General features: G+C 38.4%; 105 protein-coding genes, 1 rRNA gene, 4 pseudogenes and 1 riboswitch (1 of these 111 running past the window's edge). Of the genes and pseudogenes, 30 read left to right on the plus strand and 80 right to left on the minus strand.

Annotation, left to right across the window (positions count from 1 at the left end):
• The first annotated feature begins 361 nt into the window (after positions 1-361).
• Positions 362-529: a hypothetical protein gene (locus ACI3K6_RS18605; RefSeq protein ID WP_435555990.1), complete on the plus strand. Its 168-nt coding sequence runs from the start codon at positions 362-364 to the stop codon at positions 527-529.
• Between the two features lie 358 nt (positions 530-887).
• Here the strand turns inward: ACI3K6_RS18605 and ACI3K6_RS18610 are convergent, their stop codons facing one another.
• From ACI3K6_RS18610 to ACI3K6_RS18635, 6 genes are all read right to left on the minus strand, one after another.
• The gene (locus ACI3K6_RS18610) at positions 888-1,022 is read right to left on the minus strand and encodes a hypothetical protein (protein WP_435555991.1); all 135 of its coding nucleotides are present in this window, start codon (positions 1,020-1,022) and stop codon (positions 888-890) included.
• Positions 1,023-1,230: 208 nt separating this feature from the next.
• Entirely contained in the window at positions 1,231-1,887 is a 657-nt protein-coding gene (locus tag ACI3K6_RS18615; protein ID WP_435555992.1) for a hypothetical protein, read from the minus strand.
• A complete protein-coding gene (locus ACI3K6_RS18620) occupies positions 1,856-2,323 on the minus strand; it encodes a DUF2691 family protein (RefSeq protein ID WP_435555993.1) in 468 nt (155 codons plus the stop codon). The genes ACI3K6_RS18615 and ACI3K6_RS18620 overlap by 32 nt, the downstream gene beginning before the upstream one ends.
• Positions 2,324-2,839: 516 nt before the next feature.
• On the minus strand, positions 2,840-3,385 hold the full coding sequence (locus tag ACI3K6_RS18625) for a carbon monoxide dehydrogenase (protein ID WP_435555994.1): 546 nt from the start codon (positions 3,383-3,385) through the stop codon (positions 2,840-2,842).
• Positions 3,386-4,219: 834 nt separating this feature from the next.
• Positions 4,220-4,366: a hypothetical protein gene (locus ACI3K6_RS18630; protein ID WP_435555995.1), complete on the minus strand. Its 147-nt coding sequence runs from the start codon at positions 4,364-4,366 to the stop codon at positions 4,220-4,222.
• 432 nt (positions 4,367-4,798) lie between these two features.
• Positions 4,799-5,344: a TetR/AcrR family transcriptional regulator gene (locus ACI3K6_RS18635; RefSeq protein ID WP_435555996.1), complete on the minus strand. Its 546-nt coding sequence runs from the start codon at positions 5,342-5,344 to the stop codon at positions 4,799-4,801.
• 234 nt (positions 5,345-5,578) lie between these two features.
• Here ACI3K6_RS18635 and ACI3K6_RS18640 point away from each other — a divergent pair, with 234 nt between their 5' ends.
• Positions 5,579-6,496 (plus strand): alpha/beta hydrolase, encoded by a 918-nt coding sequence (locus tag ACI3K6_RS18640; RefSeq protein ID WP_435555997.1) that lies wholly within the window; start codon positions 5,579-5,581, stop codon positions 6,494-6,496.
• Between the two features lie 180 nt (positions 6,497-6,676).
• Here ACI3K6_RS18640 and ACI3K6_RS18645 read toward each other — a convergent pair whose 3' ends face one another.
• A complete protein-coding gene (locus ACI3K6_RS18645) occupies positions 6,677-6,889 on the minus strand; it encodes a hypothetical protein (protein ID WP_435555998.1) in 213 nt (70 codons plus the stop codon).
• A 283-nt stretch (positions 6,890-7,172) separates the two neighbouring features.
• Positions 7,173-7,511: a hypothetical protein gene (locus ACI3K6_RS18650; RefSeq protein ID WP_435555999.1), complete on the minus strand. Its 339-nt coding sequence runs from the start codon at positions 7,509-7,511 to the stop codon at positions 7,173-7,175.
• Between the two features lie 1,690 nt (positions 7,512-9,201).
• Between ACI3K6_RS18650 and ACI3K6_RS18655 the strand changes: the two genes are divergently transcribed.
• The 5 genes and pseudogenes from ACI3K6_RS18655 to ACI3K6_RS18675 all read left to right on the plus strand — a co-directional run.
• Entirely contained in the window at positions 9,202-9,597 is a 396-nt protein-coding gene (locus ACI3K6_RS18655; protein ID WP_435556000.1) for a MarR family winged helix-turn-helix transcriptional regulator, read from the plus strand.
• Between the two features lie 69 nt (positions 9,598-9,666).
• A pseudogene (locus ACI3K6_RS18660) lies at positions 9,667-10,119 on the plus strand (TIGR02453 family protein).
• A gap of 344 nt (positions 10,120-10,463) precedes the next feature.
• Positions 10,464-10,808, plus strand: a complete 345-nt coding sequence (locus ACI3K6_RS18665) for a pyridoxamine 5'-phosphate oxidase family protein (RefSeq protein ID WP_435556001.1) — start codon at positions 10,464-10,466, stop codon at positions 10,806-10,808.
• A 31-nt stretch (positions 10,809-10,839) separates the two neighbouring features.
• Positions 10,840-11,865, plus strand: coding sequence for a hypothetical protein (locus ACI3K6_RS18670; RefSeq protein WP_435556002.1), 1,026 nt, complete (start codon positions 10,840-10,842; stop codon positions 11,863-11,865).
• Positions 11,866-11,992: 127 nt separating this feature from the next.
• Positions 11,993-12,184 (plus strand): annotated as a pseudogene (locus tag ACI3K6_RS18675) (IS3 family transposase); the annotation flags it as partial.
• A gap of 781 nt (positions 12,185-12,965) precedes the next feature.
• Here the strand turns inward: ACI3K6_RS18675 and ACI3K6_RS18680 are convergent.
• Both ACI3K6_RS18680 and ACI3K6_RS18685 read right to left on the minus strand, forming a co-directional pair.
• Positions 12,966-14,924: a YhgE/Pip family protein gene (locus ACI3K6_RS18680; RefSeq protein ID WP_435556003.1), complete on the minus strand. Its 1,959-nt coding sequence runs from the start codon at positions 14,922-14,924 to the stop codon at positions 12,966-12,968.
• A 136-nt stretch (positions 14,925-15,060) separates the two neighbouring features.
• Positions 15,061-15,303, minus strand: a complete 243-nt coding sequence (locus ACI3K6_RS18685; protein WP_335479155.1) for a hypothetical protein — start codon at positions 15,301-15,303, stop codon at positions 15,061-15,063.
• Positions 15,304-15,551: 248 nt separating this feature from the next.
• On the opposite strand from ACI3K6_RS18685, the gene ACI3K6_RS18690 reads away from it, so the two are divergent.
• Positions 15,552-16,178 (plus strand): hypothetical protein, encoded by a 627-nt coding sequence (locus tag ACI3K6_RS18690; protein WP_435556004.1) that lies wholly within the window; start codon positions 15,552-15,554, stop codon positions 16,176-16,178.
• A 247-nt stretch (positions 16,179-16,425) separates the two neighbouring features.
• Entirely contained in the window at positions 16,426-17,292 is an 867-nt protein-coding gene (locus ACI3K6_RS18695) for an SPFH domain-containing protein (protein WP_435556005.1), read from the plus strand.
• Between the two features lie 206 nt (positions 17,293-17,498).
• Here the strand turns inward: ACI3K6_RS18695 and ACI3K6_RS18700 are convergent, their stop codons facing one another.
• The 3 genes from ACI3K6_RS18700 to ACI3K6_RS18710 all read right to left on the minus strand — a co-directional run bounded on the left by ACI3K6_RS18700 (position 17,499) and on the right by ACI3K6_RS18710 (position 20,798).
• On the minus strand, positions 17,499-18,941 hold the full coding sequence (locus tag ACI3K6_RS18700) for an MDR family MFS transporter (protein WP_435556006.1): 1,443 nt from the start codon (positions 18,939-18,941) through the stop codon (positions 17,499-17,501).
• 190 nt (positions 18,942-19,131) lie between these two features.
• Complete coding sequence (locus tag ACI3K6_RS18705; RefSeq protein WP_435556007.1) at positions 19,132-20,433, minus strand: ammonium transporter; 1,302 nt, start codon at positions 20,431-20,433, stop codon at positions 19,132-19,134.
• A 14-nt stretch (positions 20,434-20,447) separates the two neighbouring features.
• Complete coding sequence (locus tag ACI3K6_RS18710) at positions 20,448-20,798, minus strand: P-II family nitrogen regulator (RefSeq protein WP_335479167.1); 351 nt, start codon at positions 20,796-20,798, stop codon at positions 20,448-20,450.
• A 254-nt stretch (positions 20,799-21,052) separates the two neighbouring features.
• Here ACI3K6_RS18710 and ACI3K6_RS18715 point away from each other — a divergent pair, with 254 nt between their 5' ends.
• Complete coding sequence (locus ACI3K6_RS18715; protein WP_435556008.1) at positions 21,053-22,789, plus strand: DUF4153 domain-containing protein; 1,737 nt, start codon at positions 21,053-21,055, stop codon at positions 22,787-22,789.
• A 180-nt stretch (positions 22,790-22,969) separates the two neighbouring features.
• Here the strand turns inward: ACI3K6_RS18715 and ACI3K6_RS18720 are convergent, their stop codons facing one another.
• Positions 22,970-23,287: a peptidase M20 gene (locus ACI3K6_RS18720; protein WP_435556009.1), complete on the minus strand. Its 318-nt coding sequence runs from the start codon at positions 23,285-23,287 to the stop codon at positions 22,970-22,972.
• A gap of 5 nt (positions 23,288-23,292) precedes the next feature.
• Positions 23,293-23,544, minus strand: coding sequence for a hypothetical protein (locus ACI3K6_RS18725; protein WP_435556010.1), 252 nt, complete (start codon positions 23,542-23,544; stop codon positions 23,293-23,295).
• A gap of 717 nt (positions 23,545-24,261) precedes the next feature.
• Here ACI3K6_RS18725 and ACI3K6_RS18730 point away from each other — a divergent pair.
• The gene (locus ACI3K6_RS18730) at positions 24,262-26,001 is read left to right on the plus strand and encodes a multicopper oxidase family protein (protein ID WP_435556011.1); all 1,740 of its coding nucleotides are present in this window, start codon (positions 24,262-24,264) and stop codon (positions 25,999-26,001) included.
• A 168-nt stretch (positions 26,002-26,169) separates the two neighbouring features.
• The gene (gene trmL / locus ACI3K6_RS18735) at positions 26,170-26,640 is read left to right on the plus strand and encodes a tRNA (uridine(34)/cytosine(34)/5-carboxymethylaminomethyluridine(34)-2'-O)-methyltransferase TrmL (protein ID WP_435556012.1); all 471 of its coding nucleotides are present in this window, start codon (positions 26,170-26,172) and stop codon (positions 26,638-26,640) included.
• 49 nt (positions 26,641-26,689) lie between these two features.
• On the opposite strand, the pseudogene modA reads toward trmL, so the two are convergent.
• Positions 26,690-27,475: pseudogene (modA, locus tag ACI3K6_RS18740) on the minus strand (molybdate ABC transporter substrate-binding protein).
• Between the two features lie 182 nt (positions 27,476-27,657).
• Between modA and ACI3K6_RS18745 the strand changes: the two are divergent.
• A complete protein-coding gene (locus ACI3K6_RS18745; protein WP_435556013.1) occupies positions 27,658-27,876 on the plus strand; it encodes a hypothetical protein in 219 nt (72 codons plus the stop codon).
• 163 nt (positions 27,877-28,039) lie between these two features.
• Positions 28,040-28,822 carry a Cof-type HAD-IIB family hydrolase gene (locus tag ACI3K6_RS18750; protein WP_435556014.1) on the plus strand — a complete coding sequence of 261 codons (783 nt, stop codon included), beginning with the start codon at positions 28,040-28,042 and terminating at the stop codon, positions 28,820-28,822.
• Positions 28,823-29,380: 558 nt separating this feature from the next.
• Here ACI3K6_RS18750 and ACI3K6_RS18755 read toward each other — a convergent pair.
• Complete coding sequence (locus ACI3K6_RS18755; protein ID WP_435556015.1) at positions 29,381-30,433, minus strand: LLM class flavin-dependent oxidoreductase; 1,053 nt, start codon at positions 30,431-30,433, stop codon at positions 29,381-29,383.
• A 187-nt stretch (positions 30,434-30,620) separates the two neighbouring features.
• A riboswitch (Lysine riboswitch) is annotated at positions 30,621-30,801 on the plus strand.
• A gap of 125 nt (positions 30,802-30,926) precedes the next feature.
• Here ACI3K6_RS18755 and dapA point away from each other — a divergent pair.
• A complete protein-coding gene (dapA, locus tag ACI3K6_RS18760; RefSeq protein ID WP_435556016.1) occupies positions 30,927-31,814 on the plus strand; it encodes a 4-hydroxy-tetrahydrodipicolinate synthase in 888 nt (295 codons plus the stop codon).
• A gap of 38 nt (positions 31,815-31,852) precedes the next feature.
• Here dapA and ACI3K6_RS18765 read toward each other — a convergent pair whose 3' ends face one another.
• From ACI3K6_RS18765 to rrf, 10 genes are all read right to left on the minus strand, one after another.
• The gene (locus tag ACI3K6_RS18765; protein WP_335479181.1) at positions 31,853-32,026 is read right to left on the minus strand and encodes a hypothetical protein; all 174 of its coding nucleotides are present in this window, start codon (positions 32,024-32,026) and stop codon (positions 31,853-31,855) included.
• 154 nt (positions 32,027-32,180) lie between these two features.
• Positions 32,181-33,398: an MFS transporter gene (locus ACI3K6_RS18770; RefSeq protein ID WP_435556017.1), complete on the minus strand. Its 1,218-nt coding sequence runs from the start codon at positions 33,396-33,398 to the stop codon at positions 32,181-32,183.
• Between the two features lie 67 nt (positions 33,399-33,465).
• The gene (locus tag ACI3K6_RS18775; protein ID WP_435556018.1) at positions 33,466-34,044 is read right to left on the minus strand and encodes a DUF2087 domain-containing protein; all 579 of its coding nucleotides are present in this window, start codon (positions 34,042-34,044) and stop codon (positions 33,466-33,468) included.
• A 115-nt stretch (positions 34,045-34,159) separates the two neighbouring features.
• On the minus strand, positions 34,160-34,459 hold the full coding sequence (locus tag ACI3K6_RS18780) for an EscU/YscU/HrcU family type III secretion system export apparatus switch protein (protein ID WP_335479571.1): 300 nt from the start codon (positions 34,457-34,459) through the stop codon (positions 34,160-34,162).
• A complete protein-coding gene (locus tag ACI3K6_RS18785; protein ID WP_435556019.1) occupies positions 34,456-35,724 on the minus strand; it encodes a hypothetical protein in 1,269 nt (422 codons plus the stop codon). Before ACI3K6_RS18785 ends, ACI3K6_RS18780 begins: the two co-directional genes overlap by 4 nt.
• Before the next feature lie 16 nt (positions 35,725-35,740).
• Positions 35,741-36,307: an MOSC domain-containing protein gene (locus tag ACI3K6_RS18790; protein ID WP_435556020.1), complete on the minus strand. Its 567-nt coding sequence runs from the start codon at positions 36,305-36,307 to the stop codon at positions 35,741-35,743.
• A 59-nt stretch (positions 36,308-36,366) separates the two neighbouring features.
• On the minus strand, positions 36,367-36,960 hold the full coding sequence (locus ACI3K6_RS18795; RefSeq protein WP_435556021.1) for a class I SAM-dependent methyltransferase: 594 nt from the start codon (positions 36,958-36,960) through the stop codon (positions 36,367-36,369).
• 27 nt (positions 36,961-36,987) lie between these two features.
• Positions 36,988-37,989, minus strand: coding sequence for an LLM class flavin-dependent oxidoreductase (locus ACI3K6_RS18800; protein WP_435556022.1), 1,002 nt, complete (start codon positions 37,987-37,989; stop codon positions 36,988-36,990).
• A 123-nt stretch (positions 37,990-38,112) separates the two neighbouring features.
• On the minus strand, positions 38,113-39,249 hold the full coding sequence (gene ftsZ / locus ACI3K6_RS18805; RefSeq protein WP_435556023.1) for a cell division protein FtsZ: 1,137 nt from the start codon (positions 39,247-39,249) through the stop codon (positions 38,113-38,115).
• A gap of 577 nt (positions 39,250-39,826) precedes the next feature.
• A 5S ribosomal RNA gene (gene rrf / locus ACI3K6_RS18810) occupies positions 39,827-39,942 on the minus strand.
• A 221-nt stretch (positions 39,943-40,163) separates the two neighbouring features.
• Here rrf and ACI3K6_RS18815 point away from each other — a divergent pair.
• Positions 40,164-40,931, plus strand: a complete 768-nt coding sequence (locus ACI3K6_RS18815) for a sulfite exporter TauE/SafE family protein (protein WP_435556024.1) — start codon at positions 40,164-40,166, stop codon at positions 40,929-40,931.
• Between the two features lie 124 nt (positions 40,932-41,055).
• On the plus strand, positions 41,056-42,729 hold the full coding sequence (locus ACI3K6_RS18820) for a ribonuclease J (RefSeq protein ID WP_435556025.1): 1,674 nt from the start codon (positions 41,056-41,058) through the stop codon (positions 42,727-42,729).
• 70 nt (positions 42,730-42,799) lie between these two features.
• Here the strand turns inward: ACI3K6_RS18820 and proC are convergent, their stop codons facing one another.
• Positions 42,800-43,591: a pyrroline-5-carboxylate reductase gene (gene proC, locus ACI3K6_RS18825; protein ID WP_435556026.1), complete on the minus strand. Its 792-nt coding sequence runs from the start codon at positions 43,589-43,591 to the stop codon at positions 42,800-42,802.
• A gap of 331 nt (positions 43,592-43,922) precedes the next feature.
• Here proC and ACI3K6_RS18830 point away from each other — a divergent pair, with 331 nt between their 5' ends.
• Positions 43,923-45,197, plus strand: a complete 1,275-nt coding sequence (locus tag ACI3K6_RS18830) for an APC family permease (protein ID WP_435556116.1) — start codon at positions 43,923-43,925, stop codon at positions 45,195-45,197.
• Positions 45,198-45,229: 32 nt separating this feature from the next.
• Here ACI3K6_RS18830 and ACI3K6_RS18835 read toward each other — a convergent pair whose 3' ends face one another.
• The 8 genes from ACI3K6_RS18835 to map form a co-directional block, all read right to left on the minus strand.
• Positions 45,230-45,919 (minus strand): GGDEF domain-containing protein, encoded by a 690-nt coding sequence (locus ACI3K6_RS18835; RefSeq protein WP_435556027.1) that lies wholly within the window; start codon positions 45,917-45,919, stop codon positions 45,230-45,232.
• A 154-nt stretch (positions 45,920-46,073) separates the two neighbouring features.
• Complete coding sequence (locus ACI3K6_RS18840) at positions 46,074-47,306, minus strand: DUF438 domain-containing protein (protein ID WP_435556028.1); 1,233 nt, start codon at positions 47,304-47,306, stop codon at positions 46,074-46,076.
• A 138-nt stretch (positions 47,307-47,444) separates the two neighbouring features.
• Positions 47,445-48,140, minus strand: coding sequence for an LrgB family protein (locus tag ACI3K6_RS18845; protein WP_335479550.1), 696 nt, complete (start codon positions 48,138-48,140; stop codon positions 47,445-47,447).
• Entirely contained in the window at positions 48,137-48,505 is a 369-nt protein-coding gene (locus tag ACI3K6_RS18850) for a CidA/LrgA family protein (RefSeq protein WP_335479548.1), read from the minus strand. The genes ACI3K6_RS18845 and ACI3K6_RS18850 overlap by 4 nt, the downstream gene beginning before the upstream one ends.
• A gap of 100 nt (positions 48,506-48,605) precedes the next feature.
• Positions 48,606-49,487: a LysR family transcriptional regulator gene (locus ACI3K6_RS18855; protein ID WP_435556029.1), complete on the minus strand. Its 882-nt coding sequence runs from the start codon at positions 49,485-49,487 to the stop codon at positions 48,606-48,608.
• 120 nt (positions 49,488-49,607) lie between these two features.
• A complete protein-coding gene (locus ACI3K6_RS18860; protein WP_435556030.1) occupies positions 49,608-50,411 on the minus strand; it encodes an HAD family hydrolase in 804 nt (267 codons plus the stop codon).
• A 103-nt stretch (positions 50,412-50,514) separates the two neighbouring features.
• Complete coding sequence (locus ACI3K6_RS18865) at positions 50,515-51,225, minus strand: DUF421 domain-containing protein (protein WP_435556031.1); 711 nt, start codon at positions 51,223-51,225, stop codon at positions 50,515-50,517.
• Positions 51,226-51,334: 109 nt separating this feature from the next.
• The gene (map, locus tag ACI3K6_RS18870) at positions 51,335-52,075 is read right to left on the minus strand and encodes a type I methionyl aminopeptidase (protein ID WP_435556032.1); all 741 of its coding nucleotides are present in this window, start codon (positions 52,073-52,075) and stop codon (positions 51,335-51,337) included.
• A gap of 223 nt (positions 52,076-52,298) precedes the next feature.
• On the opposite strand from map, the gene ACI3K6_RS18875 reads away from it, so the two are divergent.
• Both ACI3K6_RS18875 and ACI3K6_RS18880 read left to right on the plus strand, forming a co-directional pair.
• A complete protein-coding gene (locus ACI3K6_RS18875; RefSeq protein ID WP_435556033.1) occupies positions 52,299-53,243 on the plus strand; it encodes an endonuclease I family protein in 945 nt (314 codons plus the stop codon).
• A gap of 54 nt (positions 53,244-53,297) precedes the next feature.
• Complete coding sequence (locus ACI3K6_RS18880; RefSeq protein ID WP_335479536.1) at positions 53,298-53,606, plus strand: DUF3870 domain-containing protein; 309 nt, start codon at positions 53,298-53,300, stop codon at positions 53,604-53,606.
• Positions 53,607-53,634: 28 nt separating this feature from the next.
• Here ACI3K6_RS18880 and ACI3K6_RS18885 read toward each other — a convergent pair whose 3' ends face one another.
• The 6 genes and pseudogenes from ACI3K6_RS18885 to ACI3K6_RS18910 form a co-directional block, all read right to left on the minus strand.
• Positions 53,635-54,084: a GNAT family N-acetyltransferase gene (locus ACI3K6_RS18885; protein WP_435556034.1), complete on the minus strand. Its 450-nt coding sequence runs from the start codon at positions 54,082-54,084 to the stop codon at positions 53,635-53,637.
• 21 nt (positions 54,085-54,105) lie between these two features.
• Positions 54,106-54,528, minus strand: a complete 423-nt coding sequence (fosM, locus tag ACI3K6_RS18890; protein ID WP_335479532.1) for a FosM family fosfomycin resistance protein — start codon at positions 54,526-54,528, stop codon at positions 54,106-54,108.
• 27 nt (positions 54,529-54,555) lie between these two features.
• On the minus strand, positions 54,556-54,957 hold the full coding sequence (locus ACI3K6_RS18895) for a GNAT family N-acetyltransferase (protein WP_435556035.1): 402 nt from the start codon (positions 54,955-54,957) through the stop codon (positions 54,556-54,558).
• Between the two features lie 26 nt (positions 54,958-54,983).
• Positions 54,984-55,768, minus strand: a pseudogene (locus ACI3K6_RS18900) (nucleotidyltransferase domain-containing protein).
• Positions 55,765-56,424, minus strand: coding sequence for an oxidoreductase (locus ACI3K6_RS18905; protein WP_435556036.1), 660 nt, complete (start codon positions 56,422-56,424; stop codon positions 55,765-55,767). The pseudogene ACI3K6_RS18900 and the gene ACI3K6_RS18905 overlap by 4 nt, the downstream one beginning before the upstream one ends.
• Positions 56,425-57,911: 1,487 nt before the next feature.
• Entirely contained in the window at positions 57,912-59,369 is a 1,458-nt protein-coding gene (locus ACI3K6_RS18910; protein ID WP_435556037.1) for a glycoside hydrolase family 1 protein, read from the minus strand.
• 210 nt (positions 59,370-59,579) lie between these two features.
• On the opposite strand from ACI3K6_RS18910, the gene ACI3K6_RS18915 reads away from it, so the two are divergent.
• Entirely contained in the window at positions 59,580-60,317 is a 738-nt protein-coding gene (locus tag ACI3K6_RS18915) for a MurR/RpiR family transcriptional regulator (RefSeq protein WP_335480589.1), read from the plus strand.
• 27 nt (positions 60,318-60,344) lie between these two features.
• Here the strand turns inward: ACI3K6_RS18915 and ACI3K6_RS18920 are convergent, their stop codons facing one another.
• The 5 genes from ACI3K6_RS18920 to ACI3K6_RS18940 all read right to left on the minus strand — a co-directional run bounded on the left by ACI3K6_RS18920 (position 60,345) and on the right by ACI3K6_RS18940 (position 66,915).
• A complete protein-coding gene (locus ACI3K6_RS18920; protein ID WP_435556038.1) occupies positions 60,345-61,553 on the minus strand; it encodes an acyl-CoA dehydrogenase family protein in 1,209 nt (402 codons plus the stop codon).
• Between the two features lie 15 nt (positions 61,554-61,568).
• On the minus strand, positions 61,569-62,759 hold the full coding sequence (locus ACI3K6_RS18925; RefSeq protein WP_435556039.1) for a CaiB/BaiF CoA transferase family protein: 1,191 nt from the start codon (positions 62,757-62,759) through the stop codon (positions 61,569-61,571).
• A 230-nt stretch (positions 62,760-62,989) separates the two neighbouring features.
• Positions 62,990-63,613: a nucleotidyltransferase family protein gene (locus ACI3K6_RS18930; protein ID WP_435556040.1), complete on the minus strand. Its 624-nt coding sequence runs from the start codon at positions 63,611-63,613 to the stop codon at positions 62,990-62,992.
• Positions 63,610-64,821, minus strand: coding sequence for an XdhC family protein (locus ACI3K6_RS18935; RefSeq protein WP_435556041.1), 1,212 nt, complete (start codon positions 64,819-64,821; stop codon positions 63,610-63,612). The genes ACI3K6_RS18930 and ACI3K6_RS18935 overlap by 4 nt, the downstream gene beginning before the upstream one ends.
• Before the next feature lie 51 nt (positions 64,822-64,872).
• The gene (locus ACI3K6_RS18940; RefSeq protein WP_435556042.1) at positions 64,873-66,915 is read right to left on the minus strand and encodes a sensor domain-containing protein; all 2,043 of its coding nucleotides are present in this window, start codon (positions 66,913-66,915) and stop codon (positions 64,873-64,875) included.
• An 802-nt stretch (positions 66,916-67,717) separates the two neighbouring features.
• Here ACI3K6_RS18940 and sda point away from each other — a divergent pair.
• Positions 67,718-67,867 carry a sporulation histidine kinase inhibitor Sda gene (gene sda, locus ACI3K6_RS18945; protein ID WP_335480575.1) on the plus strand — a complete coding sequence of 50 codons (150 nt, stop codon included), beginning with the start codon at positions 67,718-67,720 and terminating at the stop codon, positions 67,865-67,867.
• Positions 67,868-67,883: 16 nt separating this feature from the next.
• On the opposite strand, the gene ACI3K6_RS18950 is transcribed toward sda, so the two are convergent.
• Positions 67,884-68,969 carry a CotH kinase family protein gene (locus tag ACI3K6_RS18950; RefSeq protein WP_435556043.1) on the minus strand — a complete coding sequence of 362 codons (1,086 nt, stop codon included), beginning with the start codon at positions 68,967-68,969 and terminating at the stop codon, positions 67,884-67,886.
• A gap of 197 nt (positions 68,970-69,166) precedes the next feature.
• Here ACI3K6_RS18950 and ACI3K6_RS18955 point away from each other — a divergent pair, with 197 nt between their 5' ends.
• Positions 69,167-69,529, plus strand: coding sequence for a CotG/ExsB N-terminal domain-containing protein (locus tag ACI3K6_RS18955; RefSeq protein ID WP_435556044.1), 363 nt, complete (start codon positions 69,167-69,169; stop codon positions 69,527-69,529).
• Between the two features lie 48 nt (positions 69,530-69,577).
• On the opposite strand, the gene ACI3K6_RS18960 is transcribed toward ACI3K6_RS18955, so the two are convergent.
• From ACI3K6_RS18960 to eutL, 16 genes are all read right to left on the minus strand, one after another.
• Entirely contained in the window at positions 69,578-70,300 is a 723-nt protein-coding gene (locus ACI3K6_RS18960; RefSeq protein ID WP_435556045.1) for a DsbA family oxidoreductase, read from the minus strand.
• Between the two features lie 176 nt (positions 70,301-70,476).
• On the minus strand, positions 70,477-72,012 hold the full coding sequence (locus ACI3K6_RS18965; protein ID WP_435556046.1) for an amino acid permease: 1,536 nt from the start codon (positions 72,010-72,012) through the stop codon (positions 70,477-70,479).
• A gap of 20 nt (positions 72,013-72,032) precedes the next feature.
• Positions 72,033-72,170 (minus strand): hypothetical protein, encoded by a 138-nt coding sequence (locus ACI3K6_RS18970; protein ID WP_435556047.1) that lies wholly within the window; start codon positions 72,168-72,170, stop codon positions 72,033-72,035.
• Between the two features lie 24 nt (positions 72,171-72,194).
• Complete coding sequence (gene eutC, locus ACI3K6_RS18975; protein ID WP_435556048.1) at positions 72,195-73,058, minus strand: ethanolamine ammonia-lyase subunit EutC; 864 nt, start codon at positions 73,056-73,058, stop codon at positions 72,195-72,197.
• Between the two features lie 17 nt (positions 73,059-73,075).
• A complete protein-coding gene (locus ACI3K6_RS18980) occupies positions 73,076-74,437 on the minus strand; it encodes an ethanolamine ammonia-lyase subunit EutB (RefSeq protein WP_435556049.1) in 1,362 nt (453 codons plus the stop codon).
• A 24-nt stretch (positions 74,438-74,461) separates the two neighbouring features.
• Positions 74,462-75,895 carry an ethanolamine ammonia-lyase reactivating factor EutA gene (locus ACI3K6_RS18985; RefSeq protein ID WP_435556050.1) on the minus strand — a complete coding sequence of 478 codons (1,434 nt, stop codon included), beginning with the start codon at positions 75,893-75,895 and terminating at the stop codon, positions 74,462-74,464.
• 42 nt (positions 75,896-75,937) lie between these two features.
• Positions 75,938-76,528, minus strand: coding sequence for an ANTAR domain-containing response regulator (locus ACI3K6_RS18990; protein WP_435556051.1), 591 nt, complete (start codon positions 76,526-76,528; stop codon positions 75,938-75,940).
• Positions 76,518-77,948 carry a sensor histidine kinase gene (locus ACI3K6_RS18995; protein ID WP_435556052.1) on the minus strand — a complete coding sequence of 477 codons (1,431 nt, stop codon included), beginning with the start codon at positions 77,946-77,948 and terminating at the stop codon, positions 76,518-76,520. The genes ACI3K6_RS18990 and ACI3K6_RS18995 overlap by 11 nt, the downstream gene beginning before the upstream one ends.
• Before the next feature lie 100 nt (positions 77,949-78,048).
• Positions 78,049-78,471: a EutP/PduV family microcompartment system protein gene (locus tag ACI3K6_RS19000; protein ID WP_435556053.1), complete on the minus strand. Its 423-nt coding sequence runs from the start codon at positions 78,469-78,471 to the stop codon at positions 78,049-78,051.
• 11 nt (positions 78,472-78,482) lie between these two features.
• Positions 78,483-78,824: an ethanolamine utilization microcompartment protein EutS gene (gene eutS, locus ACI3K6_RS19005; RefSeq protein ID WP_435556054.1), complete on the minus strand. Its 342-nt coding sequence runs from the start codon at positions 78,822-78,824 to the stop codon at positions 78,483-78,485.
• Between the two features lie 21 nt (positions 78,825-78,845).
• Positions 78,846-79,121 (minus strand): EutN/CcmL family microcompartment protein, encoded by a 276-nt coding sequence (locus ACI3K6_RS19010; protein ID WP_435556055.1) that lies wholly within the window; start codon positions 79,119-79,121, stop codon positions 78,846-78,848.
• Positions 79,118-79,894: a hypothetical protein gene (locus ACI3K6_RS19015; RefSeq protein WP_435556056.1), complete on the minus strand. Its 777-nt coding sequence runs from the start codon at positions 79,892-79,894 to the stop codon at positions 79,118-79,120. The genes ACI3K6_RS19010 and ACI3K6_RS19015 overlap by 4 nt, the downstream gene beginning before the upstream one ends.
• Positions 79,887-80,672 carry a phosphate propanoyltransferase gene (gene pduL / locus ACI3K6_RS19020; protein WP_435556057.1) on the minus strand — a complete coding sequence of 262 codons (786 nt, stop codon included), beginning with the start codon at positions 80,670-80,672 and terminating at the stop codon, positions 79,887-79,889. The genes ACI3K6_RS19015 and pduL overlap by 8 nt, the downstream gene beginning before the upstream one ends.
• Entirely contained in the window at positions 80,673-80,966 is a 294-nt protein-coding gene (eutM, locus tag ACI3K6_RS19025) for an ethanolamine utilization microcompartment protein EutM (protein WP_435556058.1), read from the minus strand. It abuts the gene before it with no gap.
• Positions 80,967-80,983: 17 nt separating this feature from the next.
• A complete protein-coding gene (locus ACI3K6_RS19030) occupies positions 80,984-82,429 on the minus strand; it encodes an acetaldehyde dehydrogenase (acetylating) (RefSeq protein ID WP_435556059.1) in 1,446 nt (481 codons plus the stop codon).
• A gap of 25 nt (positions 82,430-82,454) precedes the next feature.
• Positions 82,455-83,105 carry an ethanolamine utilization microcompartment protein EutL gene (gene eutL, locus ACI3K6_RS19035; RefSeq protein WP_435556117.1) on the minus strand — a complete coding sequence of 217 codons (651 nt, stop codon included), beginning with the start codon at positions 83,103-83,105 and terminating at the stop codon, positions 82,455-82,457.
• 213 nt (positions 83,106-83,318) lie between these two features.
• Here eutL and ACI3K6_RS19040 point away from each other — a divergent pair, with 213 nt between their 5' ends.
• Positions 83,319-84,113, plus strand: a complete 795-nt coding sequence (locus ACI3K6_RS19040) for a GNAT family N-acetyltransferase (RefSeq protein ID WP_435556060.1) — start codon at positions 83,319-83,321, stop codon at positions 84,111-84,113.
• 326 nt (positions 84,114-84,439) lie between these two features.
• Complete coding sequence (locus ACI3K6_RS19045; RefSeq protein WP_435556061.1) at positions 84,440-84,859, plus strand: acyl-CoA thioesterase; 420 nt, start codon at positions 84,440-84,442, stop codon at positions 84,857-84,859.
• Positions 84,860-84,927: 68 nt separating this feature from the next.
• On the opposite strand, the gene ACI3K6_RS19050 is transcribed toward ACI3K6_RS19045, so the two are convergent.
• The 11 genes from ACI3K6_RS19050 to mutM form a co-directional block, all read right to left on the minus strand.
• On the minus strand, positions 84,928-88,134 hold the full coding sequence (locus tag ACI3K6_RS19050) for a UvrD-helicase domain-containing protein (RefSeq protein ID WP_435556062.1): 3,207 nt from the start codon (positions 88,132-88,134) through the stop codon (positions 84,928-84,930).
• Positions 88,127-91,063 carry a PD-(D/E)XK nuclease family protein gene (locus ACI3K6_RS19055; protein WP_435556063.1) on the minus strand — a complete coding sequence of 979 codons (2,937 nt, stop codon included), beginning with the start codon at positions 91,061-91,063 and terminating at the stop codon, positions 88,127-88,129. Before ACI3K6_RS19055 ends, ACI3K6_RS19050 begins: the two co-directional genes overlap by 8 nt.
• Before the next feature lie 103 nt (positions 91,064-91,166).
• Entirely contained in the window at positions 91,167-91,895 is a 729-nt protein-coding gene (locus ACI3K6_RS19060) for a CBS domain-containing protein (protein WP_435556064.1), read from the minus strand.
• 416 nt (positions 91,896-92,311) lie between these two features.
• A complete protein-coding gene (gene dacB / locus ACI3K6_RS19065) occupies positions 92,312-93,757 on the minus strand; it encodes a D-alanyl-D-alanine carboxypeptidase/D-alanyl-D-alanine endopeptidase (protein ID WP_435556065.1) in 1,446 nt (481 codons plus the stop codon).
• Positions 93,758-93,852: 95 nt separating this feature from the next.
• Positions 93,853-94,410: a GNAT family N-acetyltransferase gene (locus ACI3K6_RS19070; protein ID WP_435556066.1), complete on the minus strand. Its 558-nt coding sequence runs from the start codon at positions 94,408-94,410 to the stop codon at positions 93,853-93,855.
• A gap of 32 nt (positions 94,411-94,442) precedes the next feature.
• A complete protein-coding gene (locus tag ACI3K6_RS19075) occupies positions 94,443-97,025 on the minus strand; it encodes a DEAD/DEAH box helicase (protein WP_435556067.1) in 2,583 nt (860 codons plus the stop codon).
• 384 nt (positions 97,026-97,409) lie between these two features.
• Positions 97,410-97,601, minus strand: coding sequence for a YbxH family protein (locus tag ACI3K6_RS19080; RefSeq protein WP_335478086.1), 192 nt, complete (start codon positions 97,599-97,601; stop codon positions 97,410-97,412).
• Positions 97,602-97,950: 349 nt separating this feature from the next.
• Complete coding sequence (gene ppdK / locus ACI3K6_RS19085) at positions 97,951-100,620, minus strand: pyruvate, phosphate dikinase (RefSeq protein ID WP_435556068.1); 2,670 nt, start codon at positions 100,618-100,620, stop codon at positions 97,951-97,953.
• 1 nt (position 100,621) lies between these two features.
• Positions 100,622-101,437 (minus strand): pyruvate, water dikinase regulatory protein, encoded by an 816-nt coding sequence (locus ACI3K6_RS19090; RefSeq protein WP_335478090.1) that lies wholly within the window; start codon positions 101,435-101,437, stop codon positions 100,622-100,624.
• A gap of 16 nt (positions 101,438-101,453) precedes the next feature.
• Positions 101,454-102,092 (minus strand): helix-turn-helix transcriptional regulator, encoded by a 639-nt coding sequence (locus ACI3K6_RS19095; RefSeq protein WP_335478092.1) that lies wholly within the window; start codon positions 102,090-102,092, stop codon positions 101,454-101,456.
• 302 nt (positions 102,093-102,394) lie between these two features.
• Positions 102,395-103,204 (minus strand): DNA-formamidopyrimidine glycosylase, encoded by an 810-nt coding sequence (gene mutM, locus ACI3K6_RS19100; protein ID WP_435556069.1) that lies wholly within the window; start codon positions 103,202-103,204, stop codon positions 102,395-102,397.
• A gap of 175 nt (positions 103,205-103,379) precedes the next feature.
• Between mutM and ACI3K6_RS19105 the strand changes: the two genes are divergently transcribed.
• The 3 genes from ACI3K6_RS19105 to ACI3K6_RS19115 are packed head-to-tail and all read left to right on the plus strand — an operon-like array spanning position 103,380 to position 107,648.
• Positions 103,380-104,525 (plus strand): iron-containing alcohol dehydrogenase, encoded by a 1,146-nt coding sequence (locus tag ACI3K6_RS19105; protein WP_435556070.1) that lies wholly within the window; start codon positions 103,380-103,382, stop codon positions 104,523-104,525.
• A 10-nt stretch (positions 104,526-104,535) separates the two neighbouring features.
• Positions 104,536-106,185 (plus strand): sensor histidine kinase, encoded by a 1,650-nt coding sequence (locus ACI3K6_RS19110; protein ID WP_435556071.1) that lies wholly within the window; start codon positions 104,536-104,538, stop codon positions 106,183-106,185.
• Between the two features lie 17 nt (positions 106,186-106,202).
• Positions 106,203-107,648 carry a sigma-54-dependent transcriptional regulator gene (locus tag ACI3K6_RS19115; RefSeq protein WP_435556072.1) on the plus strand — a complete coding sequence of 482 codons (1,446 nt, stop codon included), beginning with the start codon at positions 106,203-106,205 and terminating at the stop codon, positions 107,646-107,648.
• Positions 107,649-107,717: 69 nt separating this feature from the next.
• Here the strand turns inward: ACI3K6_RS19115 and adhP are convergent, their stop codons facing one another.
• From adhP to ACI3K6_RS19140, 5 genes are all read right to left on the minus strand, one after another.
• On the minus strand, positions 107,718-108,731 hold the full coding sequence (gene adhP / locus ACI3K6_RS19120) for an alcohol dehydrogenase AdhP (protein ID WP_435556073.1): 1,014 nt from the start codon (positions 108,729-108,731) through the stop codon (positions 107,718-107,720).
• A 185-nt stretch (positions 108,732-108,916) separates the two neighbouring features.
• Positions 108,917-109,675, minus strand: coding sequence for an NUDIX hydrolase (locus ACI3K6_RS19125; protein WP_435556074.1), 759 nt, complete (start codon positions 109,673-109,675; stop codon positions 108,917-108,919).
• A gap of 864 nt (positions 109,676-110,539) precedes the next feature.
• On the minus strand, positions 110,540-111,229 hold the full coding sequence (locus ACI3K6_RS19130) for a polysaccharide deacetylase family protein (protein WP_435556075.1): 690 nt from the start codon (positions 111,227-111,229) through the stop codon (positions 110,540-110,542).
• A 2-nt stretch (positions 111,230-111,231) separates the two neighbouring features.
• Entirely contained in the window at positions 111,232-111,903 is a 672-nt protein-coding gene (locus ACI3K6_RS19135; protein ID WP_435556076.1) for a TVP38/TMEM64 family protein, read from the minus strand.
• A 187-nt stretch (positions 111,904-112,090) separates the two neighbouring features.
• Positions 112,091-113,269 (minus strand): MGDG synthase family glycosyltransferase, encoded by a 1,179-nt coding sequence (locus tag ACI3K6_RS19140; protein ID WP_435556077.1) that lies wholly within the window; start codon positions 113,267-113,269, stop codon positions 112,091-112,093.
• Between the two features lie 244 nt (positions 113,270-113,513).
• Here ACI3K6_RS19140 and ACI3K6_RS19145 point away from each other — a divergent pair, with 244 nt between their 5' ends.
• Entirely contained in the window at positions 113,514-114,230 is a 717-nt protein-coding gene (locus ACI3K6_RS19145; protein ID WP_335478112.1) for a response regulator transcription factor, read from the plus strand.
• Positions 114,220-115,343 carry the 5' portion of a sensor histidine kinase gene (locus ACI3K6_RS19150; RefSeq protein ID WP_435556078.1) on the plus strand. It continues 445 nt past the right edge of the window, so 1,124 of the gene's 1,569 nt are visible here — the first part of the coding sequence; its start codon is at positions 114,220-114,222; its stop codon lies off the right edge, out of view. Before ACI3K6_RS19145 ends, ACI3K6_RS19150 begins: the two co-directional genes overlap by 11 nt.

The following is a 115,343-nucleotide window of genomic DNA, read 5'->3' on the forward strand; positions in this document are numbered from 1 at the left end:
TCCAAGATATAGCTTAGAAACTATATCTAACTAAATAACACAAAACCTTCCAAAATTAGTCTAACGGAAGGTTATTTGGCATGCATATTTTTAATATAGCATGAGATATTTTAAATTTTTATTGAAAAATATTGACAAACTATTAGCTGGTTTAGTCGAACAAGAAGTACACAATATCCTCGTATTACGACATTGTTGTTCTTCATCTTACAGGTTCAATTTCGAATATCGTACTCCCATTCTCATTGCATAATTTTCTCCATCTGTTTAACATCTTTATGTCATTTTTTGTGACAAAATTTACTTTGTAATTTTCAACCTGAGCTATATAATTAAGGTACTAAATGAGAGGAGAATAAAAATGAAACAAGTTGCTCTCCATCAATGGCATAAAGAACATAATAAACGAAAAGCAGAATATCATAAGAACCACGAAATGAAAATAAAACGTGGTGAAAATGGAAAGGGTTTATTAGCAAAATGGGAAAGATTTTTTTATAACAATGTCATTTCTCCTCTTAAAAAATAAAATACTTATTAATTGAACTGTCTTCATAGTACAGTTCATTTATTTTCGCAATTTGAGTCCAAAATACGCATTAAACGTTTTTTTTCTCCAACTAAACTGCTCCGTTAGCCATCCATGAAGCGCAAAATCAGCGCTTCACCACAGAGAATGAAAATGGTAAGGAAGTGTCAATACTGATACTGATTTTGATCCAGTCAACCATTTCATAGACTTATTAATTAACGCTCTCCTCTTTTTTTTTAAACGATTGAGCAGGGTCTTCTTAAGTATTGTCATTTTACTAATCTTGAGGAAACTTATTTTCATGGTAGTTGAAGAAGAAAATAATATCTTTATTTTATAAATAAAAAAGAGAGCCTTAGCTCTCCAACAATCGGTTAACTTTCTGAATCTCCCCTTCAAATAACCTCATGTCCAACTCGTAATCATCATGACCATAAAATGAATCCAACATATCTTTTTCTTGATGTAATGTTATCAAATACTGCTCCAATGAAAAATCCACCACTTTGGATTGTATTCTCAAACACAACTTTAAATCTGCTCATTTATTTCACCTCGACAGATAGTATTTCCAAAACAATAAATGAAATTCGTATTTTATTACCAAATATAAAAGGACCATTTAGGTCCTTTTGGCTTCTTCAAGTAAAGCCCCCATTACTTTAAGTATATTTTTTCACATTCTTAAGATAATGGAATTACAATTTCCGAGCTGTATAACACACAAGGACTACAGGTTCTTCTGTTGTTCCAGGTTTAAAATAAGACTCTCCCCACGAAACTTCGCCTATAATTAAATCCTTATTTTTAGGTAATATGCGAGGGAAACTAAGATTAGGGAATCTTGAAGTATCCAATTTAAACTCCATAAATAAATTCATTAAATTATTTGAGTCTAAATCTTTTTTTGAAATGATTAGAAATGAATAAAAAAATATCTCTGCATCCTCAAGGTTTTTAAAATGTTTATAATAAATATGGTTGTAATTTGGAAGATTCACCCATTTACTTTTCTGTTGATCTCTTTCAAATAGTATCTTTTGAATATTAGATAAACTAGCTACATAATTCCTGCAATCTTTTATACAATATATTTTGTCATTATTCTCTAAAAGCCAATGTATAAATTTTGGAACTACAATCTCATTTTTTCGTGAAACTTCAATAATATATCTATTTACTTTTGCTACTTCTATTTTTATTTGTGGTTGCTCAGAATCAACAAAATTACCTATTTCATCAAACCAAGTAAACTCCTCAACTGCTGCTGATTCGTGCTTTTCTAAAAACATCAATTTGGGCCCCCTTTCAAAAATATTCTCTTCATCTAACATACTGACAACCTTTTCTTCCATCGTTTTCCTCAGTGGTATATTCAACTTCTTCAAACACACATATTTTTGCGTGTTGAGTCATCCGTTCCAAATTATTCTTGTCCTTACAATAAATTTCACAATAATCGCAATCGGAGAGTAAAAGCACAAGTTGGCAGTCACTAATTATGAACTCCTCATACGTATTTATATCTGTTACTATCTTCCCTTTTGGGAAGGCTTTTAAATCAGCAAAAATTACTAAATATCCTTCTTTGCTAATTAACTCTTTAAGTGTTGTACCATCTATTTCTTTTACATCTGTTGGAAAAGGTTTTTTCCCTAACTCAGACTCATTCATAACATAAGATTCACCGTAACCAATACGCCAATTATACTCAGTAATATCAATGGGCTTTAGAATTTCCTCTAATACTCTTTCAGAACTATTTGGAACTTTGAAACTGAAACCCCTCATTTTAATTCTCCTTAATTTAATTATACGTTCAACCAAAGTTACTTCTTTCACTAACACACTGTTTTTTGCACAATAAAGATTTCAACAAAAAAGGTGGTTAATCCTTCTGGATTAACACACCTGTAAGTTACACAATTAATTATACTTGAAACTAGCTTTCTTATTAATTTAAGGAGTTATATTACCAATCTTTTAAACATCATAACAAAATGCTTTTAGTTGAGATTCGATTATATCTAATACATCCTAATAGGCAAAATTCAGCCCTATTTTAAATTCCTTATTACCATTATATTTCTGCTATAGAAATATTACTTAATCACTTATAAATTCTTTAAGTTAAGTTCAGCACTCATTAATGCACCCCATTTGTATTTCTTGTTTTACTATCCTGCCCGTTTGTTTAAGTGGAATTCTTCACAAACTCACAAATCGTTAGGTTAATAAGAAAATGGCATTACCTCATTGCTGAAGTAATGCCGCAGTCAACCGAATGGTCTTTACTTGAATTCGTTATTAAATTGAGTTAGCAATATCAACTAATATTTCAGGTGTAACTTTGTTTGATACCTTTTTGTCAATTCCGAGCATATATTGCCAATTATCCTTTTCAAAAACAAGGAAATTCATAAGTGGAGCATCAGCCATATAAATGGCTTTTTGACCATTTTCAAGTGTATATACTTTTTGATTGCCTTTATCCTTAAAAGTTATTTTATTTTTTAAGGGTCGAATATCAACTTTATAATTATTTTCTCGTGACTTTTCATTCACAAAATGGATTGATAGAAAATCATTTGTGTCATAGTCCTTATCTTCATAAAATCTACCGAATTGATGGGTGAAAGGAATAGAAGGCTTGATTTTTGGCAATTTTACATCTTGTTCAAAGTGATTTTCAAATTCCTTAACGGCTTCTTCAGCAGATTTATATCCAACTTGAGTGAACATTTCCTCAATGGAAGGAGGAGTATCATTTGGACTTGCAAAGGCTATCTCATTAGTTGGTACAAAATAAGCAATACAGAATATTAAACAAATAAATTTAATTCTTTTATTCAATGTTCCACGCACCCTCTTTATCCTTTTAATAAGTATTCTTCTCCATTTATGAAAGATTATTTATCGTGACTTATGTAACTAACCTGCCTCTTTAGCACCATAAGAAAGAGCATTACCGTTGTTCCAGTAATGCCCCCGTTACTTTTAGTGTGAAGCAAACCCCTTCTTATTGAAGAGTCACACCACCTTTCAGTTCAAATAATTCTGTATTGTATTTAGCCCCACCACATCGCACAAACAAACACCGACCATCCTGATACACAAAAACCTATTAGTCCAAAACCAAATATGTATATAAGAGCAAATTTTTTTACCCTTATCTTCAAATAAGCAAATAAAGGGATGACTATGTATATTAGCACACTAATAATTGTAAATATGGTTAAGTAGTGTAATGCTCGATTTGTATTAGCTAATTCATCCATAATATGCTAAAGACTGTCCGTATACGCCTAATACAGTTGCAATTATCATTAACACCCATATAAAAAAATGCACCATTTCAATACAACTCCCCCAGATCTAACACATATACATTTAGTGTAATTTTACACCAATTATAACAAATACCCCTGTCATTGGAAATGTTTTTTATTAAACTAACCTGCACCGTTTGTTTAATAAGGAAAAAGCATCCCTCGTTCAAGGAATGCTACCCGTTAATGGAACAAGCCCTTTTTTATAAAACAATAATTATTCCAAGAACTATAAAGGCAACACCAGTTAATAGCACGAAAATTTTATATACACTTGGTGGAAATTTACTTAATAATTTAAATAATAAATCCCATTCTATAAATCCACTTATACCAATGTCTTTGTAATCCTTACTTTTCATTCTAAATAAAGAAGAAAAGAGTATAAATCCCCCCCTACAATAAGCATTGCCCCAATGAATAATGCCATTATATACCACCTAACTTTTTCGCATTTATATTTATCTCTATTTCTGTTTTGAATAGAAAATTCTTCTTGTTCCACAATCCTGCCCCGTTAGTTTAAGTCCTTCACAACTTAGGATTTAACTCTTCTAACAAACATCCTTTCAACAAGTATACTGACTACAACAGCTACAATATAGGGCAATAATGAACCTGTTGAATAGTCTTTATACCTATGATGAAACACTAATATAGGTATGTTAAATTTCATTCCAATCAAATATAAAAAGCTTATTGTAATAATAAATGATACGAAAACTAAGGAAAATTTGTTAATTCTGTTTATCAAGATTATAGCCCCCACAAAATGGATGATTTTATTCCACTGGTTAATATTCTAGGGTTGATAGAGGTAATCCTTCTTAAATTAACCTGCCATGTTAGTGCAACAAGAAAAAGGGATCGCCGCAGCCATCCCATTCTTTAACTCTTGCACCCTGTTAGCTTAAGTACATCTATTCACATACTTCGCTTACAAATTTCTTTCTAATAAAATCCCAATTTGCTTAGGTAGTGATTCACGATTTTCTTTTATAGCGTTTAAAATATATGCTTCCACTACGCCGACAATGGCAACTCCGAAAAACTGTAGCAATAGTTCTTTATTTAATCCTTTATTCTTCCCCTCATATACATGAACTTCATCATGTAATTCATCAATGACATATTGCAAGAAACGACTTCTAAATGTTGGCGCTCCCTTACTCGCCAACATAGTGGAAAAAAACAACTCATGCTTATCAAAATATTCAAACCAGATAATGGTTCCATCTATAAAGCTTTCCTCTGCTTTTTCATCACAAATACGCTCAAGCTCCTCTAAATGTTCATCGATTAACTTCTCAAGTAAATCAAATTTATCTAAGTAATGTGCATAGACTGTTCTTCTTCCGACGTTAGCTCGATCTGCAATTTCTTGAATAGTGATTTGGTCAAAATTCCTTTCAGCCATCAACTCAATAAACGCTGTTTTGATTGCCTCCTGTGATTTCAATACTCTTCTATCAACTGTTTCCATCTATATCATCCTACCTTTACTAAACTTTTTTTCATTTTTTAAATGTCGTCTATTTCGATTTAATCACATGTAGAAATATAGCCCATAAAGATATTGCACAATTTTCAGCAGTTTGTTCATTATCACTCAAATGATGCATAATTGGTCATTGAATGTAAATTGCCCCCGCGTATAATAAGGTACGTAAGGTAAATATAGCACACTTGTGCGAAATAATTAATAGGAGGATTCAAAATGCAAGTAACCAAAACAGATGTACAGTTTAATGGCAAAGGTCTTCAGTTAGCAGGACATCTTTATTTACCAGAGGGATTTATAGGAAATAAAAAGTATCCTGCAATAGTTTGTGTTCATCCGGGTAGTAGCTGTAAAGATCAAACCGCGGGAATCTATGCCAGAAAACTTGCTGAACAAGGATATATAACCATTGCATTTGATGCGTCATATCAAGGTGAAAGTGAAGGTGAACCTCGATATATTGAAGATCCGTCTGCAAGGGTTGAAGATATTCGTTGTGCGGTGGATTACCTGAGTTCACTGGATTATGTAGATGAAAATCGTATCGGTGTATTAGGCGTTTGTGCTGGAGGGGGTTATGCAGTAAATGCCGCAATGACAGAACGTCGAATCAAGGCAGTAGGTACAGTCGTTGGCGCTAATATCGGTCGTTTATATCGTGAAGGTGATGCAATCAAGGCACTAGAGGGAATTGGTAAACAACGTACTGCTGAAGCTCGTGGGGCTGAACCAATGATTACGAATTGGATTCCTAATAGCCAAGAGGAAAGAGAAAAAGCTGGTATTACTGATATAGATATTACGGAAGCTGTTGATTATTATACTACTCCAAGAGGTCAAAGTCTTAATTCTCCAAATAAGTTAAAATTCACTAGTATAGGATCAGTAATGGCTTTTGATGCTTTCCATTTAGTAGAAGAACTTCTTACTCAACCTTTACAAATAATTATTGGTAACGTACAAGGTGGATTCGGTTCATATAATGATGGACAAGAACTTTATTCTAGAGCAGCTTCCGTTAAAAAGAATTTGTTTGTTGTTGATGGTGCAAGTCACTATGATTTATATGACAAACCGGAACCTGTTAATAAGGCTGTTGAAAAACTGGTAGGATTCTATAAAGAAAACCTTTAGGTGGAAAGGTGAGATGGCAGCAACAGCTGCCATCTTTTTTTGTCGTAGAGAAAAATGATTACATATAAGATTTTTATCATAGAACCTTCTTCCACTAAACTGCTCTTTACTTCAATAATTTCAACAAAAAGAAGCGTTAATCCTTCACGGATCAACGCTCCCTTTAGTTTAGTAAGGCACCTATAATAATAGAAATCCCACTATAATAAAAATGAAACCAAAAAAAATACGAAGCCCTTCGCTTGTAATCGGTTCAGATAGGACATCTAATATTACTACTAATATCCCCTTTGTTATTTCTCCTCTTGAATTTGCTTCTTTTTTAAAGGATTTAAAAACGGAAAAAATCAATAGAATTCCAACAATGGAACAAAGAATTGAAATCAAGTTCAAATTCACACCACCTTATATCTGTCTGTTAAATTACGTATTTAAAGTAAATTATCTCTATTTCATACTATACTTTTTTCAACTAAACTGCCTGTTCAACAAGAAATGACCGCCGCAGCGATCAAATTATCCTGAACAAAAGCTACCCGTTAATTGAAGAAAAAATTGTCTTTTAGTTGCTTTTTAGCTTCTTCTACAATTTGAGGTATTAATACTTTCTTGGTTATATTATGAATGTTATCACCATAACGAAAGTCATCTATCTTCTCGCTAATTTCATATCATATTAATAATTCTTCGTTAATGAAATGCTCTCTAACAACTTCATATATCCTATAAGCATTATCAATACCGTTTTTTCATCAGCTACAATTTTCAATAATAAATCTCTAATATAATATTTTGCACACTCCTCTTGTGAAGGTTCCATTAATTTCAGTTCATTCATAGCCCTTTTAAAATAATCTTCAACTTCAAAAATATTAAGGGATTCCCTTAGTGAAGAAAGGGTATATAAAGACTGAGTGGAAAAGCCATTTATCAACATTTGATTAGCCCAATTAACATAGTCAATTGGTTTTACATCACCTTCAAATATTTTGTAATATAAAATTTTAGTATCCACCGTTGCTCCTCCCGTACCTAATCTATTTTTAATTCGATGGGTATATTGGAGAATCCTTCCTGCACTAAACTGCCCCGTTAGCCATCCATGAAGCGCAAAATCAGCGCTTCACCACAGAGAATGAAAATGGTAAGGAAGTGTCAATACTGATACTGATTTTGATCCAGTCAACCATTTCATAGACTTATTAATTAACGCTCTCCTCTTTTTTTTTTAAACGATTGAGCAGGGTCTTCTTAAGTATTGTCATTTTACTAATCTTGAGGAAACTTATTTTCATGGTAGTTGAAGTGAAAAATCTCACACTCTCAATAAAATATTAATATGAATCTCCAATTACATTGAAACTTTCCACTATAATCAAGTCTTAATAAAATGCTAATAGTGGTATCAATTCAAATGCCAAGCGCTATAAGTAATGTCCCGTGATATAGCTCCAATAACATCTTACAAAACCAAATTGAACTGGTTCCAACCAATTCCCTCTATTGTTATGTATAACATAACAAGTGGTCCATATTAACATATTAAAGGTATGAAATCTCAATGAATCCCATTCTTTAAATAAACTACAAACAAAGATGGTCACAAAATTGGATACCAACCCCAGCATATACCATCGCTCGAATTAAATTTGAGGGAAATAACTTTGGTGGTGACCCTTCCTTAAAATGAATATATTTTGTATTTGGAAATATTTCTGCACAAGTTTCCTCACCCTTTAATTTCTGCTATAAATTCACTCAGAAGTTCGCAAAATAAGCGTTAATTCCTGAAATAAGCGTTAATCCTTCTTGGATCAACGCCCTAGTAGTCTAAGTGAAATTTTCACAATATCACTGTAACTAATTAATGTTGTTAAATCACAAACAATAAAACTGTCATCATTTACTTCAACACATACAATAGGATTTTTACAAGGTATTAAGGATTTTTGTGTCATTATTTTTGACACAAGAGTCCTTAATTTTTCGCTAAAAATGTTATAATTTAGGTATTTTCGATTTAGTCCTTTTGTGTCACTCGACAGTCTTTTAGTAATTACTACGCAATATTTCAATTTCTTTGTTTATCCATTTTGTGTTGGTTTGGAATAAAGTTTGATTAAAAAAAGCTCGTAAGCCCTCATTTATTAGTAACAAAAAAGAAAATCATTTTGAAAAAAGATTGATCAAAATGGTTTCTTTTCGTATTGTAGATATATTATTTTTTATAAAAAAAGTTTGATCATTTTGTTCATCGTTCTTATAAAAATACTCCATTTGTTGGAGAGTAAGATAATGATTGTGATTAGAGACTTTAGTATTGAAAGTTATATCAACTTGACTGGATTTTTGAAACAGAATTACCTGCCTACAAAGCTAGATATTATATCTCTTCCATGTTAATAAATGGTATCCACTTTTCATAAAAATCCCCCTAATTTTTCGATTTACCTTAGCGGACATGATACTCTAATCTTAAATCAATTATTAGCGGACATTTTGAATCCAACAAAAATTAGAACTTATCATAAACGGCTTTCATCGGAAGCAACTGCAGTTATCAATAGCTTGACAATTAGTACTATATTCAACTATTGTGAATGTAATATTTTTACTTTTCAATATATTTTCGTCTCAATGGTATAAGAAAGGAGTCTCTTATAATGCTACGCTAAGGAGGTTTTTTAATTTCAAAAATACATCAATTGTCAGGACGTATTTTTTCTAGGAAGCTCAAGGAGGATAACATTTATGAAATCAACCCTGCTCAAGGAAGAATCCTCTTCTCCCTTTGGCAAAAGGACAACATATCTATTCAGGAACTGGCTAAAAACACCGCCTTGGGCAAATCGACTCTTACCCGAATGCTAGATAAGCTCGAAGAAACGGGTTTTCTTCTCCGTGTATCTCCAAACGATGACAGACGTAAAATACTCATTCAACTCACTGAGGAAAACAAGAAAATGAAGGCTGCTTATGAACAAGTATATATTAATATGGCTAAACTATTTTACAAAGGATTTCATGAAATCGAAATTGACGAGTTCGAGGGGTATCTCGAACGAATTTTAAATAATCTCAAAAAACATGAAATCCAGTAAAGGAGCTTTATACATGCCAATCAGCAGCTTTAATAGCTTTTCACAAAAAACTATTGAATTTTGTCCGATTTGAAATCGAATAACACCAAAGATTGGTTTGAAAATAACAAGCACACTTACACAGAATACCTACTAAAACCGGCACAATCTCTCGTTTCAGAATTGAGCGACTTCATGCTCTCTATTGATCCATGCTTTGAAACTTCACCTGCGATTGGTAAAACCATTTCACGAATATACCGCGATACTAGATTTTCAAAGGACAAGTCTCCATTCCGCACCAATATATAGATTTCATTCAAAAGGCCCAAAAAAGATTGGGCAGATGCTCCCTCCTTTTTCTTTGAGCTAACGCCTTTTTCTTACCGATATGGGATGGGTTTTTACTCCGCTACGAAGGATACTATAGATAAATTTAGAGAAATGATCGACAGTAACCCAAATGAATTTAAAAATGCTGTTTCGTTTTATCCTAAACAACGGAAATTTATCATTGAAGGGGATCTATACAAAATCGATTAGATCCAAATAAATCAAACGAAATTTTAGACTGGTATCAACGGAAAAATTTATATCTCGTCTGTAATTGCCACATAGATAACCGACTCTTTAATAATGAACTTGTCAGGGATTTAACCGAAGGGTTTGGCCCGCTAAAAGATTTTTATCATTATCTTTATTAGATAGAAATCATATAAAAATTCCTTTAGGAGGCCTGACTATGAATACCGGAAGTGTTATTGAGGCAGGGATAGAATCTGCAAAACAATTGTTGAAGAACGGTATCAATCCCATAGAAAAAAAGGAAAGTACAAAGGAGTCCTTATAATTATTGCAATGTTCAGAAATCGCTATGGTAGGTTCTAATGACGAGTGGATATCCCAATATAAAAGCAATGTTCAAGATTGAATCGAACGGATTAAAGACCATTTGGTTCAGCACAAATACATCTTCCAAAAGAGTGTCTCAATTTACTAAAAATCCGAAAGCATCTGTTTATTTTTATGATGCAAAGCATTTTGCAGGCCTTTTGCTTGTCGGTGAAATTGAGATTCTGCTGGACTTGAAGTACAAAAAACGATTTTGGAGAGAGGAACGGGAAGTATATTATCCTCTTGGAATTACTGATCCTGATTATTGCATTCTAAGGTTTACAACCAACTGGGGAAATTATTATCGGGGTCTTCAAAACATCACCTTTGAAATCTAATTTTATGAAAGTTCAATATAGGAGTGAAAGAATGACGAAATTATTGTTTAACCTGTGGAATGATTTGGATAAATTTGATTTGGGAGATTCTAACGTTCGTCAAGGGGTATATCTTGGGCAAAAGGCAGCATATCTTGAAAAGACCGGATCTGCTATCTTTCTTCGTGACAAAATAACTTTTAATTGCTTTCGTCTTCAAGCGGAAGTAGCCATTCCCGAACAAGTGGGTTTTATAGGGCTTGTTTTCGGGGCCAAGGATTCACATAATTATGAACTGGTTTATTTGGCGCCAGAAGAAATTCAATACGATCCGATTATGAATGATTCTATGACGTGGCAAATTTATAATGGCCCTTTATATCAAAAGTCTTTGCCGAATACTACTGGTAAATGGGTGAAATTTTCCATAGAAGTTCAACAGAATGGCGTAGCCGTCTATATGGGCGAAAAAACTTCTCCTCAACTTGTAATTCCTAACCTTCAACATGGAGGATTTGTTGGTAAAGTAGGGTTTTGGGGATATTTGCCCAGCTACATTCGCAATCTCTCTGTGGAGGAAATACAACCGACACCAATCATTAAAAGAGAAAAGAATTTGAAGCAACTGATAACCGAAACTTTTGTAACAGAATGGATGGTCTCAACACCTTATTTAAAAGATGAACAGCCTGTCGCCGAAAATAATTGGACGAAAACATTTGTTGAAGAAAATGGAACACTTAACATAAACAGAATCCATGCGGTTGAACAAGGTATTTCTGTCCAAACCAAAAGCACTTTTATTATTCCTGAGGAGAAAGAGACTCTCTTAACTTTCGGTTTCAGCGATCATCTTCGTCTATGGGTTAATGAAGAAGAGGTTTACCAAGGAGATTGGAGATGGAATCCTCCGGGCAGTGATGGACGAATTCGATGTAATTTTGCCAGTGTTCCAGTTCGCTGGCGAGCCGGTTTGAACACAATTCGTGCAGAAATAACACATAACGAGTTCTTTGGTTGGGGACTGAGTATAAAAACAGGATTGTCCGATATGTCATTCATCACAGATGAAGATTGAATAAAAAATAAAGAATGACTGAGTGTAGATGGAGTGGAGTAATAAGGTACTCCTTTTATGTTATAAGGTAAATAATTACACTATCTGATATTCCTATCTACAGATCAAAGAAAGCCGATTTTCCTTCGCTGAAGCAGAAGCAACATTCAAAATCATTAAAACAGAGTTTGTAAAAAAACGCCATTTTAATAGTTTAGAAGAGTTACACAGGGAGTTTACGGACTATGTGCATTGGTTCAACCATTTACGCATCCATAGTACTTTATATTATTTAAGCCCCAAGGAATACAAACTAACGCACCTTAAGAAAACTGTCTAGTTTAGTTTGACAATCCAAACATTTAGTTATTCATCATGTTTTACCTTACATAACTTTATGAAGGTACTCACCTTCGATATTTTCTAAGTGTGCCTGAAAGGGAAAAATTAGTATAATAATTTACTCCAACATTAATGGTCTATTTCCGATTAGTCCTCTAATTTCCTTTGTGTATTCAGCAACATTTTCCAACTCCTGTTTTTATTAAGATTGTTAGTTATTCTTTTAATTTATTCGAATTTCCTGTTTCAATTTAACCCTCTTATTTAGTAAAAGAGCGACTGCTCCTATAGAACAATCGCACCCGTTTAAATAATTGGATATTGAATCATTGACGACCAATCAACTGAAAGGATACTTAGCAAAATCCAGTGAACACCTAAAGCCATCAAGTTGGGGTCATCGAATTCGATTTATAAATCATTATTTCGTTCGCCGCACGAGGAAGGCATTGATTGAATTTATGTTTTCAACAGGTTGTTGAATAGGAGAAATTGTTACTCTGGATAAAAATTATTAATTGGTCTAATCCTTCAGCCATTGTTCTTGGAAAGGGTGATAAAGAAAGGGAGGTCTACTTTAATATACGTTGTGAAATCTGGCTGATACCCTGATAAATCAATAAAAAACGCACTGTGAATCCAGTGCGTATTCCTATGTGTTTTATAATGTTTGCACCTCTAAAGTAAACTCGTTACTACAAAGGTGCGTCCGTTTTTTCCTTATTCTCCAACTTTGGCCATTTGTTACCTTGTTAGATATTAATATTTATTCAATAGTATTATTTCTCTATTTGATGCTTCAACAACTTCACCTGAACAAACGCATAAATCCAGGTCACAATCGCAAAGGCTGCAAAGAACATTAAAAGGTGCTGGATGCTATTTGTGAACGTAGAAGGTTCATGAGAGGAAATGGCTGCACGCAATCCTTCTATTGAATAGGTCATTGGCAAATATGGATGTAATGCTCGGAAAAAACCCGGTGATGTTTCAATCGGGAAGGTTCCTCCTGTTGAAGTAATTTGACTGATTAGGACAATAATCGCCAAGAATCTTCCGACATCCCCCAATGGTTTTACTAGCATTTGAATCAGGGCAATGTAGGTTACACTTGTAAGTACTGTTATTAAAATAAACTGATCCGGGTTTTTAACATGGAGTCCCAATATTTTAACTAATAAAAAATCAACTATCAATCCTTGTATGGTGACAACTATAACAAGCGTAGCAAGTTTACTAATAAACAGACCAAATCCTGTTTTTGGGATTTCCGGAATATCTCGCAAATCAAGGACAATTGTTAACATTATACAGCCGACAAATAAACTTAAAGCGATCATATATGGAGCTAGCCCGGTCCCATAATTGGCTACTTTATGGAATGACTGATTCACTAATTTGACCGGATCCGCAAACATAGAATATGTTTTATCTGATGTGTTTGCCGGGTTCGCATCTTCTGCAGCATTCGATAATTTAGTCGTGAGCTCTTGGCTACCATTTTTTAAGTCGTTCGCACCGTCATTTAGCTTACTCACATTGGTGACAATCCCGCCCCAGGCACTAGAAAGGGATTGGGTTCCTGATGCCAATTTATTGGTCCCAGCCAGTAACTGCCCGGAACTTGTATTTAGTTGATTTTGGCCTGCCTTCAGTTGACTAATTCCCGAAGTAACTGACTTTTGACCTGTCCATAATGCCTCAACACCTTGATTTACTTGTGCTGCCCCTACTTCCAAGGCACCCGCAGACTTATTTATTTCAGTCAGACCTGAGGTCACGGCCTTACTGGTACCTAATATTGTTTGAAATTCAACATCCGTTTGTAGTTCTGGATGCTTTGATAAGTATTGTTGTAATTGACTGGTAACGGATGAGGAACCGCCTGTCGCCTTTTCAATACCTGCTTTCATGGCAGTTGTCCCACTTGCCAGATTATTGGTCCCTGGTGAAAGAGTCCCTAAACCATCCTCAACTTTTTTTGCGCCGGTTTCTAGTGAATTAAATCCGGCTAATGTTTGAGCAATTCCATTTGAAAAACTTCTCATACCATTGTTTAACTCACTGGCACCAGTTGACATAGAATGAATATCCGTTGATTTGTCAGATAACCCAGTTAACAATTGTGAAGTTCCGTTATGTACCTGGTTAGCCCCGTCCGTAACTTTTTGTGATCCTTCCGCTGCATCACGGAGTCCTTTTGGCATACCAGCCACTTTATCAAAAATCACTTCAGCATATTTTTCAGAAATAGAATTAGACACCTGATTTTTGATTTTTTCCGCCCCATTTCGCCCAATCATTGATGCGACAAAGTTATAGGACTCATCTATTGCATAAGTAAAATTAATTTTTTGCGGATTGGAATCTGATAAGGTACCTGCATTTTTTGAGGCATCCTCAGGAATAGTAAGCACCATGTAGTAGTGATGCTTCTTTAATCCAAGTTGCGCTGTGTTTTCATCTACAAACTTCCAATCAAACTCTTTATTTTCCCGCAGTTTTTTTACTAAATCATCTCCGACTTTCAGTGTTTGATTATCCATTGTCGCCGGTTTGTCATTGTTCACCACAGCAACAGGCATACGCTCCAGATGACCATACGGATCCCAAAATGACCATAGAAACATCCCACTGTATAGGATTGGAATAAAAAATAAAGCAATAATCGAAATAAGTGTCATCTTATTTTTGAAAATCCTAGCCCATTCTTTGATAAATAATGAAAAAACAGACATGTGCTTACACCTCTGATGTGTTTATGGTATTAGTTCTTATATAGACTTTGTTAAATAAACGGTTTCCATTCTATTTAAAAAAGGAACCTCTTAATAGAGATCCCCAGACAAATAAAAAAAGGCTGCATCTGCAACCTTATGCGTATCTAATACCCGCTGATTTAATATTGTTGAAATCACCTGAACTGCAAGGTGTCACTGCATATGTCATTTCACATTTCGGACAATTCATAATGACGGTTTCAAGAGTAAACGTTTCACCACATTCACAAGTAATGCTATGTGGAACAAGTGGAGCAAAATGTTCCTTCCCTTTTGCTTTTACATGATCCACGATGGCTTTTCCATCTTGCTTATTCGTTGAACAACCACAACTCATTTCATTACCTCCAAATAAACTAGTCAATTTAGAATAGCACATAAGAGAGTGAAGCGATGTGGCGATTTTCCAACAGATTTTCAGTTGGAAGAACTGTAATTATTTACATATATGGAAAAATAATATCAAGTTGATGAGCAAAAGCTTGGTCACTTTACCAAGTTTTTTCAGTTAATAATAAGATTTTCTTCAGAAAATATTAAGATTCCTCCGTTATGATGTATATATCAAATTCGTAGGAGGAACTTATGAAAAAGATTAATAAAGGGGTAATTCCTGTTGTTTTAGTTGCACTAGTAAGCATTGTATTGATTGGATTGTTTTACTATTACGATTTCGCTCATTTACAACCTACTCCTGGAAAAATAGCCGGTAAAAAACCGGAGCGGCCACAAGGGGCAGAATTGTTCACCTTATTCGGAAACGGAGCCATTTTGGCCGGTGCGTTGAGCTTCTCTTGGTACCTCTTGAAAAAGAAACTCAAGTCACCATTTAAAATAGTGAAAATAGTTGCTAAAAAGGCCTTCAGTTTTCATACCTATATTGGCTGGGCTGCATTGGCGTTGGTAGCGGTTCATGGTGGGTACTTTTTAATAACTGATTTCAAAAATACCAATAATTTAACTGGTGCTGCTGCTTTTTTACTATTGCTGAGCTTAGCCATTTATGGATATGTGCTGCAGCGTAAAAAGAAAAAATCCATACGGTCTGCTCACTTCATCTTGAGCATCTTATGGATTGGGGCACTCTTAGTTCATGGTGGCGGTTTTGTCATCGCATTTGGAGTTGGATTAGCGGGGTTGTTTATTTTAGTAACAATATTTGAAAAAAAGCTAAAAAAACCTAATAAGATGAAGAAACCTATAGTTTCTTAGTAAAAAAGGCAATCCTCTCAATTAGATGGGATTGCCTTTTGAGTTACTATAGTTTTTTTACCTTACATGTATTGGATGAAGGTCATTCTTTATGGTGTGTTTTTTCTTTCGTACCTCTCCACGAATACAATATTTGGAAAATTATTGATAAAATTTTGAATTTTACTAATAGTTATTATCCTTTTTATCTTAAGGTGATATCATGATGGACAAATATGGAATTATATTTTTATGAGGAGCGATTGATATGGAGGAAAAAAATATTGCCAAATTCAATGGGTTCATTGGGGTTATTTTATTTTTGCTATTTGCAGCCATTACGATTTATTGTTTTCAACAATTCATTTTAACAGAAAGATTTAGTCTATTGATTATTTCCATTCTGCTCTTGCTTGTTTCATTGTTGATTTTCTCAGGGTTTACGGTAGTGCAACCAAATCAGGCCAAAGTATTTACCCTCTTTGGAAGCTATCTTGGCGTCATTAAACACGAGGGATTTTGGTTAACCATTCCTTTAACCATTAGAAAAACAGTTTCTCTAAGAGTGCTCAATTTTAATAGCGATAAGCTAAAAGTAAATGATCTCGAAGGAAATCCGATTGAAATTGCTGCAGTTGTGGTTTATAAGGTTTCTGATTCGGCTAAAGCTGTCTTTGGCGTTGAAAAATATCGGGAATTTGTACATACCCAAAGTGAAACGGGTCTACGTCATATTGCCAGTCAATATCCTTATGATAATTTTAATAACGATTATGAAATTTCCTTAAGGCAACATTCAGATGAGGTAGCAGTTGAATTGACCAAAGATTTACAAAAACGCCTTACCTTTGCGGGGGTAGAAATTATCGAGGCACGAATTATGCATTTGGCATATTCTAGTGAAATTGCTCATGCCATGCTGCAAAGACAACAAGCAAAAGCAGTTTTGGCAGCTCGTAAAGTCATTGTTGAAGGAGCTGTCTCCATGGTCAAATCAGCAATCGACCAATTGGATGAAGAAGGTGTTGTAAAATTAGATGAAGAAAAGAAAGCACAAATGGTAAACAATTTGATGGTAGCATTAGTTTCTGAAAAAGGCAGTCAGCCGGTGATCAATACGGGAAGTATTTATTAAGGTCGTGGGATAAGTGAGAGAGAAAAAGCGATACTTTGCTTCGTATTGACCAACAAATCGATAATTCATTAGAGAAATGGGCAATTGATGAGTTTCGAAGTGTAAACGCCTAAATTGAAATGATCTTCAAAAGCAAGGAGATTAAAACCAGGTGAGTAATAAATTTTCAAAAGAAATGCAGCATGACGAGAACATGCTGCATTTCTTTATGGTTGCATTTTTACTCTTACCTTCTTCTGTTGTTTCTCTAATCCTTCACCTTTAGGCTGTCTGTCATTTTTCATAAAAAAGGACAAGATAAGAGCGATTAGCGAAAGACCCGATACAACCATGAAAGCAACGTTTGCTCCGTACATATCAGGATGGTCAATTGTTGGATTACCTTGTGCTGTTTCGGATGTCGTGGTCATTACCGTAACTAAAATCGCTGTTCCTACTGAGGCAGCAATCATTTTCATAGTATTATCCATCGCAGCACCATGAGGCAACAATCGTTTAGGCAACTGGTTCAACGCTGAGGTTGCAACAGGCATCATTGTCATCGAAAGCCCCAACATTCTTATTCCATAAAGGATTGTAATATACGTCATGCTTGTTGATGGTCCTAATTTTGTAAACGCGAAGGACGCAGCCGTCATAATCGTTAAACCAATGGTTACGAGCCATCTAGCGCCAATTTTGTCAAATACCCGCCCTACGATTGGAGACATAAATCCACTAATTAACGCTCCTGGTAATAGAGCAAGCCCTGCTTCAAATGCTGAAAAGTCTCGCATGTTTTGCATGAAAAGTGGAATAATGGTTTCTGCTCCAATTAACCCCATAAAGCCGATCATTCCAATGATGATCGCAAAAGGAAAAATCGAAAACTTAAACACTCGAAATTCCAGCATAGGATGTTCCAAACGCAATTGCCGAGAAATAAACAAAATTAATGATATGCCGCCGATTCCGAGAGAAAGCAATGTCATCCTGTCCGTCCAGCCAAAATTTCCGGCACAGGTAAACCCGTATAACAGCCCGCCAAAACCGATCGAGGAAAAAATAATGGAAACGACGTCCACCTTCGGCTTGGAAACCTCCGTTACATTTTTCAAAGCGAAGTATGCCACCGCAATATCAATAAGTGCTATGGGCAGAATGATAAAGAATAAGACTCTCCATGAAAAATGTGAAGTTACCCATCCCGACAATGCCGGTCCGATCGCAGGTGCAAAGGAAATCACCAAACCAACAAGTCCCATTGCTGAACCACGTTTTTCTACAGGAAAGATCATTAAAAATACAGTTTGCATTAAGGGAAGCATAATGCCAGCACCACAGGATTGGATGATTCTCGCTCCTAATAGCAATTCAAAATTGGGTGCTAATGCTCCAGCTAATGTTCCGAAAGCAAAAATACTCATTGCTGAGATAAATAATTGCCTAGTAGTAAACCTCTCTAATAAAAAGGCACTAACTGGAATCATGATTCCATTGACCAGCATAAACACTGTTGTTAACCACTGTGCACTATTAGCGGTAATGTGCATTTCATCCATAATGGGTGGAATAGCGGTAATCATGAGAGTTTGGTTTAAAATGGCAATGAATGTTCCAGCAAGCAAAAGTGCGATAATGGTGGACTGCCTGCTTGTAGATACGCCCATTTGTTCGTCCCCCATTCTTATTTCATTTTACCTTGTAAAAAAGGTACTGTTTCAGATTACAAGATTTCATGAAAAACTTCCAATGAATTGTTTGTAAAATTTTTGAAAGCATTTTTTATTTTCCCTCAATTTCAAAAAATTAACAAAACCCATCCTTATAAGAATGGGTCCATGTTGATGTTACTTTTTCTCACACAATTTCCTTGCCACTTGCAGGAGCAATCGAGATGCCAGTCGTTTCTTCGAAATTATACAAACTCGATGGCAAATCAGTGAATCGTTCTAATTCATTATAGGCTGGAATACCATGATAGGACATATCTAATCCCTCTTCTTCCTCGCGTTCCTCTGCTCTTAAACCTACAGTCCATTCGCAAACCTTAGCCATCAAAGCTCCGCCTAGAAGTCCCCATAAGACTACAACTAAAGCCCCTAACAGCTGAATGATAATCAGTGAAAAACGACCTGTAGTCAACAACCCTTGAGAATGATCGAACAATCCGACAGCAATGGTCCCAAATACCCCATTGAATCCATGTACCGCGACCGCACCTACAGGATCATCCACTTTTAGGTTATCTACTAATAAAGTTGCAAAAATAACAATAATTCCACTAATAAGTCCAATTAAAATAGCGCTCCATTGTGAAACGTAGGCACATCCCGCAGTAATAGCCACAAGACCAGATAACACACCATTAATTGTCATGCTCGGATCCGCTTTTCCATATTTCTTTATGGTCAGAAACAAGGCTGTTGTTCCCCCGCTTGCCCCTGCAAGCATCGTATTAAGAGCAATGGAAGCGAGAGAATTATTAGACGCATCCAATGTGCTTCCGGTATTAAAAGCAAACCATCCAAACCAAAGAATAAAGGTCCCTGCCGAGGCTAAAGGGATATTACTTGGCGCAAAAACATTTGTGCTGCCGTCTGAATTAAACCGGCCTTTTCTTGGCCCTAATATTTTTGCCATCGAAAAAGCGGCAAGCCCCCCAACAGCATGTATCGCAGCTGAACCAGCAAAGTCCTTCATGCCCAGTTTAGCCAGCCATCCATTACTGTTCCAAATCCAATGACCGGATAAAGGATATATAACGATACAAATCAAAACGGCGGTCACGATATAAGCATTAAAGTTCATCCGCTCCGCAACTGCACCGGAAACAATGGAAATACAAGCCACGGCAAAGCCAATTTGAAATAGGACAAAAGCTGCGCTTGGTAAGGGTATTGAAAGATGAATATTCTCGGGATTTCCGAATAAATTAATTCCCACTAGACCAAAAGCGTCCTTTCCATACATAATACCGAATCCAATGATCCAAAACGCTAAAGTACCGACTGTTAAATCCACGAAAATCTTCATTGTTACATTGACGGCATTTTTGGTGCGGACAAACCCAGCCTCCAATAAACTAAATCCACCTTCCATAAACAGGACCATTGCTGCAGCAATAACAACCCAAACGGCATTTACATGTAGTAACGACATTGATCCTCACCCCTTTATTTCACTAAATCATCGATGTCATAATCGGCTGTGCCAGTTTTTATATTATAGGCTTCAAGAATAGGAAAAACATAAATCTTTCCGTCCCCATCCTCACCTGTTTGCGCAGCATCCATTATAGTTTTAATCGTGAGCTCTACCATATAATCCGATAGCACAATCTCCATCTTCACTTTTGGATGGAGGGTGATTTTATAGTTTTTGCCTCGATAGACCCCTTTCGTATCCTTTTGCTTCCCTCTGCCAACTACTTGAGAAACTGTAAATCCAGTAATGCCAATATGCTTTAAACCCCTTATTGTATCTGTTAATTTTTCAGGTCTGATGATTGCTTCAATTTTTTTCAATTTCTCCACCACCTATCACATGTTAGGTTTCCTAACATCATATGTTGAATAATATAACATACCATATAAGTGTGTCAATGTAATTTTAGAAAATTAAAAAAGAAAAGTACTTATGAGATTTTTCATAAGTACTTCTTTGCTAAATTGGAAAATACTGCATGGTAACATGAACGAACCTGACATACATCTTTATTTATTCATGATATAATTAATATAGAAGAAATTGGTAACGTTAATAAAAGGAGGGTTGAAAAATGAAATGGATGAGAAAGTTCCAGGTTCGCCTCAAGGGTTTAACTGATGCAGTTACTCGATTTCCTTTAACCACTCTATTTCTAGTATGTGCAGCCATTTTAAATGCATACCTGATAATCTCCAAAAATGAAAATATGAAATGGTTAATGACTTTTATTATTGGTGCTTTTTTAAGTGCTGTTTCACAAGTCGTCTTTGAACGCTTTTTTTCAAAATCTTCTTCACGATTAACCCTGATGGGGCTTGTTACCTTATTAACGGCAGGATATTACCTTATTATTATGAATGCTCCAGATTCGGGAATGGATGTAGAAATCAGAACGGCGGTTGCATTATTTTCTCTTCTTATTGCTTTCATTTGGGTTCCTGTCATAAAAAGTAACATAAGTTTTAACAATAGTTTTATGATTACCTTCAAGGCATTTTTTCTGTCCCTGTTTTTCTCAGCTGTTCTTTTCGGAGGAATTAGCATCATTTTGGGCGCAATCGACCAGCTAATTTTTCGTATAGACCCAGAATTTTACGGTCAAATGGCAAATGTGGTGTTTATCTTATTCGCACCAATGTTCTTTCTTTCATTGATTCCGGCTATTAATCATGCCGAAGAAGAAGACATTAATCAATCAGCCCATTGTCCAAAGTTTCTGGAAGTTTTGTTGTCTTACATTGTGATTCCTTTAATAGCCGTGTTTACTATGATTCTAATTGTTTACATGATTAAAAACATAGGTGGAAAGTTTTGGACTGATAATCTCCTTGAACCTATGCTGGTCACTTATGCCATCACTGTAATTTTGGTTTACATTCTAGTGAGTGAACTTGCGAATAAATTCGCAGCATATTTTAGAACAATTTTTCCAAAAATTCTTATTCCCATTGTTCTGTTCCAGATTACATCTTCGGTAATCAGCCTTTCTGATACCGGAATCACTCATACCCGTTATTATGTCCTTCTATTTGGACTATTCGCTGCGATTACTGGATTTATTTTCAGCCTACTACCTGTTCGAAAAAATGGGGTTGTGGCCCTCCTGTTGATTATTTTCGCAGCTATTTCAATTGTACCTCCAGTCGATGCATTCACTATTAGCAGAACAAGTCAAACATCTACGCTTAAAGAAGTACTTTTAAAAAATAAGATGCTGGAAGATCATAAAATTAAGCCAAATTCCCATATTTCGGATAAGGATAAATTGAGGATTACCAATGCTGTTCAATACTTGTACATGATGGGCTATACTAAAAATATCGATTGGTTGCCAAAAGATTTCAATGCTTACAATGATTTTTATGAGACTTTTGGATTCAAGGAATATCAAAAACCTGCTGATTATGTACAGTCTATTTATCTTTCTATGAAACAACCAACACCAATTGATATTACCGGCCATGATATTTTTGTGCAGACAGATATAAATAGTGCTGAAAACCCTAGTAATGCAATCATTTGTCACATTAAAAAATCGGGAAAAACATATACCCTATTAAAAGATCAGCACGCATTAAAATTAACAGGAGCAGATGATTCTGAACTAATTAGCTTTAAAACCACTCAGATCTTTGATAAGTTTGATCAGTATCAAACTTCAAATGGTGAACTTACTCCTGATGAGGCTACCTTCACAACTGAAAACAGCCGTGCCAAATTGACTATAGTTGTCCAAAACATCAATATAGAAAAACAATATAAGCAGTATAATGATGCGTTTTTGTTTGTTTTTGTGGAGATTAAATAATTAAAAAATTCCCGATTGGTGAAGACAAAGGCGTAATTACACGGATGCCTGATAGGAAATTTCATTCTTTCCTATCTGCTAAAAAAATGGCTCAGTTCCCCTGAACTGAGCCATATCTTTTTTCATATTATTGGTATCGTTAACGAATGTCTACTCATCTTCTATCATTAAACTAAGATTTTACATTTTTAATAATTTTTGAATGGTTTTTGGCAGCATATCATATAGTGTTTCAAATGCATGATTGATATCCAGTCGCTCCGTCCATTGATGGGCATCTTTTCCTAACGGCCCGAGGTTTAATACAGACAGATTAAGCTCCGAAATCTCTACTAGTGGCAGACTATATTCTTTCCCCCACAACGACATACTGGCAGTATGTGGACTATATAATACAACAGGCATCTGCATACCAACAAAGCTTAAATCAGACATCCCTGGAAAATAGTGTTGAATCGCCAAGTTAATTCCGTGCGCTTCATTTGCATAAGTAACCATTTGATCTAAAACCTGTTTAATTCCTGGATGATTACTGAAGATATCACTGGAACAAACGGTGGAGCAAAAAAGAGAACAATGAACGGGGAGAGTTCTTTACACAAAAGTCCAAGCTCATCAACAATTTTAACCGTTAATTCGTGATCTTCTATCACACCTTTATTTCCCTTAACCTTTGGTGGTATTTCATTAATTTTCTCATACCCATATTTTTCAATTGTATAGTTCTGTAATTCATTGAAGGAGAGTGTGTTCACTTTTATGGCTCTATCCTTACTTCCCGCCAGTTTGGCATAGGCACTTGACTTTTTGGCTATCCCTCTTCAACACGACGCCGCAATCTTTTCGGTAAATTGTCGCAATTCCTGAACTACCTGATTCAATGTTTTTTCCATAAAGAAAAGATTGTAATATACGACGGACCGGTCAGGAATTTGAACAGAGTATCCTTTTTTAAATCTTTTTGATAAAGACAAGTAGGAGGAGGTGTAACTTCTCCCTTCAACCGCCTCACAAAATTCAGTGTTCAACTCTATCTCACATGTGATCTGTGAGGTCATTATTGTAGGGTTCAGTCCGGATAATGGTTCCCCAACATGAGTATCCTTTTAGATACTTTTCTAAATGCAAATCTGAATAACATATGAACATTTGTTTAAAACTGTTTACGAACAACAAACCTGCAAAGTGGCCGACTCTACTTTTCATATGTGTTCTAATAGAGTGACAGTCACAGGTTCCCCGTCTCAGACTTGAGAGAACGAGAGTATTTTATTTGGTTTCAAAGCAGCCCAATGCTTCAAAATTCAAAACTTAAAATTTAGATGTTCGCATGCTTCTTCTCTGATTATTTGCACTTTTACCCCATACCTTTCTCTTGTCAATTGCATATCCTGCCAGTACAACTTAACAAAAAATGTACAGATTCAAAGAATCAATATTGATTCTTAAAAAAATAAGGAGGGATTTTATAATTGTCGTTTTTAGACAAGTTTGTAGATGCTTTGCCTCTCCCATTAGTAATAAAGCCTGTTGGTCATCGAGACGGAATTCCCTATTATGAGGTAACGATGAAACAAGTTACACAAAAGTTACACAGAGACTTACCCGAAACTACTGTTTGGGGTTATAACGGCATGTATCCTGGTCCTACATTCGAAGTTACCAGGAATCATCCTATTCTAGTCAAATGGGAAAACCATTTACCGTTTGAACATCTTTTGCCAGTGGATAGAACACTTCATGGTGCGGGTCCCGATGAACCCTCTGTAAGAACGGTTGTGCACTTACATGGCGGACGGGTAAGACCGGAAAATGACGGGTATCCCGAAGCTTGGTTTACAAGAAACTTCAAAAGTGTTGGCAGCAAATTCTTGCATGAAGTTTACTTCTATCCTAATTGTCAGCGTCCAACAACACTCTGGTATCATGATCATGCCATAGGAATTACTAGATTAAATGTTTATGCAGGACTTGCCGGCTTTTATCTTATTCGAGATGAGAATGAGAAGAAACTAAATCTCCCCAGGAGAAAATTCGAAATACCGTTAGTAATACAAGATCGTTCCTTCTATCCTAATGGTGAACTTTTCTATCCATCGCAGCCAGGCCATCAACCACCGCCTGCACAACAGCCGCCACCACCATTATTCCCAGCACCGCAGCCACCTCCACCATTTGATGTGGGAGCACTTCCAAATCCATCTGTGGTTCCTGAGTTTTTCGGTAATACAGCTTTAGTTAATGGAAAAGTATGGCCTTTTCTTGAAGTCGAACCGCGAAAATACCGTTTCCGTATTCTTAATGGCTCCAATGCTCGATTTTACCGATTAAGACTAAGTTCTGGACAAGATTTTATCCAAATAGGAACGGATGGCGGCTTCCTAGAGAATCCAGTTACTGTTTCTAATGTCGAAGGGCTTTTATTAGCTCCTGCTGAACGAGCAGATGTTATCATTGATTTTTCAAAACACAAAGGTCAAAAAATCATCCTAACAAATGACGCACCCGCACCATTCCCTAATGGTGCCTCTGATACTCCCCTTCTTCCTCAAATTATGGAAATTCGCGTTTCTAAAAAACTCTCTGAACCAGATAAAAGTGATATTCCTCAAGCATTAAGCTGCTTGGAGAGACTCAATCAAAATGGCGCGACGGTAAGACAGAATTTCTTAATCGAAATGGATGATCCAGAATTTCCTGCCCGTTTGAAACTTTTACTGAACGGCATGGAGTGGAATGATTTGCCGATTACAGAAACTCCGTATAACGGTACCGTAGAAGTATGGGAACTGTATAACTTGACGGCTGACACCCATCCCATTCACTTGCACCTTGTTCAATTCCAGATTCTTAATCGTGAACCTATTTCGATTGATGATAATGGAAATATCACTATTATTGGTCCGGCACGTGAACCAGATCCTAATGAAAGAGGTTGGAAAGATACCGTTCGGGCCAATCCTGAAGAAGTGACTCGGATTATTGCCCGTTTTGGACCCTTTACCGGAATCTATCCATGGCATTGTCATATTCTTGAACATGAGGATCACGAAATGATGCGCCCGTATGAAGTCCTAAACAATCCGAATTTCAACCCGTGCAACCCGATTCTGGAGGATTGTCCGGATGATTTATTTGCTCAATGCTGCCAAGATGACAACGAACATTATGAATCTAGTGAAAATCATGATCAAGATGAATCAAGTTCTTAAGATGAATTAAATTCACATCGCCACTCCCTAATAAGGAAATGGTATTAAGACAGACTAGCTTTAAAATCCCGAGCTAGTCTTTTCATTTTTATACCCCTACCACTTCCTATATCCGTAAACCAATATGCTATAATTTTAAGAGTAAAATAAAAACAGAGGTGACCATTCTTGGCAATACATGTTGTATTATATCAACCAGAAATTCCTGCAAATACTGGAAATATTGCACTTACTTGTGCCGCAACGGAAACGGCCCTGCATTTAATCCGGCCCCTTGGTTTTTCGACAGATGAAAAAATGTTAAAACAAGCAGGTATAGATTTCTGGGAGTCTGTAAACGTAACGTACTATGACTCATTGGATGAATTTTTTTCAAAAAATCAAGGTGAGTTTTACTATATTGAGACGTTTGGTGAAAAAACACATTCAGACTTTGATTTCAGTGATGGTTTAAAGGACCATTATTTTATGTTTGGAAAAGAAACCACTGGCTTACCAAAAGATTTATTAGAGAAAAATAAAGATCACTTTTTGAGAATACCGATGAATGACCATGTTCGTTCACTGAACCTATCGAATACAGCGGCTATATTGGTGTATGAGGCTTTGCGCCAGCAAGGATATCCCAAATTAAAATAAAAAATCTTCCGTTTTTGGAAGATTTTTTTATTGACTCGGTTTGGTATTTTTAAGTTCTATTTGTTACATCTTTAAACCCATATTTGGTTAAGATCTTCAAAGATGTTCCAGATTGTAGAAAGTCATAAAATTGTTTAGCCTCTTTTGGATGAGCGCTGCTTTTCACAATTCCCAATGGGTAAATGATTGGTGAGTGGGTGTTTTCGTTTGCCGTTGCCAAATTTTTACCTTTGAAGAAATCAATGCATCCGTTTTGTAAACAATGCCCGCATCGACATTGTTGGTCTATACATATGTAAGAACTTGCCGTACTTCCTTGGCATAATCCAGCTTATTTTCAACAGATGGCCACAGTTTTAATTGTTCCAATGTTTGTTTAGAGTATTGACCTGCCGGGTCTGCCTCTGGGGTTCCGATGGAGATTTTATCTGTTTTTACCAAAACAGCGAAGGATGTAATGCTTTTTTTGAATCGTTTGGAACAATTAAGACCAATTCGTTGCCTACCAAATCCGTCCCCTTTGATTTCTCAATCAGCCCATCCTTAACGAGTTGATCAAATTTGTCCGCAGCCGCGGAAAAGAACAAATCAACTGGTGCCCCTTGGGAAATTTGCTGCTGAAGTGCTCCAGATGCTCCATAATTAAAATTCACAACTACATGATTGTGTTTTTTTCAAACTTGGCTTTTATATCAGTTAAAGCTTCTTGTAAACTAGCCGCTGTTTATATAATTAATTCTACATTCTTTTTGGATTCTTTCTTTTTTGTGGCTAAACAGCCAAAAAGAGCTATCATTAAAAGAAATGTTAAACAGTTTAGTACGATTTTTTTCATTACGTCTTTCCCTTCAGTTTTATATTATGTTTCTAATTATATATAAGAAGAGAATGAAAAGTTTATGAAAAATGGCACAGACTGTATTTTCTTTCAATGACTCCGCTGTTAATGCCCCATTCTAAAATTCCTTGTTGTTCATATATTTTAAATATATTCCTAATGAAATAGGTGATTCGACTATGTATGTTGTTCATTTTTTTGAAAATAAAAATGCTTTATTGGTTCAACTACGAAATAGCCTACCTGCTGAGGGTGATAACCTAACAATAAAAGGCCGGAAAGGCAAAGTTTCAAGTGTAAACAATATCGATGAAAAGATGATTCATGTGCAGGTTATTTTGGAAGTTGTTAATAAAAACAAACAAATTGTAGATCTTTCTAAAAAGAAAAAAAGGTAAATAACTATTAGCCCTTTCATGAATATTCATGAGGGCTAATTTATTTATTACTGTTTAACCATATTTTATCCAAATGCAGGTAGCTTAGTTTTTTTCAAAATACATGTTATACTGATATGAAATATGAGTAATTTGTTAATATCGTAAAGTAGGAGTGTGTTACATGCAATACAAGGCTGTCATCTTTGATATAGACGGAACGATTCTTCCTCACAGAAAAGCCATTAGTTCGGCCACTAAACAGGCTGTTCAACGTTTGAAAGATAAAAATTTGAAGGTCATCATTGCAACAGGCAGGGCTCCATATTTTTCAGAATCGATTGTGGAGGAAATCGGAACAGACTCGATGGTATTTTTTAATGGGGCATACGTCTCCCATGAGGGACAAGAAGTCTACAAAAATAGCATAGATAATAAAATCTTAACGAATGTGTTTCAACTAACACGAGATTATAATCATGCCCTAACCTTTCTAAGCGGCAAGGACTTTAGGGTTTCAGATTTGGAGCATCCCATTGTCAGAGAGGCCTATCAGCATGACCCTTGGAAGCCAGGCCTGGCGTCGCAGCAATATTGGCTTGAGGAAGATATTTATCAACTGTTCCTTCATTGTGAAGTTGAGGAAGAATTGTCCTATCAAAAAATGATTCCTGAGTTGGATTTCAGAAGATGGACTTCAGGCGAAGCTCGTACTTGTGATGTGAATTTGTCGAAATCCAATAAGTCAGTTGGAATAACTAAGCTGTTAGAGCGAGTCGGAATCGCCCCTGATGAAGCGGTTGCGTTCGGAGATGGCTTAAATGATATCGAAATGCTTTCGTTTGTGGGCATGGGGGTTGCAATGGGTTCCGCTTTAGATGAAGTGAAACGTGCTGCAAATATGGTTACACTTACTGCTGAAGAAGATGGGGTTGCAGTCGGATTGGAGCGGCTTGGGTTAATTTAAGAATGACCATTGGCCATTCCGGAGATTTTTACGGTAATTTTTTACAGAATACGTCTAATTGTATTTTTAGAATGGATTAAAAGTTTTTTTGTCTAAGTGACCATTTTATCGATTGCTCCGCTTTTTTGGTCACTTAGACTTCTTCTAGGTGACCGTTTTTTCAGTGCTTTTGATTTTTCGGTCAAATAGACCTCTCTTATATGACCGTTTTTTCAATTCTTTCGTTTTTTCGGTCACATAGACCTCTCCTATATGACCATTTTTTCGATTCTTTCGATGTTTCGGTCACATAGACCTCTCCTATATGACCGTTTTTTCGATTCTTTCGATGTTTCGGTCACATAGACCTCTCCTATATGACCGTTTTTTCGATTCTTTCGATGTTTCGGTCACATTGACCTCTCCTATATGACCGTTTTTTCGATTCTTTCGATGTTTCGGTCACATAGACCTCTCCTATATGACCGTATTTTCCGTTCTTTAGATGTTTCGGTCAAATAGACCCTTCTTTTGTGACCCATTTTTTCACATAGACCTTCTCCAAAGCTTACTTACCAATTACTTATCATTTGTTTCCCACTTAGAAACTTCCTCCCGAACCCGAGGGGCCACCTCTGTCCCTAACAACTCAATGGCCCGCATGACGTCTTCATGTGGCATAGAACCCACAGGACAATGTAGCATAAAGCGAGTGACTCCTACATTTTTCCTTAAATGAATGATTTTCTGCGCCACTGTTTCAGGATCCCCTACATACAGTGCACCCTCCAAACTCCGGGCTGAATCAAAGCTGGCTCTGCTATAATGACCCCAACCACGTTCACGCCCTAATACATTCATCACATATTGTGTAGGCGGGAAAAACTTATCCGCAGCTATTTCTGTACTTTCGGCAACAAATCCGTGTGAATGGGATGCTACCGTTAACTTGGAAACATCGTGACCTGCTTGTGTCGCGGCTCTTTTGTACAACTGAACCAGTGGGGCAAATTGCCGCGGACTGCCGCCAATAATCGCTAATACTAACGGTAAACCGAGCACACCTGCCCGAACGACAGATTCTGCATTACCTCCACTACCAATCCATACTGGCAAAGGATTCTGAACCGGACGTGGGTAGACTCCCAAATGATTAATAGCCGGTCTATGTTTACCCTGCCAAGTCACTTTCTCAGATTGGCATATTTTTAATAGTAGTTCCAATTTCTCTTCAAATAGCTCATCATAATCCTGCAGATTATAACCAAATAACGGGAATGATTCGATAAAGGAACCTCGACCCGCCATGATTTCTGCACGGCCGTTAGAAATCGCGTCAACAGTGGCAAAATCTTGGTATACTCGAACGGGATCATCGGATGACAGAACCGTTACTGCACTTGTTAACCGAATTCGGTTTGTTTTAGAAGCAGCCGCAGCCAGAATCACTGCTGGGGATGATGCTGCAAAATCTTCACGATGATGCTCCCCTACCCCAAAGACATCCAAGCCAACTTGATCAGCCAGGACAATCTCTTCTACCACATCACGTATTCTTTGAGCATGACTTATCGTTTCACCAGTTTTAAGATCAGGTGTTGCTTCAACAAACGTACTAATTCCAATTTCCACGTTATATTCCCCTTTTTTCACAAATAACTTCTATCTATTTTTAACATTATCCCAATAAAAATTACAAATGAGCCGCCTGTGACTTTTCTCTCATTTTTAGAAAATAACATGTATTTCCTCTTGTAATGTATGGAATATTCTGTTATATTACAATAAATTATATATTTTCTTACTTCAAACCTTTTGAAGTGAGGATAGAGGCGCAAAAACCATTAGTACACGATTGGAGGATTATGAGGTCCGATGAGGTTTGTGGAAAGGGGAATTTGCCGAAGCTTCGAAGATACTCATAGTATTTGAAGCTGGTTCAGCTATTGAATAAGTACTGAACTGTCATATAGGGAACTATATGGAGGGCTATCTCACGCACAGGAACGAGCATGATTTTTGTTTCTACTGCAGCAGCGGATCCCTCGTTGTTGCTTTTTTGCGTTGAATTTGATATGGCCTTACCCCTCTAATTTCTAAAAAAATTATAAAAAGGGTGAGCAAAATGAATTTTGGCCAAGTATTAACCGCAATGGTTACACCATTCAATGATAATGGTGAGGTGGATTTTGACGCGACAAAAAATCTAGTAAATTATTTAATTGACAATGGAACTGACGGATTAATAGTTGCTGGAACAACTGGGGAATCTCCCACTTTATCCTCGGAAGAAAAAGTAACCTTATTTAAATTTGTTGTGGAGGTCGTTAACGGCAGAGTACCTGTCATCGCTGGAACAGGATCCAATAATACACATGCATCAATTAGACTATCCAAACAAGCTGAAGAAGTCGGTCTTGACGGAGTTATGCTTGTTGTTCCCTACTATAATAAGCCCTCACAAGAAGGCCTGTATCAACACTTTAAAGCAATCGCTGAATCAACTTCGTTACCAGTGGTTCTTTATAATATCCCTGGTCGCAGTGTGACCAACCTTTCAGTGGAAACAGTAGTGCGTTTATCACACATAAATAATATCGTTGCTGTAAAAGAAGCCAGCGGCAATTTAGATGCCATGGCTGCTATAATCGACCAAACCCCTGATGATTTTACTTTATACAGCGGAGATGATGGATTAACCCTCCCAGTCCTTTCCATTGGTGGAGCAGGTGTCATTTCAGTAGCTTCTCATATTATTGGCAATGAAATGCAGGAAATGATTCATCTGTTTAAAAATGGCCAAGTGAAAGAAGCGGCAGCTGCACATCGCAGACTTCTGCCTACTATGAAAGCCCTATTTTCTGCGCCCAACCCTACTCCGGTCAAAGCGGCCCTAAATATGAAAGGAATATCTGTCGGTGGGGTCCGATTACCGCTGGTACCTTTAGATGAAACAGAAAAACAAGCACTTGAACTGGTTATAATGCCGTCCAAATCTGAGGTTTTGGCATAAATTTTTCAAAAAGTACTCTTTATAAAAAAGAGTGCTTTTTATTTTGCAAACAAAATTTTTATTTCATTTTCTGCTTCTACCATTCGACCAAAGCGGTACCCTTCGATCAAGACATTCCGTTCATGGTCGGTTAAACGGCGGTCCCATTTGGTTTCTAGGTACATAATGACTTCATTGTAAAAAATGTTCGGGTATTCAAAAGGTTCTTTCATTATTGCACACCTCTTTTTCAAATTGAGTTCCCTTCACATTCTTGTCCGATTTTTCCCATATTATAATTCTTTTTACCAATAAGTTCGTATGATTATAATATGGTAAAACGTTTACAGCGGTTAATGATGAAAAAGACCGCTTAGAATAACGGCCTTATTCCCCGATAGCTGTTTTTTTCCTAAATCCTCTTGAAAAATAGCTAATCAACATGACGATTGCTACTAACATATAGGCCATTCCGCCAATCACCCCCATAGTACGTGGTGCCAGAATTTCTAAGGCTGCTCCGGAAATGAACATGGACAGCCCTAAGATGGGATTCGAGATAGTGGCCAATAATCCAAACATCGTACCTTGATATTCTTCGGGGATTTCCTTCATTAATACTGTATCAAAACAAGCATTGCCTATTCCGGTCATAAAGGCTGCCCCACAGAATAGCAGGAAGGCAAAAACGACATAATGGGTTTGACTTAACAATATCAGGCTAAAGCCTTCCAACATTAAACAAACCAAACCTGTGGCTAGGAGATGTTTCCGAAGCCGGTTCGCTACTGTGAAGCTTAAAGTCAGCCCAATCCCTAACGCCCCATAGAACAAACCGACACCTACATCCCCCAGCTGATACTCCTTAACTGCGTATACACTGATTAGCACGTTATCAATGCCATTTAATGACGCTAAAAGAATCTCACATAATAGCAAAATTTGTACAGGAATGGACATTAAAATTACCTTTTTAAATATTGAAAATATAGATTCTCGATTCACTTTCGCTTCTTCTTTTATTTCTGTATGTTCAGGAAAATTGATGGTACTGATGAGAGCAGCAGCTCCTAAAAAGGAGGCCGCATTTAACCAAAATGTGATTTGTGCCCCAAATATAGAAGCAACGATACCGCCTGAGAAGGCACCCCCGATTAAAACAATGCCAATTAGCACCTGCTCCAAACTGTTTATTTTTAGTAAATGCTCTTTATTTACCAACTGCGGGATGGAAGATTTCCTTACAGGTGCATAAATGGCTTCGCCGACAGCTAGGAAAAATGAACTGACATAAACGATCCAAAGATCAGCTTCACTCTCCACAAAGATTAGGCCCAAGGCGAAAACAATTCTGATTAAATCTGTGGCAACTAAAATCACTTTTCGTGAGAATCGATCAGCAAGTCTACCACCGATCGGAGCAAAAATGACAAATGGCAGCAGCCGGATAGCTAAAGTCACACCAACGGCTAAACCCGACCCAGTTAGTTGCATCAGCATCGCCAAAACAGCTACTGAACTAAATCGATCACCAACTCCATTGACAACCCCGGCTAAAAATAATTTCCGGTATTGTTTTTCTTGTTTCAACAAAGATATGCCCATTACCTCACCTACTTATATATACATCTAATTTCACAAACATCTAATTAGATTTGCAAAAAAATACTTCTTAACGCAGCCACCATAACTCAACAGGGTTTAGTTCATACTCATTATTCTCTCTATACATGTATTGACACATGATCAGTTCCCGCCTTAATGTGGCATAGTCCTCATGATATTGCTTTAAATATTCGTTAATCTCCTTTTCTGAATACACTTTTCCAAATTCTAATCCGTTCGCTATGTGTGCCAAAATCACTAGCTTTTTCTTGCGTTGGGCCGGATAGTTTTTCAGCTTGCCATCCTTGGTGAAGAAATTTTTGATGATCGCTTCCCTTTCTTCTGGCGTAACTGACATTTCCATATTTGAAGTCCCCCCCGTTCCTACTGACAAAATGGCTTTAGCACTCATTTCCAGGATTTTTTCATTAAGGGAAAAATAGATGGTGTTCTTATCCCTTCTTTCTCTGATCAGGCCAACCTCACGAAGTTTGGCAATATGGTGAGTAATGGTTGGTGGAGTGAGTCCCAATTTTCCGGCAATGGCTTGCCCATGTAAGGGTCCTTGCTGGAGTAACGCGACAATTTTAATCCTGGTCAGGTCACCTAATGCTTTATGGAATTCGACGATTTTATTTAATTGCATAATTTTATCACTCCTTATTTGATTACTATCTAATTAGATAATAATCTAATTTATGTATTAAAACAATGGGGGACATTACTTTTTCTATAAAAAAAACTCCGAGGTTAACTCGAAGTTATTTTTGATCCACTATTGATTTTTTGGAATGCTCTTTGTCAACATTGTAAATAAACGCAAATACCTCCGCAACCGCATTATACAGTTGTTCTGGAATAGTTTCATTTATTTGCAGTTTGCTGAGTAGTTCCACTAATGACGAGTCCTCTTGAATGGGAACATTATGCTCCTTTGCTTTTTCAATCAAGCCAGCTGCAACTGACCCTTTGCCTTTTGCTACAACCTTTGGAGCTGCATCTTTTTGGAGGTCATAAGCTAGAGCAATTGCTTGTAGTGGTTTACTATTTTGCTTATTCATATTTTAATGTCCACTCCATGATAGGCTTCCATAAATAAATGCTCCGGTTTATTTACATGATGCTCTACTCTTTTTTCTGAAGAAGGGATAATGTTTACAAATGAAAGTTTGTATCCTATTGTCTCTAATTTTTCTTTAAGAGAAGGGGTTAATGCATTGACGACAGGTTCCAGATTATTTGTATCGTTAATAATAGACAGGTGAACGACTTTATTTTGAACCTGCATATCGATTACAGTTTGATCCAGGCTTTGTAAATCTAGGTAAAATAAGATTCTACAGTAATCGGGGTCAATCTGAGCTTCCTTGGTTTTACGTCCGTTCCATTGAATGGTCACATCGGTTGGCTGATTTCCAAGTGTAATCGGAAGCTGCATCACCATTTGCTGTATCGTGCCAGTAAAATCTTGTGAAAGCAGTTGTAAGCCTGTTAACCGATTTAATAAAGGCTCCAGTTCTTTCCCTTTTGAGCCAAGCTCAGATATAGCTTCCATTAATATTGGTTTTAGCACATGAGTGGTATCCTCTAAATGGGCTGATATCTGCCCTACATCCTTTTCATACTCAAGCCCTAATGAATGGATTAAGGACTGTAGCATATGTTTTGCTTCATTTCCATTTAATACTTGATTGAAAGATTCTGTACCAATGATTGAAGCTATTACTTGTTTTAAAGGCTCTGTTGACTGAAAAGAGGCAAATTGCGGCCCATCCAATTGTTGAACTAATTCGGAAAGTTGCTGGTTTAATGGTCTAGCATCCTGGACAGCTACTAGGGAATCAAAAATAGGTTTCGTAAACGGAAGATCCTTTCTAGCCATCCATTCCAATGCTGTTAATTCTTTCGTTAGATCCGTTTGGTTCGGAAGCCAAAAACCGGCTATCTTCAACTGTTCCTTTGTAAAGGGGACATTTTTGGATAAAAAGAATTGCAATAATTGCTGATTTTGTTTCGTTTCGGGTAGCTGAAAATTTTTCAATAAAAAATGGGATGAATTAGCAGATCCTTTTTGCTCTAATACTTTCAGTTGAACCCCTTCATTACTGCTTGTTACTACTTCAAACCAATAATTTTCGTTTGTTGAAAGGAGCGTCTTCACATCAGCAAATAACTTTCGATTTCCAATCCGGACAATCGCGGTATCATTAGGAAGAAATTTTTCCACACTGCCATAAACCATTTGACCCGGTTTTAATGGAACAACCGTGGCTTTGTGGACATTTTCTACATTAATAAGGGATTGGATCACTTGGACTGGATTCATTCGTATTGGACTCCTTTTATTGCATTGGATCGGCAGGATCGTTGATCAGAATCTGAACTTCTTCACCCACCTTAATCTTTCCAGGACATTCCACCGCACAGACGATCCCCCGCCTTTTATATCCAGCTTTTACAAAACGGGTGGCAAGTTTAGGTTGTTCAGGGTAATGCATTTGAATTTGTTCACCAGGGAATACACATGGCTTATTTTCACCCATACAGATTAGGCCTGCTCCCCCAGGAAACAGAATTCGTGAGCCAATCGGTAATTTGGTAAGTTCAGGAAAATCATTGATTAGTAGATTAGCCCCCAGCCATTCAGGCAAGATCTCTTCGATCTCAAGATCATCAGCTATTTCTTGTAGATCTTCCTCTGATAAAATCGTAATCTGTCGGCGATTTAGAATCTCCGTTCCTCTCGGATACATGGGTTGGCGCGAATCAGATGGAAAGGTAACCCCAAAATGACGATCCCCTATAATTCCACCAAATTCTAACTTCACCTCGGGAATTCTTCTCGTAACAAAAGTATCGGACAAATCCGCAATAAGTATAGCACTCACATTTGCTTTAGCTTTTTTCAAAAACCACACCCGCTTCCTGCAATAGAATATGTACTCTCTTAATTATACAAGATTAAACATTATTTTTGATTTTCTGCCACAATGTTAACAAATAATCCATTATAATAGTCCTCAACATTTAATATTGAGATCCCATTTGATCTTAATAGTGTCAGTGTTTCCCGATTTAGACAACAACCGTCACATATTTTCTTCCAAGCCGGGGAAAGCCAATCCTGGAGTACTGCTAGAAAGCGGTTTTCCATTTTCACGTGTTCGAATAGGAGGATTTTGCCGTTTGGCTTACAAACCCTCCTCATTTCTTCTATGGCTTTTTCTGGTTGGGGTATTGTGCAAAACACTAGTGTTGCTACAACTGTATCAAACGTGTCCGATTCAAAGGGGAGCTGTTCAGCACTTGCCTGCACCACTTTAATAGGGACCGAAGCTTGGGATTGTTTTTTACGTGAGCGTTCCTGCATAAATGGGCTGGGTTCAATCGCAACTACTTTATCCACTCCCTTATATAAAGGAAAATTAATTCCTGTACCTGAGCCGATTTCAAGCACTCGCCCCGATGCTTTTGACAGCAACTCCTGACGAATTTTAATAAACTTCCTTTTTTCTAAGGGATTCATAAAAAAGTCATACCATTTAGCAAACGATCTGCTCAAAATCTTCACTCCAAACTACATTGTTCATTATTTTCCATCTGCAACTTCTTTCAATATTTCGTAGGAACGTTTTTGTTTTTCCTGATCATAAATGTACGAAACGGCCATGATTTCATTGACATGATATTTTTCCTGAAACGAAGTCAACTTTTCCCGGATGGACGTTTTGCTTCCCATTAGGGTCACACTTGACATTCCCAATACCATTTCCTTTTCCATTGGGTTCCAAAGTTCATCCATGTTATCAACTGGTGGTCGTAGCGGCTTTCTCGAATTACGAACAACATTTAAGAAAAATTGCAGGGTGGAAGTGGACAAAAAATTAGCTTCTTCATCGGTTTCAGCAGCAATAACGTTTAAACATACCATCATATAGGGTTGATCTAGGTATTCGGAAGGCTGGAATCGATTTTTATAAATAGAAATAGCCTCTTCCATGTATCTTGGTGCAAAGTGAGAAGCAAACACGTAAGGTAATCCTAAACTTGCTGCAAGGTAAGCAGAATCAGTAGATGATCCAAGAATATAAATAGGGACATTGGTTCCTACACCTGGAAAAGCTTTTACATAGCCTTGGAGTTCTTCAGGGCCAAAATAGGTGAGCAAGTCTTTCACATCATTAGGAAAGGTGTAGACAGAATCATTTTTAGAACGTCTTAATGCATCTGCTGTCATCATATCAGTACCTGGTGCTCTACCAAGGCCCAGATCGACACGTCCAGGATAAATCGTCGCAAGTGTACCGAACTGCTCCGCCACCACTAATGATGAATGATTTGGCAACATAATTCCGCCAGAGCCAACATGGATACTTTTTGTATGTTCTAATGCATGCTTTATTAAAATAGAGGTAGCAGAGCTTACCAGAGTGGTCGTGTTATGATGTTCCGCAATCCAATAACGATTGTAGCCCATATCTTCCACTGCCTGTGCCAAGTCTACCATTGAATCTATTGCTTGTTTTGCATCTTGACCCTCTCGAATCGGAACAAGATTTAAAACAGATAAAGGAATATTTATATTAGTCATTTTGGTTAGTCCTTTCTTAACTAAGATCATTGGTGATATTAGTATCATGAACTATATTAGACTAATTAATTGCTTTATTTCAAGAATTTTGCAATCTGAAACATTTCCTCCAAAACCTAAATTCTAATACCGGTTTCTTCGATTTCGAAAAAACGCTGGCAAATCTTCAATAGATTCTTCTGAAGGATTAGTATTTCGTTCAAAATCTATATTGGTTTTTGAAAGTGGATTATGTACTTCCTTTTTAAATGAAACAGGCTTTTCTTCCACTAATGGTTGAGATGGCTTTTGTAACTCTCCTTCCTCTAGATCATTAAATCCTGTTGCAATGACAGTAACCATGATTTCATCCTTTAAATTTTCATTAATGACCGATCCAAAAATCATATTTAATTCCTCATGAGAAGCGGAGGAAACGATTTCCGCTGCTTCCTGTACTTCAAAAAGACTTAAATTATGACCCCCAGTTATGTTCAAAATGACACCTTGAGCACCATTTATAGATGTTTCAAGGAGTGGGCTATTTAAAGCTTTCATAGCTGCTTCAGCCGCGCGATTACTTCCTTTAGATACCCCAATCCCCATTAAAGCCGTACCTTTATGCGACATGACGGTTTTTACATCCGCAAAATCAAGGTTTATTAAACCTGGGACAGCGATTAAATCGGATATCCCTTGAACGCCCTGACGGAGAACATTATCAGCTTCTACGAAAGCTTCTAGCATAGGTGTCTTTTTATCAATAATTTCTAATAAACGATTGTTAGGAATAATAATTAAGGTATCTACTGCTTCTCTCATTTCTTTAATTCCATGATTAGCGTTTACTGCACGTTTATGGCCTTCAAATTTAAAAGGGCGTGTGACAACCCCTACAGTTAGGGCACCCAGATTTCTTGCAATTTTAGCAATGGCTGGAGCAGCACCAGTACCAGTTCCTCCACCCATACCTGCTGTAATAAAAACCATATCTGCACCTTCTAAAGCTAGCTCTATCTCACGGGTACTTTCCTCCGCTGCTCTTTTTCCGATATCTGGATTAGCTCCGGCTCCTAAGCCTCTTGTCAAGGTGCTACCTATTTGTAACTTATTCTCCGCCTTTGATTGATTAAGTGCTTGTGCATCGGTATTAACCGAAATAAATTCCACACCTTCTACCCCCGCCTCAATCATTCGGTTCACGGCGTTGTTACCCCCACCGCCAACACCAATAACTTTAATGGATGCAAATTGATCTATATTAGTATCATAACCAAACATATTTCTCCCTCTTCCTTTATAACGTCTTACTTTTCATTTTGTACCATGGTTGTCGAATGAAATCTCACCATTAAAAAAAGTATACACAACATCGTTCTTTCTTTTATTAATGCCAGGTAACATTCTAATTACAAAAACGTTAATCTCAAAAAATTTATCAATATTTTACATTAAAAGATTTTATTATACTTGTATGTTGATTTTCGCTCCAAAAAGCAGTGTTAAAAACAAATAAAAAACGCTAAGCTCAATGGAGAATGAGTTTTAGCGTTTATTGGCACAGTATTATGTATTAGCCCACACAATTTCATAAGTTATGGCTGCTGCGTTCCCGCCCTGACCTGTTCCAAATGTCCTTGTTGAGCTTAAGTTCTTTAAAGAACTTATAGTATTACTATATCATCATTTCATATTAGAATATAGCTGTAAATTTTGGTGGAATAACCTGCTTTTAACACTCAATTTCTAGTGCAGCTAAATTGAAAAAGTCACAATTATTTAACTAGGAGTTAATACAAAGATCATCTAGCCCCACGCCATCACGAAAAAAGACAACCATATGGTTGTCTTTTTTCGTGCCCGGCAACGTCCTACTCTCACAGGGGCAAGGCCCCAACTACCATCGGCGCTGAGAAGCTTAACTTCCGTGTTCGGTATGGGAACGGGTGTGACCTTCTCGCCATTATTGCCGGACTATTTACGCTTGAAGTTCCATTCCCTCAAAATTTTATACCTGCTTTTTAGGGAACGAGATTTAATTTATCACCCATGAAACAATACTTCAACAAGAAAGTTTTTCCAAATAACTCAGACACTTAAAGTAACAACAAAAAATTCAGAAAAGTATTTACAAACTCACCCTCAAACACTATAATTCACATATAAATACTCGGATATAAAAAGGAGGCTTTACCATGAGCCTGGGAATAGCTTTAATGGGATTACTAGTTGGATTTTTAGTAGGATTAACAGGTGTTGGAGGCGCAGCACTTTTAACACCTGTTTTAATAATGGTAGGTATACAGCCTTCTATTGCAGTTGGTACTGATCTTGTTTATAACTCTATTACAAAGTTATTTGGTGTCATTCAGCACTGGCGACAAAAGACGATCAATTTTACATTAATGAAATACTTGGCAATAGGAAGTGTTCCAAGTGCTGTTGTTGCGATTGGCATGCTTCAAGTTTTTGAATCAACATTTCATAATTCTGAGCATATTATTAAAATCGCTCTTGGATATGTTCTTTTATTAGTCGCTGCAGCCATTTTAATCAAAACATTTTTTGATAAAAAAATCAGACCAAATCGATGGCAAGTTAGACCAATTGAAGAGAAACGGGGTCTGACTATTTTCATTGGGGCGTTATTTGGTTTTATTGTTGGATTAACCTCCATTGGATCAGGTTCTTTGTTCGCCTTAGCAATGCTTTATCTTTATCGCTTAAAAGGGTCTGAATTGGTAGGTACTGATATTGCTCATGCTTTCTTATTGGTAACCGTTTCTGGCCTTCTTCATATGAATGCAGGAAGTGTAAATTACATGTTGGTTGGAAATCTTCTTATTGGATCTATTCCAGGTGTCCTTATCGGAAGCACCCTATCCTCCAAAGTTCCTACGAAACCACTGCGTACTATTATTTCTACTGTTATTATTTTCAGTGCAATAAAACTAATTGGTTAAAAACCTTTTTAAAAGCCATGAGAGTCTTCCCCATTCTCTTGGCTTTTTTTTTGCGTAACTTTTACATCTGATAAAGCCCTGCAAAAAGGAAATAATAATAAAAAAGAAATTTGGAGGTTTTTTTATGAGGGGTAATGAGAAGGGATTATCTGTTTTCGCCTTGGGTGGCATCAATGAGATCGGTAAAAATATGTATGTCATTCAATATGAGGAAGACATAGTCATTGTTGACTGTGGTGGTAAATTTCCAGATGAAAGTTTATTGGGCATAGATTTAATTATTCCCGATATAACCTATTTGGAAAAAAATCAGGAAAAAATTCGAGCTTTAATTGTAACCCACGGCCATGAAGACCATATTGGTGGAATTCCTTATCTTTTAAAGAAATTAAACATACCAATTTATGCAACTCGGTTTACGTTAGGGTTAATTGAACTAAAGCTTGTAGAGCATCGACTTATGGGTGATTCACAACTGAATTTAATTGATTCGAATTCACAAATAGAATTGGGTAAAATTTCGGTCTCCTTTTTTAAAGTGAGTCATAGTATCCCTGATTGTCTTGGAATAGTGTTTGAAACTCCAGAGGGTGTAGTTGTTCATACTGGCGATTTTAAATTTGACTTAACACCGGAAAACGATCGAATTTCAGATATCCATAAAATGGCTGCGATTGGAGATAAGGGGGTTTTAGCTCTAATTTCAGAAAGCACCAATGCGGAGCGCCCTGGATTAACCCCATCGGAAAGTATGGTTGGCAGTCATATGGAAGAGGCCTTCTCAAGAGCTTCGGGAAAGGTGATCATTTCTACTTTTGCCTCTAATGTAAATCGAATTCAGCAAGTCGTTAGGGCAGCAATAAATACAAACCGAAAGCTTGCCTTATTAGGAAGAACCATGGTGAATGTTGTTTCCGTTGCGATAGAACGTGGTTATTTAATGGTTCCAGAAGGAATGCTGATTGAACCTAATGAAATCGAAAGTTTTTCCCCTGAGAAAGTAGCGATCCTTTGCACTGGATCGCAAGGAGAACCTCTGGCCGCACTTTCCCGTTTATCCACTGGCAGCTATCGGGATGCTACTATTTATCCGGGCGACACGGTTATTCTAGCAGCCTCCCCGATTCCAGGCAATGAAAAAGATGTATCTCGAATCATCGACAATTTATTCCAATTAGGGGCCAATGTGATTTACGGCTCTGGAAGTTCTACTGGGATGCATGTTTCTGGACATGGCTATCAAGAAGATTTAAAGCTGATGCTAGCATTGATTAAACCTACCTATTTTATACCGATTCACGGAGAATTTCGCATGCTTCATCACCACCGACAATTAGCAGAGGCAGTTGGAGTTGAGAAAGGAAACACTTTTATCATTAAAAATGGTGATGTTGTGGATTTTGAACATGGTATTGCCAGGCAGACCCGTTCTATTCCTGCTGGTGATACGTATATTGACGGAATCAGTGTCGGGGATGTAGGAGAAGTGGTGCTTCGTGACCGGAGACAACTATCAGAAGATGGTATGGTAGTTATAGTGCTAACCCTGAGTAAAACGGAAGGAAGAATCATTCAAGGTCCAGACACCATAACCCGAGGTTTCGTATACGTTAAAAATTCCGAAGATCTTTTAAAAGAGATCAATAATTTAGTTAAAAAGACTGTCCAGGACTTGCAATCAGAAAACAACCGTCAGTGGAGTGTCATTAAGCAAAACATCAAGAAAACATTAGGCCAATTTATTTCCAATCAAACAAAAAGAAGACCTATGATTCTGCCGATTATTATTGAAATTTAAACAGTATATTGGAATAAAAAGAGAAAAGGTGTTTGGCACCATTTCACTTTTTATTCCATAGAAATTATTTTTATGTGAGGCTCGCAGCCCTTTCCCTACAAGCATAAATAGCTTCTGTCATTAAGTCTGCAAGTCCTTTTGTATCCAAGACCTCTAAGCCGGCAGCTGTTGATCCTCCTGGTGTGGCAACTTCGTCAGCAAGTGCAGCAGGATTGGCATTGGTTTTAAGCATTTCCGCAGAACCCATGATCATTTGGGCTACTAACTTTCGTGCTTGTAATGGTGTGACACCTGATTCAAGGGCAATATTTTCTAGAGCTTCTGCAATTCTGTAAATAAACGCTGGGGCGCTTCCAGTAACAGCAGTTAACTCTATGATTTGCTGTTCTGAAACTCTTTCATATTCGCCAATCCCACTGATTAATGTTTCAATTATTTTTATATGTTGCTCCGTTACCCATTTGCCCGGAGCATACATCGTCATCGATTGGCCTAATTTTGCTGCAGTGTTTGGCATTACCCACGCAACAGGAGTTCCGTCTGGGAGCATAGACTCCATAAATGAAGGTCCAATCCCTGCCGCAACAGTCATAACCAATTGCCCATTCATTTCTCCAGATAGCTCCAATAGTAAAGATTCATGAACATTTGGTGGCATCGCCAGAAAAATGATATCAGCTTTTCCCACTTCTTTTTTCCAGCTTTTTGTGGTAACGACGCCATAGGATTCTCGAATCACATTCAATCTTTCCTCATTTCCATTATTAGCAACTATAATGGAAAAATCGTTTTTATCTTTTAATCCCTCAATAATCGCTTGAGCCATTCGCCCAGCCCCAATAAATAATACTCGTTTCGTCACAGTTCTACCCCTCATCATCATATTCAACAATAGTAACCAATCAATAGTATAGCACCTTCCCGTTTTAATCAAATGATGAATAAAAAAGGAAAAAATCCATTAATCATGATTAGTTTTTGAGACACCTTTTTGTAGGAAGATCCCAACATTTATTTTATGAAAAACATATTATGACACTGTTATTGACAGTTCCTTGTTATTTTAAAAAAACATCTTCACAATCAATCGTAATTCTTCTAAAATTAAGTTTATTCGAATTGAGGAGTTGTTGAGGTTGGAATCATCGCAGGGAACTTTACAACGTTCATTAGGAGTCGCACCAATAGTATTTATGGGGTTAGCCTATATGTCACCGTTTGCAGTATTTGATACATTTGGCGTGGTTTCAGCTGAAACAAACGGGCATGTCCCGGCTGCCTATATATTAATTACAATTGCCATTTTGTTCACGGCCTTAAGCTATGGAAAAATGTGCAAACTTTATCCTGATGCAGGTTCCGCTTATACATACACCAAAAAAACGATGAACACTGAGCTAGGTTTTCTAGTTGGTTGGTCAGCTTTGCTTGACTATTTATTTTTACCTATGATTAATGCTGTATTGGCTAGGATTTATTTATCAGCCCTGTTTCCACATGTATCCTCCTGGTTATGGGTAATTGGTCTAATAGTAATTATTACCACGATGAATATAGTTGGGGTCAAAATCGCTGTTAAGGCAAATACCCTGTTTGTTCTATTTCAATTACTTGTTGCTATTATTTTTGTCATTTTGACGATTCGCACGATCCTTCACGGTGGAGAATTTACAACGACTCCATTTTTCTCTCATGACATGAAGCTGCATTTCCTATTCGCAGGTGCTTCTATTCTTGCTTTGTCATTTTTGGGATTTGACGCTGTCACCACACTTGCAGAGGAAACAGTCAATCCTGAGAAGAACATTCCAAAAAGCATCTTTCTCATTGCCTTTATAGGCGGTTTGTTTTTTATCACCGTCACATATTTCATGCAATCCTTATATCCCAACGTATCCTTATTAAAAAATGTGGATGGTGCATCACCTGAGATTGCCAGACATATAGGCGGGATTTTCTTTCAATCGATTTTTACTAGTGGTGCTTTAATATCTGTTATGGCTTCTGGGCTTGCAGCCCAAACGAGTGCTTCTCGATTACTGTTTGCTATGGGGAGAGACGGGGTGCTTTCGAAAAAATATTTCGGCTTTCTTCATAAAAAGTTTCAAACGCCTGTGTTTAATATCATTTTTATTGGGGTTCTATCTCTTACCGCTTTAATACTAGATTTAGTGACCGCAACTTCCTTAATTAACTTTGGAGCCTTTACCGCATTTTCTTTTGTCAATCTTGCGGTCATCATTTACTATTTTAAAAACAAACAAATACTAAACCATTTAAATTTTGTTAGTTATGTCATTTTCCCAATGATCGGCCTTGCCTTTGTCATTTATCTTTGGTTTAGTCTCGACAAACTTGCAATTATCATTGGATTAGCTTGGTTATCCATTGGTTTAGCCTATCTTCTATGGCTTACCAAAGGGTTCCGAATAAAGCCACCGGAATATCAATTTGAAGAAGAAAATTAGACCATATAAAAAGGCATGATTCCAATTCAGGTTCATGCCTTTAGCTTTATATTAAGCGGTTTATGCTGTTTTCGTTCATACATATTTCTGTCAGCAATGATTAATAAATCTTTTAAATTATAAGCATCATTGGGATACAAAGCACTTCCGATTGAAACAGATATATTCATCCCCATCTCGGTAGATAAATGAGCCAATACCTTTTCAATTTTATCGGTAACCTCTTTTGCCTCTTTAACATCAGCGTGTGGAGATACGATGAGAAATTCATCGCCACCCCACCTTGCCACATAATCCCCGTCATTTGAACAAATAATCAAAACATCGGAGATATTCTTTAGAACTAAGTCCCCCATTTTGTGACCCAGCTCATCATTAATTTGTTTAAAGTTATTACAATCAATTACAGAAATCGTTAAAGTGTCTTCACTGTGATTCATTTGGGATAACAATTTTGGAGTAATTTGTTGAATGATCCGCCTGTTATACAAACCAGTTAAGGAATCTTTTTCAGCCAAGTATTTTGCCTTATCATATTGCACTCCCAACCACCAAAAAAAAGGTGATAGCAATGGGATGAGAATTAAATCTAATTTATACTGACCTCTTTCAAACATAAAGAAATTAGCTGCTTTGAGATCAGTAATAAAATAAAGGGAATGCCAGCCCAATACGATTGTAATAAATAGTAAAGTGATACAAATTCTACCTGTATACCTCATAGCGTGCCCCTAACAAAAATTCTTTGTATAGGATAATTTTACTATAAAATAGAATATATGTAATAGATAATTTTCGAATCTGTTGAACTTTTTTTGAAAAATAAACCAAAAAAGCCCAACTCTTTAGTAGAATTGGACTATTGAAGACATATTTTTATGAAAGGATTCTTTTTTCCCCATCAATTGCTTTAATTGGATCGATATTTTGTGTAAATTCAAGGGTTCCAATATAGTTTCCAGCATCATCGCGAACAGCAAAATACCGAATGTACACGTATTTATCTTTAAATTTAATCCAAAAGTCCTCTGAATCTTTCGTGCCCGATTTGAAATCAGCTAATAGCTCTTCCACTACATGAACACTTCTTGGTGGGTGGCAGTTTTGAACGGAACGACCAATGACAGCTTTTGTCCGGGCAAAAATTCTTTCCTTTCCATGCGAGAAGTACCTAACCACATCCTCATGATCAATAAAAGTGATATCGACGGGTAAGTGGTTTAATAAAAGTTCTAGTTGTTTAAGAGATAAAATTCCGGTATCCATTTTTATATAACCCTCTGAAATGGCATTCTCATCGAGAGCTTTCCGATCAGGGTTCCAAACAACTGCTGGTTCAACTAAACAAAAACCGATTTCATCACTTTCATTTGCAATCTTCACCCATTCATCCTCAGTGAAATGGTCTAATGCCATTTGAAAAAGAATATGTTCCTCACGGTAAATCATGGCATGAGTTTCTTCAATCACCCAGTCCATTACTTCTAAAACAGCTTTCTTATCCCCTTGATAGCTGCTAAGTAATTTCTTGGCATGCTTAATATTGTCGCGAATATAATCATCGATTCTCCACATATTATTAGTCGGTCCATAAATTCCATACTTTTCTAAATAAGGAAAAATCAAATTCTCTTTCCGGCTGTAATGCTTGTCTACATCAAGCAAAAGATTGATGTCCTCTAAAAGCTTATACACATGCTCAGCAGAATCCTCTTCTTTAAACTGCTCTAAATGAACGGACATTTTTGTATCGAGAAGATTTTCAAGGGCTCGGTTCTCCATTTTAAAGGTATGGATAGGATGACCGGGTTGTTCTTCAGGTTGCTTTCCACCTGGCTCCTTTTCTTCAATTGCTCCTTTAAACAGTTCCATGTGCTCTTTATACATCCGATGCACTTCTTCAATCGATATCCCCTCGTCTTCCAAAAATTCATTTGAAAGATTAGAAATTTCCTCCATCGTGATTTTTCCGATAAAACCATCAAAATGTGCTTTGATTTCATCAAAATTTCCGCCATTATGAAGGGCTTTAAATATCAGTTTTAAATTAGTAATTCGATCATTGCTTTGATAAATTTGTTGTTCTCGATTATTTATAATTTCACTCATGATGTTTCTCCTTCGCATTGGAATACTGGGTAAATTACTTTGATAATATTTCTCATTAATAAAATACCATCACACAATGCGAAAGATTGTGACGTACATCATTATCTAGGAATGAACTTTTTACCAAAATGTGAACGATTATAAAAAGTGATTAAAATTCATTAAGGCAGGAATTAATAATGCACCCCATACTAACGTAATAAATGCAGCGAAAATCATTGCTAAGGAAGAAAAGGTTGCTTCTTGTTTTCCATATTCCATCGCCTTATTCGTTCCAACCCCATGTGCCCCCATTCCAAGGGCCAGTCCTCTGGCAACAGGCGTCTTTATCGAAAGCCATTTGATTACGGTTGGACCGACAATTCCCCCTATCACTCCAGTAATGATGACAAAAACGGTTGTTAAGGTTGGAAGCCCGCCGATTTCTTTTGACACTTCAATCGCAATCGGAGTGGTAATCGATCTCGGGAGGATGGAAATGGTAAAATCATTATTCAAATGAAATAATTCTGATAACCCAAACGTTGAAAAAATCGCCACCAACGTACCAAAGGTTATACTTAAGACAATAGTACCTAAATATTTTTTTACAAGCGGAAGATTTTTGTAGATAGGTACCGCGAACGCAACTGTTGCTGGACCAAGCAAATGTGTAAGCCATTTAGAAGCACCCATGTATTGATTGGCAGAAACATGGGTGATGGTGATCAACACAATCAACAAGATTGGTGCAAGTAATAATGGATGTAAAAAAGGGAGGCCCCATTTTCCATAAACCATTTTTGAAAAACGATAAAAGAAAAACGTGATGAGAGTAAAAATAATCATCATCATTGTTGTGCACTCTCCTTTCTTCCGGTTACTTTTTCTGCAACTAATGCGGTCATTCCCATAACAATCACTGTACTAATCCCAATCAGTAAAACGATTTCCGCTCCCTGAATGCTGAGGATTTCATCGTAATTGACAATCCCTACTGCTGATGGGATAAAAAACAGTAGCAGTTCGGCCATCAGCCAATTGGCTCCCTTTTCCACCCATTCCAACTTCACTACTTTTAAGCAAAGAGCTAAAAATAATACCCCAAGTCCAAACATGGAAGCTGGAATGGGTAGAGGAATCAAAAGTTTTAATGCCGCTCCTAAATATAAAAATATATGTATAAATAACACCTGCGCTACGATTACTCCAAGTTTCATATTGATGTTCCTTTCTAAATCCAATTGACTATAGAGTAATAGTACGCTAATCTCCGTCATTCGTAAAATACATATTCAGAATGGTTTTCATAACTATCAGTTATAATGGTTCTTTCAAAATAAAATCAATAAATGTTTGCCCTGCTTTTGATATGTATCGATCTTTCTTGGTAATGACCGCAATACTCCACATAATTGTTGGCTTTAAATCGATGATTTTTATCTCTTTTGTAAAAACGCGGTTACAGATTGACTGCGGAAGAATCGTAACCCCAAGGTTTGCAGCCACCATCTCGGACATCAGGTCCCATTGGGAGCTTTTAAACAGGATTTTCGGCTCAAATCCAGCCATGATGAAAAAATGATTTCTTACAATTTGATGTAAGGCAAACTCTTCGTGGTAGAAAATAAATTCTTCCTCTTTTAGATCGGTAAAATTAACCTCGGTACGATCAGCCAATCGATGATGTTTGTAGACAAGTAATTTCATTTCCTCTTCAACTATCGGATAAACATTAAAAATATCGTCATCGATGGGCATAACCGCCACGCCAAGTTCAAATTCACCCTCTTCCACACTTTTCACCACTCTGGCCCCGCCATACTCGGTAATATTTAACTCAATAGCCGGAAAAGAATGATGAAATTGAGCCATCACTCTGGGAAAAAACAAACTACCAATAAACGGTGGTAATCCGATATTGATTTCACCTCTTTGCAAATCGGTCATATCATTTAGTGTAGATGACATCTCATCCACTAATCCCATCATTCGGTGAGCATACTCTTGAACAACCCTGCCTGCATCCGTTAAATCACTAGTTTTATTACTGCGAATGATCAATGTCATCCCCAACTCTTCTTCTAGCGCTTTAATTGACTTACTCAAAGCAGGCTGTGACACATGCATGCTTTCCGCTGCTTTCGTGATACTTCGGTGCTTCGCCACCTCCAGAAACAATTGAAATTGCCTTAACTCCATATAAAATCCTCCTACTGGTGCCAGGCACCTTGTTAACATAATATTATTATAAGTTATTGATATTTCTTATTTAAATTTTATCATAACTTGTAATCAAAAAGAAAAGCCATAAATATAGACTTAGTCTACATTTACAGCTTGATTTAATTCTTCTAACAAAGGGAATAATTCCTCTAAATGGGTAATTTCGAAGGTCGGAATGACTTCATTTCGGTCTTTTTGATGGCGGTTGATCCAAACCGATTTAATGCCAGCACGATTTGCTCCCAGTATATCGGTCATCAGGTTATCCCCTACCATGATTACTTCTTCTCTTGGTAATCCTATTCTTGATAATGCATGTTCAAATATAGCTGGATCTGGTTTTCCTTTGCCAAAATCACCTGAAATCACAACTTGATCAAAATATGGAACTAGTTCAGGTGTGATGGTTAATTTTGTATTTTGTAAATCAGGTGACCCGTTTGTTAATAATAGTAGTTTATATTGTCCCTTTAATGTATCCAATATCCTAAAACTCTCTACATAGACGAAAGGCAACTTCCGACGCTCTTGTGGGAATCGTTCAGCTAATTCAGATCCAAACTCCGGATCATCTACGCCAAGCGCATTTAATCCATTAGTCCAAGCATCCTTACGGTATCCCGGAACAATTTCCTTCATTTTTCGAAAGTCATCCTGTTCATCCAGGAAATTCCCCCATAATCCTTCAAAGGGATTGATACCGATCATTTGTGTAAAAGAGTAAGTTTCATAGGAAGAATACAGTTCCCTCGCCGCTTCACGAACCGCTTCCTCCAGCTGTTCCGGGTCAATTCCATAGCGTTCCTCTGCCACCTTGCATGTAGCCACAAATGCTTCTTTCACACTTTTTTGATCCCAAAGCAAGGTATCATCCAAATCAAAAAATATAGCCTTAATCATTATTGCCTCCAAGTAAACTGATTTTTTACTAGTTTACCACGTTTATTGTCTGAATAATAGAAAAAAGAAACCCGATTATTTCAACTTCTTTGGAGGCACCAATCTATTCTCGATCTAACGGAGATTCTAGTTGATCATCCAATAGATCAATAAATAATGTTCCGGTTGATGAAATAACAGCATATTGAATATCTTTCATCTGCAAATTTCTTCCGGACAATTCTTGTTCAAGCCATTTTCTGGTATAAACGCTGTTAAAATTTTTCTCTACCTCCACCCCGTCCATAACTAGCTCACGTGGTAGATGAATAAGTGAAGACATACCTGTCACATTAACATCCATTTTACTGACCGATTGATAGTTTTTCTTTTTCATGACTGATAATTTTCCGCTAACCTCTAAAATTGCATATTCCACTTCAAATAAATCAAAAATGCCCTGCTCCCTTAACTGTTGTAAAAGATCATCTAAGCTATATCGAATTTTCCTCATATTTTTATCCAAAATTTTTCCGTTTTCAATAATGACAGTTGGTTCACCGGAAATCCATATCCGAAAGCGCCTGCTCTTTAATGAGATGATAGAGCAAAAAAAATACATTAAAATCAGTGCTAAAAACGACGCCAGCATAGGGAAAAATTTCAAATTGGTATCGAATCCCAAATTGGCGATAATAGAACCTACTGTAATAGCCAGAGCAAAATTATGATGATTATTACCAGAATTCATCTGTTTCCCTAACCAAAATGACGCAAAGAGTAAAATAATATATGCCGCACATGTCCGAAGTATTGAAGTTAATATATGTTCCATAGGATTCATCCTCATTTATTAAATCTTACTATGACATTATTGACCAAATTAGGGATGAATCATTCCACTAAAAAGAAAAACCCAATTCATCATGAACTGGGTAACTTTTCTATTTCGTTGTTATAATCGGTCCATTTTTTGTCAAAATGATCGTGTGTTCATACTGAGCTACGAAGCTCTTTTCAGTTACATAGGTCCAGCCGTCACCTTTTTCAAACACTTCTTCTTCATCAGTGGAAATAAACGGTTCAAAGGCAATGACCATTCCTTCCTTTAACAGTTCATCATCTGAAGGCTCAAAGTAATTATAAATATATTCGGGCTGTTCGTGAATCGTCCGGCCAATTCCATGTCCAGTTAGATTGGTAATAACCGTAAGTCCATGGTTGCTAGCCGTTTGAAATACCGCTTTTCCAAGGCGGCTTTTTCTTGAACCTGGCTTGGCAAACTTTAATCCTGCTTCAAATGCGAGCTTGGCCACATCACATAGCTTCTGCAATACTGCTTCACCTTCACCAACTACGATGGAGATCCCAGTATCAGCAAAATATCCGTTTTTGGAACCAGAGACATCGATATTAACAATATCTCCTTCCTGAATCACTCGGTTTCCAGGAATACCGTGGGCTACTTCTTCATTAATACTAATGCATGTATATCCCGGAAAATCGTATTCCCCTTTTGGCGCTGAAACGGCGCCTTCTTTTGCAAACAATTCACCGGCGATTTCATCCAGTTCTTTTGTGGTAATCCCCGGTTTGGTTCTGCTCACCAATTCATCGCGAATCGCAGCGCAAATTCGTCCGATCTCCTTTAATCCATCAATATCTTCTTGTGTCTTTGCAATCATGTCTCTTCCCTACTTTTTCATTAATATGTAATTATGTCTCTTATTGTAGCCTTTCTTTTGACAAAAAAACAAGCCGTCAATGTTAAAACTGATTTGTTATAATGAAATTAAATAGCTTAAAATTCAAAGGGTTTTACCATGCTATTGCAGGAGTAATAAGAATATGAAAATTTTGTTTTAATTATTTTTGATCAGTTTGAAGTGGCTCTTCAAGGGGGAAAAAATGGCTAAGAAGAAAAAAACCTTAAAGAATCATTGGGAGGATGCCTCCGATTTCATTAAGTTGAAAAAACGGTTGTCCTACCTAAGGGATAATAGGCAAAAAATTATTTCAGATACCAATCTTTATTTTCATGAAAAGAAAAATCAACATGAGATCGTTTATTACTATCAATCTGTAAGGGATGGCAGTAGTGATGGGAGTGAACTTTTTAATCGGTATCATCAGCTCATTTCAAGAACTCATATCGAACAGCTCCCTTATTTTGTCAGCAAGGACTTATATTTATATACTTGGGTCGACCTCCATCCGGATGGTACGGTAAAAAGTATCTACTCTGGAGATAAAAGGAATCCAGAAGATTTAATTCACGAGGATTTTGAAATCATTAAGGAAAGGTATCAAGGCTTTCAAGAATTCCTTCGAAAAATAAAGCAGAATGAGTTTGAATCATTCAGGGAGTTAAAGGCATTTGAACGAGCTTTGAAACTCAATACAGAACATATTGTTCCCCAATCTTGGTTCGGGGCTGTTGAACCAATGAAAGGTGATCTGCATCATTTATTCGTCTGTGAGCCGGCGTGTAATATTGCCCGTTCAAATTTCCCTTATGATGATTTCACCTTTTATCAGCCGGAAACACCGAATGAGCCAATACAAAATCTTTGTGGAGTGGCAGTCTATGGCAGGTTTGAACCGGAAAACGGAAAAGGCATCGTAGCCAGGTCCATGCTATATTTTATTCTGCGATATCCAAAGGCTATAAAAAAATCGTTTAGGACCCAAATTAATATTCCATTACTCATTCGTTGGCACAAAGAATTCCCAGTTTCCCTCTATGAGAAACATAGAAATCAAACCATCTATCAAATCCAGGGAAATCGAAATCCTTTTATTGACTACCCTGAATTAGTTGAAAAACTCGAGTTTCCCGATTATTCTTGCTAATTTAATTTCTTTTATTATATTATTTTATTAATAAAGTTTTTAGGAGAGAACATCATGAATACTATTTTTATAGCAGGTCATGCTAAACTTCCTTCGGGAATGGCAGCCAGAAGCATGTTTGAAACCTTAACAATCACAGCTGAGATTGATAAGCAGTATGGAGTAATTGTCGATGCTTCCTGTACTTTGGCAACAGAACACGGCCGAGATTATATTACAAGGCTTCTGAAGGGCTATAGCTTGCGAAATGGCATAGAGCAGCCATTAGAAGAGCTGAAGAACGGTTATTTGGGAAAAGCCAATAATGCTCTTGTTGCGGCATTAAAGGATTTGTTTAAGCAGTATGAGGCTTTACAGCAATAGGTGCTTCGGATACGTTCCGAAGCACTTTTTATTTGGCAACCCACTCATAAAGTAAATCAGGCAACTTTTCTTCGTTTTCAATCCCCCTGGCAATGATGGTAAATCCATGCTTTTCATAAAATCGTTGGGCATTTTTATTGATTTCAAATGTGTATAAAGTTAAGCTGCCACTCGATTGAGCTTTTGCTCGATTCAATAATGTTTCTCCAATTCCTATTCCCTGAAAATCCATATGAATGTAAAGTTGACTTATTTCATGATCATTATAGGCAATCATTCCAACTACCTGATCATCAGAAAGTGCTAACTCTATTTGAAAATGTTCAGGTAATATATAGTTTAAAAAATGTACATGATTATCAAAACTATGGAGTTCTTTCTGCTTAATCGCCTGTTCTTTACTATCTCGCCACATCTTCACCGTTTTTTTCGCGTACTTGGTGTCATAAGGTATGATGATAACCTTTTCAAGATCCATAACATCCCCACCTTTTGCTATTTATTCAAAAAACTGCATATGTACCATTTCCTTTTTATAATAATCAAGCCGATCCTCTAAGGTACCAGTATGAAACTCAAATTTATGACCATCTGGATCTGTAAAGTAGATTGACTTTCGATCCCGAACGTCCCTTACACGGCTAGGCAAAATATGAACGTTTAATTCTATTAACTTGTTAACCATTTTTTCAAAATCGGCTTCATCAATGGAAAAAGCAATATGTGTATACGAATGATGGATCTCATTTCTAGGTATGTCTTCCTCTACATTTAATGCTAGCCACATACCATTTAGATCAAAATAGGCGGTAGTTCGGCCTTTCACTAATAATTTGGCATCGAAAACCTCTTTATAAAACTCTATTGATTGTTCCAAATCGGAAACTGAAAACAATAAATGATTTAGACCTTTAATTGACAAATTCTTCACCTCATAAATATATGAATCCTATCTATTAATATCCTTATTCATACCAACAGTGAATTTCCGAAATCCCAGCTTTTCATAATAAGATTGCAGATTTTCACCGCACATTAGTTGTGGGATGACCCGATTTTGCTCGCAATATGCAACCAATCTAGTAACAATATTTTTCCCAATCCCCATAGACTGGTAACTAGGAAGTACCCCTAATCCACAAATAACTCCAGTAATCACACCGTCCGAAATCACACGCCCCATCCCCACTAATTGCTGTTCATTATAGACATACAGGACATACCAACTTTGCAGGCACATTTTTTCCAGTTCACCTACAGTAAAATTGAGGGAATTCCAGCCTAACTCCTCATATAATTGGTATACCTGTTCAAAATTATCAGGTTGTTTTGTTGTATATGATACATTCACAATCCGATCTCCCCTATTCACATGAATTAAGACCAAACTTCTTCAAGAGTTTCTCTAAAAAGCAAATCTAGGCTTGGCGTTATTTTTTTTGAAGTAGTCGTTAATTGATTGGTAAAATCTCGAAGGCGAACGATTTCTGCAGTTAAAAATTCATTAATTATTGGAAAACGTGGTTCCAAATCTAATTCGTCCCCGGCTAATTTTCTATTTAACAAGGTTCCTATTTCATCCTTTAATTCTCCGTTTGGGACAAGCGCCTCAACTAAAACAGGAAACTCTATCGGCGGGAATTCATTAAATTTTTCCATCCAAGCACAAGCCAGTACTGGTCTTAGAACATAAAAATATTTTTTTATCTTAATTTGTTCCTCTTGTAAAAATTCCCGGAAGTTTTTTTCGGCCATATTTAAATAATGATGCATACAGGATATCGGGGAAAAAATGATTTTATTCAGTTCTTTCATTTTATCTATGGTTGAGAATGCTTGATAATAGATAATTCCAGACTGAAGCCATTCCAATAGGGGCGGATTTGACTTTCGAAATAATCGTAAGGCTTTCGTCAATTCCCAACCACTTACGTCAAGCAGATTTTGATTGGCAATTCAATGACATCTCGCTTTTTTCCGACACCGATTGGGTCAATGGATAAATAATCTTCTTTTTTATGTATATAAATAAATCGGACATCATAATCACTATTTTTTGATGGAAATCCCCAAGCCCGGCTGCCGGATTCACATGCATATAAAATCTTCACATTATATTCGTCCTCAATATTTTTGAGTGATTTTAAAATAGTACCCTTCATTGACCTACCTCTACTATTTGACTAGATTCATGTACATGTACACCCTGCAAGTCACTTTTCGCAGCTTGAAGCATTGCCATTGCTACAGTTCTATCGTAAACAGGCTTGTATTTCCGTAACGGTCCAAAGAACAATGGCGACAATAAACCAGAAGAGATTGCTGCAAAGCGTTCTCCGAAACGGAATTCTTCGCGATCACCAAGTAAGAGCGAAGGACGAAAAATGTGTAAGACCGGGAGATTAAGTTTACGTAATGCTTGTTCAACTTCTCCCTTTATCCGAATATAAAAGGTGCTTGAAGAGGGATTTGCTCCCATCGAAGTGATGAGTAAGAATTGTTTTGCAACTTGTTCTTGCGCCAATTTACCAAGTGCCAACGGATAAACATAATCCACCTTTCGAAACGCTTCTTGGCTACCTGCCTTTTTAATGGTCGTTCCTAGGGTGCAAAATACATCCGCATCTTTTAAATTTAAATTTTCCCGGTCCAGATAGTCGAAATCAACGATTCTCTCATGTATCTTTGGATGTGTGATTCCGGTGGATCGGCGAACAAGGAGGGTAATTTCATAGTATTCCGGATCATTTAACAGTAACTGAACAAGCTGCTTTCCTACCAAGCCGGTAGCGCCAGCCACAACCGCTCTACGGGTCATTTCAATCATCCTTTTTAAAAAAGTCATTAGTACCTATTTTAACTTTACATTATTATTTTGGTTTTATCCAAATTAGAAACGACCCTAATTAAATAAAATATGTAACTTGCACCTCTGCATTGTGAATATGTGATTCGCATTGCATAAGTACCCTTTATTCGGGGGTATTATTATACTTCCATAAATGCTGTCCAAATGAATTATTGAATGACAAGAAGTTATCCAAAACATGAATACTAACTTCGGACACTCACCTGTTAAAATATCGGGTTCTTGTCTGAAGTCGTGTTAACTTCGGACATGTTAAACTCAAAAATTCTAGATTGTGTTCGATGTCTTGCCAAATTCGTACACTCACCTGCAAAAATAACAAGTTCTTGTTAGAACTCGTGTTAACTTCGGACTCGCTTGTTTTAAAAATGCTAGATTGTGTCCGATGTCTTGCCAATTTCGGACACGCACCTGCAAAAATAACAAGTTCCTGTCTGAAGTCGGGTTAACTTCGGACTCGCTTGTTTTAAAAATGCTAGATTGTGTCCGATGTCTTGCCAATTTCGGACACGCACCTGCAAAAATAACAAGTTCCTGTCTGAAGTCGGGTTAACTTCGGACATGCTTAACTCAAAAATTCTAGATTGTGTCCGATGTCGTGCCAAATCCGGACACTCACCTGCAAAAATAACAAGTTCCTGTCTGAAGTCGGGTTAACTTCGGACATGCTTAACTCAAAAATTCTAGATTGTGTCCGATGTCGTGCCAACTTCAGACACGCACCTGCAAAAATAACAAGTTCCTGTCTGAAGTCGGGTTAACTTCGGACATGCTTAACTCAAAAATTCTAGATTGTGTCCGATGTCTTGCCAATTTCGGACACGCACCTGCAAAAATAACAAGTTCCTGTCTGAAGTCGGGTTAACTTCGGACTCGCTTGTTTTAAAAATGCTAGATTGTGTCCGATGTCGTGCCAATTTCGGACACGCACCTGCAAAAATAACAAGTTCCTGTCTGAAGTCGGGTTAACTTCGGACTCGCTTGACTCAAAAATGCTAGATTGTGTCCGATGTCTTGCCAACATCGGACATGCACCTGCAAAAATAACAAGTTCTTGTTAGAACTCGTGTTAACTTCGGACTCGCTTGTTTTAAAAATGCTAGATTGTGTCCGATGTCTTGCCAACATCGGACATGCACCTGCAAAAATAACAAGTTCCTGTCTGAAGTCGGGTTAACTTCGGACACACCTGACTCAAAAAAGCTAGATTGTGTCCGATGTCTTGCCAACTTCGGACACGCACCTGCAAAAATAACAAGTTCCTGTCTGAAGTCGGGTTAACTTCGGACTCGCTTGACTCAAAAACGCAAGATTGTTTCAGAAGTCTTGCCAATTTCAGACACGAATCAGCCATAAAAGCACGTACATACCGAATTAGAATTGAAGTAAAAAAAGAAAGGTCTGTTTCAGTTCGAAACAGACTCTTAAATAGTTTTTTATAATTCTCCACCATTTGTCGCTATCACATTTTTATACCAATCGAAAGATTTTTTCTTGCGTCTTTTTAAGGTGCCATTGCCGTAATCATCCTGATCAACATAAATGAAGCCGTATCGTTTAGACATTTCAGAAGTTCCGGCACTGATTAAATCGATACAGCCCCAAGTGGTATAACCGATAAGATCTACACCATCTTTAATGGCCTCGCCCATTTGATCGATATGGGCACGTAAATAGTCAATACGATAATCATCATTGATAGAACCGTCTTCTTCCACTTTATCGTAGGCACCCAACCCATTTTCAACTATAAATAATGGCACCTGGTAACGATCATACATTTTCTTTAAAGTAATTCGCAAACCTTTCGGGTCAATCTGCCAGCCCCAATCGGATGATTGTAGATATGGATTTTTAACTCCGCTAAAGAAGTTTCCTTTCTCCTTTAGTTTTTCAGGGGAACCACTTGCAACCATCGTCATGTAGTAGCTAAATGATAGAAAGTCGACAGTATGCTGCAATAAGATCTCTTCATCCCCTGGCAACATGTCAATTTTAATATTATTTTCTTCAAAATATTTGTTCATGAAGCTTGGATAATATCCACGAACTTGAACGTCCGTGAAGAATAAGTTCTTTTGATCTTCTTCCAATGCAACTAATACATCATCCGGATTACACGTTTCAGGATAAACCTCCATACGTGCCAACATACAGCCAATCATTGCATCCGGAATGATTTCATGACATGCTTTTACGGCTCTTGCACTGGCTACAAATTGGTGATGAAGGGCCTGATAAACGGCCTGTTCCTTATTTTCTACACGATCAACCAGAATCCCGCTTCCGATATAGGGTGAAAAGGCTGAGATATTGATTTCATTAAACGTTAACCAATATTTTACTTTTCCTTTATATCGTTTAAATACCGTCTCTGCATAATGAACAAAGAAATCAACCAAACGTCTGTCGGCCCATCCATTATATTTGCGTACTAAATGAAGTGGTATCTCATAGTGAGATAGGGTTACCAAAGGTTCAATTCCATATTTCAGCAACTCATCAAACACTCGATCATAAAAGGCTAATCCTTCTTCATTCGGCTCAAGATCATCCCCGTTTGGAAAAATCCGCGGCCAGGAAATCGACATCCGGAATGTTTTAAAGCCCATTTCCGCAAATAGTGCGATATCTTCTTTATAACGATGATAAAAATCAATACCACGGCGTTTAGGGAAATTATCCCCTTTTTTGCCAGCCAATAGCTCCTCTAATTCTATTTCACTTGTTACATCCATCTCGATGCCTTCATTTCCTCGTTCCTCTTTCGGAACAAAAGTTACCATATCAAAAATGGACAAACCTTTGCCGCCTTCATTATAGGCACCTTCTAATTGATTAGCTGCGGTTGCTCCACCCCATAAAAATCCTTCAGGAAAACGATTCTTACCCATTTTTTACCTCCTGCCATTTATATACCATGTTAGTATGAGCTTTTTTCTAAAGACTATATAAGAATAGTAAGTTTAAATAGAAAGATAGTAAATAAATGAAGGGCATGTTGTCAGAAGTATGGATAATGGTTACTTGTTACATAACTGTAACACTGTGTATCAAACCGATGGTATAATGAAGTATAAAATTTCGAGGAGTCCCCAATAAATATGTTTACTAACGAAATGATTACCTCATTTAATGAAATTGAATTGTCCATTTACAACTATATCAGTCAAAACATGAATAAAGTGGTATATATGCGAATTCGTGAATTGGCAGATGAAACTCATGTATCCACAGCGACCATTTTACGATTTTGCAGAAAAATTAATTGTGAAGGATTTTCAGAATTTAAAGTCAAGCTGAAAATGTACTTAGAAGAGAACAAGACCACGACCATCAAAAGTTCATTACATGCTGTGATGGAATTCTTTGAACGGACATTAAAGGGTGATATAGATGATAAAATTAGCCAAGCAGCATCACTGATCACAGAAGCAGAGAATGTGATCTTTATTGGCATTGGCAGCTCAGGTATTTTGGCAGAATACGGGGCAAGATACTTTTCCAGTTTAGGGAAATTTTCATTATATATTAAGGACCCTATGTTTCCTATTCATTCGCAACTCCGGCTAAATAGCGTCACAATCGCTTTATCGGTGACAGGAGAAAATTCTTTTACTGTGACTCATCTTAACCAGCTAAAACAAGAAGGCAGTAAAATCATCAGTATTACTAATAATAAACTTTCTACCATTGCCAACATGTCTGATTTAAATATTCCTTATTATGTCACGGAGGAATTTTTTGACCACGCTAATATTACTACCCAAGTTCCGGTGGTTTATATTTTAGAATCATTGGCTCGAGAAGTATTTAAACTCAATCAAAATAAAAGAGGGTGAAATACGTTTCACCCTCTCAATACTATTTTATTTTGAAACGGTTTCTTTTTCGAACGGCCAAGCCGGCAGCATGTTATTTAATGGTTTATCTTCCCGATAACCGAGTACATATTCTGCTTGCATGATGGTATGAATTTCTCTTGTTCCTTCGTAAATGACCGGAGCTTTGGAGTTTCTTAAGAATCGTTCTACCGGGTATTCACTGGAATAACCATACGCTCCATGAATTTGGACTGCATCATCAGCGGCTTTATTGGCAAAATCACAGGCCTGCCATTTGGCAAGGGAGGTTTCACGGGTGTTACGGACACCTTTGTTTTTCAGTTCTCCAACGCGATATACCAACAATCGGCTCATCTGCAAACCTGCTTCCATGTTGGCAAGCATTTGTTGAACTAACTGATGCTTCCCAATTTCTTTCCCAAACGTTTTTCGTTCATGGCAATAATTCACACTTTCTTCTAACGATGCCATGATAAGGCCTACAGCCCCTGCGGCAACGGTAAATCGACCATTATCGAGCGCAGCCATCGCGATTTTGAATCCTTCACCTTCTTGACCTAATAAATTTTCTTTTGGCACTCTAACCTGGTCAAAGAATAGCTCACCAGTGTTACCGGAACGAATTCCCAGTTTTCCTTTAATGGCTTTTGAAGAGAAACCAGGCATCGTCCGTTCAACGATAAACGCTGAAATACCATGGTGCTTTTTCGATTTATCCGTATAGGCAAATACGATAAAATGATCAGCAACGTCACAAAGTGAAATCCACGTTTTCGAACCATTTAAAATGTAATCGTCACCATCTTTAACCGCTGTAGTGGCAAGAGAAGCAACATCAGAACCAGCTCCAGGCTCCGTTAATCCAAATGCACCGATTTTTTCACCCTTAGCCTGTGGGACCAAATACTTTTGCTTTTGCTCTTCAGTCCCCCATTGTAAAAGCGTTAAACTATTTAAACCGATATGAACGGAAACAGCCGTACGGAATACCGTATCCCCTCTTTCCAACTCTTCACAAACGATTGCCAGTGAATTGTAGTCCATTCCGCTGCCACCATATTGCTCCGGAATACAAACGCCCAAAAGGTCCAAATCTCTTAATCTTTTCCAAATGACTGGATCAAAGTAGCCACGCTCATCCCATTCTCGCATATTAGGAATAATTTCCTTATCTACAAAACTTCTTACCATCTTTCTTAACATAACCTGTTCTTCTGAAAAATCAAAATTCATTGTCAAAAACCTCCATTAAATAATTTTTTGACTTTCAAATTGCTCAATTTCATCTAAAGAATATCCGGCTTGCAGTAAAATTTCCTTCGTATGTTCACCGGCCACCGGTGGGTGTCTTTCAATCTTTGTCTTTGTCCTTGAAAGTTTAATAGGTGAACCAACCAGCTTCACTACCCCTGCTTCAGGATGGTTCACTTCAACAACCATTTCACGTGCGTTTACTTGGGGTTGATTAAATACTTGATCCATTGAACTAATAGGGCCGCAGGGAATGTTGTGTGCACAAAATAATTCAGTCCAATACTCAACCGGTTTTAATTGCAGTTGCTCCTCTAATATTTTTCCGAGCAAAGTTCTATTTTGTACTCTTGCATCATTAGTATGAAATCTTTCGTCATGTGCAATCTCTGCAATCCCCATCGCTTCACATAAAGTGGAAAATTGGCGATTATTGCCGACTGCGATAATTATTTCTCCATCCAATGCTTTATAGATTGAGTATGGAACAATGTTGGGATGATCATTTCCCAATCTTCTCGGAACATGACCGGAAATAAGATAGTTGCTGGCCACGTTGGCAAGTGAGCTAACCGCTGTATCTAGGAGCGACATATCTATTTTTTGCCCCATCCCCGACTTTCCGCGTTCGAGAAGGGCTGCCTCAATAGAAATGGCAGAATATAAACCTGTTAAGATATCAACCATGGCTACACCGATTTTAATAGGTCCACTTTCTTCACTTCCTGTAATACTCATCAGACCGCTCATACCCTGGATGATATAATCATAGCCAGGCAAATGACTTAATGGACCTGTTTCACCAAATCCAGTAATCGAACAAAACACCAATCTAGGGTTGATCGTTTTCAACGATTCGTAGTCTAATTGCCATTTTTCCATCGAGCCCGTTTTAAAATTATGAATCAGTACATCCGCATCTTCTGCCAGCTTCCGGATAATCGCTCTTCCTTCTTCTGTTTTCAGATTAACAGTGATACTCCGCTTATTTCTGTTTGTACATAAATAATAAGCGCTTACACCATTTTGAAACGGCGGACCCCAACTCCTCGTTTCATCACTTCCACCCGGGGCTTCCACTTTTATCACATCTGCACCCAGGTCCGCCAAAATCATAGTACAATACGGACCAGCCAGCACCCTTGTTAAATCTAATACCTTAATCCCCGTTAATGCCCCACCACTCACTTTTCCACCTCCACTTTCTAAATTTGTCTCAAAAACATAAAAAGCCAGCCCAAACACACAGATGTGGTATGGACTGGCTACCTGATCCATTAATACCAACCGACAAAGGCTGGGAGTGGAATCTAATTAGTCAGTAAATTCAATTATAAAACCATCCTCATTTCCTTCTGCTGTCTGGCAGATAGGATGAAGCTATTTTTAGCTTACAAGAATTTTCTGACTAATTCAAGTCATTTTTCCTTTAATTTAATTTTTATTAAAGCCTTTTCATACTCTTCAGGGGTGTCAAAATCATGAATAATCCCCTCATCCATCAAATCAATAAAATAATGATCTTTAAATTTCCTCATCATTTGCTTGGCTCCCTGGTCCCCCTTTAAGTCTCTCCAATCAATTTTTGCAAAATGGCCGATAAACACCGGATGCCCTGGTTGTTGCTGGTAACTTGGCTGCACCACATATGGATCGTTTCTGTTATTTAATAGGCTTGACCCTCGATGCACCACTTTTTCTATAGTTTTTGATTGAATTAACGGCATATCAACTAACATAATCAAGAGTCCCTCATATTTTTTCATTGCATAAGATAATCCTGTTTTTAAGCTCTCACTTAAACCAGCCGGATATTGCCTGCAAGTCAAAAATGTAACACGCTTATCTTTGATTGACACTATTTCTTTTATTTTTTCACACTGATGGCCCAGGATCACTATAATTTCGGCAAATGATTGTTTCCTTAGTTGATTAATCTGGTACTCGATCAATGTTTTCCCCTTCCACTTAAGCAATTGCTTTGGATAGTTCATCCTTGAGGACGACCCTGCAGCTAATAAAATGGAACAGATATTTTTCATACCTGTTCCTCCAGTTCCCTTGAACGCTTATGATGAATCTGCGATCGATCTCGCAAAAATCCACCTTTGTGGCCATTCCGAAAAGCGAGAATTTCACTGATAATACTAACGGCTATTTCTTCTGAGGATACTGCCCCAATATCAAGACCAATGGGACTGTGCAACTTTTCTAATTGATTTTTTGAAAAAATAATGTTCTGTTCCTTTAAAAGGTTCAAGAGGTTTTCCCGTCGTTTTTTTGGTCCTAACAGGCCAATATACGGGGATTCTGTTTTCATAGCAAATGCCAACGACTCCATATCTCGTTCCAAATGATGATTCATGATGACAATATAGGATTGTTTATTCATTTTTCCGATAGTGCTGTATTTTTCCGGCCCCGCAAGTATCGTTCTTGCTGATGGAAATCTTTCCTTTGTATTATAGGTTTCTCGCGGGTCAATGATGGTGGTGTGAAACCCTAAAACTTGACTGATATTGACCAAAGAAACCACATCATACCCTGCCCCAAAAATAAATAACTGTGGCGGAGGGAGAAATACATCAAAGAAAACTCGAATATCCCCAGAGAGTGTATCCATTGCTAGCATTTCAGAACGTGCAGTTAATTGAGCTAACTTTGCCCTAGAAATGGAGACCAACTTCTCTTTTATCATGGCATCCTTTAACTCTCCAAAGACCTCATTCCCTGTAATGATTAAACTTGGGCCTGCTTTCCCATGTTCTGTTAACAATCTACAAACCACGTTCGGTTCACAACAAGATTGCAACTCCGCCATTTTGTTCCATATATCAGTGTTACCAATAGGCTCTATCCATATTTCCACCGTCCCAGGGCAGCCTAATCCCAGACCCCAGACATAATCTTCATTCAGATTATAACGCTTGATACATGCTTTTCCTGATTTCAGTACCAACTCAGCATTTTGAATCACATCCGCCTCTAAACAGCCCCCTGATATGATTCCATAGCTATGTCCATTTGGTTCGATGATCATCTTAGCTCCTTCCCGCTTATAGGCTGAACCCTCTACGGAAATAACAGTAGCAAGTACTCCTTTATGCTGATGCTGAATGTAATTGGACAAAAGCTCCATCACCCGGTGATCCGAAGTCATCCGTAACACTTCCTTTAAACGAACTCTTTCTTCATAGTAATGTATTTTGAGAATTTCTAAATCATGCGGCATTTCTACGATAAAAAACACCTGAAATTCCTTCAGGTGTTGAGGTAAAATATTTATTTAGGGTTTTGTCAATTACTTAAAAGTTACTTGTTTAAAATCGGTTACAGGAACTGGTTTACTATAAAAATAACCTTGCGCTTCATTACACATTTGATTGAGCAAAAAAGATACATGCTCCTTTGTTTCCACACCTTCTGCAATAACTTGCAGTTTCAGGTTTTTTGCCATAGAAATAATTGTTTTCACAATGGTTTCATCATGAACATCATTAATACAATCTCGAATAAAGGATTGGTCAACCTTTAGTTTATCAATCGGGAATTTCTTCAAATAATATAATGAACTATATCCTGTGCCAAAGTCATCAATACTAATTTTAACTCCGATTTTCTTTAATTCAAGCAGCATAGAAATAGCACGTTCTACGTTCATCGTCATACTTTCTGTTATTTCAAGTTCTAAATATTTCGGTTCTAGCCCTGTCTCCACCAGTGTGCGTTTTACGATTTCGGGTAGGTTGGATTGAAAGAACTGCTTAGCAGATATGTTGACAGCCATTGTAAAAGGAGGCATTCCTTCCTCTTGCCATTTCTTATTTTGCAGACAAGCTGATTTTAAGACCCATTCCCCAATTGGAATGATTAATCCTGACTCCTCAGCAATCGGAATAAATTCAGCCGGAGGTATCATCCCCTTCTCCGGATGCTGCCATCTTATAAGCGCCTCTGCCCCAATAATCTCATTTGTTTCCATATTAATTTGCGGTTGATAATAGAGGACAAATTCATTGCGCTCCAATGCTTTTCTGAGTTCCCTTTCATAATCCAACTCATTTTTGGAATCATTTTCTAAACTATCATTAAAAAATTGATAATTGTTTTTACCGAGACTTTTTGCATAATACATGGATAAATCGGCATTTTTAATGAGTTGGTCAAAATCTGAACCATGAATGGGATACATGCTGATTCCAATACTTGGAGTTACAAATATTTCGTGATGGTTTAAATAATAGGGCTGTGATAGGCTATTTAATATGATTTGTGAAACCTTTGCCGCACAATTGCTTGATTTTTCCGGCAGCAGGATCGCAAATTCATCTCCGCCGTATCTGGATATAATATCCTTTTTACTCACACAACCTTTTAAACGTTCCGCAATATCCATTAATAATTTGTCGCCAATTTCGTGTCCCAGATTATCGTTAACTGCCTTAAAGCGATCCAAATCAAGAAAAATGACAGCAAAATGCGAGTTATTTTTTTCGGCATTTTCGATCACTTCACCCATTTTTTCTTTAAGGTAATAACGATTCGGCAAATTCGTTAATTGATCGTGATAAGCCATATGTCTGATTATTTTCTCAGAATTAACTTTTTCTGTCACATCGATCACAGTACCGATAATAGAATCTTTACCATGATTAGCAACTTTAGATCCATAACCTTCGACATAAATAGGGTTTCCATATTTACCTTTAACCCGAAATTTTGTAACCGTTCCGGTCCCTTTATTTAGATAAAGCTTTTTTATATTTTCATCAACTTTTACTTGGTCATCAGGCATGATTATATTTGATAAATTCATACCATGTAATTCTTCAAGGCTATACCCTGTCAGTTTACATAAATATGGATTCACATATACTATTTTTCGATTATGTAAAATATAAACGCCAACCTGGGAGTTTTCAACAAGGCTTCTATATTTGTTCTCTGCTTCGATAATCAGAGTTTGAATTCGGTAATTTTCTGTAATATCCTTTACTATTGCAAAAATCCCTGTGATAACGCCATTATTATAGATAGGTATGTTGGTAACGTTTACTTTTCTCTCATTACCACCTTTATCAATAATCCAACATTCATAATGATTGGCTTCTCCGTTAACTGCTTCCTCAAAATAAGAAAGAGCTTTTTTTAAATCTGATGGCACAACTAGTGGAGCAAATGATTGATTCAAAAGCTCATCAACATCATATCCGAATAAATCAGAAATCGCATTATTCGCTTCCATGAAAATACCATTTGTATCAAATGATATGACCACATCAGGATTCTGATCAAATAGAGATTTATAATTTGTACTGGTTACTCCCCTAAATTTCTCGAACATACTTTTGTATTCTCCTGTATTTGTATACATTTATTGTCATTTAAAGTATAAAGAAATTATTTCTCCATAACAACATAATCTTGGTAGAAATATTCGAAATGTTCATAAATCGCCTTCTATTACGAACGCTAATACTAGAATTCAACATTTCTTAGGTTATCGTGGATATACACAATGAAAGTTGGAGGGTGCAATATAGGTGCACCTCTTGATTATACAACAGGAATTTCATTTAGCAGTAAATATTTATTAAGATTCGGAATTATTTTAATGGGGATCTGGCGATTGAGCAGGGCCCTTTTCATCAAATACAAACTGACGGCTTTCCTCCTCACTTCCCTCAAGAGAAAAATAATGGGCCTCCTTTCTTATGAGGAAGCCATTTTTTATTTGGTCCTGTTAAACTTGTCTGTTGATTTCCGCTCCAGTTGCTTCGCTTTCCGTGGACGTTTCGGTGAGCCTCCACGGCGCTTGCGCCTGCGGGGTCTCTCCAGAACCGTACTCCCACAGGACATTGATTTTCTTCCTAGAATTTCGCCCACGCACGAAGGAAATGCGTTAGCATTTTCGAGGAGTCTTCGCACCTTCCGCTCCAATCAACAGAGTGTAAAAAATCAACACTGTTCTTTAACACAGCCTTTTATTTCATAAATAGGTACGTAATTGAAAGGGAAAATATCACAGTGATAAACATTTTTACCTTTTTTTGAAAGTTTTGTGGATTTTTAATTAAATATATTCAAAATAGTGAACAAGTAATTTAATATATTGAACAGAAATCAATTAAAAGAGGGATCATGTTTTGAAATCACTGCAACTTTTACAAGATCAAATTTTATTACAGGCTTATCAAGAATCGATTCAATTAAACCTATCTAACGAATTCATTGGTATTCTTTTAGACGAAATTAGCCGTAGAAACCTTTTTATATCTCAAGAGAGCTGCAATTAGCGGCTCTTTTTTTGTCCTACAACAATTTGTACAATCTAGTTTGCAGATAAACTCTGCGCTCTTCTATATATCTTAAAATTACATCCAGTTCCCCATCAAACACATCAATATATTTGTTTTTATAGGGGTCCATTAGCAGAAAGGGGCGGATTTCGTTTAATAATTTTTCAGCCCTTGGCGCGATAAACTCTTTTGAAAATGGATAAGCTAACACCTCTAAAATAAGATCACGATACCTTCTGCGAAAATGGTCAACGTCTAATAATCTGGCAGTCAATGTATTAAATCCTTTTATAGGTACATAATCAGCTTCCATTATTTTTCCATTCACATCACGTCCCCAAGTCGCATCATAATCCCAAGGAATCATTTCAAACAGCCCTGTTTCACTACTTCGAAATAAAGAATAATTGTGTACGAATCCATCATAATTCGAAGTGAAAATAATTCCTGCCATCCATCTAAGATATTTCTCTACATCTACATATTTTTGAATTTCCCTCTCAAATTCATTTCTTGGTATAGTATTAATCTTAAAAATCATTTCCTCTAAGTAATAATCATCTTTCCCATACTTTTTCTCATAGCCCTGTTTTAAAGACTTTTTTGTCTTCTTATCCAAATCGCTCATTAAAGAAAAATTGGCATCCCCATCAATTGCATAAAAAATACTTCCTCCTGGGAGTTTTCTTCTTTTTAAAAAAAACTCATCCACTGATTCGATTTCCAAATAAACGCCTTCCATTTTTCCATTCAATGTTAAACAAACGTGACGTGAATTCGGGGATAAACAGCCTAGCTCTGAAAAAAAATCAAAGGAAAGTTTATTACGGATCATGGATGGATCTTTGTATTCGGCATTTAAATGAATGAGCTTTGAGCCTCGATAGTATGCAGGCTTATAGAAGGAAATCTGATAAGATTTTTTTGGAAAGTCACGTATATGCGATCCACGGTAGCAGACATCAATATCTAAACGTTTACCATCAATCGATAATTGGGCCGGGAGTGGCGTATTTTTCCATATATCCCTTTTCAGTTCTTTCAAATCAACAGGTCTAATGAAAAGTTTATAATGGGGGATTGTAATTGCCTCGTCCATTCTTATCGCCTCCCTCCCTTTATTGGTATGTAATTTGAGAGCTGGCGGTCACGTGAGAAACAGCATTTTTTATCCGTCTAGGCTTTTGTCCTTTACCAAAATTTATAATTAGACGTAAATTGGTAAAAGAGGAGTGGGTTATTCATAGTTATTATTCAATTCGTACTCCCTTTTCAATTTAAAAAGGAGGTGCAAATATGGCAGAAAGAGAATTTTCACCTGAAGATATTCAAATGGCTGCAGATGAAGCAAGACGTGGAGGGTTTGGCGATTTCATGTTTATGGATCCGGGTAGTAACCGAGGCACTTCACGGAGAAGAACTTCAAATAGAAAGACTTCGAGTAAAAGGACTTCCAGGAGAACAACTTCTAAGCAAATGACTTCGTCTAGACATAGAAACACTACAAGACGAAATACTTCAAGAAGAAGGACTTCCAGACATGTACAGCATTTAAAATGCACGAATTGGCACAGCACAGCCCATAACAGACATCAGTCGAAAAGCTGTTGGAAAGATGGGAATATGTGGGTATTTAAAAAACGAAAAAAAGGCTGCTAAAAGAAATGGGAAAGGAGACAAGATCTCCTTTCCCATCTTTTATTTTCCCTACTTCTGCTCAGGTATTGCACAGCTGCCATCTGCACAGCTCACATCATCGTCTGTAGAAAGATTTTGTAGGACCGGTGTAGCAGACTCCTCTTCCCATACTTTTTGAAGAGCCCCTACGAAAGTTTCAAGTGGCTGAGCACCAGAAATGGCATATTTTTGATTGACAATAAAGAAAGGAACGCCGCTAATTCCGTATTGCTGGGAAAGGGCTTCATCCATTCGTACATCACTGGCATATGCAGTTTCATCTTGAAGAACCTCAAGAGCTTTCTGGCGATCAAGTCCCACTTCTTCTGCTATATTAGCCAATGTTTCATGGTCACTAACTAATTTAGATTCAGAAAAATAGCCAAATAAGAGCTTTTCGGTAATAGCACCTTCTTTGCCTTCCGCTTTTGCAAATTTAGCCAAACGATGGGCATCAAACGTATTAGTAGGTTTCATATCATCAAAGTTAAAGGTTAACCCGACTGATGCTGCCTGTTGGCCGACTCCCTTGTTTGCCTGTTTCGCTTGCTCAACACTCATACCATATTTTTTGGCTAACACCTCGTGAATATTTTGACCATTATAATTTGGAGAATTTGGGTCAAGTTCAAAACTTTTGAACTCAACTTCAACCTGATCTTTATGTGGAAATTGTTCAAGTGCCATTTCTAAACGGCGCTTGCCAATATAACAAAATGGACAAACAAAATCTGACCAAACTTCAATTTTCATGTTTACACCTCGTTCTTTTTAATATGTACATAGTACCATATGTAAATGAAAAACCAAGAAATGATGCTTAGGACTTCCCTTTTGAATGATACTTGTTTTAAAAAATAATTGTTTATTTCATCTATTACCAAAATAAGAAAAGTGCCCCGTCTTGCCAATAAGGGCACTTTTCCTTTTTAGTTTTCTTCTTTTTCAAATTCATCTTCCAATCGTCTAATTTCATCGATTGATTTTTCAAGGGCTGCCTGTGGGCCTTTGAAGTGCTTCTTGTAATATCCTAAATCCATGATTATCAGAAGAATAAACATTCCTGCCAGTGCATAGGCAGCCATTTGATTTGGCGGAATCATCATGACGATTGATATGAAAATAATCCATAAAAGACTCAATATGTTAATCGGTTTACTCCACTTCCCAAGATTCCAAGGACCGTAATGTTTCGGCAGAAAGATTCCTTTGGCTTCTGCCCTTAGCTTTAAATATATTGGAATCCCATATGCCACATATAAACCAACCACACTTACCGCGGTTAAAAAGGCAATCGTTGAATAGCCGGCATCAGGATTCATCAGTTTTGTAATGTAGTCTATCAGGGCTAAAGCAAAGGAAAGGATAACGGATAACCAAATGGCTTTTGCCGGTGTCCGATATTTACGGCTGATTTCAGCCCAATGACGGCTAAACGGCATACCTTTATCCCTGGAAAAAGCATACATCATCCTTGAAAAAGAAGTGATCGAGGAAAGCCCGCAAAAGAACATGGCAAGGGTCACAAGCCATAAAACTATTGAACCAAATGTTCCTCCAAGTGCTTTACTGATGACAAAGATGAAAGCATTGTCTGAATTTACTGCACCAGAAGCATCGTGTATGGACAGGGTAACGAAAGCAAGCATGATGAATCCAAAAACAAATGAGAATGCTACCGAGTTATAAATCCCCCAAGGAGCACGAACCCGTGGATGAACAGTTTCTTCAATAGTATGGGCAGATGCATCGTACCCAGTAAAAGTCCATTGCGCCTGCAAAAGTCCGATTAAAAACGCAAGGAAATACGGTTGATCAGAGAAAGTCTGCCCCACTTTAAATAAATAATCAACCGGCTGCAAGCCATTTTTCGTGAAGAAGGCTAAACTTACAACTAGGATGGCCACCACACCCATGTGGTACCAAGCCGAAAAGTCATTTAATTTTGCAACGATTTTAATACCAACGTGATTGAGAATTCCGTGTAAAAGGAGGATAACGCCAAAGACAATTAAAATAGTGGTATCGGTAGAGGAATAACCAAAGACAGATGCCAAGAGTGGGTCTGCAAATAAGGCGCATGAATAATCAATTCCGGCGACGATGCCGATTTGACCAATTAAGTTAATCCAGGCTGTGTACCAACCAATCCTGATCCCTTTTAAGGCAGCAGCCCAGTGATAAAGAGCCCCTGCTGTTGGGATTGCCGATGCAAGTTCAGCAAGAGAAGCAGCAATCAGCAGGACGAAGAAAGCAACGATGGTCCAGCCAAAACCCATCATTCCTGGTCCGCCATAGGTTAAACCATGGCCATAAAGCGATACTGCACCTGTTAAAATGGAAATAATCGAAAATGAGATCGCAAAGTTTGAAAAACCGCCCATATCCCGCAATAATTCCTGAGCATACCCATAACGGTTGAGGTGCTTCTTATCCTCCAACAATTGTTGGTCTTTATTTTTCATTCATGTCCCCTCCATTTTTCTTATTTTTCATCCTTTCCAACAAAGATTTCATGTTCTTCTTCCTTAAAGGTTCTGACGTTTTTATTGGCATTCATGCCAATGGCAGTACCGACAACAAGGGTGATAATGACTAATGTAAAACCGATAAAAACCTCCATCTCTTCTCCCCCCCCTTTCCTACCTTATAGCTCCAGCTTAACTCCGCTGATTTGTTGATCAATCATTTTACCTAGAACCGTTCCAATATGTGCGCCTGCTTCGACCGGCGGAGTACCGAGTGGATGGATATTAGAGATGACATTGCGGTCCGATTCCACAATTCCTTTTCTTGGCCTAAAGCACATATAGGCACTCATAGAACTTGCAGAGACTAGTCCGGGCCGTTCACCGATCAACAAAACAAGTGTCTCCGGCTCCAATATGTCACCAATATGATCCATACAGGCAACCCTTCCTCCTTTCACAAAAAAGGGCGTTCCTGTGGTAAGGTTATTTATTTTCAATGAATCTAGTAAAGCTGGATAAACATTCTTTAGATTCGTTTCCACCGCACTGGCACTTAGTCCATCCGAAACGACAATTTGTACTTGCGGCCTGTAAATACATCTTTCTTTGATCGTCTTTACAGCCTCTTCTGTTAAAATCCTCCCTTTATCGGGTCTTTTTAGATACACTTCTTTGTTTTCATAGCAGGTCTCCACTGTAAAAAGATCGAATTCCTGCAGGTAACTTTCAAGTACCTCACCTCCAACTGCATCAATGGCTGCAGCATGGTCGAATTGCAACTTTAACATGGTCTTGGTTAAGGGACGTGTCCCTGTTCTCCACACCCCAATCCGAGCCGGGGTTGCAGCTGTAAGATCGGCAATTCCTGCCGGATAAGCAGGCTCTGGAATAATTGTGTTCCAATCCAATTTCGTAAAGGTCAATGGAGGTTTTTCTTCCTGACTAATTGTTTCTTGTACTGTTTGTTGTTCGGGTGGAATCTTTTTTTGCAATTGCTCCATCACTTTTTGGACTATGAGTGCGATTTGCTGTTCCTTCAACACTAGACCTCCTTTCTTTACATGAAAACCGTCGGGTCACCAGCCCTTTCTGTGAAAATACCATTCTCCATAACACCCATTTTCTTGAGCCATTTTTCAAAAAAAGGTGCAGGTTTAAGGCCAAGGACGCGTCTGACCGAGGCAATATCGTGAAAGCTGGTAGATTGATAATTCAGCATGCAATCATCTGCCATTGGTACGCCAATGAGAAAATTGACACCTGCTGATCCAAGGAGTATAGCAAGATTTTCCATGTCATTTTGATCAGCTTTCATATGGTTGGTATAACAGACATCCACTCCCATCGGCAAGCCTTGGAGTTTCCCCATAAAATGGTCTTCAAGTCCAGCGCGAATAACTTGTTTACTGTTGTAAAGGTATTCTGGGCCGATAAATCCCACAACAGTGTTTACGATGAACGGTTTATATTTTTTTGCAAGGCCGTAACACCTTGCTTCCAATGTGACTTGATCAATCCCATGGTGGGCATCTGAAGACAACTCAGAGCCTTGCCCTGTTTCAAAATACCAAAGGTTAGGGCCAGTCGCAGTACCTTCTTTCTGGATCAGATCATTCGCTTCCTCCAATAGTTCTACACTTATGCCAAATGCCTTATTTCCGGCCTCTGTCCCTGCCAAACTTTGAAAAAGCAAATCTGAAGGGGCTCCATTTTTTATCGCACGCATTTGTGTCGTGACGTGGGCCAGCACACAATTTTGCGTTGGGATCTCGAAGCGGTCGATTTCCTCGCGGGTCATTTGTAAAATTTGCTTCACACTTTCTGCAGTATCAATAACAGGATTCACACCAATGACAGCATCACCAATTCCATAGCTTAAGGCTTCATAAAGAGAGGCCTTAATTCCTTGGATACTATCGGTTGGATGATTGGGCTGTGCCCGACCGGCTAGGGTACCTTTATGGCCGATTGGGTAATTGCATTGGGTGATGATTTCGATTTTGGAGGCTGCCTGAATTAAATCAAGGTTGGACATAATTTTTGTCACGGCTGCGACCATTTCACTTGTTAACCCCCTGCGTATTCGGGAGATATCCTGATTGGTAATAGATTCTGATAAAAGGGTTTCACGCAATTCACTGACAGACCAATTGGCCATCGATTGATAGATTTTTTCATTAATGGAGTCCTCGATCACTTGGGACACTTCGTCTTCCTCAGGGGGCAAGATCGGGTTATTTCGAATGTCACCAAGAGTCAGTTCCGACAACAGATGCCTCGCCGCAAGCCGCTCCTGGGCATCATTGGCAGCAATGCCTGCCAACTGATCGCCTGATTTCTCCTCGTTTGCTTTCGCAAGGATTTCTTTCAAGCTTTGAAACTGGTAGGTTTTATTCACTAACGTAATTTTGGTTTTCAAGTTCTATCACCCCCTGTTTATCCATTATTTTGAAAATGCCAATGTTTTCACTACTACTGGCACCATTGAATCATGCAGTGTCTCACCAATATCGATATAGTCCCCATGCTCTACAACAATTTGATCGATACAGATGACCCCAAGATTCGAGGAAGAGGTATGCAGCCTTAATGCCTGCCCCAACGCCTTGGCGATGTCTGTTTCACATACAACCGCCAAAATAGTAGCATCTGGAAACCATTGTGGATAAAGGGTACCAATTGCTTCTGCCAATTTTTTTAGAGTTTTATAGGAAAAATAGGTCGGACCTGAAATGCTTATGGCAAAAGGAACCTCGTTTTGTCCTCCGTATAATTCTCTTCCTTGTAAAAAAACAGTCTTCAATTGTTGTTCGAAATCTTCAAGGAGTACTATTTTCATAACCGGAATGTTTCGGAGCGGCAAACGATTTGGCTGAATCGAAATGGTTGAGCCGCTGATTCTTGTCGTTTGCATCCCGGCGCCAATCACTGTCGCTCTTGATGTTTGTGTTGCTTTTTGTAAGCTAAGAGGATAGTTTTTCAATGCTTTTAAAAACTCCCTTGCCAATATTGGACCAATATCGTTATATCTTGCCACCTCTGCTAAGCTAATGGGTGGGGCTTCCTCAAGAAGTTTTCCTACTCCGCCCGAAATCATCACGGTCTTAATGGAAGGGAGTGTTACATTGGATGTGCTTAAAATCAGTGGTTCATGTGAATCTATGCCTTTGAGGCCGCATAGGATATCAAGCATATCGAAACATAAGGTATAAACAATTTCTGATAGCTCCTCTAATGTGATTTTCATACCTTTGTTAATGATATAGTTTTTACTTGTTAACCATGGCTTTAGGGAAGGTGAAACAGCTATGATCTCACCTAAAGCATTGATTTCAATCAAACGGCCACCTACATGGAAGGTGATCGTCTCAAGGATTTTTCCTTGTTGAATTATAACAACATTAGCCGTGCCCCCGCCAATATCAATATTGCCAACAACCTCTTTATGTTTTTGAGAAAAATCAAAGGCACCGGATCCCCTGCCGGCAAGGACAGCTTCCAGACTGGCCCCGGCAACAGCTACCACAAAATCACCTGACCGTTCCGCCAAATAATGAATAAGTGCATCGGCATTTTTCTTGATGGCGGACTCGCCCGTAATTATGACTGCACCTGTTTTAATATCGGCAAGTAACATTCCGGCGTTGTTGTATTCTTTTTCGAGCCAATTCATTAATGGGAACAGATCGATTTCTTCATGATTTTTTAAAGGTGTGGAAATGATTTCGCTGACATAGGTTACTTTGCGCTCGACAATGTCGTAATGCGGTAAGGCAAAATGACTGGAGACCCTGCCAAGCGTCAATTCACTCATGATCATTTTAGTTGTGCTGGTGCCAATGTCAATTCCGACACTTTTGATGATTTCAGTGTCCAACAAGCTTCACTCCCGGTATAAAAAGCTTTGTCATTGAGGAATTTATGTTTCGATGATGTTGGTAAGGTCCTTTCCATTTAAGATCGATTCAGCGACCTCAACTAGTGCTATTCGATTTTTCATGCTGTATTCCCTCATAAAACGGTACGCCATATCCTCAGAAAGAAGAAAGGATTCCATCATTCTCCCTTTTGCTTTTTCAATCAATTGCCGCTCGGATAATTTTTGCTTCAAGCTTTGTAAATCCTTTGATAGACATTCAAATTTTCTCTTTTGACTGATGGCAATTTCAATGGCCGGGATGAGATCTGCTTCGGTTACAGGTTTAACAAGGTATGCAGTAATTCCAGATTCTTTGGCATCTTCAATAAGCTCCCGCTGGCTGTATGCTGTCAACAGAAGAATGGCAGTGTCCAATTTTTGCCGTATGATTCTGGCTGCCTTTATCCCGTTTAAAACAGGCATTTTCACATCCATGATCATTAAATCCGGTTTCAGCCTCAAACTGTATTCCACAGCTTCTTCGCCATTTTTGCATTCCTTTATTACTTGATACCCTTCTTCCTTCAGCATTTCACGGAGGTCCATTCGAGTGATCGGATCATCATCAACAATCATGATTCTATAGCTCATCCTGATCCACCTCCGGCATGTGAAATCCAATCGTTACCATTGTCCCTTTTCCCGTATTTTTGAATACTATTTCACCATTCAAATCCTCTTGGACAAGGGTATGGCAGATTTCTAATCCTAAATTCCCAGTTATGTTTGGCTGATATTCAAAGCCTGCCCCGTTATCTAAAACGGTAACTTCAACATAGTCTGCGGCTTTTTTTAATGTAATCAAAATGACACCCTTTGTGGTATTTTGAAAAGCGTGGTTCAGGGCATTTTGAACGAGTTCATTGATAATCAGCGACAACGAGCTGGCATTTCTTGAATTCAGATAGAGTGAATCTCCCAATACCTCTACTCGAATCGGATGCTCATGAATGTGCATGGATGAAACAATGCCTTTGGACATATATTCAAAGATTTCCTTACAATCAACTTCATCTAAACCATCCTGAGATAATACCTCGTGAATAATCGAAATGCTCATGATTCGGTTAATGCTTTCGCGAAAGACCTTTTCCACTTCTTCTGAATTGGAACGGCGCATTTGCAGTCTTAAAAGACTTGCTATGGTTTGCAGATTATTTTTTACCCGATGATGAATTTCTTTAATAACGGCGGATTTTATCATGATTTCTCGCTCTTTTTCCTTCATTTCCGTTACATCACGCAATAGAAGAATTCCCCCAACTTTTTGATCGTCCCGTTGCAGACAAACTGCTTTTATCGTTACAAATCGATTGCCGCATTGAACTTCTTCTGATAAGATGCCTCCATGCTGTTTAATCTGTTCCATTGCAAATCTGCCAAAAAACAAGTCATCTATTTGGGATCCCAGCAATCGATTTTGATGGTCTAGTTTCAGTAACATGGATTGGGCTCGTTGATTGGCAAACGTGATCTTCCCATTATGATTAAAAAGCAGTAAACCCTCATGAATCAGTTCAGGAAGTTTATTTTCAGTCATCACCTGCTGAAAAAGAGTCTCTCCTAACTGCTCTGTTGTCTCCATAAGTACCTCTACATGCTTTTCTTGTTCAACAATCGTCGTGATATCCCGTTCCATGATCAGTGCCGCAATCGTTTGGCCCTGGCCGTTTTTAATCGGCGTGACATTTTGCTGGATATTCACCTTTTCCTGTGAAATCCCCCTTGCTCCCATTACTGCTTCACCCGTTAACAAGCAATGCAGTACTCCAGGCTCGTTCTCTTCCAAAGCAATTTCACCCGTTACCGGCATCTTATATAAAGACGGCCCTGTAGAAGGATGAGACTCTGCTACCACCACAGCTCCATCACCCGAGGCCAACAAACAATCCACAAACATATCCGCCTGTGATACATCCGCCATAAACTGCAGCTGTCCCACAATCTCCTGAACCAACTTCCAATCCTTACTTGACAGCATCGTCAACTCCAGCACCATCTCCGCCCTCATCATCCCACTCCCTTGTGGTCAAGCTTAGTACCATCGTATTCCTAAAATTCAGATAATATTCGATGTGATGGTGCCTGTCACCAATAGCGTCATAGCCGCACTATAAATGTTCTAAAATAGCTTCTCTTAGGAGATCAATGCCTTGATTGGTAACAGATGAGACTGAGTAAATAGGTTTGCCAGGTAGTACGTGTTTCAGGAGATGTTCTGCTTCATTTATATTAGCCTGTGGATGATCGATTTTGGTGATGACACCGATGGCAAAGAGTGGAAAACCTTGTGAAAAGTTAGGAGGCAGAACTGATTGGATTCTAGTTGCATCTTGAATGATTAATAAGACCTTAGCTTCCAAAGCGGTTGCAATTAAAGAACGATAGAACATTGGATTTTCGCTGTATTCACCTGGTGTATCAATGATCCAATCCATATAATTCAACGTCTGCGTTTTGACGGCCGGGGTTGGATCCTCGAGTAATCGCTTTGTAAGCGTGGATTTTCCAGAACCAACTGGACCAATTAACATGACCTTCCCACTCATGACCTGGTAATCTCTGCTGTTTCGAATTTTAAATGCCTATTAAGAAATTGATTGATGGCTTCAATAGCCATTTCTACATTCGAGACGGTTCCGCACACTACAAGAGAACCGGTAAACCGATCCAAATAGCCTAACTCAATATCTGCGGCTTTTGTAGCAATATCTGCCGCGATGATGGCCGTTTCCGTTGGCGTTAACGTCAAGATTCCGATTGCACCCGCCTTTCCCAGACCAAGCTTAGAATACAGAGCCTCATCAGGATTGGCGATAATATGTGCCAAGGTCAACTGCTTACCCGGGACGTATTCTTGAATAACCCGCTGCTTTTTCTCGGTCAATATTTTCCCACCTTTAACCTACTATTCTTCTGGTTCATTAACCTCGAACGAATCGACAATTCCCACAACAACCGCATCAATGGGAGCACTTTTGTGAAAAATGATTCTGGCTGGACTGCCCCTTGAAACAATCACCCGCTCTCCTCTACCGGCTCCAATCCTGTCGGCTGCAATGATGAGCTGGCCGGCCGGTTCCCCCTTCCAAGTAATGGGCTCAATCATCAATAGCTTTAACTGACTCATACCTTCTTCTTTTTGTGTTGCCCAAATGCTGCCAATCACCCTTCCGAGAATCATCCGCTCCCCTCCTTTTGGATGACAAGCTTAATTCCTTTTTCCTTGAGGTAATCCTTCACCAAAGGCGTAAGCGTCGTTCCTTCCTTTACAAACAAGGTTTTCTTATTCCGTATGTTAGTAGAAAGCCACTTAAGTGTTAACACCTTTTCTTGAAAAAAAATCGAGGCGGAATCCTCTTTAGATTCTTCAAAAAGTAATTGAAGAATCGTCTCATATAACTCGGAAGCCTTCGAAAATTGAATCCCCATTTCGGCCAATTCTAGCTTGTATTTTTCAAATTTCCTCTGATATGGTAAGGGTAGTTGCAGTCTTTGAAGAGTCCTTCTGTCCGCCCGTTTTATCCCCGGGGAATCCTCACCTATGACGATCGGTATATTGAGGACTAACCCAGAAAAAATAATTTCCGCTTTCACTGACCCTTTCATCCCATGGCAAACTCTTGCTGCATTATCTAAATCGATTTCTGGTACGATGATCGCATCATACTCTTTCGGCAATTCAATAGGTGCTTTTGCATATTCATCCGCTGCAATCAGTTGCTCGGCCCCAGTTGATTGGATTTGTTGAATGCCTAGCCAAGCCGATGTCTCTCCGTCCAAAAACAATAAATCATAATCGATTTGACGCGATTTTAATAGAATCAACTGGTCAACAAAAGGTTCATGCGCATAACTATCGCAAAAAATAAATAGAACTTTTTTCTTTGGAGTTTCATTTTCTAATAATTTTCGGGTAATTTGCTCTACCAGATTTGCCAACTGTTGTTTATCCATTATCGTCAACTCCCAAAAAAGGAGAAAATATTCGGCCGTTTTTGCCCACCACTCGTACAACATCCCCAGTGGCTAAACCAGCAGCATTCGCTTCATCCTGATCAATATGAAAATCAAGACAATAGGAATCTTTTACTCTAACGATTACTTGTTGAAAAATGACCGCTCTATTCTTAGAAGTTAGCATTAAAGTATCGCCATGATTTACATGGTGAATTTCAGCATCCTTCCCTGTCATATGAACATGATTTTTCGCTACAATCAGTCCGGATTCAATGGTTACAGAACCCCTAGGGCCCACGATAGTGATTCCCGGTGTCCCTTCAATCGAACCAGATAAGCGCACCGGCGGATGAACGCCCAAAACAAATCCATCTGTACGAGAAATCTCAATTTGGGTTTCGTTTCGAAATGGACCTAAAATCCGCACATTTCGAATGACTCCAGCAGGTCCCACAATAGTGACCGTTTCACTTGCTGCAAACTGACCTGGCTGTGATAGTGTCTTCCATTCCTTCAGTAAGGCTCCCTCTCCGAATAGTTTTTTGAAATGTGTTTCGGAAAGGTGAGCGTGGCGATTGGAAACTCCAACCGGAATCATGAATTCAGGGACCTCTTCTTTTTTTATCAAATTGTTTTTACGAACGAGTATATTACGTTCTGTCAAAAAATCCCTTGCAGCAGGGGTTAACACGTCTCCTTCATGGATCATGAACTCTTTATCCAGCTTTTGTTTCGTCCATAATTGACGTAACGTTTTCTCAGTTATCAACGTCATCTACTGCTTATTTTCCAATGTCGGCAGCATCAGTTCGATATCGGAATGCGGCCTTGGAATCACATGAACAGAAATAAGCTCACCCACATTCGATGCCGCTGCAGCGCCTGCATCCGTAGCTGCTTTTACCGCTCCGACGTCCCCTCTGACCATCACGGTAACGAGACCGCCGCCAACTTGAACCTTACCTACCAGGCGTACATCTGCAGCTTTTACCATCGCATCTGCCGCCTCAATCGCTCCGACTAACCCTTTTGTTTCAATCATTCCTAATGCTGAGGTTGCCCCACTCATTCTATTCCCCTCCTAAATTATGTTTTTAATTGTGTTAGAACCTGTAAGACAATATTGGTGATTTCTTCTTCTGTGATCTCCCAATCCTCTTTTGCTACCGGTGGATCTTCAGTCATTTCCCGGATTCCAAATGCCACCCGTTTAATATTCATCAAATGCTGTGGACCAATGTTGTCAGAGGTAATGTTGTTTCCATATGTCCCGCAGCCCAGTGTCAAAGAAGGAAAAATCCCGGTAGTTGCCCCGATCCCGCCAAAAGTAGTCCCGGAATTTACCACGATTCTACCAGCCGGCTTTTTTAAAGCAAACTCTCGAATAATCCCCTCATCCGCTACATGGATTCCCAACGTATGCCCAAGACCGCCCACTTCGAGTAGTTTCAAACACAATGCGCAGCCTTCCTCCCAATCCTTCACTGTGTAAATGGCTAGAATAGGCGATAATTTTTCTAGTGAGAATGGAATGTTTTTCCCGACATCCACCTCTTCTCCCACTAGAATCCGGGTAGTAGAAGGCACTGAAAACCCAGCCAATTCCGCTAGTTTAGTTGGGGACTTACCGACAATTTGCACATTCAAACTATAATTTTTTAAAATAAGTCCAGATAATCTTTCTTTTTCACTGGCATTTAAGCGGTAGGCTCCGTATTTCTCTAATTCTTGTAAAAACACATCTTTTACATCTTCATCAATAACCACAGCTTGTTCAGAGGCACAAATAGTCCCATAATCAAAAGATTTACTTTCGACAATCTGTTTGGCTGCTTTTTGGAGATTGGAACTTTTATGCACATATACCGGCACATTTCCGGGTCCAACCCCATAAGCTGGCTTCCCTGAGCTGTAGGCAGACTTTACCATCCCAGGCCCACCAGTTGCTAAAATTAAGTCTGTCAGTTTATGAGTCATCAACTCTTTCGAGGCTTCCATTGTAGGAGTTTCCAAGCATTGGATGGCCTCATTTGGCGCTCCTGCGGCTATTGCTGCTTGGCTCATGACCCTTGCCGCTTCAAGACAACAATTGAGCGCAGATGGGTGGGGGCTAAAGACAATCGCATTCCTGGCCTTCACCGCAATTAATGATTTAAAGATAATCGTGGAGGTTGGATTGGTGGAAGGTAGAATCCCAGCAATCACCCCGACAGGCTCCGCCACTTCCCATACTTTTTTGACTCGATCCTCTGAAATAATCCCAACGGTTTTTAAGTCTTTGATTGCTTCATATACCTGCTCGGCGGCAAACAAATTTTTTGACCTCTTATCCTTCACATTACCAAACCCTGTTTCTTCAACAGCCATTTGGGCCAATTGTTCAGCATTGGCCACCGCCGCTTCGCTCATTCTTTTCACAATAAGGTCAATTTCATCCTGTGACAGTTGTTCTAATTTTTCTTGTGCCTTGGCTGCTTGGTCCAAACGGCAGCGGACTTCTTGAATTGACAGTAAATCCTGATCCAACTTCATATCATCACCATCCAAACATCTCTACCTAAAAATGGGGCGACCTTGCGATTTTAATAATGGTGTCTGCAAATGCTTCTGCGGCAGCTTTGCAAGAGGATTGGCTTCCTGTTAAAAGACCGCCGCCAAAGTTTGTTTCTGTCGGTGGACCATAAAAGGTACATAATTTCACATCTGCTGCCTTTAATGCTGCATCAAGACCCATCATTGCCTCGAGTGGCGGCGCAATTAAGTAAGCCAACGGCTCCCCTGGTTGAATTCCTGCCTGTTTAGATAAGAACGTGCCAGTTCGAGAGATTGTGTGGGCGTAGAAAGCATGTACTCCTGCTTCATCAACCGCATAAAAGGCAGGCCCCTCATTAATCATTTGCACAGCCACATCTAAACCACTTTTTACCTCGGAAGGTGTAGGTCCTGCGAAAATGCCAATGAACTCTCCCGATAATGGACCTGATGCATGAGCCGCCCCGGCAAAAAATGATTTGGCATAAATGACTTCTACATCAGCCATTTTGGTTGCCTCATCAATCGCTGTATAGCCGACATCATCACTTGAGCTCGTAACCAGTCCAAGACTTTTATAGCGAGCAGGAACCTGCAATTGTTCCCTTAAGCCAACGTCTAAATTAGGAATGACCTGACTCGCTAAGACACTCGCAGGTACACGTTTCAACCCCATCAATTCACCTCCAAAAAGCAAAAAGGTGCCTTGCTGCAGTTTTTCTGCATCAATGGCACCATTGCCGACTATCATTCACTTTTCCTGATTACTATATCCTATTTTATTTATGTGAATTTATACCAACATCATGGATTATTTTTGTCCAACAGTTCTAAAGGCCTTTTTTTCACATAACCATTATTAGATTCGTACTGAGGAGGAGTTTTCAATATGATTCCCTTAAAAGAATTACAAGTTAAGGAAGTCGTTCAATTAACCCAGGACAACATGATGGACCTTATGCGGTTTTGGAGTAGGTTCACTAACGATATCCAGGTAATAGATGGAGAAAATTGCTTCCGAGTACAATCTTCTTTGCCACATCCTTTGTTTAATCATATTTTGAAGACAATAAGCCCAGATAATAGTGAATATTTTATCAAAACGTTGATTCAAGATTATAAAAATATGCATGTCCCATTTCTCTGGAGAGTGTGGGAACATGATACTCCTCAAAACCTCGGGGAAAAATTGAAAGAGTTTGGCGGCGAACAAATTAGAAGCACCTCATTAATGGCTCTAGATATTGATAACTTTCAGCCTCTATCGGATCCAATTCCGGAGTTAATTATTAAACCTGTAAGGAATAAATTCGATTCAAAGAGATTCACGAAATGTTGCTCAACGGCCTTTGAAATACCAGAGTTTTTATCAGAAACACTCACAGAAATATGGTCAAAGCAACATGTTAATTTAGAACATTATGTTGGTTATGTAAATGGAACAGCGGTCGCAACCGCAACAATCTTTTATAGTAATGGCGTGGCTGGAATCTATAATGTGGCAACATTACCTGAATTTCAAGGAAAAGGAATTGGGGTGGAAATGATGACAGCTATTCTTTTAATAGCAAAACTGGAAGGATATAAAACAGCTGTTCTTCATTCAACACTGGTAGGGCTGCGGCTCTACGAAAGACTGGGTTTCCAAAGCTATGGGGAAATGAGACAATACTTATTTTTATAAGTTTGACCGCATCGGTTTGATAATCGATGCTTTTATTTTTTGGCTGTGTTTAACTTGGCTGTTGATTTGCGCTCCAGGTGCTTCGCTTTCCGTGGGCGTTTCGGCGAGCCTCCTCGGCGCTTGCGCCTGCGGGGTCTCTCCAGAACCGTACTCCCACAGGACGTTGATTTTCTTCCTAGATTTCGCCCACGCACGAAGGAAATGCGTTAGCATTTTCGAGGAGTCTTCGCACCTTCCGCTCCAATCAACAGAGTGTAAAAAATCAACACTGTTCTTTAACACAGCCTATTTTTTAAAAGAAATAGCAAATTTTGGGGTGATTAATGATGGATGATTTTCGTTTCTCGCATTGTCTAAAGGTACGTTATTCAGAAATTGATGGACAAAAAATTGTGTTTAACGCCCATTATTTAACCTATATTGATGTGGCGGTAACGGAATATTTTCAGGAGGGGCTTGGCTTAGATTTAAACAGCAGCGACTTTGACTTTGTCTTAGCCAAATCCACTTTGGAATATAAGAATTCCGCTCATTTGAATGATTGGCTGAATATCTGGTGCAAAATGTCCACGGTCGGCACCTCCAGCATGGTGATGAATTGCATGATTACTAGAGAAGGAGAAGACACTCCAATTCTAATAGCTGAGATCATTTATGTTAGCTATGACCCTGAAACTAAAACAACTAGACCAGTTCCGAAATATGTACGGAATAGGATCGAGGAATTTGAAGGTGGAAGTCTTTAACATCATTTCCACTTTTACATCTTAAAAAAATGACTATCAATCCAATGCTTGATAGTCATTTTTTACTGTTATGCATGTACCGACTTGAACAAATTCGGCTCTAAAAAGTACAGAATCGTGTCAGCCACAGCTTCCCCTGTTAGATCCTGCCAAGCCTGCTTGTAGAACATAAGTTGACTGCTATAAAATTCCTGCAGCTTATCATAGTCCTCCGCATGTTTAGCCCGGTCTGTTTTGTAATCGACTATGGTCCATAAGCCGTTTTTCTTATAGATAAGATCAATTGTCCCCTTCACCCAAAATGGATATTGATCCTCAGGCCGGGTGGAAATAGAAGTGTACAAAGGATTCTCCTTCTCCAGCTTAAGAGTAAATGGGACTTCAGTTAACACCACATCAGCAAGCCGTAAATCATCCCATAGTGAGGAACTTTTTAAATTCTTCACATGCTTCCACACTTCAGGCTCTTTTTCCAACGAGATGTCGTATTTGAATAAAGTGTTCTTTATGAAATGTTCAAGGTCATGTCCATGCACCGCTTTGTCAAATACATCATGAATCACGGTACCCCAATCTTTTCCCCCGCCAGATTCCCGTTCAATCGTGATTTGGGCATAATCCTTTTCTTTTGTCGGTGACCATTGATCATAGGTTTTCACTTTACTTTGATGTAGCCAAAGATCTTTACTACCTGTTTTTGCTTGAAATTCACTTAATGTAATCTCATAAGGCGCCGTTTCCGTCCCACAGATATCAAGCTCCGGAATTTCCAGTTCTTCCACCATTTCCATTCCAAAGAGGATATTCCATGGATTTTTCTTATTTCCGCCGTTAGAGCTGATGATCAGTGCTTTCTCTGCCCGGGTTGCCGCTACATAAATGATTCGCAGCTCCTCTTCCGTTAAATAATTCAACTCCTCGGCCTTATGAATTTCCCAATTAGGAGGAATCGCCATTTCCTTTACTTGGAAACCGCTATCGGTGGCAAAAGTAAAGTACCCTTTAGAACATTGGTCTTCCCGTTTAATATGCTTTGTAAGGAACGATTCAGGGCTTACCTGTTTTGCAGGATGTGCTAAAAAGACAATCGGTGCTTCAAGTCCCTTTGCTTTATGAACGTTCATAATTCTAACTGTGTCCGCCTCTTCTTCCATGTTGGCTACAGCCGTTTTTTCAAAAATTAATTCTGTCAATTTATTCAAAACTTGATGGAACGTTGTATGGCCTTCTGCTTCCTGTTTGCGAAGAGCCTCGATGATTTGCAAAAGACTAATATAGGTACGCTTGTTTCTGCCAAATGTTAAAAGCAACGGATAGAAACCAACCGCCTCCATTATTTTTTCAATCGCAGTTGTTGGAGCAAGATTTCGGATCATCTTTTGAAAAGACTGTAATTTCGTTAAGGCTGTTTCAAACTTTGCTTTTATTTCAGGGAGCAGTCCCTTAGGAATCTCTGAATAGATGGAAAATCTTCCACCGAGTTCCTTCCATTGATATAATTCCTGATCACTAAAGCCAAAAAAGATTCCGCGTAACACTGCTACCAAACTAACTTGATCCGTTGGGTCTAAAAAGGATCTGAGCAAGATCCATAAATCCTGGAATTCTCTGGTTTCTCCAAGGATGACCTCACCACTGATACTGACTGGGATTCCGGCATTCTCAAGGATATTGGCATAAAAGGCAATCCCGTCATTATATCGTGTAAGCACCATGAAGTCCTTTGCTCGATGGCCTTGCTCCATTAAATGATGGATCGTCTTGGCAATATTATCAGCATCACAAGAAATGACTTCTTCCTTCTTTTTAATATCTGCTGGCACAGATAACATTTTTACACCTGTAAAACCTGTATCATCATCTTCATGATAGGAAATTAACGGGCGATAAGCAGCTTGATAAATGGTTTCCACTTCAGGTAACTGTTTTTCAAACACCTTATTCAATTCAGAAGTGACCGAATCGACTGTTCGGAAATTCGTCGTCAGTTGCAGTACCGAACCGCCATGCTCCTCGATTAACTGTTTAACCCGATTATATGTATCAATATCAGCACGTCTGAAACGGTAGATGGCCTGTTTCGGGTCACCAACAACAAATAATGAACCACTTCTTGGCTTGCAGTTCGTCCATATCTTTTCATCAATATTTTCACTTGTTAAAAAAAACATAATTTCAGCCTGAATTGGGTCGGTGTCTTGAAATTCATCAACAAGTAAAAAACGATATTTCCCTTGAAAATAGCTTCGGACTTCTGCATTTTCTTTTAACAGCCTAGAGATATGCATCATTAAATCTTGAAAATTTAATAGGGACCGTTCCTTTTTTAGCTGCTCATAGGTTGTCACTGCTTCCTTAAGAAATTCAATAATAATGGGATGGCAATATTCCTTCCATGCCACAATCAGCGGTTTTATTTTCACTTCGAACTCCGAAGTCATTTTTTCTTCATAGAATTTGGCATCCTCTTTTGACAGCCAGCGGTTATAGGTGGGCTTCAAATTTTTATCGAAAAAACTGAAAATCCCAATTAGCTCCTTATCCTTTGAAGAGTCGATAAACCGATCCTTTTGAATCGCCATGACAATCGCTTTTTGCAGGGAATCATACCCCCTATCAGGCTCCTGATCGGGGATGCTTTTTCGGGCTTCATTGACCAATATCATAAATGATTGATAAGCATCAAACAGTTCTGGCTTCTCATTGGTTTCCGTCACCCACTCAACATCGGAGTATTCTCTTACATCCATCAACCATTTGAAAAGATGGTCCATGGAAACCCCTAATTCCTCCATCCGATCGAATTGGCTTGGATCATTATCGAGTAGGTTCTCTAAATGCCTCTGCCAAGCTTCTTCTAAAACATCGGCATCATCAGCATCCTCTAACTCTTTAAATGTTAAATCCAACTTTGCTTCAATAGGGCGCTCCCGCAGCAATTTTGCACAAAATGCATGGACCGTTCCCAAATAACAGCGCTCAATATTCTGTAATGCCACACCCAATCGAAATTTTGCGTCAAGGTCAGCTTCCTTTTTCCACGCGTCCTCCAATTTAGCTTGAAAGCGAACCTTTAATTCATCAGCTGCTTTTCTCGTAAAGGTAATTGCCACAATTTCTTGGATTTCCGCTGTACCTGTGTAAATTAGATTCACCATTCGGTCCACCAGACTAGTCGTTTTTCCGGAACCAGCTCCTGCTTCCACTAGAAAGTTGGTCCCGAGATCCAGTTTAATTTGGTCGCGTACAGCATGATCTAAAATAACCTTAGTCATAGCCCCTCACCCCCTTTAATTTCTGATTTGTCCATTTCGTCTCCATTATTTCTTTCGGATAGAAATGTCGCCGGCAGACAAGTTTAAATTCGCAATATTTACAGTCATTTGCATCATCCGTCATCTCAAACTGTCCGTTTCTGATGAGATCAATCAGTTTTTCTAAAATCTCTGTTCCATTGGTTCTTAATGTTTTGTCTTGCTTGCGGATATACCGCTCGGCCATTCCTTTCACCGTTGGAAAATAATAAGAACTTTCTGTAACTGATCCCTCATCAATACCCAAATGCTGTTCAATCGCCAAGGCGTAAATCATGTGCTGCAGCTGACGTCCACCATTAAAAGCGCCATTTTTCTTATAGCCATACGTGCTGCCAGTTTTGTAGTCAATAATGTGATAGAATCCATCCTTGGACTGGTCCACCCGGTCAACGATCCCGGCAATTTTCACTTCCCCGGAAGGAAGCTTAATCACCGCCGGTTCCCTATCTTCCAAGCCAAATGAATATTCAAAATGGAGTGGTTGATAGTCCTCACTGTGACGTTCCTCTTCTTTTAAGAAAATTTTGCAGCATTCCAATAGATCGTTCAGTTCACGTATATAAACACGCTCATTTGGCGGAGGAAGAATTTCCCGTTGCTGCTCAATCAGTCCTGTTGCCAGTATTATCAACTGGTCTAAATGAAGGGCATAATTAGGCTTCACTTTTCCCTGTGCTAATCCCTTGTAAAATTGTTCAAAAATACTGTGCAATAGACTTCCACGTGTCGCCGGGTCCAGCCATTTATGGGCATCAAAACTGATCTCCTCAACTGGCTTTACTCTTAAAACTTCCTTTAAAAAATACGAGTATGGACATTTAGCTAGTGTTTCAAGCCTTCCTGCACTCATGGTTTTATCTGGATTTAAGCGTGGATCATGGTGATCAACATTAAGGTGTACCACCCCGTCAAATTCCGTCACATGGTTTGAATGACGCGCGATCTCGGCTAAAATTCCTTTATTGATCGGATAAAAATGCTTCAGGATCCCTTCCGATACTAGACCGGTTGAGTCATTCGTCAATTTTTCATTCCAAAATTCCTTGTCTTCAAAAATATCATTCGCAATGATAGAAGACTGTAAGGTTTTTAACTGCTTAAATTCTGCATCCTGTTGACCTGTCATCAAACGGTAGCACTGTAATACGATAAAGGCGGGATTGACTACCCGATTATCATTCATATCATAGTTGCAATAGCTAATAAATACCCTACCGGTTGAATGAGCAAGAAGCTGCAATAAGCGATATAAATTAACTTTTCCTTGATCTCTTAATAATGGGAGGTCCCTGTTTATCTCCATTCTCTCTTGATCAAGCAGCAACGGGTCTTCACTTGAATTACCTGGGAACTTTTTATTATCCAACCCTACAACAAACACATTAGACCGGCTGTTGTATAAGCCGTTTTTATACGAATCAATATGTAAATGTCCCGGCTTTGATCGCGATTGGTTGACCCGAATGGATAACAATAAATCCTTTACCTTTTCAAATACATCATAGGCAGGCAAGGTTTCGTCCGCAAAAGCAGAAATTTTCTCGATTTCCTCGATTAGAGATGTTTTGGACATCTCATCAAGTGCCGAGTTTGTTTTGGAATGATTGGTTAAAACGTAGGCAATACCTGATAAGCAATTTTTGTAATCCATGTTTGTTTGGTACGGCGGCAGCTTTTTAAAAATACCAGATAACCATCGCTTTAACGCGATAAGTTCACTTACTCGCATTTCATCTCCATCTAACTGTTCTATTTCAGCATTAATTAGGGACAGGTATCGGTCTTGTGACCAACCTACTTGTAAATCTCTTAAGATTTTGGCGATCCTGCTCTTGGTCGGTACCGCTTCACCTAGTTCTAGTAAGCCTTCATTCAGTAGATTCAGTAATTCTTGGACACTGTAATTTGACTGAATCCAGTTTATTAACCCGGAAACTAATCGGCCTGGACGGCTAAATGATACGGAAAGACCTTCTCCAAAAGTGACAGGGAGATCGATTTTTTGCGATAGATGAAAGAAAAGGGTACTATAGTCATCTGGGCTTGTGTAATAAACTACACTTTCATCAAGAGGCGTTGTTGACGTCTTTATTTGCGCCAAAATTTGTTTTACTTCTAATTCCTCGGTTTTCGATGTGAAAATCCGTACATTCTCTGCCTTTTGTGCGCCATCTTGCTGATAAAGATAGCTTAAGGGTGTCTGCTCTCCCCAGCGAATGGAGCTCAGACTTGTTCCTTCTGGAAGGTCAATGCCCAATACGGGCGCAAGTGGAAGTTTCGTAGTGGATTCAGGTAACATTTTTGCCAGTAATTGCTCTTCCAAATGGAATAGTTGAAGATTGGATTGTAAAATAAAGAGCTTTTCCGTTTCGATTCTGGCAAATTCAAGTGCATGATTTAAAATGTCAGCTCTATCAAATAATTGATTTACTTTTAATATATCTTCGAACTCTCCCATTATTTCGATTAGATCCGCAGCTTTTTCTAACGAAATAAAGGCGTTTTGATTGAAGGTATTTTTGGTGTACCCTGATAGTCTTAATGTTTGAATCGTTGAAAAAATAGCATGGCTAAAGGAAGGTGTTATTTCCATTCCGGAAAAGTATTGGAGGGCACCGGTTTCCTTCAACTGTTTGAGAATGGTATAGGTAAAATGCACCCCAATAGTGTGGTCCAGACTCTTCCAATATCGGTTGGATTTAAGTTCTAGTACGTTTTTAGCAAGATCCAGCACCGTTTTAAATTTAAGATTTATAGCACTATAACCAACTTTTACAAATGCTTGATTGATTTGTTCACCAATTGCATGGTTGTCCACAATGATGATTTTCTCTTTGAAAGGATTTTTAGTACATATTTGATTTAATTCCGCTAGTAAAGAATTCATGGAAACTCTCCTTCACGATCACTATAAATCCTAGTATATCACTATAAAACCCGCTTTGTACCATATTCTTACAACAAAAGAAGCACACCCGAAGGCATGCTCTTTAATCCACTGTATAATCAATTTCAATGAGATCCCAAGGGGTAACAATCCCAAGAGGTTTCTCGTCTGCGTTCCCATTTTCCGTAATAATAACCGCTTCAAGCTTGGACTTCTTTTTATGTGCTTTTTCAAATATATTTTCTACATCAAAAATATTAATCTCTTTTGATACGAAGTCTATTGGATGATTTTTTTCCAACTTCATAATATCAGACACATGAATATCTGCTAAATTTACCAAGCCATTTTCCATGTTCATGGCCATCCATTTCATTATAGAGCTTGCTGTCAGCAGACCGATGCAGGATTTATTTTTATAGATAGGAAATTTCGAGTAACCATGTTCTTTAATAGCTGCCGTTACCTTCAAGATCCTATCATTGTAATCAAAAGAAACCACGTTTTTGCTTGCAATTGAAATCGCGTAGTTTGGCTTGCTTAAAATATTGGCGATTTTTTCAATATGGTTTACCACCTTAGCATTGGGCTCAGCAATATAAAAGCCCACTTCCATTTTCTCATGGACAATGGCATTCCTTAATCTAGCGTATTGCTCTAGGTCTTTTTTAAAGGTTTCAATCACTTGATACTTTTTGGCTCCAACCTTCACCAAAACGACAAATCGTTCATCATTAATTTTCACAATACCCCGTAATGCTTCGTGTACCTGATTATAGGCAACCTCAAATCGTTCTGACAAAAGCTGATTCTGTTTATTAACCGTTTTCATGTCTCTCTCCCAATTGTATTCTATTCTTTTATTATATTTTATGGGATAAGAGACGTCTATTATAGTGGTATTATTTTGAATTATGGAATATTAATATTCTTTTCAGACATCTCTTTTTTGCCTGGTATAACTTTATGCATGAGCTTGAAAGACAACCTACCCAGTCACTCTCTCAAATTTGTCGTTCATCAAGCATATGAGAGACAGTTTCTCCTACTTCCCGCTCTTGTTTGTCGTTCATCCCCTTTATGAAAGACAGTCTTTCCAACTGCCCTCTCCAGTTTGTCGTTCATCCCCTTTATGAAAGACAGTTACTCCTACTTCCCACTCTAGTTTGTCTTTCACCACCCTCATGAAAGACATCCTACCTGATTCTCTGCAAAAATTCGTTTGTCATCCGTCACACTCACTTTATGTCACTGCGATGCTAGCACCCGGACAATTTGATCTTCTATTCTTTTCCCTTTGTCCCCGTCCAGTAAATTATTGAGCAGTATAGAAAAAATCAAGGTCTCACCACTTTTGGTTTTTACGTAACCCGATAGGGAACTGACGGTGGAAAGTGAACCAGTTTTCGCCATGACATGAAGTCCTTTCATCCGATACCTGAGAGAGCCTCCAACCATTTTTTCCTTTATACCAGCAACAGGCAATGAATGCAAAAAGGCCGGAAACCAGCTCTCCTTTTGCACGGAAAAAAGCAACTGTGAAATTTGGCTTGCCGGAACAAGGTCTACATGAGATACACCTGAACCGTCCCTCATGACCATGTTCCCGGTGTCTAATCCCTGCTTGGCCAATGTATCCTCTAGCACTTCTAGACCCTTTTCCCAAGAACCTTCTCCCATCACCACTTTGCCCATTTCTTTCACCAGAACCTCCGCGTGTGTGTTGTTGCTCAATTTCATAAATGGAATGAGCACTTGAGACAATGGCATGGATGGATGATTGGTTAAAACAGTTGCGGTGTCAGGCACCACCCCAGTCTTTATTTTCCCAGTTACTTTAATCCCCTTTTCAGCCAATGATTGTTTAAAAAGAGTTAGAGCATACCTTGTCGGATTCCAAACGGCAACCCATTCTTTTTTTTCTTTTGCATTTACTGGAAGTTGCCCCTCTAATTTTATGATATTTTTAGCATGAACTCTTTCAATGGTTAGGTTCTTTTTTTCTTGCTCCGCTGCAGTTTTAGCATGATTGATTATTTTTACATAATTTGTTTTTGGAGTAATGGTATAGCGGACTTGATCTCCTTGTTTTTTTCCCGGATAAACGGTGACGACTACAGTACCTGCATCGTAATCTTTTGTTGGAGAAACGGTTAAAGCGGAAATCTGCGCACCGTAATAAGTGGTTTCATCACTCCAAGGAAGGTCCAACGATAATCGGACATCATCAAAATGGGTATCATCACCAATCAGGTCCCCATTAATTCTTTTTATTCCCTGTTTGTGAATTTCTTCAGCCATTTGATCAAAATCTTTTTTTAATAAGGTTGGATCTCCGCCTCCTTTAAGATAAAGATTCCCATGAAGTGTTTTCTTTTTCAGCGGACCATCAGAATATAAAGCGGAAAAAAAGGTATGATTCTCACCTAATACATCCAATGCTGCTGCGGCTGTTAATAGTTTCATATTGGAAGCCGGTCTTAAGCGGATTCCACCATTATGCTGATAAATCTCCCTGCCGTTTAAAGCAGATCGTATACTGATCCCGGCTATGGCTCCCTTAAGATTTGGATCATTAGCCATGAAAGTGTTAAGTTGATTAGACAGAACTTCATGATTTACTGAGGCCTGCACCTTTTCATGCTCTGTAAAAGCAAAAACCATTATGGATATACAAATAAATAGAGCTCGCATTTTTCCACCCTTACCCTTTTTTTATAAGTTTCTCCAAATCCTTGACATTCTTTTCATAAAAAAAGGAGTTCCGTCATTCGGACTCCTCTCAACTTTTATATCGTGAATAAAACGGGGATTTCTTTCAGCAACCTGTGCCAAATCATATGGTCGCTTCCTTCGCCCCAATAATTCTTCATCCAGTAATCTGGTTCTCCCAATTTCTTTCGCCAGATTTTCTGGGCATTTTTATACCCGCTATCCAAACAAAATTCTTCAATTCCTTTACTCATTAAGGTCAGAAGCATGGTATTTAGGAGTAATGTTCCGATGCCACGGTTTTGGTAATCGGGATGAATATATACGGTCCCAATTTCGATCACATCTGTCAAATCGCCCTTGGAGCACTCCTGAATTAATGAATTGGAAGAGCCAAAAGCAATAGTTCCGATTATTTTATCGCCGGTTGCGGCTATTAAGAAATAACGATTCCTCCCATTGCTGTCAAAATCAGCTTGCAGATATTGATTTTTTGTTTCAATTTCTTCTTCCATATCGTATACAAGGTCGGATATACCTTCCTTTAAAAATGTATCTTTGATAACCAATGAGAAAAACTGATTTAACTCCTCCCGTTCTTCCTGCTTCGGTCTCCTTACTTCCACTTTTACCAACCGTAACACTCCCCTAGTCTAAATTTCTATATCTATAAAAAGTCTTGCTCATCCTCCCAATACCGTTTATATCTTGTTCGATAACATGCTTCACATGTTGGGAAAGAATGGTCCCAAGGCAATTTTTTACCGCAGTTTTTACACTTTTTTTCGAACTTTTTAATGTCTGTTTTTAATCTCTCCTGCACCTTGTCACTGATATCTAAACGCAGCCTCTCCCAATAAACAACTTCTGTACGCTCACCTAGCCGATACAAAAACAGTAAATGGAGACCGACTGCCTTATAGCTCAATTCCAATTCTTCAAGGCTGCGCTCTTTTACTAGTGGTTCGGGAAGTTCACTTCCGTCAATAATGGCATACATCGTATCTTCCCATTGCTTTGTCAACAACGGTTCATTCTTGGCAAAAGGAAGATGTAAAAATCCGTATAAATCCGTTAAGGATAATCTTGCTTCTATTTCAGTACCGACAATTTTCTTATAAAGAGATCTTTCCTCAGACAGGGACGCCTTTTTCGTACCTTTAGGGCTCTCAAACTTCTCCCATAATTCAAAAAAGGTACCCAAATCCCGATAATATCTTTGAAAACGTTCAAAAACAGTGCTCGTTGGTGCAATTGAAAACGTCTGTACGGGCCGATCCTCTTGCAGCAAGAGATTTTTCATCTTTTTAATATCACTTGTAAATGCAACTTTACCGATGTCATAAATACCTTTTCTGCCGGCTCGACCAGCAATTTGCTTTACTTCCTGAGACGTAAGCAGCCTTCTCCGAGTCCCATCGAATTTCTCATTTTCCAAGAACACAATTCGGCGAATTGGCAAGTTTAAGCCCATTCCGATCGCATCGGTGGCGACAATGACCTTCGTTTTTCCTTTATTAAACTGCTCGATTTGCTTTTTCCTTGTTTCAGGAGGCATACTTCCATAAATCATGCTTACTGAGTGGCCATTATTTTGCAACCGTGATGCGATTTCAAGCACTCGCCTTCTCGAAAAACAAATCAAAGCATCCCCTTTTTTAATATGCTTGATATGAAACTCTTTTGGTTCCACCTCAAGGGGTGTGTCTCTTGTGTACTCGTAGATTTCAATTTGGGAGTTACCTAAAAGCTCTAGCAGCATCTCTTTTGAATTTCGGCTTCCAATGATATGAACTTCTTCTGCGTTTGCCTTTGTAATAGCTTTATACCAAGAAAAACCACGGTCCTTATCCGCAATCATTTGAGCTTCATCAATAACGACCACTTCATAGTACTCTTTTTCATGAAACATTTCGACCGTACAGGAAATATGGGAAGCATTGGCCACAGTTTTCTCTTCTTCCCCCGTTTTTAGAGAGCATGGTGTACCTTCGCTGTTTAATTTATCATATACCTCAAGGGCCAACAGTCTCAGCGGAGCTAGATACACCCCGCTTGATGCCTGTTTCATTTGCTCAAGGGCATGATGGGTTTTTCCTGTATTGGTTTCGCCAATATGTAACACATACCTGATTCCTCTTTTTAAAGAAGGATCGTATTCAGTACCAAAGATATCCCGCATAATCCGATCTTCTTCAGATTTTTTACGCTGAATTTCTGCGAGTTCCTCTATCCTTTTCTGTTCGCGCCCTTCTATATCCTGTTCAAGGATATTTTTATGAGTATGTAACTCAAATGGGAGATCTGAAATTTTTAGCAAATCAGCAACATACTCTTCTTGGATATCCTCTAAAATAAATCCTTCAAGGTCATAAAGGAGCTCACCCATCATTCCTTTTACAAAAGAAATCGAAAGTTGCTCATTGGTTATATCAAGAAAATCTTCCTTTAAATCATTCGGTAACATTTGGAAGACTTTTTCCGGAACTAAGTCAGAAAGATAATCAGATATTAAGCTCTCATACAAATAAAAATAGGTTTGATATTCAAAGTAACTTCTTCCAAATGCCGGCGATTTTTGTATTTCTCCCGTAAGCTCAGTAAAAAATTGCGAGACCGTTTGATACGCATTAGGATTAAATTCCCCTTGATTGATTAATTTTTCTTCTAAAGCAGCCGGATCGATGGATTGAAACTTTACATTATTTTTCAAGTCAGCTGTTAGTTGTTTAGCAACAAAATATCGAACATAGACATATATATTCAGATACTGCTCTTCCAAAATCCTGGCGGCAATATCTTCGATTTCCTCAATAAGATCTGCCTTTTGTTCCGCTATTTTCGATTGTTCTTCCCGTTTGATAAATTGTTCTTTTGCCTCTTTGAAACGAAGCGACCATTTTTCTTTTTGTCCTTCAAACATCTCATAAAGCCAAGTTAGAGCATCAAATGGCTGGTACTCTCTCATTTCATCACGAAAAAGCTTATTAATCAGCTTCCGGTCTACACCTTGTACTTCGTATCCCTTTTCACTTAAAAATGCTTTTTTTTCATTTTTAGGAACATCATTTGTCACCTTATTTAGCCATACATTAACCCAAATCTGCTCGATATAATGCTTGCGATCAGATAGGTACTGCTCGAATGATGGAAGTGTCTCCTTTAGTTCAAGATATCGGTCAATATCCTCATAAAGCTTCAGTTTGGTTTGTTCAACAGCTTCAGGATACACCGTTGTCAACTTACTCAAAAAATCACTCCTCAACTTGTCAATTTGATTTCTTTTTCTAACGGATTTATGTATAATGATCATATAGATGTGCATATAGTAAAAAAGACCGAGCATGGGGTTAACTCGCCCGGTCATGCAATAGAGGTTTCCCAAGTGGGAATCGGCTAAATAGAAACGAGAATCCACCGCTTATGCTTGCCGGCTCAAGGGTGGATTATTTTTTTTGGTGAAAAGACAGAATCGCGACAATGAGACTTGCAAATGATATAGCAAACATCAATCCTTGAAAAACTGTCAAACAGCATCACCCCCTTTCACAGGGAATGAGCCGCCACCCTTGAGATAACCTATTCTATTGCATTTTCTATTATACCACCACACACATATGCGAACAAGCGTTCTTTATATTTTATGTTCATCACAATAATGATCCACGATTTTCTCTATTTGATCAAGCTCCGGGAACTTTCCACTAAAATCAAATTGAATTTCCTCAATAAATTGTTCTTTTTTGTAAACGTGAATAGCTCCGCTTTGCTGGATTACACTATATTCTGGAACAAAGCGAAAGCCGTTTCGTTCAATTGCACCCATGATCATCCCCCTATTGGATTTTTTTTATAGTATAAGCATAAAAAAGTTCATTTATTTAGGCTCTGTTAAACTTGGCTGTTGATTTGCGCTCCAGGCGCTTCGCTTTCCGTGGGCGTTTCGGCGAGCCTCCTCGGCGCTTGCGCCTGCGGGGACTCTCCTGAACCGTACTCCCACAGGACATTGATTTTCTTCCTAGAATTTGCCCACGCACGAAGGAAATGCGTTAGCATTTTCGAGGAGTCTTCGCTCCTTCCGCTCCAATCAACAGAGTTGTAAAAATCAACACTGTTCTTTAACATAGCCTTTATTTAAAAAGACGGCACCATTGCGGCACCGTCTTCTTAAAAAATTATGCAGTAGTATACACTTCTTCACGATTTAACTCATGTCGGATCGTTGCTTGTGCTGCGGCCAAACGAGCCAGCGGTACACGATAAGGTGAACAGCTGACATAATCTAAACCGGTTCTGTAGCAGAAATCAATAGAGCTCTTTTCTCCGCCATGCTCGCCGCAAATACCAGTTTTAAGCTTTGGATTTGTTTTGCGGCCAAGTGTTACGCCGGTTTCAACCAGTTTTCCCACTCCTTCTTGGTCAAGGACGGCAAATGGATTTTCCGGGAGTACCTTATGTTCAATATAAGCTTGAAGGAATTTACCCTCTGCATCATCACGACTGTAGCCGAAAGTTGTTTGGGTTAAGTCGTTTGTACCAAAAGAGAAGAAATCGGCTTCTTCAGCTATTTCATCAGCTGTTAAGGCTGCGCGCGGAATCTCAATCATCGTACCAACAGTATATTGGATGCTCCGACCCGTTTCCACCTGCACCTTATTCGCTGTTTCAATCACCAATTCACGCATTTGTTTTAATTCATTCACATGCCCAACAAGTGGAATCATGATTTCTGGATTTACTTCTATCCCTTTTTCAGCAAGTTTTGAAGCGGCATAGAAAATGGCTTTTGCCTGCATTTCATAGATTTCTGGATGAACCATTCCTAAACGGCAGCCGCGGAGTCCAAGCATTGGGTTAAATTCATCTAATTGACGAACCTTTTTAAGCAATTTTTCTTTTTGAGCTAACTCTTTAGAATCAGGATCCAAGATTTGCAGCTTCGTTACTTCGACTAGAAGCTCCTCTTTATCAGGTAAAAATTCGTGTAAAGGTGGATCTAATAGACGAATGGTGACTGGGAGTCCCTGCATGGCTTCGAAAATCCCTTCAAAATCTCCTTGCTGCATTGGCAGAAGCTGGTCAAGTGCTTCCATTCTCTCATTATAGGTTTCTGCTAAAATCATTTTTTGCACAATTGGAATTCGCTTTATATCCATAAACATATGCTCTGTCCGGCACAAACCTACCCCGCCTGCCCCGAAATCAAAAGCTTTTTTGGCATCTTCAGGGTTATCGGCATTTGCACGAACGCCTATTTTCCGTTCTTTATCTGCCCATGAAAGTAACAGCTGGAATTCATCTGATAATTCAGGATCAATCATAGCGATTTCCCCGAGCATTATTTCACCTGTCGATCCATCGATAGTAATCACATCGCCATAGTTTACTACCATATCACCAACAGAGAATTGCTTTGCTTTTAAATCAATCCTTAATGCCTCACAGCCACAAATACAGGCTTTTCCCATACCACGGGCAACAACCGCCGCATGGCTTGTCATACCGCCTCTGCTTGTTAAAATAGCTTGAGAAGCCACGATTCCATGGATATCATCTGGTGTTGTTTCCGGACGGACAAGGATAACCTTTTTACCATCATTCCCTAATTGCTCAGCTTCATCGGCATCAAATACCACTTGGCCGGTTGCTGCCCCAGGTGATGCCGGCAAACCTTTTGCTAAAATTCTTTTTTCTACCGAATCATCAATACGGCGATGGAGCAATTGATTCAATTGATCCGGATCCACACGAAGCAAGGCAGTCTTCACGTCAATAATACCTTCTTGGACCATTTCCACAGCAATGCGTATTGCTGCTTGGGCAGTCCGTTTTCCATTGCGAGTTTGCAATATAAATAATTTTCCGCGTTCTACGGTAAATTCAATATCTTGCATTTCTTTGTAATGCTGCTCAAGACGATGGCAGGTGTCCGCAAATTGCTGATAAACACTAGGCATTTCTTCTTTTAAAGCTGCAATTGGCTGTGGAGTACGAATGCCTGCCACAACGTCTTCCCCCTGGGCATTGATTAAATACTCACCATATAGAACCGGCTCACCTGTAGAAGGGTTTCTGGTGAAAGCCACTCCCGTACCGGAATCATTTCCCATGTTTCCAAACACCATGCTTTGAATATTAACAGCTGTTCCAAGATGATCAGCAATTTTATTCAGGCGACGATACACAATGGCCCGTTGATTATTCCAAGAATCAAAAACTGCATTAATAGCCAGGAATAATTGTTCTTTTGGATCCTGAGGGAAATCTTTTCTAGTATGTTTTTTAACAATTTCTTTATAGCCAACAATAATTTCTTTCCAATCCTCCGCGGTCATTTCTGGGTCTGACGCATATCCCTTTTGCTCTCGGGTTTCCTCTAATAATTGCTCAAAAAAGTAAGTATCAATTCCTAATACTACATTACTAAACATTTGAATAAAACGGCGGTATGAATCATAAGCAAATCGAGGATTGTTCGTTAGGCTTGCCACACCCTCAACCGTTTCATCATTCATTCCAAGATTTAAAATCGTATCCATCATTCCAGGCATTGAAAAAACAGAACCGGAACGCACAGAAACAAGCAGAGGATTCTTCGGGTCACCTAGTTTTTTACCCATTTTTTCCTCTAAACGTAAAAGGGCTTCCAAAGTCTGTTTTTCTACTAAAGTTGGAATCGTTTTGCCAGATTCATAGTAGGCATTGCAAGCTTGTGTTGTAATTGTAAATCCATAAGGGACTGGTAAACCAATATTGGTCATTTCTGCAAGATTGGCCCCTTTACCTCCAAGCAGTTCTTTCATATTGCCGTTTCCTTCATGGAATAAATATACGAATTTCTCCATCTTATAACTCCCTCTCTTTTTTCAGGATATCCAAGATTAATCCCGCTGTTTCTTCAACTGCTTTATTTGAGACATCAATTACAGGACAACCTACCCGTTTCATGATTTTTTCGGCATAATCCAACTCATCCAAAATACGTTGGAAACTTGCATAATTAGCTCGTGAGGCTAGCCCCAAAGCCTTTAGTCGTTCTTTGCGAATTTCATTTAATTTGTCCGGTGAAATGATTAAACCAATACAATTCTTTCTTGGCACTTTGTATAATTCATCCGGCGGCGGTACCTCCGGAACTAATGGTACATTGGCAACCTTATATCGTTTATGTGCCAGATACATTGAAAGCGGAGTCTTGGAAGTTCGGGAAACCCCGATTAACACAATATCAGCTTTTGTAATTCCTCTAGGATCTCGGCCATCATCGTATTTAACGGCAAATTCAATCGCTGCGATTTTCCGAAAATAATCTTCATCCAGCTTTCTCATTAAACCAGGACGACGGTATGGTTCCTGACCCAATCGATCTGAAAAGGAATTCATTAACGGACTCAGCAAATCAATGGCCATAATCCCTTCTTCGCTTGCCCTTTTGTCTAAGTATAATTTCAATTCAGGTATGACAATGGTATAAGCAATGATTGAGTGGCCCCTTTTTGCCAACAGGATGACATCTTCAATATCCTCAACATCATCTACATAAGAATTGCGGCGAATATCGATCTGCCCGCTAGTAAACTGTGTTGCCACAGCTTTTACTACAAGCTCAGCCGTCTCCCCGACTGAGTCTGATACTACATAGACAACTTCCTTCTGTACCAAAATGGCAGCAACTCCCCTATGCTTTTTCTTCTAGTATTTCTAAATAAGCTTTCGTAATCGTCGTTTTCGTAATTCGTCCTAATAGTAAATATGTATTCGGTTGATCCCCCACTTCTGATACAACAGGTAACGAGTCTACATGATTATGAATCATTTTCTTAGCTGCTTCGAGCAGTGTGTCTTCCGGGTGAATCGTAATGATATTCGGCATTCTTGTCATGATAACACTGACAGGCAGTTCTTGAAGATTTTTATTGCCTAGTGCTGCCCGGAGCAAATCCTTTCGGGAAATAACCCCTGCTAAATGACCCTCGGAATCTACTGCATAAAGTGTTCCAACATCCTCTAAAAACAATTGAACAACTGCATCGTAGACAGAAGTCGATTTTCCCACAACAATCGGATGTGCTTTAAACTCTGAAACTTTTTGATTGATAAACCTGGAAGCCTGTTGCTTTACCTCTAATTTTTCGTTAAAAAAGTATCCCACCCGCGGCCTTGCATCCAAATTTCCTGACATCGTCAGAATGGCGAGATCAGGCCTTAATGCCGCTCTGGACAATGAGAGCCTTTCAGCAATTTCCTTCCCCGTGATTGGTCCGCTTCGTTTAACAATCTGTAGGATTTCATCCTGTCGCCTTGTAAGTTTAATCATTACCACCACCTTACTAATAATTAATATGTAATATTCTATGATGCTTTTTCAAATGTGTTATACTTATTTGTATATAGTATATTACATTTACCCAATTAGGAAAACCTAAAATTTTGACAAAATAATAAACATTTTTTAAATAAAAATTCTCCCGTTAAATTTGTTTGTTGATTTCCGCTCCACGCACGAAGGAAATGCGTTAGCATTTTCGAGGAGTCTTCGTGCCTTCCTCTCCAATCAACATGGCTTAATATCATCCTTAGCAATGCCAATAAAAAAATCCCGCTCCTAATGATCGAGATTTATTGCTGACAATTGGGGCAATAATACGTTTTTCTGGAACTTACTTCTTCCATAACAATTGTCGCACCGCATCTATTGCATAATTCACCTTCTCGGTCGTAAACCTGGCACAGTTCTCGATAATTCCCTGTTTTTTGATCGCCTTTAAAAAAGGGACTTTCCATATAGCCTCCAAATTGAATGCCCTCCTGCAGAACAACTTTCATTGAATGATAAAGAGTCCGGCGGTACCTTTCATTTAAATCATCGATGTCTTTCGTCGGAAATATTTTTGCATGATAACATATTTCAGCTGAATAACAATTACCGATGCCAGCAATAAAGTCTTGATCAATAAAGGTTGTTTTTAAACGGCCATGTTTTTTATTCAAGAGTTTTAGAAACCCATTCTCTGTAAAATCAGCCTGCAATGGTTCTGGTCCCAAGTGCTCCAACCGTTCTTTTACTTCATTTGTCGACAATAGATGTAAATAACCTAAACGGAGCCCTATAAAATAGAGATGATGATCCCCAAAAGATAATCGTACCTGAATGGTTCGTTTTGGTTTTTCTGCTTCGTTCCCAAAAAACATAAAACCCCCAAGCATTAAATGCAGCAGCAGAGTCTGTCCATTTTGCAATTCAAAAAGCAAATGCTTTCCCCGCCTGTTTATCTGCATGATTCTTTGGTTTCTAACCGTGTTTGTAAATAGTTCAGGGTTTACATTAATCGATTTTTCTCGATTTATTTGAATGTCCGTAACGGGTTTACCGGCAATTTTTTCATTCAAAAGCATTTTGTAATGTTCCATTTCCGGGAGCTCTGGCATTTGAAGACTCCTTTCATAAAGGTAGTTAGCAAAGTCATATCCTTAATTTAACCTAATCTCCTTCGATCTCATTCGTTTAACGGGGAATTCCCCATTTTTCAGTGTGTTAACAGGATTTTCCTTTTTTAAAGCGAATATTTTATGTAGGAACGTAATAAAAAGGTCGGTGAGTTCGATGATAAACAAATTTGTCATGCCCGAAGTGATTTTTGGGAGAGGCTCTCTTCAACAGGTTGGAGAAAGTTGTGTTCGGCTTGGAGCAAAAAAAGTATTAATTGTAACTGATGCTGGCGTAATTGATGCAGGTTGGAATGAAACGGTTGTCAAAAGCTGCCTTGATGCAGGTTTAAACTATGCTTGTTTTCATGATATCACTACCAACCCGAAGGACTTTGAAGCGGAAAATGGAGCGAATTTTTATATCGAACAAGAATGCGATGCCATTATTGGTGTAGGTGGTGGCAGCGTCATCGATATTGCCAAGGCCGTCGCTATTTTAGTGACAAATGGCGGTAAAATTGCTGATTATGAAGGTGTTGACAGGATTGAAATCCCGCTTCCACCCTTAGTTATGGCAGGGACAACAGCTGGTTCAGGATCGGAAGTTTCTCAATTCTCTGTCATTGTAAATACCGAGAAGAAAAAGAAAATGACCATCGTTTCCAAATCATTAGTTCCAGACATTGCCATAGTGGATCCAGAGACGCTATCGACAAAAAGTGCAAGGCTGACTGCCTCCACTGGTCTGGATGTTTTAACACATGCAATTGAATCATTTGTTAGTATCGCAGCCACTCCAATGACAGATGTATTTGCAAAGAATGCTATTAAGCTCGTTTCGAATAATCTCAGGCCTTCCGTGGCTTCCAAATTGAACGCAGAAGCAAAGGAAAACATGGCCATGGCAAGTTTACATGCTGGACTCGCCTTTTCTAACGCTATTTTAGGAGCTGTTCATGCCATGAGCCACTCTATTGGTGGAAGATACCCACTGCTCCATGGTGATGTTAATGCTGTCCTTTTGCCTCATGTGATGGAATTTAACCTTTTAGCTAATCCGAAACGATTTCAAGAAATTGCTGAATTACTTGGAGAAAATATCAATGGTTTAACGCCTTTTGAGGCTGGGAGAAAGGCAATTGAACACGTTAAACAATTATCCATTGATATCGGTGCCCCACAAAATCTATCAGAAATGGGTTTTGAAGAAAAGATGATTCAAAAGATCAGTGAGCTTTCCCTCCAAGATGCTTGTATGATTACCAATCCCCGTGATATTTCAGCAAATGATGTCGAAGTTTTGTTGAGAAAAGCATTATAAGGGAGGCACCATGAAAAACAGAGAACAAATGATTGAACTGTTAACAGGGGTACAATCTTCAAAACGAAATTATTACACAGAACTAAAAAAAACGATTCATGAACTCCAAAAAAAGAATATACAATTAGAAATCATTAACGAGCTTATGAAAAGCTTTAATGTAGATATGTCCATGGATGACATGTTGAAACATGTACTAGAAAAATTAAAAACGATTTTTCCGATTGAAAGAATCAGCCTATCCTTATTGCATGGTGGGGAATTAGTTTTAGCAAACATCTACCCTTTCGAAACCTTCGAATTGACAATTGGATCCCTCCATCCCACGAAGAATTCTTTATACTGGCATGTATTACAGTCGTCTGAACCTTATTATCACTTAGTTGAGACGAACAAAAACCATGAGGCTTGGTTTGAGGATTACGCTTTTTCAAAGCTGAATTTAGTAGCTATTAACTTATTCCCACTTATCAGTAAAGGACATGTAAAGGGCATACTGTCACTTGGAAGTAAGGTAAAAATGGACATTCATCCATCAGATCGGGCATTTTTCCAACAGCTCGCTGACCAACTCGCCGTTTGCTTAGAAAATGTTCGTCTGTTCAATGAGTTACTTGAGACGAAAAAACAATGGGAAGAAACTTTTCAAGCAGTTTCTGACGCCATTTTTATGGTTGATGTGAATGGAAAGCTGATCCAAGCTAATCAATCGGCTCTCCAATACTTATCTGAAGCGGGGAATCTTAATGAACTGAATGTAGCTCGACTTTTATTTACAGAGGAAGTGAACCCATTTAAAGAAACGATTCTTACAAAAAGCCCTTCATCAAGCAAATTACATATCGAGAAAAAAGTTTGTGAGTGTTATTGTTTCCCAATTTTTAATGATGCTAATCAGTTATATGCAACGATTATTTACATTAAAGACGTTACAGCGAAAAGCAGGATTGAAGCTCAGTTGATCCAATCCGGCAAACTAGCTGCCATTGGTGAAATGGCAGCCGGAGTAGCTCATGAACTAAATAATCCACTCACTGCCATTATGGGAAATTCACAGCTCTTACTTAGGAAACTTGATCTTCCTGATTCAAGTCATAAACTATTGGAAGATATATATGAATGCGGGAAACGGAGCAAGAACATTATTCGCAATCTATTAACCTTTTCACGTCAGGATGAATATCTTTTCGAAAAATGTTCGGTCAATGTGGCCGCAGCACAAGTTCTTAGTCTAGTTGGAAATCAGCTTTACAAGGAGGCCATCGAAATTGAAACAAGATTCACCCCATCCCTTCCACTGATCGATGGAAGCTGCCAACAAATTGGACAAATCATCTTAAACCTTTTGTTAAATGCAAAGGATGCATTAGAGGATTCGAAACGGAACGATAAAAAAATTATTCTTCAAACCTATCTGCAAGAGGTAGACGGGTTAAAAACCATTATATTAACCGTAGAGGATAATGGCTGTGGAATGGAGGAATCGGTGATTTCGGAAATTTTCCACCCATTTTTTACAACAAAAAACGGATTAAAAGGGAATGGACTTGGGCTTTCTGTTAGTTTGGGGATTGCCGAAGCACATGGCGGAACATTGGAGGCAGAAAGTACACTTGGTGAAGGTAGTACTTTTAAACTCATCTTGCCAATCAATGATTGATGTAAAGAGGTGAAAAAATGTCTAATATCTTAGTAGTTGATGATGAAAGTGAAATTTGCCGCTTTCTAAACCACCTATTAACTGATATGGGGCATTCCGTCACATGCTGTACAAGTGGGGCAGAATTCGACGGGTATGTCTCTAAACTAGAATATCAATTAGCTTTTCTTGATGTCAGGCTCCCAGACCGAAATGGCTTAGATATTTTACTACATCTTAAAAAGAAGCAACCACACTGTAATGCAATTGTCATGACTGGTTATAGCACTGTAAAAACAGCTATTGAAGCTATAAAACTAGGAGCGTCTGATTTTATTGAAAAGCCGTTTGAAGATATTTCTGATATTGAACAATTAACACACCAACTGTTAACAACCACACCCTCCCCTACTCTTAGTGATGCCCATGATCTATCCAACCGCTTAGGCTGTTTTATTGGCTATAATGAAGAGATGCAGCAACTTTACACTTTAGCCTATAAATTTGCTCAAAAAAATGTCAATGTATTGATTGAAGGGGAAACGGGAACTGGAAAGGAAGTATTAGCCCATTTCATTCATCAGGCCAGCCAGCGATCTGCATTTCCATACGTTGCCGTCAACTGTGGAGCTATTTCTGAAAGTCTGTTGGAAAGTGAGCTGTTCGGCCATACAAAAGGGGCTTTTACGGGTGCAATAAAAGAGCGTAAAGGGTATTTTGAATTGGCAGGAAAAGGCACCTTATTTCTTGATGAAATTGGGGAAGCTTCCCTTGCGACACAAGTAAAACTATTACGTGTTCTTGAAACGGGAGAATTCATGAAGGTCGGCGGGGAATTCACTCAAAGGAGTAAAGCCAGATTAATTGCCGCATCCCATGTTGATTTACAAAAAGCGGTAGCCTCTGGGACATTCCGCGAGGATTTATTATATCGCCTGGATGTAGTCAGATTAACCATCCCCCCATTACGAAACCGACTCGAAGATATTCCGTTATTTATCCAACATTATTTAAAACAGCAAGATCTTCATCTAACCTATGACAATGAGACAATGGAATATTTGTGTAACTATCAATGGCCGGGAAATATGAGGGAACTGATCAACGTCATTAAATGGACCATAGCATTAGCTGAGGGAGAAACATCAATCATAACACCTAACTATCTTCCTGAAAAAATAACGAACTCAGGCCAACCTCTTTCTCATACAACTGAAATAGAACGCACTGCTAATTCCTCATCGTCTTTTTCAACAGAAGAATATTTAAGGAAGTGGCACCAAGATTTAATGTTGCTATGGGAAATGGATAGAGGCGTTGATTTACATAAAATTCTTGATATGATCAAATCCTTTGAATCTAAAACAGTTCAAGCACTTATCTATAAAGCACTGCAAACAACAATCGGGAACCGTAAAGAGGCAGCTGATTTGCTAGGCATTTCTCAAAGAAAACTAAGATACTATTTGAATGAAAAAAAATAATCCATCATACAGCCGAAAAAGACCGGAATTATCTACCCGGTCTTTTCAGTTTTCAATTTTGCTATACGATTAATTCATAGTTAGAACAATCCGGCCGTTGATCTTTCCAGATTCCATTTTATCAAATACATCATTGATCGCATCAAGCGGAGCCGTTTCGATTTGTGAACGAACTTTTCCTCTGGCAGCAAAATCTAGGGCTTCCTGCATATCTTTTCTAGTACCGACGATGGACCCTTTTACGGTAACACCATTCAAAACTGTATCAAAAATCGGAATTGGCAGCTCATCATGCGGCAATCCAACAACTACTAGAGTCCCACCTCGTTTAACAGATTGATAGGCCTGTTCAAATGCTTTTTTCGTGACGGCCACACTTACTGCAGCCTGTACACCGCCTACTTTATCTTGAATGGCCGCTGCTGGATCCACTTTCATCCCGTTTACAGTAAAATCCGCACCTAATTCTTTTGCCAATTCTAACTTTTCATCATGAATATCGACCGCTACTACATTAAAGCCCATCGCTTTTGCGTATTGAAGAGCGATATGACCCAGACCGCCAATTCCATAGATGGCCACCCAATCCCCTGGCTTTGCTTCAGACACTTTCAGAGCTTTATAGGTGGTAACCCCTGCACATAGAATTGGTGCCACTTCAACTGGATCAAGACCCTCTGGTATTCTGGCAACATAATCTGCTGGCGCTTTACAGTATTCCGCATAACCCCCATCAACGGAATAGCCACCATTTTGTTGCTTCGTGCAAAGCGTTTCTCTTCCGCTTAAACAATATTCGCACTCACCACATGCCGAAAATAACCAAGGAATCCCAACACGATCGCCGATCTTTAGGGATTTTACGCCTTCACCAAGTTCTGTTACAATACCTACTCCTTCATGGCCAGGTATTAACGGAAGCTTTGGTTTTATCGGCCAATCTCCGTGTGCCGCATGAAGATCGGTATGACAAACACCACATGCTTCCATTTTTACTAACACTTCCCCATATCCCAATGTTGGCTTTGGCACTTCCTTAATTTCCAATTGCCGTTTGAATTCGCTTACAATTGCTGCCTTCATTCCCCATTCCCCCTATTGAAAAATTCACCTATATACTTTGCAAGTAACATGCCAATCTTATATACTTGCAAAACATTATATAGTTAAGGAGAAATATTTACATTCAGCCGATCTTTCGGCACTATTAACCGATTGCTTGGCCAAAACTGCCGGAAAGCTAAAAATACCCACAACGTTTGTGAGTATTAATTCCAATCAACATTACCATTTAATCTTTTCAAAAGCTGATACGGTCGCACTTTAAACGATTCATAAGGCAAACATTGTCCCTTCATCGCATCGATTACCCTAGGGATGTACTTTCCCCGTTTAATGAATTGTTTTAGGTTTTCAGGATGAAGTTTGATAAATTGTACTTCTTTTGTTTCTTTAGATGTTGTTAAAGCACCACCTACTGCTTTTCCTAAAAACACGATCGTAGTGTTGCTTCCATTGGAATATACGCCTGTTACCCCTACTAGTTTTACTTGAATCCCCGTTTCCTCTAGGATTTCTCTACAAAGTGCCTTTTCGAGTGTTTCACCCTCATCAACACCTCCGCCGGGAAGCTCCCAGGTATCCGATCGCCAAAATGTTTTTACCAAAAGTGTTTCATTTTTTTCATTCGTTATAAAGCCACTCACCGTAACCGATTGTTTAGGTGAGCTGTAGGTTCCTGTCGGGGTTAGGAAATCTTGATAAGAGCATAGAATAAACTGCTGTAGATTGGGTTGCGCATGTTGATACAATTCATCTTTTTGAATTCTCTCTGTGATGTTTTCATACTCTTGATAGCTAGGATATTCCCAAATGACGATGACCTCATCTGAAGTGGATGTGAGCCAGCTTCCTATTAATTTCGCTCCATTTTTGATGTAACTAGGAAACAAGTACTCATTCAAAAATTCTTTTAGTGAATCAGCCTTTTCTGGGAGAACTCGATGCGTTTCTCTTAAAAAGAACATTGGTGGTCCTCATTTCAATTTAGATGTACATTTATTTTATGTACATGCATTAAAAGGGTTCGGGACCTTCAAATGAAAGACAATTTCAAACTGCCCATTCTTATTTGGTTCTTCATACTACCAATGAAAGACAATTCTAGAGTGTCCTTTCCTTGAAATGTCTTTCATTCACCTCTTGAAGGACAAGTCCTGGCTTGACCTCGCTTGTTTTGTCCTTCATCCACATTATGAAAGACAATTCCTTGCTTGACCTTCTATGATTTGTTCTTCATACACCACATGAAAGACATTTCATGGCTTGATCCTCTCTAATTTGTTCTTCATCCACCACATGAAAGACATTTCCTGGCTTGTCCTCGCTTGTTCTGTCCTTCATTCACCTGATGAATGACAATTCCTTGCTTGACCTTCTCTGATTTGTTCTTCATCCACCACATGAAAGACATTTCATGGCTTGTCCTCGCTTGTTCTGTCCTTCATCCACCTGATGAATGACAATTCCTTGCTTGACCTTCTCTGATTTGTTCTTCATCCACCACATGAAAGACATTTCCTGGCTTGTCCTCGCTTGTTCTGTCCTTCATCCACCTGATGAATGACATATCCTTGCTTGACCTTCTATGATTTGTTCTTCATCAACCACATGAAAGACATTTCATGGCTTGATCTTCTCTAATTTGTTCTTCATCAACCACATGAAAGACAATTCCATACTGGTCCTTCTCTAATTTGTCTTTCATCCACTCATTGAAAGACAATTTCTAGCTGACCTTCAGTCAATTTGTCCTTCATTCACACTATGAAAGACAATTCCAAACTGGTCCTTCCTTTAATTTGTCTTTCAATCGCGCATTCTCTCCATTTCTACATCTCATCTATTCTCACGCAAGAAATTCCCATCTTTGACAATTCATTAAAGACATCATTCAATGCCATTATGGTGTTCATTGGTGCATCTTCATCCGCTCCCCATGTAGTGCCGCAATCATGCAATAGGACGACATCCCCCTTTTTTATTTGATGGAGAAGCCTGTTTTTCACTTTTTCACTTCCCCCATTACTGCGCCAATCTTCTGCCATTACAGACCAAAGGATGATTTTATATTTTTTCAAAAGAAATAAATCAAACAGATTTAACAAACCCCAAGGTGGACGGTAATAGATGGGACGTTCTTCCGTTATTTTTTCAATGATGAAGGCACTTTTCTCCAAGTCCCTGCGAACCTTCCAAGGGCTCATCCCCCAATTAGCTCTATGAACGAAGTTATGAATCCCAAGTAAATGTCCCTCATCGTATATTCTTTTGATGATTTCGGGATATTTTTCTGCTTTTGATCCAAGTACAAAAAAAGTAGCTTTAATCTGATGTCTTTTCAGCAAATCCAAAATTTGCGGAGTATAAACTGGGTTTGGACCGTCATCGAAGGTAAATGCCACTTCCGTTGAAGAACCCTTACGCTTAATCACTCCGATTCCAAAGACCCGAGTTATTAAATAAGGAACAAACCAATAGAAGATAAGAATAATACCTATTAGAAAAATGATTTTTATCATCTTCACTTTTCTCCTTTAACATCCCATTTTCTTTTTAAAACAAGACTTAATATAGACGTTAAGATCAGCAGTCCTCCTCCAAGCATAAATGGAAGTAATCTTCCATGACGTACACCTGCAAAGAGGCTGCTCACCGAAATTGTATACGGCAAGATACCCAAGGCTGTTGTCCAAAGAAATGCCCTTCTATTTACTCCCAAAATTCCCGAGGCATAATTGATAAAATGGTAAGGAACTAATGGGATAAATCGGATGATCAACAGCCCGATTTCTCCTTGTTTGTCCAGCCAACGAGCTACTTTTACCAAATAAGGTTTTGCCAACGGTTCAATCAGAGGACGGGCAATCCATTTTGACAGTTGATAGGCAAGAACAGCTCCAAAGATCCCGCCAATCCAAGAATAGATGCCACCGGCTACTGGGCCATAGATTTCAATTAAAAATAGCGAGATAAATTCACCCGGTGCCGGTATGACATTTACCAAGGTTTGAATGATAATACCCAAGATTACTCCAAAAATGCCCAGATGACGAATCGTTTCAAGCCATCCTTTTGCCGTTCCTGTATGGACAAAATACACATACATCCCTGTTAGAAATAAGAAAAGAATCAAGCTAACAATCGAAATTGTTTTCGCTATGGGCTGCTGTTCTTTTGATGAGGTTAATTCCATATTTCACCTTCCTATTTACTTAGGCTCTGTTAAACTTGCCTGTTGATTTCCGCTCCAAGCACTTCGCTTTCCGTGGGCGTTTCGGCGAGCCTCCTCGGCGCTTGCGCCTGCGGGGTCTCTCCAGAACCGTACTCCCACAGGAGTCTTCGTGCCTTCCGCTCCTATCAACAGGGTTCTTTTACTTTACTTATGAACCGATCATGTATAACGATAGTTTTTGTTTATTTTGATAATGGTCCTTTGCATGAATAACGATCTCTGATGAAGCAAAAGCAGATTCTTTTGGATGAAATCGTTTTGAGTTTTCTTTCATTAGCTGTATCTGTTCTGGATGGCAGAGTAAATAAGATAACTCTTTGATTAAATCATGGTGTGTTTCAGTTTGAACCGCAACACCCGAACCTACTAAAAATTTTGCATTATCCTGTTCTTGACCAGGTATTGGCTTATACAGAATCATGGGCAACTCCATCGCAATCGCTTCAAATGTGGTGACTCCACCAGGCTTTGTAATCATTAGGTCAGAAATAGCCATTAATTCATGTACATAATCTATATAACCCATAATGTAAAAATGATGTTGTGAACCTTTTGTTTTTTCCAACATTTGCGTACGAAGTTTTTCATTATGCCCACAAACAACCATGATTTGAATCGGCCGCGATAATTGCTCAAATTCTTGAATAATGGAAATGCCATCACCGATCATTCCACACCCGCCGCCCATTATTAATACTGTAGGCAAATGTGGATCGATCCCATGTTTTTTATACAATTCCTCTTGGTGAAAGGCTTGAGAAAATTGCTGACGAATGGGAATCCCGGTGTGGGCAATCCGATGTTCCTCTACTCCTAATTGAATTAAGGAATCCTTGACAATAGTAGATCCCACAATGTATTGATCGGTATTAGGGTAAATCCAGCAGCTATGATCTGTATGATCTGTAATGATAGTGACAGTAGGAATATCGATGAATCCATATGTTTTCAGCTTCGACATAACAGCTGCGGCTAAAGGAAAAGTGCTGACAACAACTGATGGCTGCACCTCTCTCATTAATTTAAGCATTCGCCCGAGTCCTGAAGAGAAAATGGATTTCATAATAGTAGATAAAGTGTTGGCTCGGCGAGTTTTTTGAAAAAGAAATCCATACAGCTGTGGGAATGTTTTCACGCCTTGTAGGTATAGGAACCGGCTGACTTGATTGGAATAAGGATGAACCCACTCCATAAAATCAAAAATCACAGATTCTAAATTCGAATATTGAAGCTGGATTGCTTCATGAAGAGCTTTTGCTACCTGAACGTGACCATCACCATAGTTACCGGTTAGAATTAAAACTTTTTCTCTATTTAATGCTTTCATGCAGGATCCTCTCCTTTTATACGTTACGGAATAATCTCTATTGATTCATGTATTTTAACGAATGAGCAGTCTTCAACAATAAGCGCTATAATGATGGTACAAAAAACTTCTTAAGGAAACATGCCGTTCTTTCTTAAGATTTTCTTAATAGTAAAAGCAGAACTTCAGAAAATCTTCAGAAATTCTATCGATTTTTCTTAAGAGGAATGGAGTAAAATTTAGGAGATAGAAAGGAGCGGTTTTCATGTCACAAGAAACGATTTTAATCATAGATGATGAAAAAGAAATCCGTGATCTTATTGGAATTTATCTTACAAATGAGGGATATAACGTATTAAAAGCGGCAGATGGCATAGAGGGGTTACAGTACTTGGAGAGTGAGACCGTTCATTTAGTCGTATTAGATATCATGATGCCGAGGCTCGATGGGATACAAGCTTGTATGAAAATTAGAGAAAGCAGAAATGTTCCTATTATTATGCTATCAGCAAAATCGCAGGATATGGATAAAATAATGGGACTTACGACCGGTGCAGATGATTATGTCACAAAGCCATTTCAGCCATTAGAATTGGTCGCAAGAATTAAGTCACAGCTACGTCGTTACCTTCGCCTTAATCATTTGGATGGGAATCTTCAGTCAAGTGACAGCCAACAAATGGATGTTATTACGATTGATGAACTGATCATGAATGTTTCGACACATGCGGTTTCAGTTGAAGGGAAAGATGTAAAGCTTACACCTAGGGAGTTTGCCATTTTAGAACTATTAGCTCGGAATCCTGGGGTCGTGTTTAGCACAGAAAGAATTTATGAGCGAGTGTGGAATGAACCATTTTATGATTCTGAAAACACGGTAATGGTTCATATTCGAAATCTACGCGAGAAAATTGAAAATAACCCGCGGACGCCAAGGTATATCAAAACCGTTTGGGGGGTCGGGTATAAAATTGAACAATAAATATAGTAAAAAACTAGCTCAACTAGTGAAGAGCAGCATCCGTATTCAACTTTTTTTGGCGTTTATCATCTGTATCCTATTTTCGCTGCTAGTCGCTTTTGTCTCAAGTCCTATTTTAGAATTTAAAGAACGAAAGCTTGATTATACAGAAGGAATTGTCACTATTGATGACAGTGCTCGCGAATTAGTGAAACAATTTCATCAAATGAACCTTGATATAAATGGACTTGTCAAAGAATTAGGAATTGAAGATCCTGAATTTAATAACACATTTCTGAACCGGCGGCTACCTACCACAGTAGCTGCGAATGACAGGATAAAAGTTCCTGTTGATGAAAATTCAGCTTATCATTTAAGCAAGCAGGAATTAATCCAATTTTTACTAAATAAACAACAAAACAAGCTGGAAATCGTCGTCACAAATACAGACGGAAAAATTCTTTATAAATCAAAAGGCGTGACCAAAACAGAAGTCAATCTCAAGACAGAAATGGCAAATGCCAAAACGGTTTTTTTCGGAAAACAGCGTAATGAGCATCCGAAAATCACCAGATTGTATCCCATTACTTTAAATGGTGACAAAAACTATGTAATCGTTAGTGGTTATCCAAAAGCAACTGTGTTTTATGAAACGGAACCTGGTGTTACACCTTATCTACTAGGAACCCTCACATTTATTCTCTGTTTTTATTTCATTACCAAACGCAAAATGACAGAAATTGAGGAAATCGCATTAGGTTTAAAGGAAATAGCAAAAGGAAATTTACGGTATCGGATACGGGAAAAAAGTCAGGATGAATTGGGGTCTCTCGCAACAAATATCAACTACATGACGTCCGAATTACATGAAATGATTGAACGAGATCGCCAATCGGAAAAATTGAAGGATGAATTGATCACCAATGTCTCCCATGATTTGCGGACACCGTTAACCTCCATTATGGGATATTTAAGGCTTGTGAAGGACCGACAGTATAAAAACCAATCCCAATTAGATGAATATGTGGATATTGCCTATGGAAAATCAGAACAATTAAAAAAATTAATTGAAGATCTTTTTGATTTTACCCGCCTAAATTATGAAGGCGTACAGCTTAAAAAAGAAAGGGTAAG

Origin of the sequence: Neobacillus solisequens, assembly GCF_051233465.1 — a bacterium.
Taxonomy (GTDB): Bacteria; Bacillota; Bacilli; order Bacillales; family Cytobacillaceae; genus Neobacillus.

Bases quoted from the DNA above. Each gene is read 5' to 3' on its own strand.
- ACI3K6_RS18605 (WP_435555990.1), top strand. From the start codon at position 362: ATGAAACAAGTTGCTCTCCATCAATGGCATAAAGAACATAATAAACGA.
- ACI3K6_RS18615 (WP_435555992.1), bottom strand. From the start codon at position 1,887: ATGGAAGAAAAGGTTGTCAGTATGTTAGATGAAGAGAATATTTTTGAA.
- ACI3K6_RS18620 (WP_435555993.1), bottom strand. From the start codon at position 2,323: ATGAGGGGTTTCAGTTTCAAAGTTCCAAATAGTTCTGAAAGAGTATTA.
- ACI3K6_RS18635 (WP_435555996.1), bottom strand. From the start codon at position 5,344: ATGGAAACAGTTGATAGAAGAGTATTGAAATCACAGGAGGCAATCAAA.
- ACI3K6_RS18640 (WP_435555997.1), top strand. From the start codon at position 5,579: ATGCAAGTAACCAAAACAGATGTACAGTTTAATGGCAAAGGTCTTCAG.
- ACI3K6_RS18665 (WP_435556001.1), top strand. From the start codon at position 10,464: ATGACGAGTGGATATCCCAATATAAAAGCAATGTTCAAGATTGAATCG.
- ACI3K6_RS18670 (WP_435556002.1), top strand. From the start codon at position 10,840: ATGACGAAATTATTGTTTAACCTGTGGAATGATTTGGATAAATTTGAT.
- ACI3K6_RS18680 (WP_435556003.1), bottom strand. From the start codon at position 14,924: ATGTCTGTTTTTTCATTATTTATCAAAGAATGGGCTAGGATTTTCAAA.
- ACI3K6_RS18685 (WP_335479155.1), bottom strand. From the start codon at position 15,303: ATGAGTTGTGGTTGTTCAACGAATAAGCAAGATGGAAAAGCCATCGTG.
- ACI3K6_RS18690 (WP_435556004.1), top strand. From the start codon at position 15,552: ATGAAAAAGATTAATAAAGGGGTAATTCCTGTTGTTTTAGTTGCACTA.
- ACI3K6_RS18695 (WP_435556005.1), top strand. From the start codon at position 16,426: ATGGAGGAAAAAAATATTGCCAAATTCAATGGGTTCATTGGGGTTATT.
- ACI3K6_RS18700 (WP_435556006.1), bottom strand. From the start codon at position 18,941: ATGGGCGTATCTACAAGCAGGCAGTCCACCATTATCGCACTTTTGCTT.
- ACI3K6_RS18705 (WP_435556007.1), bottom strand. From the start codon at position 20,433: ATGTCGTTACTACATGTAAATGCCGTTTGGGTTGTTATTGCTGCAGCA.
- ACI3K6_RS18715 (WP_435556008.1), top strand. From the start codon at position 21,053: ATGAAATGGATGAGAAAGTTCCAGGTTCGCCTCAAGGGTTTAACTGAT.
- ACI3K6_RS18720 (WP_435556009.1), bottom strand. From the start codon at position 23,287: ATGGTTACTTATGCAAATGAAGCGCACGGAATTAACTTGGCGATTCAA.
- ACI3K6_RS18745 (WP_435556013.1), top strand. From the start codon at position 27,658: ATGTATGTTGTTCATTTTTTTGAAAATAAAAATGCTTTATTGGTTCAA.
- ACI3K6_RS18750 (WP_435556014.1), top strand. From the start codon at position 28,040: ATGCAATACAAGGCTGTCATCTTTGATATAGACGGAACGATTCTTCCT.
- dapA (WP_435556016.1), top strand. From the start codon at position 30,927: ATGAATTTTGGCCAAGTATTAACCGCAATGGTTACACCATTCAATGAT.
- ACI3K6_RS18765 (WP_335479181.1), bottom strand. From the start codon at position 32,026: ATGAAAGAACCTTTTGAATACCCGAACATTTTTTACAATGAAGTCATT.
- ACI3K6_RS18770 (WP_435556017.1), bottom strand. From the start codon at position 33,398: ATGGGCATATCTTTGTTGAAACAAGAAAAACAATACCGGAAATTATTT.
- ACI3K6_RS18775 (WP_435556018.1), bottom strand. From the start codon at position 34,044: ATGCAATTAAATAAAATCGTCGAATTCCATAAAGCATTAGGTGACCTG.
- ACI3K6_RS18780 (WP_335479571.1), bottom strand. From the start codon at position 34,459: ATGAATAAGCAAAATAGTAAACCACTACAAGCAATTGCTCTAGCTTAT.
- ACI3K6_RS18785 (WP_435556019.1), bottom strand. From the start codon at position 35,724: ATGAATCCAGTCCAAGTGATCCAATCCCTTATTAATGTAGAAAATGTC.
- ACI3K6_RS18800 (WP_435556022.1), bottom strand. From the start codon at position 37,989: ATGACTAATATAAATATTCCTTTATCTGTTTTAAATCTTGTTCCGATT.
- ftsZ (WP_435556023.1), bottom strand. From the start codon at position 39,249: ATGTTTGGTTATGATACTAATATAGATCAATTTGCATCCATTAAAGTT.
- ACI3K6_RS18815 (WP_435556024.1), top strand. From the start codon at position 40,164: ATGAGCCTGGGAATAGCTTTAATGGGATTACTAGTTGGATTTTTAGTA.
- ACI3K6_RS18820 (WP_435556025.1), top strand. From the start codon at position 41,056: ATGAGGGGTAATGAGAAGGGATTATCTGTTTTCGCCTTGGGTGGCATC.
- ACI3K6_RS18830 (WP_435556116.1), top strand. From the start codon at position 43,923: ATGGGGTTAGCCTATATGTCACCGTTTGCAGTATTTGATACATTTGGC.
- ACI3K6_RS18835 (WP_435556027.1), bottom strand. From the start codon at position 45,919: ATGAGGTATACAGGTAGAATTTGTATCACTTTACTATTTATTACAATC.
- ACI3K6_RS18840 (WP_435556028.1), bottom strand. From the start codon at position 47,306: ATGAGTGAAATTATAAATAATCGAGAACAACAAATTTATCAAAGCAAT.
- ACI3K6_RS18845 (WP_335479550.1), bottom strand. From the start codon at position 48,140: ATGATGATGATTATTTTTACTCTCATCACGTTTTTCTTTTATCGTTTT.
- ACI3K6_RS18850 (WP_335479548.1), bottom strand. From the start codon at position 48,505: ATGAAACTTGGAGTAATCGTAGCGCAGGTGTTATTTATACATATATTT.
- ACI3K6_RS18855 (WP_435556029.1), bottom strand. From the start codon at position 49,487: ATGGAGTTAAGGCAATTTCAATTGTTTCTGGAGGTGGCGAAGCACCGA.
- ACI3K6_RS18860 (WP_435556030.1), bottom strand. From the start codon at position 50,411: ATGATTAAGGCTATATTTTTTGATTTGGATGATACCTTGCTTTGGGAT.
- ACI3K6_RS18865 (WP_435556031.1), bottom strand. From the start codon at position 51,225: ATGGAACATATATTAACTTCAATACTTCGGACATGTGCGGCATATATT.
- map (WP_435556032.1), bottom strand. From the start codon at position 52,075: ATGATTGCAAAGACACAAGAAGATATTGATGGATTAAAGGAGATCGGA.
- ACI3K6_RS18875 (WP_435556033.1), top strand. From the start codon at position 52,299: ATGGCTAAGAAGAAAAAAACCTTAAAGAATCATTGGGAGGATGCCTCC.
- ACI3K6_RS18880 (WP_335479536.1), top strand. From the start codon at position 53,298: ATGAATACTATTTTTATAGCAGGTCATGCTAAACTTCCTTCGGGAATG.
- ACI3K6_RS18885 (WP_435556034.1), bottom strand. From the start codon at position 54,084: ATGGATCTTGAAAAGGTTATCATCATACCTTATGACACCAAGTACGCG.
- ACI3K6_RS18905 (WP_435556036.1), bottom strand. From the start codon at position 56,424: ATGACCCGTAGAGCGGTTGTGGCTGGCGCTACCGGCTTGGTAGGAAAG.
- ACI3K6_RS18910 (WP_435556037.1), bottom strand. From the start codon at position 59,369: ATGGGTAAGAATCGTTTTCCTGAAGGATTTTTATGGGGTGGAGCAACC.
- ACI3K6_RS18915 (WP_335480589.1), top strand. From the start codon at position 59,580: ATGTTTACTAACGAAATGATTACCTCATTTAATGAAATTGAATTGTCC.
- ACI3K6_RS18920 (WP_435556038.1), bottom strand. From the start codon at position 61,553: ATGAATTTTGATTTTTCAGAAGAACAGGTTATGTTAAGAAAGATGGTA.
- ACI3K6_RS18930 (WP_435556040.1), bottom strand. From the start codon at position 63,613: ATGAAAAATATCTGTTCCATTTTATTAGCTGCAGGGTCGTCCTCAAGG.
- ACI3K6_RS18940 (WP_435556042.1), bottom strand. From the start codon at position 66,915: ATGTTCGAGAAATTTAGGGGAGTAACCAGTACAAATTATAAATCTCTA.
- ACI3K6_RS18950 (WP_435556043.1), bottom strand. From the start codon at position 68,969: ATGGACGAGGCAATTACAATCCCCCATTATAAACTTTTCATTAGACCT.
- ACI3K6_RS18955 (WP_435556044.1), top strand. From the start codon at position 69,167: ATGGCAGAAAGAGAATTTTCACCTGAAGATATTCAAATGGCTGCAGAT.
- ACI3K6_RS18960 (WP_435556045.1), bottom strand. From the start codon at position 70,300: ATGAAAATTGAAGTTTGGTCAGATTTTGTTTGTCCATTTTGTTATATT.
- ACI3K6_RS18965 (WP_435556046.1), bottom strand. From the start codon at position 72,012: ATGAAAAATAAAGACCAACAATTGTTGGAGGATAAGAAGCACCTCAAC.
- ACI3K6_RS18970 (WP_435556047.1), bottom strand. From the start codon at position 72,170: ATGGAGGTTTTTATCGGTTTTACATTAGTCATTATCACCCTTGTTGTC.
- ACI3K6_RS18990 (WP_435556051.1), bottom strand. From the start codon at position 76,528: ATGAGCTATAGAATCATGATTGTTGATGATGATCCGATCACTCGAATG.
- ACI3K6_RS18995 (WP_435556052.1), bottom strand. From the start codon at position 77,948: ATGAGGGCGGAGATGGTGCTGGAGTTGACGATGCTGTCAAGTAAGGAT.
- ACI3K6_RS19000 (WP_435556053.1), bottom strand. From the start codon at position 78,471: ATGTTAATTGGTCCAGTTGGTTCTGGAAAATCCACGCTTACAAAGCGA.
- ACI3K6_RS19010 (WP_435556055.1), bottom strand. From the start codon at position 79,121: ATGATTCTCGGAAGGGTGATTGGCAGCATTTGGGCAACACAAAAAGAA.
- ACI3K6_RS19015 (WP_435556056.1), bottom strand. From the start codon at position 79,894: ATGGATAAACAACAGTTGGCAAATCTGGTAGAGCAAATTACCCGAAAA.
- pduL (WP_435556057.1), bottom strand. From the start codon at position 80,672: ATGACGTTGATAACTGAGAAAACGTTACGTCAATTATGGACGAAACAA.
- eutM (WP_435556058.1), bottom strand. From the start codon at position 80,966: ATGAGTGGGGCAACCTCAGCATTAGGAATGATTGAAACAAAAGGGTTA.
- ACI3K6_RS19030 (WP_435556059.1), bottom strand. From the start codon at position 82,429: ATGAAGTTGGATCAGGATTTACTGTCAATTCAAGAAGTCCGCTGCCGT.
- eutL (WP_435556117.1), bottom strand. From the start codon at position 83,105: ATGGGGTTGAAACGTGTACCTGCGAGTGTCTTAGCGAGTCAGGTCATT.
- ACI3K6_RS19040 (WP_435556060.1), top strand. From the start codon at position 83,319: ATGATTCCCTTAAAAGAATTACAAGTTAAGGAAGTCGTTCAATTAACC.
- ACI3K6_RS19045 (WP_435556061.1), top strand. From the start codon at position 84,440: ATGGATGATTTTCGTTTCTCGCATTGTCTAAAGGTACGTTATTCAGAA.
- ACI3K6_RS19050 (WP_435556062.1), bottom strand. From the start codon at position 88,134: ATGACTAAGGTTATTTTAGATCATGCTGTACGCGACCAAATTAAACTG.
- ACI3K6_RS19055 (WP_435556063.1), bottom strand. From the start codon at position 91,063: ATGAATTCTTTACTAGCGGAATTAAATCAAATATGTACTAAAAATCCT.
- ACI3K6_RS19060 (WP_435556064.1), bottom strand. From the start codon at position 91,895: ATGAAAACGGTTAATAAACAGAATCAGCTTTTGTCAGAACGATTTGAG.
- dacB (WP_435556065.1), bottom strand. From the start codon at position 93,757: ATGCGAGCTCTATTTATTTGTATATCCATAATGGTTTTTGCTTTTACA.
- ACI3K6_RS19080 (WP_335478086.1), bottom strand. From the start codon at position 97,601: ATGGGTGCAATTGAACGAAACGGCTTTCGCTTTGTTCCAGAATATAGT.
- ppdK (WP_435556068.1), bottom strand. From the start codon at position 100,620: ATGGAGAAATTCGTATATTTATTCCATGAAGGAAACGGCAATATGAAA.
- ACI3K6_RS19095 (WP_335478092.1), bottom strand. From the start codon at position 102,092: ATGATTAAACTTACAAGGCGACAGGATGAAATCCTACAGATTGTTAAA.
- mutM (WP_435556069.1), bottom strand. From the start codon at position 103,204: ATGCCAGAGCTCCCGGAAATGGAACATTACAAAATGCTTTTGAATGAA.
- ACI3K6_RS19105 (WP_435556070.1), top strand. From the start codon at position 103,380: ATGATAAACAAATTTGTCATGCCCGAAGTGATTTTTGGGAGAGGCTCT.
- ACI3K6_RS19110 (WP_435556071.1), top strand. From the start codon at position 104,536: ATGAAAAACAGAGAACAAATGATTGAACTGTTAACAGGGGTACAATCT.
- ACI3K6_RS19115 (WP_435556072.1), top strand. From the start codon at position 106,203: ATGTCTAATATCTTAGTAGTTGATGATGAAAGTGAAATTTGCCGCTTT.
- adhP (WP_435556073.1), bottom strand. From the start codon at position 108,731: ATGAAGGCAGCAATTGTAAGCGAATTCAAACGGCAATTGGAAATTAAG.
- ACI3K6_RS19125 (WP_435556074.1), bottom strand. From the start codon at position 109,675: ATGTTCTTTTTAAGAGAAACGCATCGAGTTCTCCCAGAAAAGGCTGAT.
- ACI3K6_RS19130 (WP_435556075.1), bottom strand. From the start codon at position 111,229: ATGATAAAAATCATTTTTCTAATAGGTATTATTCTTATCTTCTATTGG.
- ACI3K6_RS19135 (WP_435556076.1), bottom strand. From the start codon at position 111,903: ATGGAATTAACCTCATCAAAAGAACAGCAGCCCATAGCGAAAACAATT.
- ACI3K6_RS19140 (WP_435556077.1), bottom strand. From the start codon at position 113,269: ATGAAAGCATTAAATAGAGAAAAAGTTTTAATTCTAACCGGTAACTAT.
- ACI3K6_RS19145 (WP_335478112.1), top strand. From the start codon at position 113,514: ATGTCACAAGAAACGATTTTAATCATAGATGATGAAAAAGAAATCCGT.